This is a genomic window from Fulvivirga maritima, from assembly GCF_021389955.1.
Classification (GTDB): Bacteria; Bacteroidota; Bacteroidia; order Cytophagales; family Cyclobacteriaceae; genus Fulvivirga; species Fulvivirga maritima.
In genome coordinates, this window is sequence record NZ_CP089980.1 from 420515 (window position 1) to 535857 (window position 115343).

Genomic DNA, 115343 nt, shown 5'->3' on the forward strand with positions numbered 1-115343 from the left:
CATAGAAAAGACCTGTGGGAAGCCATAGAAGATGGGCATTTCCCTGAATGGGAATTTGGAGTGCAAGCCATAAAAGAAGGCGAAGAAGATAAACTCAGCTTCGATGTGTTGGATGCTACTAAAATATGGCCAGAAGAAGAAGTGCCTGTGCGAATGCTGGGTAAAATGGTATTAGACCGAAACCCTGATAACTTCTTTGCAGAGACAGAGCAAGCAGCTTTCCACCCCGGACATGTGGTGCCAGGTATTGACTTTACCAATGATCCTTTATTACAAGGTCGATTATTTTCTTATACGGATACTCAATTGATCAGACTAGGTGGACCTAACTTCGCTGAGATCCCGATTAACAGACCGATTAATCCTACGCATAACTACCAAAGAGATGGCTATATGCGCCAGACCATTAATAAAGGTAGAGTGAACTATGAGCCTAACTCACTGGCTGATGGAAAACCTGCTGAAGTACCTGAAGATAAAGGCGGTTATGTAAGCTATCCGGAACCTATGAGCAGCGTAAAAGTGCGAAAAAGACCAGAAAGCTTTAAAGATCATTATACTCAGGCTCGCTTGTTTGTTAACAGCATGACGCCGCCAGAGAAACAGCACATCATTGATGCATTGAGCTTTGAATTAGGTAAAGTAGAGCATAAGCATATCCATGAGAAGATGGTAGATCATTTCAACCATATAGATCATGATATGGCCGTGGCTATAGCCGATAATATTGGTGTGACACCGCCTACAACCAGTGCTGCTAATGAAGATTACACCAAAACTTCTGACGCACTAAGCATGGAAAAAGGCCAAAAAGATACCATTGAAGCCCGAAAAGTAGCCATACTAGTGGCCGACGGTTTTGACGGCGCTGCAGTAGAATCACTGACCAAATTCCTCAAAGGAGAAGGCGCTAAAGCGGAAATTATAGCCAAAAAACTAGGTATGGTAAAAGCTGCCGATGGCTCCACAATGGAGGTAGACAAAAGCTTACCTACCGTAGATGCTGTTTTATACGACTCCGTGTACTTACCAGGAGGCAGTGAAAGCGTAAACATGCTAAAAGAACAAGGTCCTATATTGTACTTTGTGAATCAGATGTTTAAGCACTGCAAAGGAATAGCCGCCACCGGTGAGGCTATTGAAATTTTAAAAGCCTCAGACATTAAAGATGTTGACTATAGCACTACAGACTTAAAAGAAGATCAAGGCATAGTAACCGCCGGCAGTGCCAGCGATGATTTCTTCAAAGCCTATAAAAATGTGATTAAAAAGAGACACTGGAGCAGAGAAGAAAAGAAAGGAATGATCCCGGCATAAGGGTTATTGCAAAGCTACCTTTACAGGTAGTCTTAAAAGTATAAAATTGAATTGGAAGCCATCGTAAGGCCTATGAGAGTAGAGTTTGCGGTGGCTTTTTTTTGTGCCTTCAATCACTTTTAACATATAAATTAAATTATTTATATTGAAACTCGATTGCGATTGCAATCTTCTAGGGCATTTGTAATGCCCTTAGCAAGCCATTTTAAATAGATTCTTTGATTTAGTAAAGAGGCATTACAAATACCTAAAAATGAGACTATTAGATATCATTATTTTACCCGGACTTATTAGCTGTCAGCAGCAAGCATATCTACTAATAAAACGTGAATAAGCACCATCTCTTACCAATCATATTTGGATCATTATTGGTTCTGATGATCCTATTTGAAAAGTTGCTTTGGCGGACTTTTTGGATAATGCAGCCTGTACCAATTCTAATTGTAGCTGTGGGCTGTTTTTTTATTTTATTAAATTCTTTGATCTACAAAAAAAGAAAAAATGCTATAATCATCTTAGCATCAGGCTTAATTGCAGTATTGATTTACCTTCCGAGAACTGAGCTACTAAAAAGTAAACCTGTTATTAAGGCATCCTTAATTGACGATTTAAGCGCTTTGAGATTGACTCTTAGAGAAAACCATTCTTTTGAACTTGTTCCTGAAACTTGGATGGGAACATTTGAAGAGTTTACAGGTAAATATCAAATAGATGGAAAAAGGATTATTTTCCTGGATCAGCCATATGACAATGATTTTATACCTGATACAGTATACATTTACAAAGAAAAAATACTTCTGAACAATAATTTAAATGAACCAGACACCTCATTCTCAAATTTTTTTGATATTCAATTAAACCTGTTGGAAAAACCGGATAACAAATAACATTATTTAAGCTCGATTTCTCGGCTCGGTCGCAATTATATTGCGATCGCAACCTTCAGGGCATTTGCAATGCCCCTATCATGCCGTTTTAAATATGTTCTTAATTGTTGTAGCGGCATTACAAATGCCAAAAAGATGAGGCCGCAATATAATTGCGGCCAAGCCTAAATTACGGCCAAGCTTAAAGCTGTAAGTAGGGATCAGTACGCTGGCTTTTCTAGACTCTTTTTACTAATTTATTTGTATGGGCAGTCGCTACAAAATTAGGGATCAGGAAGGATTGTATTTTGTCACATTTACAGTGATAGGGTGGGTTGATTTATTCATTCGGAATACTTATCGCGATTGTATTATGGAGTCTTTAGAATACTGTAGACAGTCAAAGGGCTTGAATATACATGCCTTTGTTATTATGACCAGCCACGTGCACTTAATATTAAGTTCCAGGGAAAGCCATAACTTGGTGGATACCATACGTGATTTTAAAAAATTTACCTCAAAGAGATTGATTAATCTGATAAAGTCAGAGCTTGAAAGTAGACGAGAATGGATGCTTAACAAACTTGAGTATGAAGCAAAGCGCACTGAAAGAGGACGTGATTACATACTTTGGAGAGAAGGTTATCATGCCAAGCAGATTGAAACTAATAAATTTTTGGATCAGAAATTAAATTACATACACAAAAATCCTGTCGTTGCTGGTTTCGTAAGCAGGGAAGAAGATTTTTTATACAGTAGCGCTAGAAATTATTGCGGTGAAATTGGAGTAATAGAGGTGGACTTACTTTGATAGAGCGACATTACAAATACCTAAAAGATGAGGTCGCAATTATATTGCGACCAAGCTGGGCTAACATTCCCCTTATTCTCTAATAAACGGGGCAACATGTAAAGATTTTAGTTTGTATGAGTATTTAGGTATTGTATTGCGGCCTGTAAGATTTCATCTTCTCCTTTTCTAACTCCTTCTAAAGTGGCAGGTACATAAATATCTGGTGGTATAGTAATTCCTTTGTAATCAGCGCCGTAGCGAGGCAATACCTTGATGCCTGTATAGCCAAGAGTATATTTGGATACCTTGAAAAATATAATATCTCCATTAGTTCCTGCAGAATTAGTGCCTATCACCTTACCTATATCGTAGCTTTTTATAATCTCCAAAAGACTTTCTCCATAACTAAAAGTATTATGGTTGGCAAGAAATACTTTAGGAACATTCAGGTATGGAAGTTTTGGTGTAATCTTCCATGATGTTATTGTGTCATAATCAATCCTTTTTAAATATGGAGAAGTAAATATCGGCTGCAGCCATAAACCTGATTTTACTGGATTATTGATTAGGTGGAGACTGTCAATTCATCTCTGTCTAAACTTTGGATATAAAGAAATAATGTTTAGACTAAAGAGCAATGAACAAACAAGAGAAAGAAGAATTAAAGGAAAAAGCACTTAAACAATTTTTAAAAGGAGAATCTCTATTTGGTAAGGATGGGGCTTTCAGCCCCATGTTGAAGGAGTTCTTAGAAGAAGCTCTGGAAGCAGAAATGGAGGATCACCTATCCAGTGAAGAAAAAGGACGCTCTCATGGCAATAAGCGCAATGGCAAAGGCCAGAAAACAGTTAAGAGTAGTTTAGGAGACGTTGAGATAAATACTCCTCAAGATCGTCATAGCAGCTTTGAGCCAAGAATAGTAGAGAAACGCCAGCGTATACTGGCAGACAATCTTGAGAAGCAAATAATAGCCATGTATGGGCTAGGTAATAGTTTGAGAGATATTCAAGAGCACATCAAGGAGATGTATGACACAAATATATCAACAGAGGTGTTAAGTGATATCACAGACCGAGTGATCCCTAAAGTAAAGGAGTGGCAAAATAGGCCATTAGAATCGGTCTATTGTATTGTTTGGCTAGATGCCATGCATTTCAAGGTGCGAGATGAAGGTAAGGTGAAGCATAAAGCCCTTTATAATATCTTAGGGATCAATAAGCAGGGCAACAAGGAGATATTGGGCATGTACCTATCAGAAAGCGAAGGAGCTAATTTTTGGCTTCAGATACTTACTGAGCTACAAAATAGAGGCTTGAAAGATATTTTGATAGCCTGCACTGATAACTTGAAAGGTTTTAGTGAAGCGATACACTCCATCTACCCACAAACAGATGTTCAACTTTGTGTAGTTCATCAGATTCGAAATAGCTTGAAATATGTAGCCAGTAAAGAACAGAAAGTGTTTATACAAGATCTTAAATTAGTTTATCAAGCAGACACAAAAGATCAGGCAGAGACTGCTTTATTAGAACTGGAAGAAAAATGGGGAAAGAAATATCCTGTGGTGATACGATCTTGGAATGATAACTGGGAACTACTTAGCACTTATTTCGATTACAGTAAACCCATAAGAAAGTTAATATACACTACAAATCCAGTGGAGGGCTTTCATAGACAAGTAAGAAAAGTTACCAAGAGTAAGGGAGCATTTACCAGTGATATGGCCTTGATGAAATTAGTTTACTTAGTTTGCAGACGTATTGAGAAAAAATGGACTTCACCTTTGCGGAATTGGGGTTTGACGGTGCAGCAATTAGCCATTAGATTTGAGGGAAGATTGGAACTGGAACTAAAAACCAGTCAAACCAAAAAATAAAAAATTCCCTCCCAGGGGCTAGCCCCTGGGAGGGAAGCAGACAGAGATGAGCTAACACTCCCATTAGGTGTGGTAAAATTTTGGCATCTGTCATATAAGCAGGATATTTTCTTAAGTCAAATATTATACCTTGAGATGATTCTAGCTTTTCAAGACTATGCTTGAATTCTTTCCATTTTAATTGATGTAAATCAACATAATAGTAATTACCATATTTAATAATTTTATCAGTTTTCTTCAATGGAACACTTAATGTGAGGTCCAGCTTTACTAGCTTGTGATTATTTTGAGGATCAATTATTTCCAGAATTGCCGATTCTTCAGAAGACTGTTCTTTTATATATGAAAGAAGCTTTGATGCCACTTTATCGTTTTTACTAAATTCAGTTGTTGAAGACGTTACTGATGCTAACTTACTTATCCAAGTATTTACTGGTACATGATTTATGGATGCAATTACATCTCCACGATGAATATTTTCAACAACACTGGAGTCAATGGATTTAACAATTAATTGATTTTCTATATAATCAAGTCCTACCGGTTCGATTCGTGGATTGAAAGATATACTTATGGACTTTGATGAATTTATGAAAGCATGAGAGTCATTAAGGTTGGCAATAATCTCCGAAAGAATGTTTTCTGTCGATTCTTGATGTTTACTAAGCTTATATAATGCATTATAGAGCACTTCATCCCAGTTATTCTCAATTCTTTCCTGGTAGGGATAAAAGTGAACTAAAATATTCCAGACACTGATCACTGTTGCGATATTTTGAATGTCGGAAGAAGCATTAAAGTTATTATAAGTTTTAGCTATATCTTCCTTTATTAAACTTAAATCAGATATTACATAAGAATTAAACATGCATTGAATATGTTCATTTAGTTCAATGAAAGAATAGTTCAAATCATATTCATTCTTTGTTATAAGTTTTGAGCAAATTTCACTCTTATTAGACCTGGTCATTAAGCGTGTTAATAGCGGTAGTCCTTTTCTATGGAAACCTAGTCCGTTGTGTCTCCAGAATAATACCTTAACGGAGTCAGCTTGTAATTCAGAAGATTGAGGCGGAGAATAATTATTGAAATAAATTTTTAGTGACGGAGATGTCGATTTAAAAATATTTTTAAGCGCTATAACCAGCAGAGAGTCGTTAGGTATATCCTGAACTTCTGATAATCCAGCTTCGAGAAACTTATTCCAATTCAGGTCATGAGATTGAGGAGATGGGTGAAAATACCTGATAAAGCCATATAACTTTCCAAATACGATTGAATTAGTAATTTGCCTTTGGGTAATATTTGAAAAATCGTCAGACGAAATATCCGACATAGAAAATGATTTGAAGTAAATAAAAATTAAAACAAATACTACCTTAAATTTCATGCTTTATTGTTAAAAGATTAATTATTGTATGAGCAAGTCTTATGAATGGGTTGCTAATAAATTAACTCAATTTTATTGTGCGCATAAGCAAATCCTAGTTCTAGCGATGTAGGAGTAGAGCTTTGATTACAGTCTGCCTGGAGCTTCTACTCCCCCATTAATAGTTCACATTTCACTATTGTCAAGTTTAATGATCGCCTGCCTCTTATCGAATTTTACCCTTTCATCTTGTGTTAATTTTTGATCGGCATATCCTCATGATATATACTTTAATTTATATCAATTTTATTTGGTTGATATATTGCTAATATATGTCATATTATTTTTATTGCAATAATAATCTAATTTTAGATTTGAGGATTATTATATATATTAAACTAGATTTTATCCGTTAAAATTTATTTCTTCCGTTAACATGCGGTTTTGCTTTGAGGGCATAATTATTAGATGATTATAAAACATTGTTAAAATCTTTAATTTCCACCGTTGAATGTCTAAACACGATCGCAATTCTAATACTGCTGTCAATGATATCGTGTGATAGTGATGATACAATTTCAACCACATGCGAACTAAATACCTTAATAAATTCCAATGAATATGAGAATGCACCATCGAATGATGTTACCATAAATAACTTGGAGATTTCTGGAGACTGCCTAACTATTACTTTTAGCGCAAGTGGATGTGATGGAGAATCATGGGAATACAAACTGATTGACTCTGAGACGATCGACTTTTTGGTTACAGCTGATGAACCATCGACGGGTAGACGGGCCCTAAGAACTTTAAGACTCTCATTAAAAGATGATGAGTATCGTGAGGCACTAATAACTAAGACAATAAGTTTTGATATTTCTAACCTTAAAGTTGAAGGAGAGAATTCAGTAGAATTAAATATTGCAAATGGCGTCTCCTCTGTCATGTATGAGTACTAAAACTATACAACATATAAACCACGATAATGAAAAAAATAATTGTAGTAATTTTTATCATTTTATTTCATTCAGCAAAAGCTCAAGTTGAAAATGATATTTCAATTTTTCACAGAATATTAATACTTAATTCAAAAAATGAATTAATGGTTGTTAAAATCGAGAATACTGACTTTTGGGTTACACCAGGGCTTTATCAAACCAAAGAACAGACAATTAAAAATGGATTGGACAGTCTTTCATCAACCTATGGATTTGATATAAAAGAACTTAAACTAAAAGGAACATTTATTCTAAAAAGAGAATTGAATGGAAAGCATTCGACATCATTGCGACATGTTTATACTGCAAAAATCAAAGATGGAGTAGAAAAAAGACCAAACGAAATAGAGGAAATCAAATGGTTATCTACTAATAAAGCAATCGAAAAAATTACTTTCCCTCACATCAACGAAATGATTAAGCAAATAATGGCAAAACCTGATGAAATTTGGGGAGGGACTTTGCTTCAGTTCAAAGAAGGTAATAAATGGAAAACAAAAATATTGGAAGAATTTTATACTCTTTGAATCGAAAAAAACAGGTTACACATTCCAGTACTCGATCGCAATTTTATTGCGATTACAACCTTCAGGGCATTTGTAATACTCTCCAATCGTGCACTTCAAAAAAGTATTCATAATAAATATTGAAAACCAGATTAATAATTGTGCTTTTAACCATTGCAGGCCTCTTTTCCTGTAAGCAAAAAAGTGATTCAGAAAAAAAGAAGGCTACTATACAACCAGAGCCTGTATATTCCACCAAAAACAACAACGAAAAACCGCCAATAGACTCGGTGTTAGAAAGGTTTACTTACACAGATACAACATATTCTTTTTCTCAAGAAGAAAGAATAATTATTCAGAACAGTTTACCTAAAGGAGGGATGATTGCACCTGGTGGAGCACAGTATTTTGATACTTCAGGAAAAAAATATGTCTTTGCTGTATTTTGGACACGCATAATCAATGAATCCTCAACTCCAATAGAACTTAACATTCATATTCCTGCTGATTCATTCGCCATTTTCAATCCACCAAATTCCTATTTGAAATTGTTTTTACCACCTGATAAATTAACCTATGACAAGCTATCATCCTTTAACTACGGCCTCACTAATATAAAATCATTTTTGGATATCAATTTAAATAAAGCTACCAACTTAAGAAAAACGATTGCTCCTAATAATGAGTATATTTTCTATGTGGCAACGCTCTCTTATGAGGCAACGGGAACCCCAAGAGCCGCTCTTTTTATGCAAAAGGAAGCTCTTTATTACAGAATGAGTTTATCACCAAATGGTGCTGGCACTATTCCTTTGGGGAAAATTACATTTACAAAGAAGGCTAACAGTAACGAATAAAGGCAGGAGCACTCAAGTCGCTTCTCAGGGTTAGGCAAAGTCGGCTTGGTACTATAAAACTCAATGAATCTCAGGTTGAATTTTCAAATCTTAACTTCCTCCACAACCACCACAGCCTCCACCTCCACCGCAGCCTGAACTACATGAGCTTCCGCAACCTGAGCCACAGTTAGAGCCACAAGAACTGCCTATATCAGATCCACAGCTACTTTCTTCACGGCTCCTTCCTCCGCTAAACCATGATGTGCTTCTGGGATTGAGGTAATCAGTTTGCTCAACTAACGGTACTAAAGCGCTAGAAATAACTGCTGCACCTAAAAAACAGTATTCCCATTCCGGGTCGCCCGTGTGTTGACGCAAAACTTCCTCTTTATCATACAAGCTTGGCACCTGTTTGAGCACCAGCTGCTGCATTTTATTAAACACATTAAAACAAAGTATTATAAATGCTAATAATAGTAAAACCAGAAAAAGCACAGGCTTGCCATCTCCCATACCGTTTATTAACCGCCCTATACCAAACAACATCAACATAGTGATAGCTACACAATTAATAGTGACAAGCCTGCCATAATCTTTAGACTGGTTGAAGAAATTTCTAAATTTCATCAGCACATAGGGTATGTTTACAATGGAAGGCTTGGAGTACAACAAGGTGGACAACCTGTAATAAGAGGTAGTTTCTTCGTTTTCTATAATCTGCAGTGCTGCAAATTCCTGTGCATCTACAGATTTATTACTTTTCTTTACTCTCAGCCGATCTCCATCTACCACTTCAATCACTTCTCTCCGCATCAGCTTATTGATATAGCTATCGATCACTTTTTCTAACCGCCCAGAGTTAACAAATATAAGTTCTGCTGCCGTTAAATTTCTTATAAAGGAATTAGTCTCTCCTCTTTCCAACATAGCCCTAACCCTATGCTTATTAAACATATGAAGGGTTATGATCAAGAAAACAGCCGCACCCACAAACCCCATCAGAAACAAAGGGTTATTGATACCCAAATATACTGGCCTGAGTGCTGCAGCTGTTGGTATCATCATAGCAACTATAAAAAGTACCATTATGTATAATCTGGTATTCGGTCGCATATTGGCCTCTTTTAGGCCCATTGGAGCATACATATCCGGGTATTTCCAAATTACTGCTGGTGGCTCGCCAAAGGTTTCTTTATACAGTTTAAAAGTCTGATTACGAGCTGAAACAAACTTTTCCTTCTCTTTCTTATTATGAGTAGAGGGAATATGTTTAATGTTAGTGCCAATCACTTCACAAAACTGCTCATAGGAGTCGGAAAAAATAAGATGCTGATGCCATACCACATCCACAATTTCAGAAGGAGACACCATGGTGCCGGCAGTACCGGCCAGGTACATAAACTTTTTGTATTCTAAAATGGCCTGCTGGGTGAAATTTTGCGTCCACGCATTTTCTTTAGCCAGTCGGGTAGAGAAACCATATTCACTTAAAGGTGCGTCTAAATCAAAGCTTAAAATCTTATTCCAGAGCGTTTTATCCATAGGCCAACTGCCATTTTTATCTTAATTTAATCTTAAATCTATAAAAATAAGCCTTAAAATGACAGGGAATTTTTCCTAAGCAAAACATATATCATCAGTATTAGGGCTTGAGATTCTTTACTGTAATCTCAATGCAATGGTCTCTAATGTATTTATAAAACTCCGCAAAGCCTCCTTTTGGGGTAGCAGACTCTTCCACAATCATAAAAACCTCATCGCCCGCTTCCTCTTCAGGAGCCTCCTCTACTATAATGCCTTCTATCACTTCATCTTCCGTTATCTCTACATCCAGATCTATATTAATTTCTTCTTCACTTTCCTCCTCATTGGGCACTTCAAAGATTTCTGGCTGCTTAATTTGTGATGGCGGAGGAGGTGACTACTGTGTAGATAGTATCTCCAGAAGGTCTTCAAAGTCATCTGAAACCTCCCCTAGCGCTATCATTTCACCTGTATATGCACTTGTCTTACAAGACTAAACTTATCTAGTGCTGCTTGGATGTTTGGAGTAGAGAAGATGAGCATTTCTAAATTATGATATTGATCAAGATCAGCGATAAAGCACTTTTTAACTTCCCATTTAAAGTCTAAAACGGCCTTTTGCAGAACTTGAAAATGATGTTCAAGTTCTGCCGTTGGCTCAAAATTCTTATACCTCAATACCCGCTTACCCAAAATATTTCTACCTGATTGAATCGCAAAGTTCTTATGACTAAGAGACATCATCTGAAACTTACTTCCATCACTAATAATAGGCTTAGTAAGTTTTATCCGGGCAATGATCTGATCATTTTCATAAAGCAAATAGGTATCTATCTTTCCACTTATATGTGGGCTACTTTTAAAGCTTAATGACTGACCTGATAAATTGGCCACTTCCCTAACCTGCTCGTCAATTGCTTTCCAGTTCACAGTATTTCTTTTACTTGAAATTTTAACCTGGCTACCATGGATGTGAGCTTAAACTAAGTAGTAATGTATCCGTTAAATCTGTAATATCAATTACACTCCTCTTGAGAAGCGCGAATATCACCATCAAAAGTCCAGCCTCTCTGAATTAAACCAGTCCTAGCTGCCGCCCCTGTCTCACAATATTTCAAATCAGCTACACCTAAGACGACATCATCTCGCAGGTTCGGATTTGCATACCATCCAATCAAGGTCTGGCTATAATTATCTATAGACATATTTGAACCCTCTAAAAGGAGATCGAGGTCACTTACATTTGGGAAATTCCAGTTTCCCAAATTCTGATTAAATTGAAGTGTAGAGTACAACATTCTATCCATGTAAGTAGCACTACTAACATCCCAATTCCCGATATCCTGATTAAATTTCATCGCTGAAAAAAACATTCCTTTAAAGTTCTCTACGTTTGAAACATCCCATTCTGATATATTTCCATCGAAATTAACGGCGATAGCAAACATTTGAAACATGCTTTTCACACTACTCACATCCCAATTACCGATTTCTTGATTAAAATCATTTGCACGTTCAAACATTCGAGACATATCTTCTACTCTACTTACATCCCAATCACTGATATTCTGATTAAATACTGTACAGCCTTCAAACATACTATGCATATCTGACACATTCCCCACATCCCACTTTTCAATATTGGTAACCTTCAACCTCCAGTTATTCAAGAACATTGAATTCATATTTGTTACTTTATCAAGGTTGGGAATATCCTCAGCACTAAACCCAACATCAGTACCCGCAAATGCTCCGTAAAATGACTCCCATTCATTATCACCCCATTGCAAAATTGACTCTATCCTTTCCTCTCCTACCTCATCAGTCAAATACTTTTTACCCATGAATAAAGCAGGAAATACCCCTAACACCTTTACCTCATAGTAACCCGACTCTATATAAGTATGTGTGGCATCGGAAGTAACACTTTCAGAGATACTTCCATCTCCCCAATCTACACTGTAATTATATTCATACTCTGGGTTAGTATATATCGAAATAGATCTATCATCACCAATCAGCCAACTCATTATAAAAGCTTCCTCCTCATCTAAGAGATTTACCCTAACCTTAATTGATTCTTTCACATTATCTCCAGCTACTACTTCAACTTCAAGATTTATCATATTAGACTCATCATTTTCATAATCAAAGAAATCTGGCTCTAAAACATATAGTTCGCCTGTTACCGAATTAATACCAAGAACACGCCTTGGTTCTTGACTTGTAATTCTATATTGTAATTCCGAATCGGGTTCTACTGAGGCATTGATTGAGCCTACCACTTCATTTAATTCCACATTCTCTACTACATCAATGGTGAGGTCTGAGACACTAATTACTGATGGAACATACTGTTCCGACTCCTCAGAGCACGCCATTATTAACATTATCATGAGAACACCCAAAAGCCTATTTTTCATATAATTCATCATATTTAAATCCTAATCATATTTTGAATTCTATATCACTAATCTTTGTAACCCCATATTAATAAATCACTCTTCCTAAAGTTTAAATTTTGGTTACCGACTCTCATTAATCAACTCTCACTCACCGTATGATCCGTAGTAGTGCTGGTATTTTCGGTAGCCAGTGTACTTACAAACCTCCACTCAGAGTTAGCTTCACTTGGGGTGAAAGAGGCCATTACGTATCCTCTATCTGATGCGTTTAGGTATTGTAAATCCTTAATAAGCAGCTGCAAGCTCTGTTCAAAAGGATCAATAATAGCCGGATCCGTTCCGAATATACCTTCAAAACCTGGTGAAGAAACTGAAGAGGTGGCAAACTCAGCCCCTACTTTATTACCTTGCGCATCAGTTAGGTCCAGATGCCAGGCATTATGCGTATCTCCGGCCACAGAGATTAATTTTTTTCCGGCTGCCGCAGCATATACTATCTCCCTTTCTGCCGGATAGCCATCCCAGGCATCTAAATTATAAGGCAAAACAGTCTCTACCTTGGCAATTTCTTCCGCCGTTAAAGACGGATCATTTTGCAGCATTCGTGATTTTATGGTAACCAACTGCGTAACCAATGTGTTGTAATTGGCATATAACTCTGGCGTAACTCCACTTGCCGTTATTTCGGCGGTAATAAGCAAAAGCTCCACGGGTATGTACACTTTACCCATAAGCACCTGACTGCCCAGCACTTGCCAGGTAGCTCCACTGCCAGCTAACTGACCAGTAAGCCATGAAAGCTGTTCTGCCCCTAATATAGTGCGATCGCTGTCCATCCAATCAGCTAAAAAGGCTTCACTATCTAATCCTGATAAAGTGAAATAATCTGCATAGCTGAGCTGTTTATTCCTACCTATTATTCGGGTATCCAGCATAAGGAGGTTAACAATGCCACCCATATCAAAACTGCGATAGATTTTGGCATTATCGCTCACTCTGGCAGGTAAATACTCTGCCCAGGCTTGTATAGCATTTGATTTGCGCACCTCAAAACTACCCTCATCATCCTGGTGATTCTCGGCTCCATCAGTATAGGCATCATTAGCTATCTCATGGTCATCCCACACACAAATAAAAGGTTTTAATCTATGCGCTTCCTGTAATTGAGGGTCTCTCCTATATTGCCTATATCGGGCTCTGTAATCATCTAGTTCTATAATTTCACCGGTAGGCTCATGCTCCCGACCTAACTGGGTAGTCAGTTCGCTACTTCCGTATCCTCCTGCGGGGTATTCGTAAATGTAATCGCCCAAATGCACTACCACATCAGCTTCCGATTGAGCCACTGCGCCATAAACATTAAACAAGCCGGCCTGAAAGTTAGCACAAGACATTACCGCCAGGTTAATCTGGCTAGCCTCTCCCGCAGCCGGTAGTGTTTTGGTTTCTCCTATAACTGAAGCAGTAGCTGTCATTTCATTTCTAAATCGGTAATAATAACGGGTATTAGAGCTTAAATTACTTACATCTACATAAATGGTGTTATCACTTCCGGCATCTACTTCTACCGTTTCACTGGCCACTACTATCTCAAAATCTGCATCTGTGGCTACATCAAGAATAATGGTAGGTGTGCCTGTTTCATTAGTAGCGGGTGTATAACGAGACCATAACACCACTCTATCCTGAGCAGGATCAAAGCTGGCTACTCCTTCAAAAAATCCGGGATTCCCTTCCGGAGTAAACGGTGGCGTATTATCATCATCGTCATTACAACTGCTGAGCAGTGTGGGCGCCAGGCCTACACCCGCTGCGGCCACTACTGAGTTTCTTAAAAAGCTTCTTCGGCTTAGGTTCTTAAGTATTTTTTTCTTTGTTCATGGTTGATAGCAATTAAGCTTCTAAAATACTCTGCATGCCGAATAGAAGACATTTTTACTGATAATGGATTTATTAATTTTCTTTGAAATATTTAACATTTTAATAAAACATTCCATACTAAATCCACTACTTAACGCTCAACCATTATTACAATAAACACTAAAAGTAATTACTTCCATTCTCACTGAAAACAGTGATTTTCAATAGAATAAGGCCTATAAGCACTTAGAAATACTTTTCGATTGATAATATTGTATTTCTATTAGTTTAAACTCATTCTAAAGCGATGAAACAGGACATCACCCAATCTACAGGTTATATTTTCAATCATACCATTGAAAAAAGCATTAACACCTACCTTATAGAATGGCAAGGCCTCTTTACCAAAGCCATTAATTCATCTGATAGCGAGGACTCTTCTATTTCTATACAAGCCCTGAATGAAGCAATGGAACTGCCCTGTAAGGTGCCATTTTTCAAAAGTTGGGACTGGTTGGTTTCCTGCCTGCCGGCCATGCAGATCTCTAACAACACTTTGAAGTATATCGACAAGGTGCCTTCTCATGGTATTGATGATGAGTACAATCTGTTTATGGGTCATATATATCTGTTTTATCAAATACCAAATGAAGCTTTAGGATATTATAATGCAGTTTCTAAAAACTATAACAGCCCAAGCCTTTCTTTTTACAAGGCCATGGCTCATAAGCTAGCTGAAGAATATGAAGAGGCTATTTCACATTTGACCAAATATATTAAAGAAAGGCCCACACATGCCTACGCTTACTATGAAAGAGGATTATGCAATTATGAACTAAAATACTACTCTCAGGCTGAGTATGATTTATCTACAGCCTCTATGTTTGAGCCCAATTACTTTGAATATCAGTACGGAATAGGACTCATTCTTAATATGCAAGGTGAGTATGATAAAGCCCTAAGTCACATCAATCACTCCATAAATATTGCCAATAGCGCAGAAACGCAAGTACAAAAAGGAGTGGCACTTGGTAATCTCAAAAAGTATGACCAAGCGGTAACAGCCATATCTATGGCATTACACAGTGATCCATCAGTAAAAGGAGCACATTTGGAGAGAGCCAAGCAGTTTATCTCTCTTGGATATTACGAAAAGGCGCTAGCTGATCTTGATGTAGCTATAAACCAAACCAAAAAGAGCAGGATGGATCTTGTCTATTTTCATAGAGGCAGAGCACTAGAGGCGCTGGACAGAAGTGAGTTAGGCTTAGAGGCTTATACCAAATCATTAGAATTAACCTTAAATTCTAACCTAAGGCCTACTATTTTCCAAAACAGGGGCAACTGCTGGCTGTCATTAAAAGATAATGATAAGGCTAAAGCCGATTATAACAGGTCTATTGAGCTGAACCCTGATAATGCAGATGCTTATTACAATCGGGCCCTGGCCAATACAAACCTTAACCTGATAGAAGAGGCTATTGAAGACTTCAGCACGTCATTGAACATGCTGCCAGATGACCCGTTAGCACTACGCCTACGGGCCGAATTAAAAGCTAAAACAGAGGATTTTGAAGGTGCTTATAATGATTTAGAAACGGCTCTTCTCTATGATTCTAATAGTTACCTCATTTATGAAACCCTGGGAGATGTACACGCGCTAAAAAATAACATCCCAGCAGCCATAGAGGCTTTCAACAAAGCAGTAAGCCTGAAGCCCAGAATTGCAAGAATTTATTTTAAAAGAGCACAGCAGAAAGAAAAAGCAAAAAACATTCATGGGTCAATGATGGATTTAACCCAGGCCTTGCAATTAGACAGCACCTATGAAGAAGCTAAGGAGTTAATGCGCTCGATTACCTCAAAAAACCAACAGGCCGCTTCCGTATTTACCCAAAATACAGCTGCTACTAATACCGTAGAGCCGGAGCCAGACAATGATGCCTTTTACTTTAAAAGAGCGTTAACTCACAGCAAAGCCAATAAAACGCTTGAGGCATTAGAAGATCTTAACAAAGCGATAGAGCTCTCTCCTAATAACAGTCGTTATTATACCCAGCGAGGTGTTGAGTGGATGAAACTCAAAGATTACACAAGAGGCATTCAGGACTTTAACAAAGCAAATGAATTGACTGATCGTGATGTTTTAGCCATTTATAACCGTGCTGTTTGCTATTATTACCTCGGTGAATACGAAAATAGCATAGCCGATTATACCACTATCATTGAATCACATACGCCTAATGCTCCTACTTATGCTAACAGAGGTCGGGCTTATGCTGCCATAGGAGAAAATGATAAAGCTGTAGCTGATTTTGAAAAATGTATCGGTTTCAATCCGAAATCGCCATATGGCTATCTGGAGAGAGGTAACTACTACATGAGAACCGGTCAAAATGAAGAGGCGTTGAAGGACCTCAACATGCTCATAAAGCTTCAGCCAACAAATGCCACTTTTTATAATAGCAGAGGTCAGGTTAATGACAAGCTTAATCGCACAAAAGAGGCTATCGCTGACTTTGAAAAAACCAGTAAACTTGATCCTCAAAGCACATATCCCTATATAAATATGGGTAACTTATACAGAAAACTCAACCAACCTACTGAGGCGCTGGCGGCTTATAATAAGGCCATTTCATTAAACCCTAAAGAGCCGCTTACATTCTCTAATATGGGATTGATTTATTATGATATGGCGCTTTACGATGAAGCTATGAAATGCTTTGATAAAGCTATTGCTAATGACCCTGAACATGTGAATGCCTACTATTTTAAGTCATTAGTATATATACAAAACGAAGACACCTATGATGAAGCTTTAGAAGAATTAGAACAAACACTGATTCTGGCCCCTAACCACCAGGATGCCTTAGAGCAAGTAGGTGCCATTATGCTTCATAAAGAAGAATATAAAAAATCCAAAGAAGCTTTAGATCACCTTTTAAACATCAATACACAAAGGGCTCGTGCCTATTTTTTAAGGTCTAAGGTTCACTCGGCACTTCAGCTGCAGGAAGCTTCAATAGAAGACGCTATCAAAGCTCACTCTCTTGATCCTGATAATTTTCCTTTATAAAAAAGTATGAGCGTGGCCTATACTTATTTAAACGGTAAAACATTTTTGCTATAAGATTATAATTTTGTAAGACCACATGGTCTGAATAAAGGTATAATCCAGACTACTTAGTTATTTTTTAATCAATCATACTGAGGATATGAAGCCAGGAGATCAATCGAACCTACCAGTTATTAAATCGCAGCTGCAATCCTATTATCTAAAAGAATGGCATAAGCATTTTTCTAATGCACTCCAATGTGCTGATAATAATGACAGACAGATGGTCGTGAGCCATGTAAATATTGCCATGGAGCTAGGCTGCAGTGCTTCGCTGATCAACAGCTGGCAATGCCTGCAGGCTCATTTACCACTTTCAGTTCAGCAGCTAGAAAAACTTATAGAGCTGGTTCCTTCACCCAAGTCTGACGAAGAAAGACTTTATCTGGCCCATATGCACTTGCTTTCAAATGATTATTTCAATGCACTAGTGCTCTATAAATCATCTGAATACAGCACCTCTTTATCATTTTACAAAGGGTTGGCCTATTTCAATAATGGTTATTATGATAAAGCACGGCAATGCTATAATCAATACCTCGAACATCATCCGCTACAGCCTTTTGCCTACTACGAAAGAGGACTGACTCTTCTGGAGAAAAAGCAACCAAAAGAGGCTATTGATGATTTTCAAACGGCACTAATGATCAATTCATCTCATTATGAATACCATTTTCAATATGCCAAAGCCAAAATAAATTTTGGCACCAATGACAATGCCTTAGATCACCTCACCAGAACTATTAACTTAAATCCTGAGCACTATGAGAGCTACCTTTTAAGGGGCAACCTAAGAGTGCAGACAAAGCTAAACGAACAGGCATTAGAAGATTTTACCCAGGCCATTGAGATTAACCCTGAAAGGGCTGAAGCTTATGCCAAGAGAGGCTCACTTTATAACAATGCTTATAATGATAATACTAAGGCCATTGATGATCTCCGCAAAGCTGTAGAACTAATCACCCCTAACCTGCCTGATGGCATAAAAGAAGAAATCTTCATAAGCCGGGCTAAGGTGAATCAGGACATGAAGTACCACTCTCAGGCTATTAATGATTATAGTAAAGCCCTTGAGTTTTCATCAGGCTCGCATCACCTGTATATCTCCAGAGGCAATTCATTCTTTGCCCTTCAAGAATATAAAAAGGCACTTGCTGACTATAAAAAATCAACGGAATTTTGGAAAAATAGCGCGGTTTCTCATTACAACATAGCTTTAGCCAAAGAAAACCTGGGAGACAAAAAGGGCGCTATTGAAGCTTATACGCTAAGCCTTATTGAAAGGAAAAATGACCTAAGAGCCATTACACAAAGAGCGATTCTCCGTGCTGAAACAGATGATTGGGAAAATGCAAAAAAAGACTTTGACCTGGCCATTATGATCAATCCTAAGCGAGCACAGACCTATAATGATTTAGGAAATGCACTTTCTAACAGAGACGAAAAGGAAGAAGCCATAAAAGCATACACTCACGCGATAGAGCTTGAGCCTGAAGCTTATATTTTCTTTAACCGCGGTCTGTGTAAAGAAGCTTTGAAAGATAGTGAAGGCGCCATTGCTGATGCTAACCTGGCCATACAGCATAATGATCAATATGCCGAAGCCTATAACCTGAAAGCCAACAACCTGGCCATTCAGGGCAAACATGAAATGGCCATCACAGCTTTCACTAAAGCCATAGAGCTTGAGCCTGATAATGCCATGTATTACTGCAACAGGGCACTTTCATATAGTAAAAACATAGACCAGCTAAAGGCGCTTGAAGATTACAACAAAGCCGTAGAATTAGCTCCTGCTTATAACAGAACTTATGTGAACCGAGGTAGCCTATGGGTAGATATGAAAGATTACACCAGAGCTATACAAGATTGTGATAAGGCCATACAAAAAGAACCACTCAATGATATCGCCTTGTTTAACCGAGCCATTTCTCACTTTAATCTGGGTAATTATAGCCAGGCAGCAAAAGACTACACCATGGTGATATCTCTATTACCTTTTGACTATGTAGCCTATCATAACCGCGCTCGTGCTTACGCTAAGCTAAGAGAAAGAGAAAAGGCTTTAATGGACTTTGACAAATGCCTTGAAATCAACCCTGACTATGTAGAAACATACGCTGAAAGGGCAAAATTCTTTGAACAGCTCAGGCTATATGATAAGGCTATGCAAGATTTTAATATGCTGATACAACTCAGGCCTGCCTCCTCCAAGTACTATAACTGGCGGGGCTTGCTGTTTGAACAATTAAATCAGCTAGATGAAGCCATGGAAGATTATAATATTGCAATAGAATTATCTCCTGATATAGCAGACCCATTTATAAACAAAGGCAATATTTACAGAAAAAAAGGAGACCCTATTCAAGCCTTAGACTGTTACAGCGAAGCGATTGAAATCAACCCCAAAGACCCTGTAACCTACTCTAACAAAGGCCTGATTTACTATGACATGGAAATATTTCATGAGGCTCTTGAGAATTTTGATCAGGCCATAGCTCTTAACCCTGAGCTTGCTCATGCTTACTATAGCCGTGCCTTGGTTTACAGCCAACAAAACCAGGAAGACAAGGCATTAGAAGATTTCCAACAGGCTATTGAGCTGGATGCTGGCTACATTGATGCCTATAAAGAAAAAGGCCATTTATATTTCAGGCTTTTGAAGTTTAAAGAAGCAAAGGAGGTAATAAACCAGCTCATCAAGGTGAAACCAAACTTAGCTTATGCTTACCATTTCAGGTCAAAAATCAATAATGCATTGCAGCTGGAAGATGAGGCTATAGAAGATGCTATTAAGGCCTTCTCATTAGACCCCATCAACCATCCGCTCAACTCATAAAGGGGCCAAAAGCCCCCTTAACCTCCTTATTTACAGGGAACTGCTTACCACTGAAAACCGTGATTTTCACGAATCCTTACTTATAATGAGCTTGAAAAAGCATCGAATATGATATTTTTGTCGAGCATCATTTGATGTATAAATCACAACCTGTAATCACAAAACCTAATAGTGATGAAAATCAATTACAGTGTAAAACAGATGGGTAAAAAACACCCACTCATAGGTAGAAGTACCATTGAAATAAAAGATATAAGTCAGCCTGCCCCATTAAGGGATCTCATATCAGCAATAGTAACACAACAAGTAGAGGCCTTCAACCAACGTAAAAGCGAAAACAACATTATCCCCTACCTTTTAGATCAAGATATTGATAGCCAGAAAGAGCATGGTAAAGTAGGATTTAATGACAGCTATAATAATGAGCTGGCCAATGTAGACGAAGCCATTGAAAACGCACTACTCTCTTTTGAAGACGGCATATACTGCGTCTTTATTGATGATGAGCAAGTAGAACACCTAAATGACAGGGTGAATATATCAGCGGACAGCATTCTTTATTTTATCAGATTAACTTTTTTATCAGGTAGCATTTGGTAGCCTATCCGCACTAAAATGTTATGATTATTATACTACAATAACACTATGAATACAGAAGAGTATTTAAAATCAAAAAGGATAGATAACAGACTGGTTAACCTTCATAATCAGTACTATGCTATCAACCAAAGTACTAACAAGGCCGATGAGCCTAATAAACATAAAGCCGCACTAGGGCTCATGTTCCTAAACGCCTACCCTAGCCTGAGAGAAAACAACAATAATTATAGCACTCACAGCTACTGGGAAAATGTAACGGAGGGCTCTCCCCGCATGAAAGCCTTTGCTGAATTTGGCGATATCAATAACTTCTGGAACGAGCAAAATTATCCTGTTCTGGAAGATTTATTCGGTAAGGAAATTGCCCCATTCGTTAAAAAAGCCTGGGATAGCATTCCTTCATTACCCTACCAAACAGGCTATAACCGTCGTTCCTTCAGAACATCACAAAAGCCATATTTACACTTCACCAAAAAGCTTAATTTCGTTATCTCTCTCAATGTGAGAATGGATTATGATCTTACTCTAAAAGAATATATTCTCTATTCTAACGAAATCGCAGCTTACACCTCTGAGTTTGGAATATTACTTTCATCATTAGTAGAAGAGGAGCATGCAGAACTCTATCCCTTACTACAAGACATCGTGTATAATAGGCACCCTACAGCTAAAGTAAGCAGGCCCATTATAAAAGCATTCCTGATCAGCAATAATGAAGGTGCCTGGAAAGCGATTGAAGACCTGCTGCTTTCCGCTCAAAGACAGGAAGGCCTGCGCCAAACCATATTAGAGCAGCTGGATGAAACCTCCATAGGTGCGCTGATTCATTTTATAAAGTTAACACTTAGGGAGAACCTGATACGCTTCTCTTCTGTAGTTCGAGCTATGAACACCTGGGCCGGTCTGGGCTGGGATGCTGAGAAACAAAGCACCGTAAAACGCTTTTTTGAGCTCGCACTACACTTTCTGGAACACCCGGAAGAAGTTAAAAATGCCATTAAAAGTAAAGACAATGCTGAAATATACATGGCCTTATGGGCTGCCGCAGTAAGAGACACCAATAACTGCACAGAATTACTACAAGAACTACTTCAGCAAGACAACAAAGAGAAAAACCACCTGGCTCTATATTTTATTAACGAAATAAGCCTGCCAGATACTACCTCAATTGCTGTAGATTCACTTATAGAAGATAAGCTTAAAAATGATGACTCTCAGGAGTTCTTATTCTGGCTTATTCATCTGTTAAAATACAGATCGTATTTCACAGAAAACCATATCAATGAAGAAACCCATCAGTTAATTGTTGATCACCTGACTAGTGAAGTGCCTAAAATCCCTAAAAAAGGCAAGAAGTTTACGGGTAAGGTGTTTAGCTGGTCTGTTTTTAACCTTACACAAGAGGAAGGTTATGACTTTTTAATTAACCTGCTTGATGAAAAAACACAAAAAGACCTTGATCTCTTGATTGAGCTATTCCCTAACATGGGTGTTTACCAAAGAGAAAGAGTAACAAGACTGATACTTCCTGAATTTCATACTTACGGTCAAAATAAACCCAATGAAAGCTATACGCTATCTACATTTAAAAGAAATTTCTGCCTGAGCGTACTAAAAGACCGTTCGGCCAGTATAAAAAATGTAGCTATAGAAGCACTTGGCTTTGCTGAGCTAAGTGAGGAAGAACTGGGTCAATTTGAAGACCTCCTCAAAAGTAAAAGTGCAGACGTACGCGCCAGCATTATCAGCTTTATAATGAAAAAAGATGATGCTACCGTACAGCAAAGTATCGATAGGCTTCTTACCGCCAGCAATCAGGAGCAGCGCCTTTCTGCATTAGATATGCTTAATCAATTGCATCAGAAAGAAGAGCTTAGAGACTGGACCGCCACTAAAGCAGAGGAATTTATTGCTATGAGGGAGCCTTCTCCGAAAGAACAAATCCTTCTTGAGAACCTTCGCCAAGATGAATCCATCCTCAATAAATACACTATTGAAAATGGATATGGACTCTTTGATCCTAACAACATTTCATCACCACAAAAGCCTGACGCTCCTAAAAAGGAGATAGAAGAACGTTTCTTTAATAGCAATTTCGGCCTGAGTGTTTCTGTAGATAAGCTAAAAGAAGAATTAAAGAAACTAGAAGCCATCGTAAAGGAACACCATGATTATGAATATACCGTAACCTACTGGCAGGGAGATAAAGAAAAGGTACTATTAGGCAACCATTTTGCTCCAATAGACAGGGATGATAAAAATAAAACTCCTGAAGAAAAGTATAACAACTACCCACTGCCTGAGGTATGGAAAGAGTGGATGGAAAACTCAGGGCTTACTAATTTAGATCTGTTTATAACCAGCTTATTCTATTATAAGATCAGCTATTTTGATCAAAAAGACAGTAAGTATGATGTATTTCCTAAATCAAAAGAAGTACTAGACAAACTTATTTTTGATGCCCAATTTTCCGATAGAAAAAGAGACCGTTGGAGAGATGATACCGAATTCAGGATTGTAAGAAATCTCATGAACATATATCCTTTCGAGGATAAAACATTGTATTATAAGGCTTTCTTAGAGAAGTTCATTAACGAAGTAACTAAAGAAGAGCTAGCCGAATATAGAACAATTGAAGACCGATATTACTCTAATGTAGCTACTTGGAGAGACCTCCCTACTATTGCCGGAATTTTCGAGCTCTACCGTGATCGTGCTGATAAAATGAACGATGATGAGTTTAAAGCATATTGGCAATTTGAAGATTGGAGGGTAAAAACCTTACCATCAAACTTCAGACTTCAAAATTACGAAGCTGATATAGATCAATTCGCCAGAGCTTATCAATTAGAACTTATCACTAAAGATGAACTGCTTAAGCGCATTCTTAAGCCCGCAGGCCTAAGAGAGTTAACCAATAGAAGGTTAAATTACGGCAGAAGGCAAAAAGAAAATTTACTCACCAAGTTTCCTTTCTTATCGGAAATACTTGCTCCATGCATTGATTTATTAGTAGATGTAGAATTACAAAGAGGTGATTCACCTACTTCGGTTACTGAGCTGGCCCAAAACATCGACACGTTGCAGGGTACTGACTATCTGATAAGAATCCTTCAGGCACTGGGGAAAGACAAACTTCACAGAGGGTATGCTTACTCATATGGCTCGCACCTAATGAACAAGCAGGAGGTTTTAAGTAAATATTTAAAAGGTGTTCATCCTAAACCTGAAGAAACTCAGGAAACATTTGATGCTAAAATCAAAGAAGGCAAAATCTCAGAAACACGATTAGTAGAAGCAGCCATGTATGCTCCTCAATGGCTCTCTTTTGTAATGAACTACCTGGGCTGGTCAGACATGGATAGCGCCGTATGGTGGCTACATGCCCATGCTAACCAAAGACATGACTCAGAGACTGAAACTGAAATAGCCAGATTCTCTAAGGTAGATGTAGCAGAGTTTAGCGATGGCGCAGTAGATAACGACTGGTTCTTATCTATGTACAAATCTCTAGGGCTATCTAAATGGAAAATAGTTTACAATGCCGCTAAATATATTTCTGATGGTGCCGGCCATACCAGAGCGCAGCTATATGCTGATGTAATACTTGGCAACACTAAAATCAGAGAGGTAACTAAGCGTGTTAAAGACAAGCGTAATCAGGATTACCTCAGAGTCTACGGTCTCGTTCCTCTAAGCAAGAAAAACCGAGACAGCGACTTACTAAGCAGGTATAAGTACTTGCAGCAGTTCAAAAAAGAAAGCAAGCAATTTGGCTCTCAAAGACAAGCCAGTGAAGCTCATGCTGTAAAAATAGCCATGGAAAACCTGGCCCGAACAGCTGGCTATACAGATCCTATCCGTCTTACCTGGGTAATGGAAACAGCACTGGCCAAAGAGATCATGGACTCTTCTGACACCCTTACTTTTGATAATGTAGAAATCTCTTTAGAGGTAAATGATCAGGGTAAAGCGGAGCTTAAGGTCACTAAAGATGGAAAACCTTTAAAAAATATTCCTGCTAAGCTGCGCAAAGACAAGGCCGTAACTGAACTTAAAGAGCATCAAAAAACACTTAAAGAGCAGTATAGCCGTACTTTAAAAAGTCTGGAAGCTGCCATGGTAAACCGTGATAACTTCACTGCCAAAGAAATAACAGAGCTGATCAGCCATCCGGTATTAAAACCAATGCTCGAAAAGCTGGTACTGAAAAACGGCGATACCCTGGGGCTATTACAAGAAGGCCAACTGGTAGACATTCATGGAGAAGCGCATCAGCTGGAAGGGGAATTGTTCATTGCCCACTCTTATGACCTGTATCAAGACAAAAGCTGGAGTGCATTCCAGAAATATGCCTTTGATAATAAACTGAAGCAACCTTTCAAACAAATATTCAGAGAGCTCTACTTACCTACTGAAGATGAATTGAAGGCGGTAAGCGTATCTAAAAGATATGAAGGCCATCAAGTACAGCCAAAACAAACGCTGGCCCTATTAAAATCTCGTGGCTGGACGGTGAGCTACGAGGAAGGTCTGCAGAAAGTATTCCATAAAGAAGGCTTTATAGCTAAAATTTATGCCATGGCAGACTGGTTCTCTCCTGCTGATGTAGAAAGCCCTACGCTGGAAACGGTAGAGTTCCTTAACAGAAAAACCTGGAAAAATATACCATTTGAAGAGATCAATGGCCATATTTTCAGTGAGGTAATGCGAGATCTGGATCTGGTAGTAAGTGTAGCTCACGTAGGCGATGTTGACCCTGAAGCCAGCCATTCTTCAATGGAGATGCGTGGTGTACTGGTTAAAGAAACTGCTCGTATGTTTAAGCTGGATAACGTGGAAGTGAAAGGCAATCATGTTCATATTACTGGTGAACTTGGTGAATACAACGTACACCTGGGCAGTGCCATAGTGCATAAAAAACCAGGTCGTTATATACCTATTCTGCCTGTTCACTCGCAGCATAGAGGCCGACTGTTTTTACCTTTCGTAGATGATGATCCTAAGAGTGCTGAGCTCATGTCTAAAGTACTGATGCTGGCTAAGGATAATGAAATACAAGACCCTACTATTCTCAGTAGCATAAAAGAAATTTAACCCTTTCAAGCTGTCTTAAGGCTCCAATTTTACTGCCTTAAGACAGCTTAATTCATGATTTTGCTCAGTTGCGAGCTCTTTCCTTCCTGCTGATTATTAAATTTTGATTTTGTCGGTTAGCTTTCCCCTCTTAACCAACTGACAGCATGAAAATCAAAACATCACTACTAATATTCTTTTGCCTCACCACCTTCTTCAACCTTGCTCTAGCGCAGAGTGACTTGAACAAATTGGCTTACAAGGCCTATATTACTGAAGACAAAGACCTATGGAAAGAGGTGGTAGAAAAAAGGCAAAACCTCTATAACAATGATAAGTCTGGAGAAAACCTTTATCAGCTAGCTATGGCTCAGTATGGCCTGCTTAACAATACCAGAGTAGATAAAGACGAAGATCTCTTTGATGAATATTATGATGAAATTCTTGAAAATATAGATGACCTGCTAGATCAAGAATATGAAAAAGCCAATGCTTATGCACTTAGGGCGGCGGTTTATGGATTAGAAACCTCTTACAGTGGCTGGAAAGGTATGTTTTTAGGTCCTAAAAGCAGCAGTAATTTGAGCGATGCAAAGGAAGAAGATTATTCATCACCATTTGTGTGGGCTACTTATGGCAGTGCCAAATTATTTGCTCCTTCTATGTTTGGCGGAGACAAAGAAGAAGGTATTAAATCATTTAAAAAGGCAGTTGAATTATATGAGAAAGCCCAGCTACAGCAAGACTGGCGTTACCTCTACGCCCTGGCCTGGCTAGGACAAGCCTACTACCGCACAGAGCAACCCGAGAAAGCTAAAGAAATATACAAGAAAGCATTAAAAGCGGAACCCAATTTCCAATGGGTGAAAGACGACCTTTTACCTGAAGTCAATTAGTAAAAATAGGCCATAGCCAAACTTTCATAAGGCTATGGCCTTCCTTTATCAGGTAGGCGTTTCCACTTCATCCCACGGCTGATCCATGAAATGAGTGAGCCAGTTAAGCGCATAATGTCTTTCATAAATAACACTTGGCATTATAGCTCCTCCCACTTCTCTTCCATTTATACGAGCATTTACACAAGCCCAGTGCATGCGATAAGTCATATCCAGAGCATCTAAAATTTCCGCTTTAGTTCTTAGCTGCACGCTTGCCTCAAACTCCTCTCTTGTAGGTTGAAAAATAGAGCTAACCACATCAGACACATTGCATATATTATCAGGGTATATTAAATCATCAAATTTACCGAGCGCCCAAAGCAATACATAAAGGCTTTCATACCTCCAGGTAGCATACGCTCGCTGCTCGTCAGTTAAACTTTCAGCATTATAGATAAACTGCTCCTGCTCAGTAAAAGAGTTTATATTTTTCTCGCCTACCACCCTACCCAGGTGCTCCTGCTCTACGCCTTCGCCTTTCGCCGCTATCACTAACAAGGCATAAGCACGATCCAGCACCTCTTGCAAAGTCCTCACCTCCACTGTTTCCTGAGAAGGCACACATGGTAAATGCTCGTTAACAGCTATTCCTTTTTCCTCTAAAAATTCGCCTGACTTACTTTTTCTGGCCAGCTGATCTTCAGTATAATTTTCTTTAGGCTCATCCATATAAGCGGCATTCACATTTACTTCCAGATCATCTATCTCACAGTTTCCGTTCAGGTCTATAATGAGGTTAAAATTCTTATCTAAAAAATGCTGAGTCTCACTTTTCGTAAACAGATGGTTGGGCTGAGCAAATATAAATCCATCTAAATCCTGCACTAATACCCTTATTATAGACTCAAAGGCCTCTGTAATCTCAGGCTCTGCCATTAATGACATTTCGCAGTTCATAGACATGATTTTATAGATAAACTTATTTTTCACCTCGGTATTACCAGCAGGTAACGACTGCACAAAATTTACCATGCCCGCAAGGTTTTGCGTTAGTCCACATTCTATCTCTTCCAGCTTGTAAGAGGGCGTCTTTCTTTCTCTATAATTAAGCTGAAAGCTGCTATCTTCAGATGCCTTAACAGCTACTCTTTTCTCTAAGCCATCATCATCTACCTCTAGTTTTACATCAGGCAAAATAGATTTAATTACCCCAAGTATTTTCTGAAATTCTAAATAGTGACTATATATCGTACAGTTTTCCATATCCTTACTTATTTAAGCTAAGCAATAATACATAATAGACCGTACCACAAAGAATTATCAGGGGGCTATTCTCCTTATTAACAGCAATTTCACTGGTTTCAGGGATAGTAAATAAGTGTTTCTAAAGTTTATAGGTCAGAACGTAATTCTACACGATCCATTTCTTTAATGACTGTGCTTACCGTAATTTCTGACACCTGAGAAGTAACTCCCCTCAAAGGGTTAGTAGAAAGTTGCTTCTTTTGAAAAGTATTAAGTTTACCAGCGAGTAAGCTGCCATTTGCATCATCTACTAACAGCTCTGTGTTAAAGCGCACGCTATCTCCCTGATAACGGCCAGAAAAGGCTATAGCTTGCTCATAATTCATAGAAGATAACCTGTAAACCATGGAATCACTCCTATATGGCTCTGCCCAGCTAGCATATTCCTCAAAATCGCCATGCGTATGATCTAATAATAAGCCAAAAACCGTCTGCAAATATTGCTTATTCAAATCTTTTAAAAGTTGCTCATGAGGTGAAAAAACATAGGTAGCTACTGCCGCTGATAATGGATAATCCGTCATTTGCACCTCAAAGTCTACACTATCATTAGTAACTAAAGAAAAGGTATAGCCTTTAATATTCCTGAAGTGATCAAGCACCTGATTAGATTTATTGTCTTTATTCATAGTTAATCCCACTCCAGGAAAATCACTTTCCACAATCACACTATCAATACTTGTATCAAATATATAATTGATCATAGGGGTATAAACTTCATAGATTACCTCCATAACCTGTATATCATAACCGTGAGCCTGCTTGCTCAAAGTAAAATCCATGCTAAAACTATAGCCATCTAACTGCTCCGGGAAGATCTTTTTGATTACCAACTCTTTATCTAAATGATAAGCTTTGCTTTCAAACGTATTTTCAGGAATAGAAATGAGATTTTCGTTTTCTTCTTGCGAAGAAGAGCCATTACCACAACCTGCCAACGTGATTATAGCGAACAATAAAACAACCGTTTGTCTCATTTTAAATAATGTATACATAGCTTATATAAAATAAAGAAAGCCCAAAGAAACATCATTTTCATCAAAATCACTTATTCACAGCAACTTACACTTATTGGTTAACGCAGGATTTATTACCTTATGAGGGGCAACATTGCCGGGCAAATACCTAATTTTGCACTTTAGAATAGAGTTTAGCTTATAGCATGGATAAGAATTTAACCCTTGTAGGAGAAAAGTCATTTAATATTCCCCCTGAAAAAACCATTCTTCAGGCTTCGCTGGATGAGGGCATTCCTTTCCGGTATGAATGCGGAGGAAAAGCCCGATGCTCTACCTGCCGAATATTAATAGAAGAAGGGGCGGAAAATCTGTCTGAAATGACATTAGGTGAACGCCATTTGAGGAGTCAGATTAATCTATCAGAAAATGTGCGACTGGCCTGCCAGACTTGCGTGAAGAAGGGAAAAGTGAAGGTTAAGAGAATTATGAAGGACAAGACTGATTATGAACTATATATCCGAAAATCTAACGGAGAAACCACCAGCATGGGTAAGGAGTTACAGCTATGCTTGTTTTTTCTGGATATAAGAAATTTCACTCGCTTCATGGAGCTACACCTGGCTTTTGATGCTATTCACCTGATCCGTAAACTTTTTAATTCATTTGAACGGATTATTAATGACCATCATGGCAAGATCATAGAAACAGCCGGAGATGGTTTATACGCCGCTTTTGGCTTTAAAGATCAGCCTATAGAAGCCGCCAACCATGCTGTAAAAAGCGGCTTTGAGATTATAGAAAAATTAAAAGAGCTTAATAACGAGTATTTCAAGCAACACTTCGGCGAATTTATACAAGTAGGCATTGGTATACATTATGGTAAGGTAGCTACAGGAGATATTATGCTGGAAGGCCGGCAACATAAACTAGTGATGGGCTATCCTGTAAATATTGCAGCTCGTATACAGGAGCTAACCAAAAAATATAAAAACAACTTTATTATTTCTGACAAGGTATTCATCCTACTTCAAACGCCTCCTAAATCAGAGCAGATTACAGAAATAATTAGAGGCACAGGAGAAAGGATAAATATACATGTGATTGGTGAACCGTATGAGCTCCCGCTCACGTCTTAAAAAAAGATAGCAGAGGCCATGGAAAACCTCTGCTACTTCCTATAATTACTCCATAACCAGAGTTAATTCTGCTTCTAACACAAAGTCGGTAGTAGAGGATTCGTTCTCAACCACTAACGTATATTCTCCGGCAGTTAATGAAGTATTTCCTTGAACAGACACTCGGCCATTTTCCTCATCTATAGAAAATAACGCCTCTGTATCTTCAAATGCATTGCCATCTTTTGATATACTCTTTATACTAAAAGAACCTCTATATTTTTCTGGGTAAAAGGCAGGAATCATAGTAGCATATTCATTACCCAAAGCCATAACCAGTCTGTTTTGGATAACAGTAATATCAAGATCAGGATAATAGCTACCATAGAAAAACTTAGGTTTAGGCACTAACATCACTCTAAATTGCTTTCTAGCAACCATATAGCCATCTTTGGTTAGGGTAGGAATCAAATCATAAGTCCATTCGCTTTCCTTATTTTCATCACCGGCATCTTCATCTACCACAATCTTTCCCTCTACCAGGTTAACATGACCATCAGGCCTACCATTAAAAAAGAGGTCCAACTCAGTACCTTCGCTTTCTAATCCATTATAGTCTATACTGTATTCAGCCACCGTACCATATAAAGCATAGTCATAAGGTATTTCATCTGCTGAGCTCACTTCTACTATTCCTAAATCAGCAAGATTAACCCTAAGTACAAATGAAGTTTGCACTGCTTCTAAGCCCGCTTCTGAACTGGCATTTACCGTAACATTATAAACCTCAGGCAACCTAACATCACTGTCTTCAGAGTAAACATTGTTAGGGTAAATTTCGGAAGCATCTATAAGGATAGAATTTTCAGAAGTGTTAATAGTTATAGCCTCAGCCAGCAAATTGGCCAGGGTTTCTGAGCTATTGACCTGCAAGTCATCATTACTGCTAAAATCTAAAGTTAGTGTAGTCCCTTCCCGCTCCTGATACTCAGTAGGCAAGGCCAACGTTAAGGTTTCACCATAGGTAACTACCACTGAATCTTTCAGTTCTATTGGAGGTAAATAACCATTATAAGTGACTTGGTCATCATCATTACAGCTAAAAATCGCCAAAATGGCAAGCAAGAAAAGACCATTGTATCTTTTTAACATTTTCTCTTTATTAATTTATTTGATTAAGTAAAAAGGATCGTGCACTAACCTGGCTCAAATATAGGATTTTATTTAAATGCAACTATGATGCATTTAAATAAAATCAGGAATTGCTCTATATAGATTTCTTTCCGCTATCAATTCACAAGACCAAACTGAAGTCTATGATATCTCCGCACGATATCAGAAATAATTTTATGCATTTCTATAATTTTGAAGCACTATGAAAAAATATTTTTTAATTATTACATTTTTAACACTGTTTACTAGCAGTTACGCTCAACTTAAAAAAGGATACGCCGGATTTTCTCTTGGACCAGCTCTATCAATGGGCGACTATAAATCGGATTTAAACATGAAAACTGATGTAAGTGCAAGTTTAGAATTTGGATTAAGATTTACAGAACATGTCGGAATTGCTGCCAAAGGCTATCTTATTATAGCTGAACAAAAGGAAAGTAATTATTATAGTGAAGCCGGAAGCTGGGAGTTTCAAGGACTATTGGCAGGACCACTTATCTCATTCGCATTGAATGACAACATAGAGTGGGATCTGAGACCGATGATTGGCTTTTGCACCATGGCAGATGCTGCATATTCACCCATAGAAATTGAAGACGTAGCTAGTTTGGCCCTAAATCTTGGAACTTCATTTAGATTTAACATAGGTGGCAGAGTAGCCATACCCATTAACATAGACTACTTTTCTACCGAAATAGCAGCCACTACTTTAGGCTACAACCGTTTAGAAATGAATGCCAATTATCTCAATATCACCACAGGTATTTATATTCGCTTTAAAGGCTAACAGCACTTAAATTACTTATCATATCAACCGTTCTTCATTTCAGATAATACATGATATAATCTGAAATGAAGGACTCAACTGAATTTAACTTGCATCATCCCAGGTAATGCAGAACTTTTCTTATCCATACTCACCCTTCTTCTCCACTAAACAAATCCATTAATAAATCTAATTTTTATAACTAAATTTAAACAAAATCAAAAGTCAAGATTTTGGAATCACTACAATCAAAAAAAGCCATTTAAAGCCAAATTAAAGCCTTTTACACTCAAAATTTCACCAAAAAAAACAAGAACTTAAAAATTTTATTATCCAAAAAAGTCTAATTTCTTCTTTATTAAAAGCACCTTAACATATTTATGATTAGCTTGAAGCTCAATACCATTTTTTAGAACAATGAAAAAATTTGCTTTTACCCTGGTCATAGTTGCCCTACACATCTATGTAGGTCTACCCACTTTTTATATAGGATTTCACGGAGTACCATTCCTCATATTATTAATTTTAGGATCACTATATGGCTGGCGTGTTTATTTGCGGTCTAACTCTTCTTCCTATGAAGCTTCAGAGGGCAGAAATTACCTTGCCATTACGTTTTTCACCTACCTGGCTATTTACCTCATCACAGTGGGAGCCTCCACCATGTCTCTTTTCCGCAGCGGTGATTATCAGGAACAAATTGGTGAAGTAAAAATAGCCAAAGACCTTGAAGAGCATATGGCCCCTATTTCTACCGAAGAAATTATAATAGTAGATAAATCTATTGCTTATAGACTGGGAGATAAGGTAATTGGCGCCGATCCTTCTTTAGGAAGCCAGACCGAATTAGGCGATTTTACTTTACAGAAAATTAACGATAAACTTTACTGGGTAGCGCCCTTGCTCCATTCCGGATTTTTCAAGTGGTTCAACCATAAAGAAGGCACTCCTGGCTACATTCGTGTATCAGCTACCAACGAAAGAGATGTAGAACTCATCCAGTCATATGACGGTAAGCCTATCAGGTTAAAATATCAAACGCAGGCCTTTTCATTATCTAACCTGGCCAGACATGTCTATTTTAACGGCTATATGAATAAAGGCTTAACCGATTTTAGCTTTGAAACAGATGACAAAGGCAGACCTTATTGGGTAGTAACCATTTATGATAACGAAGTAGGTTTTGCGGGGCAAGAAGCCACTGGCGTACTTACCGTAGACCCTGAAAGTGGTGAAATAACCGAATACACTATAGAAGATGCACCTAAATGGGTTGACAGAATACAACCCGATGATTTTGTAATCACCCAATTAAACAACTGGGGATAATACATTAACGGATACTGGAACTTCTCTAATAACGGCAAATTAAAAACCACTAATGGAGTAACTCTAGTCTATGGACCCGATAATGAATCTTACTGGTACACAGGTCTTACTTCAGTAGGTAAAGATGAAGGTACCGTTGGTTTTGCCTTAGTGAACACCCGAACAAAAGAAACCTTCTGGTACAAGCATATAGGTGCTACTGAAGAAGCAGCTCAGCAATCTGCCATGGGTAAAGTACAGGAAAAAGGCTACGTAGCCACCTTCCCTGTCACTTATAACATTAATGGCGTGCCTACCTATGTAATGTCTCTGAAAGACCAGGCCGGCCTAATAAAAATGATAGCCATGGTATCAGTAGAAGATTACACCATAGTAGGCGTAGGCAATACAGCTCAGGAATGCTTAAGATCATATAAGAGCATTCTAAACAGCAACTCTAATGATATAGAAGTAACTTCTCAGCAGACCCACAACACCATTAATGGGAAAGTATCTCGCTTTGCATCAGACACAAGAGATGGCAATACTTACTATTATCTGAAATTAGACAACTTCGATAAAACATTTATTGGCACTTCGCTGTCATCGACCAGCATCATCCTCACCCACGAAAGTGATAGTGTATCTGTATCCTATGACAATGCCAATACTCAACTTATAGATATTGTTAGGTTCCAAAACCTGACCTTAGGAGATAAGTAAAACAACTTAACCTTGCATTAAAACCGTCATTCTGACTCTCTCTACGAGTTTGAGTGACGGTTTTTCTGTTTCTACGGATTATTAATTTTCAATCTTGAGGTCAATTCGAATCAATCTCTTGCCTAGACAGTAGTCCCGATCGTCTACTCTTCGACGAGCTCAGAGTGACTCGGCAATAGTTTGCTCTTGCTGCACCGTTGTGAGATGAAAGCGAAATGAGAGGAAGTTCCGTTGGTGATAACTCAATTGCAGGTAAAGGTTTTAAGCAAAGCATCCATTTGAAATCACCAATCATTTAAACCCTTTTAAAACAAAACATAAGGCAATTTCAACTTCTGCATTTCACTCCTCAATTCATCATTATTACTTGCCTCTTCAATGAAGATTGTATCAGGAGCTTCCTGAGCATACCATTGTTCTTCTAACTGAAGAATAGAGTCTTCGGATGGTATCTCCATATGACTCAGTTTATAAACTTCACTGTTCGTATTGTCACTGCTTAACTTTAGCATTAACGCCAGCACGGTCACTATTAAAAGGGCTAGCAACACTACAAACGCGCCAATAAATTTATACAATCGACCTTTTTCTTCTTTTTTAGTGAGCCCAATTTGGGCATTATTTTTACGCAAAGCGGTGCCATTATACTTCATAACATGAGCATTTAGTTGATTAATATGTAAAATTGAATGTTTAGATTTTACCTATATTGGTTGGTTCCTGTCATAGTTTCTATGATTAGGGAGTGGTTTTATAGGTGATTACTCTAATTATAAGTGAAGTCTATTTTATAAGACTCCCAAATAAATAGCTACAATAAAGGTATCTCAGAAAAAGGCCCATAAACCACTGGGCCAACTTCATAATTTATGGTTGAATCTTCCTCAACGGTAAAAGACATATAATAATCGTGGGTATCATTCTTGAAAGAAATATCCCTAATAACATAACTGCCATTGACCATCAAGTTAATCGGCAAAGTATCACTCCTTTTTAGATTGTACAACCAGTAGTAGCCTGGATTTCTTTCCTTAAAAAGAACCTCATCCCTTAACTGAACGAGGACATCATCTTTATAAAAAGTTTTACCATTAACTTCATCGTAAACCACACTATCATAATCCAACTTTAATTGAATTGGTGATTTTCTCTCCTTTTCATACAGCATTAGCCCATCCCCAACACCATCGCGAAATGTTAGCCCATCATAATCAACTGCTGCTCGCGGCTTCTTACATGAGCTCAGGCTAATGATTATCATAATAACAAAGACAACCTTTTTCATAATTTATCACATTATTTGTTGAGTAAGATTTATCTCCCATACATATAAATAAACTGAAGACAAAACACACACATCTATTGGAATTGAATAGACAAAGCAATTCCACTCAATGAAGTAACCTTTCATTGCATCTATATGAGACTTATTAAAACCCCACATTTACCAAATAAACCTATTAATAAAGCAACCTGTACACTTGTTGACAGCAGCTCCAACAGTCGACTTTCCAAGGTGAGCAGTTCTGTAGGCGATAACACCTACAGAAACTACACAAAGTCCTTAAATCACTTCTTCATCAAAGCATCTCTGATGCCATCCAGACCTTTGGTCACTTCTTCAATATGACTAAGCATTTGCCCCATTTGGTTGCCCATGCCATAGCCTTTGGTACGCTGCTGCTTCATGAAGATTTCTTTTATCTCCACCCAACGCGCCTGGCTTTCGGCGGTTAGGTAGCCATTGAGCTCTTTAAACTTCAGCAAGTTGGCTTCAGCTCCGGTGGTGAGGGTCTGAGCTTCATTATTATAATGGCCATTCACCAAAGTAGTCAGCTCATCGTCATTCATTACAGAGAATACTTTCTCAGCAATTTTATTCATATCTCTGTATGACCCCTGCAGTTTAAAGGCAGGTTCTGTTCTGTACTCATCGGCCTGTCCTGCTGAGCGGATATATTCCAGGTTTACCTTCAAAATAATATCTCTCACCTTCATCAGCTTTTGGAATACACTCATATATTCTCTCACCTCCTCCTGCGAATGATTGGTTTCGAACTCAGCACCTTCCAGCGTATCCTTTTCTGCTGCGCTCACTAAGGTATACACATCATCAAGGCTTTTACCTGCCAGCTTATTCAGCACCGGATTAGAGGTAATACAGTTCTCCAGATAACTCAGCTTAAAGGCTGAATCAGAATCTCCGATGATGTCACCCAGGTTATATACATCAGCACGGTTAGAGAGCATATCAGGGATGCGGAATTTTTCACCACTTTCTGTATATGGGTTCCCAGCCATCACCACACTCACCTTTTTACCTCTGAAGTCGTAAGTTTTACTCTTACCTTTATAAACCCCTTCTATCTTACGCTGAGCATCACAAAGTGAAATAAACTTCTGTAAAAATTCAGGGTTACAATGCTGAATATCATCAAGATATATCATTACATTATCTCCCATTTCAAAGGCCAGGTTAAGCTTATTAAGCTCTTCACGAGCAGCTGCATTTGGCGCTTCAGCAGGGTCAACTGAGGTGACCTGATGTCCAATAGCCGGCCCATTGATCTTCATAAAAATCACACCCAATCTATTGGCGATATATTCCATCAAAGTGGTTTTACCATAACCCGGAGGCGAAATAAGCAAGAGCATTCCCATCAGGTCAGTACGCTTACCTTCGCCTGCCTCTCCTATTTGCTTAGCCAGGTTAGCGCCAATAAGCGGCAAGTACACCTCATTTATCAGTTTATTACGAACAAATGAAGACATTACTCTGGGCTTAAACTCACCCAATCTCAGCTCTTCTGTAAAGTCCGCTACCAATTCCTTTTTCAGCGCATTAAACTCCTTATAGGCAGGCACCGTTATATTTTCAAAGGCTTCCAACTTCAGTAAAAACTGGTTGAAATTCATGTGATATTTACCGTCTTCTACCACAGCATGACTCCCCTGCATTCCTTCTACCTCGGCCACTAAAGGAATATTAATGACTCTTGGCTGTGCTTTATCTTCCATTAAAAGCAAGGCCGTTTCTGAAATAAACTGAAGACCATCCTGATCATCATTAAACTCAGCATACGCTTGAAGCCATTTTCTGATCATCTGAAACTGATCTTGTTCCTGCTTCAGTTTTTTCACTGAGTCCTCATATCTTTTTGCTGCCTTTTTATCTTTCAAATAAGCCTGAAAGCTTTCTGCCAAAGACACAGCATCACCAGCTTTCACAAAATCATTATGATCTTTAATCTCAAAAAACAGATATTCGGCAGCCTTAGCAGCATGGCTCAAGTCAAAGACATCAGCCAGCTTACTTTCAATATCCAGCTTCACCTCTTCTATTACCTGGTAAAATTCTTCCAGGTTAGGAAACACATCAATTATTATCCCCAGCCCCTTAATTCTGGTATCTAGCAGCTGTTTATACTCTTCATTTACCGCATATTGCCAGTAAAATTGAGCCATAGCACGTGTTTCTGAGGCATACTTAAGCAATCCACCTGATTGATAGAACATAAGCAGAGACTCCAATAGACGGACAGCATCATTGTCATGCACGCCTTTCATGTACCCTTCATTATACCGCAAAGCCATAAACTGCTGCACGTAAGTCAGCAACTGCTCAGGAGTAAGCTTGTAGAGCTCTGCCAAAGTTTTATGCACCTCTTCTCCATTGGCCTTTTTTTCTCCCACTTTCAGGACTTTATAAGCCAGATACTCGGCACGGTATAGCTTTTCATTCTCTGACATCACCGCCTGATTCCAAACCGCTCTACTGGCATTAATCCTCTCGTTTTTAATTTCTTCGTACAGGCTGGTACCGGTAAGGTGGAAAAATAAGTTTTCATCTCTTGGCACCACCGTCACTTCCAGAGACTGCGTATTGACAGAGAATTTATATTTCCCGAACTTGATTATATCTTCTCCCGCTTCAAATAGCTCATTTTTATCTCTCAGCTGCCTGATAGCATCTTCCTTCAGTGCTTTGAGCTTACTTTGTACATCATCAGCCTTTACAGAGTCGCCTATTTCTTTGAGCTCAGCCACAATATTTCTGAGCTTCTCTATCATCATGTCTGATGAAAAATAGCCATTGATCTCTGCCGCGGTAGTCATACGTTCCGTTCTACTCTGAGCAGCACTTAGTATTCTGGCAGCCGATTGCTGTAATGAATTAGCGCGTTTATTTCTAGCTTCTACTAATGATACCTTTTTAGATTCAAAGGCATTATATATATCCTCCCTCTTTTCAGATATTTTCAGCACAAAATCATCAAACTCAGCAAATTTACCTTCCAGCTCCTCTAGCTGTACCATGAGCTTAGCCAGGTATTCATCACATTTTTTGGGAGTATCAGAAAGGTCAAGGTAGTTAGTTACCCCTTGCTCCAATAGCTTGATTTGAGCGTTGAATTCAGCCTTGCCTTCAATCAGCATCAGCTCCCGCCGCTTTTTCTTTAAGGCAGCTCTGTTTCTATTAAGAATAGAGAACAAGGCGGATATATTATCAATGATCTGCGTGGTTTGCGTAGCATCAGAAATCTTAAGGTTACTCACAATATCTATGAGCATTTCTAAATCATGAGCTATCTGGTCTATTTTCTTTTCGAGCTCATCGATATCTATTACTTTGTTTACCTCTTCAATTTCCAGCTCCAGACCCTTTACCTTGGTTTCATACTCATCTAAAGCATCATCTCTAAGTAAAAAACGAACGCAGCTATCAGCATATTTAAGGTTGGTTTCCTTAAGCAGCTCTTCATATTTTTCTATGCGTTGCTCATCAGCATAACGCAATGATTTTAAAGATTCCGTTTCTCCCCTGAGCTCACGCAGAGCATTCAGGTTATTAACAAATTTCTCCAAGCTGGGCTGTGTTTCACGACTAATCTTCTTAGTCATTTCATCTACCCTGTTAAGCACATCATTGACCCGATCGGCCGTATTTTTTCTTATGCTTACTACTTTTTCATATTCATCTATGGCTGATGAAGCCGTTTGACGAATAGCCTTTAATGGCTCCAATGCCTTGAAGGCTTCCTCTTTATCCAGCCAATGATAAGTATCTATTATATCAGTAGATTGCTTTTGAAGGTCAGAATAAAGATTAGTATAATTCTCTCCTTTCTCTACCAGAGTAATGAGCTCATTACACTCAGCCATGGCGCGTACTATTTCCTTATTACCAATTTTAAAAAGGTATGAATCATTATTGGCTGTAGCCTGAAAATCTGGCCCTGTAAATGGTGTTTGCCATATTTTAGTAGCGTGGTGCTTTTTTAGGCTCATCATCAGCATTAAAGAAGCACATCTCTCCATTTTCAAAAATAGAATAACCATGACAGATGATAGGATTCTCTACCTTTTGCTGAATAATATTGTATGGAAGCAATAAATAAACGCCTTGCAAGCGGTTATAAAATACATAGAGGTAATCTTCTCCATTAGGAGAGGCAATGGTCTTTTCATAAACCATATCCTTAAGGTTATTGTCAAAAACCTTATAATCACCACTTTGCAGATAATAACCATTAGAGAAAATAATCCCCTGATCATCAGGCAAAAGGATGCAGGCATCAGCAATAGCTTTGATATTTCTGGCTTCTTTTAGCTTGCTATTAAATACGATATACCGATATTCCTTTTCCTGATAAGGCTTTATTCTCAACAGGATCAGGTTGCCTAAAATAGCATACATAATTTCAGCATCGTCCAGTGTTTGATCAGGATTATCCACATCCTCCTGATACACACCTCTGCCAGAATCAGTATTATCTTCCACCTTAATAGTAAGGTCACCACCCACAGTCTCTACAAAGACTTTATCTTCAATAGAAATATGTGGATATTTTCCTTCTCTATGATAATCTCTGGTGGTTCTTTTCCACTGGAATGCATGCTGAGCAGGAAAAGAAAACTCATGCTCACTACGATTATCCAGATAAGTAAGCTTCTCCCCTTCCACCAACCATTTAAAGGCCTTGATGTCAGTAACGGATTTACCGATACGAAAAATCATGTATAAGTGCGGCCCTATAGAAGCAAACTTGACAAACTGCGTGTCTTTATAATATTTATATAGCTTTTGAAAGTCTATTATAAACTGCTCATCGGCAATCATAGACATATCTAAAGCAGGGAAAGTATGATCTTTATATTGATGAATGCTAAAAACATCAGACAGCTCAATGTGAGTCTTTAAGCCTAAATGAACATTAAAGCCAAACAAAAAGTGATTACCAATGGGCACCATATCCCAGGGAATACAATTGTGCTCCGTAGTGATTCGCTCAGTAGCTATCAGCTTAGTTTCTAATGAACCAAAAACCTGCTTTCTCGACTCATTGAGCTTTTTTAATACTTGCGACAGGTCTTTTGTGCTGGCCTCTAATCGGTTTTTTAAAACTTCATAGGTGCCGCCTTCCAGTGTCACTTGTGATGGGTTATTATTTTCTGTCTGTTCCTGAGACATAGTTAATAGATTTAAGGCGAATAATACCGGAGGTGATTGAGAACGAATAATTTAAGAAGAAGAATGTAAAGGCTGTATGTTGTACTAGTAACTACTTAATAGTTACTGGTATTTAATGACATACAGCCAACAATTCTTACGGTCTACTTAAATCAACCCCAGTGTTTTGGGAGTCTCATTATCCAACCCGGCAGATTTAGCAATACTCATCATTTGACGCAGACTGTTTTTCACACTATCGTCTTGAGTACTACCCATCATCTTGAACAGCAGCGCTGACACGGTGATGTTTTTCACATCTTCAGAAGTTAGGTTAAAGCTCTTTAATAGCTGACCAACATTTTCCTTAAAGGAGCTTCCACCATCAGTGCTTAAAAAGGCTGATTTCACATCTGTAGCCACTTCGCTACCATTGATAAAAGCATCTATTGATTTTCCTTTAGCCACAGATCCTGCAATCTGATTAAAGAACATGCTTTCACCACCTATGATGTCTATCTTAGCTGACTTCATAGCCTCTGCCAGCACAAGAGCCTGCGCTTCAGCAATATATTTGCTTACATCTATTTGAGCTAATTCTATGGCTCTATCTTTCTCAAGTCTAAGCTTAAATTCTTCATGCTCCATACCTGCACCATCCAGCGCTTTCATAGCAGCAGCTTTCTGCTTGATACCCTCAGCATCAGCTTTGAATTTCTCTGCCATTACTCTGGCTTCTGCCATACCTTTTTTCTCATCAGCTACAGCTTTCACCTCAGTCACTTCTGCATCAGCTGTTCCTTTTTCACGAGCCACTTTAGCCGCTACAAATCCTAGTTTTTCATCTGCTTCTGACTGCGCTACAGCTTTCAGTCTTATACCTTTAGCTTCAGCATCAGCTTTCATTTCTATTACAGAAGCTTCAGACTCACCTTCTTTCTCTTTGGCTTCCGCTTTGGCTGTCATCACTTGCGCTTCAGACATACCTATAGACGCTTTTTGCGCTGCTTCTGCCTCTGCGAGAGTCTTCATTGCTTCCGCTTTATGGTTAGCGGCCGCTTTCTCAGCCTCAGCATCTATTAATGATTTTTTAGCTAATGAATCAGCTGCTTGACGCGCTGCTTCTGCCGCTTTTATCTCCTGAACTAATGCTTCTTCAGCTTTTTGCTCAGCAACGGTAATGGCCACCATTTTATTTCTATCTGCCTCAGCCTGAGCACGAGTATCTTTGATTTTCTCTTCTTCTGCTACTGTAGCTTTCTCTACGGTAACACGCTCACGGATCACTTCTTGTATGTTTCTACGCTCTACTTCTAGTGATTTTTCTTTATCTATACGCGCCAGCTCTACTACTCTTTCTCTTTCAGTAGCTTCAAGCGCCCTAGCTTGCTCTACTCTTTCATTTTCAACGGCCTCTGTTTTTTCTTTGTTTTTCAGAGCTACCACTATCTGTCTCAGCTTATTCTCTTCTGCCACTCCTATCTCTTCTTCAGTAGCTATGCGAGCCTGAGCTGCTTTCATTTCATTTTCCTGACGAACCTTCTCTATCTCTGCCGATTCTCTTGATCGGATATTTTCAATCTCTCTACGCTGCTGCTCTTCTTTTTCAGTCTGCTGCTTCTCCAGCTCCAAAATGGTTTCCCTGGCTTCAACATCCTGCTTTTTAATGGTTTTTTCTTTCTCTCTTTCTATAAGGTTAGACTTGATCTTCTCAGTAGATGTGAGCTCAATAATCTTCTTAATACCTTGAGCATCTAGAATATTACTTTCATTAAGATCATGAATAGAGGTTTGTTCTACGTAATCAATAGCGCAGTCATCCAGAATATACCCATTGAGATCTGTACCTATTTCATCTAATATTCTCTCTTTAAATGCAGCTCTGGAGTTATACAGTTCTACAAATTCAAAGTGCTTACCTACCGTTTTTAAAGCTTCAGAAAATTTAGCATCAAATAGCATTTCCAGCTGATCTATGTCAGAAGCACGCTTACAACCTATGCTTTGAGCCACATGAATTACATCTTCAGTAGTTTTATTTACTCTTATGAAAAAGCTCACTTTAATATCGGCTCTCATATTATCTTTACATATAAGGCCATCTTTACCCAATCTGGATATAGTAAGACTTTTGAGAGTAATATCCATAATTTCTAACTTATGGATAACGGGTACAATGAAGATCCCAGAGAACGAAACTTTAGCTCCTCCCTGGCCGGTTTTAATAAGCGCTTCTCCTTGAACCGCCTTCTTATACATTTTGACGATGATAACAACTATCGCCAAAAGAACAAGACCTACTACCAGTAAAGCAGTATAGATTGATGATAACATATTATGTAGTTTAAATTATTAATTATAAGGTTCGATTAAGTATAAGTTGAGATCCTGATTATGCTCTAACACGAGTCCGGTATCTCCTTTTTGCATCTCTATGCCTTTAATGGTCCTCACACTTAGTATGTGAGGAGCACCATTAGTTTTCACTTGGGCTTGTCCTGTTTTACTCTCTGTGGCAGCTATAGTTATAGCGCATATTTTACCTATTATACTATCGTATTCATTCTCCTTTTCTAGCTTTTGATAAAGCTTCACAAAGGGATAAGTAAGAATTTTAGTTATAAAAAGACCAACAAATAGACTCCCAAACAATACAAATAGACCTATTAAAAATGAGGAATTACCTATGAAATAATTGATGTTTATGCACAATAACCAAGTTGGAATAATCCAAAATGAGAGAAAAATCATAAAAGGTATCTTTCCGAGGTTAAAAAATGACAATAACGAATTTAACCAGATAACAGAACTGCCTTCAACTTCCACATCGGCATCAGCATCTACGTCTACATCCATATCAAAATCAAAAACATCTATATCGAAAATTCCGATGATGACCGTGATCCAATAGATCACAATGAAAATAGACAAAGCGGTTATAATTATGTTCGCAGGGTTCACTGCTACTTCAAGTAATTCACCCATTTTAATTTTATTTATTCTTCTTTTTTAATTCCTATTTTAGCTTTTAGCTTGGCCAATTCATCACTTGCACTTGCTCCACCGGTTTCGGCCAGCTTTCTATCTATTTCTTCGTCTATGCTTTTACTCTCATTAGCTATTTCGCCGTAAGATTCTGCCAAAGCTTCCTCTTGAGCTACTTTATCTCTCATTCTCTCCAGCATAGACACTGTACTTGTTGAATCGATCTGAGCCATTTGCTTATTGATATTTTTAGTGGCAGTACTTACTTTAACCCTGGCCTTCAAAGTCTTCAATTCATTTTCCCATTTAGCAATGGTACTTCTCAATCTTTTGACATTGCTCTCCAATTTAGCAACGGAGTCATCATACTGCTGCTGCTCACCCATGGCTCTGGAAACATGTTTCAGATTCTCCTCTTTTTGCATTAAAGCCTCTGATGCCAATCTATCTGCTTCTGAAGATTCTATATCTCCTTTCTCTGCTCGTTGTAATAGCATTATAGCTTTCTGCTCATAATCCTGGGCTTTAGACTTGTAGGTCTGCACATCATTTTTAGATCTTATGGCCATTGCCTTTACCTGAGCTAAAGCATTTAAAGCCTTATCAAGATCCACTTTCATATCTCTTATCCCCTGCTCTGTAAGCTTTATAGGATCTTCCAATTTATCAATTGCTGAATGAGCCTCTGATTGCCCAATCTTAAATAGTCTTCCAAAGATATTCATCTCTTTTAATTTTTAGTGTTTTGACAATTCAATTAACTCATTTGAAAATTCGCTAAGCAATAGGCCTAATGAGTTAAAAACAGCCTCCAGCTCGTTAAAGTCAAGATTTTCGAGCTCTAAAGTATCTCGAAAAATAACCTTCTTCCCCGTGTCATCCAGCACAAAGGCACCGTGTATAATGTCTCTGTTTTTCTGCATGAGTCGGATGTAAGTACTCGCTGAGGTATCCTTTACTTCAAAAATGAATTGCTCCAATATCAAAATAGGATCCGCACAGCCCAGCACCATGTTGCTTACCCCTGACCTCTCATCACTCACCACGAAAACACATTCATCTTCGCTTTCATAAGTGATCTCATAATCAAGGTCTATTAGGTACTCTTTTACTTTTTTAAAATGTTGGGTCATGTAGAATTGCATTAATACTTCGAAAAAATCAAAAGTGGTTCAAATTATATAAAATAATCAAACTCACCATATCAATTTCTTCAAATTATTAGGGCGGTATGTCATTATCGTGTTTCATAATTCAATAATAAGAAATAAAATCTACTTTTACTAGCATTGCTCATTTTATTAGCAGCCATTTATTTACCTATACGTTAGCATTTTTAAAAAGGTTATACGATTTTTGAAAAATATTTCAGCGAAAAGGGATTATGTCATTTATAGGAAAGAATATCAAGAAGATCAGGGCTGTCAAAAAAATGAGCCAATCAGACTTTGCCCAGCTGTTTAATCTGGCTCGCCCCAGTGTAGGTGCATATGAGGAAGGAAGAACGGAACCCAAAATAGAAACCCTCATACAAATAGCCAGGCATTTTGAGCTTTCTATAGACACGCTGCTTACCAAAGAACTTACTATAAATGAGCTCTATAAATTCGATATATTTAAAAAGGAGTTTTCTAAGGAGGAAAAGGAAGCGATTACAGACAAGGACGATGTAGCTGAGCAAACACCATTCATATCTTTAGAAAAACACTTAGACTACATTGTAAGCTTCCAAAACAAGGACTTTATAAATAAACTACCTGCCATACACTTTCCCTTTACACAGCACAAGAAATCACGTGCCTTTCAGATTAATGGCAATGAGATGGTTGTAGAGAACCAAGGCATACACCATAAAGACATCTTACTCTGCCTACCCTCTGCTATTGAAGATGTAGAAAAAGGCCTTTTATATGTTATCATCACTAAGAATGACATTCTGGCAAGGCGCTTTTCAAGATACAATAGCACCTATATATTTAAAGCTGATAATCCTGCCTTTGATCCGCTGAGGGTAAAAGCCAATGAAATATTAGAAATCTGGAAGGCCGATGCCATTTTCAGCAAAAACCTGGAGTCTCCTTCAAGACTTGAAGAAAGGGTAAATACACTGGAAGCACAAATGAAGAAGCTCCTAAAAAAGGTAGAGTAACTGATTTCTACGCACAAAAAAGGCCGATTGAAATCAATCGGCCTCAGTCATTATATTTTATTAACTAAATATCTTATACGTAGTTGTTAAGCATTACAGGCATTACTAACATAAGAATGTCTTCATTATCACTCTTATCTGTAGGTATTAAAAGCCCTGCTTTATTGGGTTCAGAAAGTCTTAATTCCACTTTATCAGAATCTACATTATTCAGCATTTCGATAAGGAATTTAGCATTGAATCCGATTTCTATATCTTCTCCATCATGCTCGCAAGACAATCTTTCATTCGCTTCGTTAGCAAAATCAAGATCTTCCGCAGAGATCTGTAGCTCACTACCTGTAATTTTCAGCCTTACCTGATGGGTAGTTTTGTTAGCATAGATAGCAATCCTCTTTAAAGAGCTTAGCAACTCAGAACGATCAATAAACATAGTATTGTTATTATCAACCGGAATCACGTTTTCATAATCAGGGAAACGCTCATCTATCAGTCTACATATCATTCTGATATTATTGAACCTGAAGAAAGCATTAGACACGTTAAACTCTACTGATACGTTGGTGTTTTCTGAAGGCAATGTAGATTTTAAAAGGTTAAGCGCCTTCCTTGGTATGATGATAGCATTGCCATTATCAGAAGCCACATCCACTCTTCTATATCTTATCAGCCTATGACCATCTGTAGAAACAAAGGTAGTGTTAGTATCAGTAAGATTCATGTACACACCCGTCATGGCAGGTCTCAGCTCGTCATTACTAGTAGCAAAAATAGTATTGTTAATAGCACTGCTTAGCACCTCGGTAGACATGTCTACTGAAAAGTCATCAGAAACAGTAGGCACTTTAGGGAAATCAGTAGCATTCTCACCAGCAAGTTTGTATCGACCATTATCACTGCTAATTTCCACACTGTACGTATCTTCATCAATAGAAAAAGTTACCGGCTGTTCCGGTAGGTTTTTCAAAGTCTCAAGCAATATCTTAGCTGGCACAGCTATGTTGCCACTCTCTTTAGATTCCACTTCTATCTCAGTGATCATAGACGTCTGCAAGTCCGATGCCGTAACAGTAAGCTTACCCTCTTCAATTTCAAAAAGGAAATTCTCAAGAATAGGCACTACTGGATTAGTAGTAATTACACCATTGATACTAGCAAGCTGCTTTAAAAGTGATGATGACGAGACTATAAATTTCATTACTGATGTCGATTACGTATAGTTAAGTTTAAAACTCGGTAAAGTTAAAAATAAAATCATTCACAAGAAACGTTATGATTTTAAATCGGCTGTTTCTTTTTCTCAAAAAAACCTTTAGGACGCAAAATTCTACGCATCCTTGAAATATCAAATATAGCATAATCAGCAGAATCTTTTCTACCAATTATCTCTCGATTATTCTTCAAGGCCTGATACACTTCCAGCGTATAAATGTTATCCGCCACATCGTGCACCTTAATTATGGCTTGCGGCTCCTGATCTACTAACTCCTGATACTCTGACACTTCCTTTTGATTTAGAAAGTCATTTGCATAAAGCAATGACACATCATCCAGGAAGTCAGTAAGCCGGGATGAGTCCGTTTGAGCCAGCCCTCTCACCTCGTAAAAGCTAGAGTCAAAGCCTACGGAAAAGCCATTCTCAGGATGCTCATTATAGACCACTTCTACGCCTTCAAGATTAGCCCAGTTAAAATCAAATATTCTGGGATTTCTCCACCCATTTTGATCTAACTCATAAATACCAGCCAAATAACTTCTGTATCCTGGTATTTCCACAATATACGCCTGAGATCCAGGACTTTCAGCCATATAGGTGATTTTATTTTCATCATCACCCAAAACATAAAAATCCTTCACGCCATTAGCTTCCTCATAATAGGTAACATGAACGCCTCTCTTTTCAAAAGCCTGTTGTAATGAATCTTGCTGCTGCCTGGCGGCCATTCTTCTTACCCGCTGCTGTGTGAGCAATGCAAAAATAACACTCACCCGCTGCGGGTCAGCTTCATAATTATCATTTAGCAGCCAATGAGAGCCATTGTAAGTCAGACTGTTTTTCTCAGCTCCTAACTCAAACACCACTCTATTAATAGCTGACGGATCTTCATAAGCAAATATAGTCCTGTCTACCTCCAGCTTATCGGCGGGTCTGGTGAGAAAATAAGCCACCACTGTAGCCCCTATGAGCAACACCAGCACTACTATTAGCTTTATATTTCTTTTTCTCTGCATGAACTACTTACTTGGTAAATCCAGTATATTTTTTCTTTCTTAAATAGAACCTAATTACTCCATAAATGATAATGAGCAACACTGGCAACACCATATTAATGATCTGCCATTTGGTTTTCTCTCTGCTCACCTGCACTTTATCTAAAGGCCTTATTTTTAATTCTTTATTTCTGGCGGTAATCAGCCCTTCATCATCCAGCATATAAGCCAGTGAGTTGAGCAGAAAATCCTGATTAGCGAATTCTGTCTGCGCAAAAGGATAAAAGCCCAGCGGCTGAGGATCTCCATTGCGCTTATTAATTTCATTTTTCGCTATATCACCATCACTCACTACTAATAATTTAGCATCATCTGCTGCTGTATCTACAAAATCATCATCAGACACATTTTCAGGTTTAAACCGATTTTTGTATAACGAACTAAAATTCCCTTCTAACAAGTATGCTACTGGCAAAAAGGGTTTATTGAGCATTTCAGGAGTTAAATTCTTTCTCAGATCCTGCACAGAAACATTAACTGGCGCCGTTACTGATCGGGCATACTGGGAGCTAAATAACAAAGGAGTTTTCTTCACTCCATCCACCCGAATACTATCCATGGTAGAGGCAAATTTCAACAGCACAGCATCCATATTTCTGGTAATAGGATGATTAGCAAACTTATTAATGATAGGGAAAAAGGGCCAATTTTCTAAACTCAGCTGAGGCTGATCTCCCATATTACCCACCACTATCGGGTATTTGGCAGCCATTTGATCCTGAATAAGATCTCCATTTAAACGAACGCCATATTTAAAAAGCTGATCATCAAGGTTAAGATCATATGGAAAAGCGAAGTTCATAGGAGCAGAAGCGCTATCCATATTAGCATGCATCTTATCAAGCAACAGCATTACTTTTCCGCCCTTCATCAGGTATTGATCTAAGTAATACTTCTCTGTTTCGCTGAACTTCTTCCTGGGCTTAGCCACTATCATAGCATCATACTGACTCAAATCTCTATCCAGCCTTTCTTTACCTAAATCATACAAATTTGCCAGTGCAGCGGTATAGCTAGCCATTTCCAGCGAATCAAGTTCATCATGCCCTCTGATTACAGCCACCTTTTTTCTTGATAAGGTAGTTAGTCCTCGAATAGCTGATGCTATTTCATATTCTATCCCTTCAATAGACTGATTCAATTTTTCTTCAGCACTAGAGGCTTTATTCCCTTTCAGAAGCATTACACCGGTCTCCACACCTCCATAGGAGATCAGAGCACCCGGAAACACTAATTTTTCAACCCTGTTACCATTTTGCTCATCAATAATATTAGTAGGCTGAATACCTTTAGCCATTAAGCTTCTCATAAACTCACCACGAGCCTTTTCACTCATAGCCGCGGTAGGATCATTAAAAGTATATTGAATATTATCACCGGAATAGACTCTAAATTCTTCCAGCGTTTCTCTTATAGATCTTTGCAGGCGTTTGAAACCGGAATTAAGTTCACCATCCAGATACACCTCTAAATATACTACATCATCTAAATCTTGGAGCATTTCTTTGGTAGGCTCCTTTATGGTATACCTTCCTTCTTCAGTAAGATCAAGACGAAAAAACTGAGATGAAGCGATGATATTAATAAGCACCACGGCCACCAGCCCAATACAAAACCTTAAAAAAGACTCTAATTTTCTACTATCTAAAGCTACCATTTCCTACTACTTAAAACGAGTTTAGTGGCTAATAGGACTACTGCTATCACACTAAGAAAATATATTACATCACGGCTATCTATCAGGCCTTTGCTCAGGGCATCATAATGATATAGAATACCCAACTGCTCCAGCATACCTGAAAACTGCCCCCAATCATTTATAGAAGCGATTGATTCGAACCCTGAATACACTATAAAGCAGAAGAACACTGCTACTATAAAAGAGATGATTTGGTTAGAACTAATTACTGACGAGAAAATTCCGATGGCAGTAAAAACCGCCCCCAGTAAGACCAGGCCTACATAAGACCCCATTACCCCGGCGGTATCAATATTACCTTCAGGACTACCTAATTTATAAATAGACCAATAGTAAACCAGCGTAGGAACAATAGCAAAAACCACTAAAACCAACCCAGACAAGTACTTACCAAATATAATCTGCCAATCAGTAATTGGCTTGGTAAGCAATAATTCAATAGTACCTCCACGCTTTTCTTCAGCAAACATGCGCATGGTTATGGCCGGTATTAAAAACATAAACACATAAGGCCCTAAAACGAAAAGCGTTTCCATATCAGCATAGCCATACTCCAGCACAGAAGTATCAGGAAAGACCCACATCAAAAGGCCTATTCCCGTAAGGAACACACTAATTACAATATAGGCTATTAAAGAATTAAGAAAGCTGTTGAACTCTTTCAAAAAGATCTGAATCATTCTGTTTTGCCTCCTTTCGTTAACTCCTGGAATACATTTTCTATAGTCACTTCTTCTTGTTGTAAACCCAGCAAAGTGACATTCTCTTTAGTTGCATAATTGAAGATTTCAGGTCTCACATCCTTCTCTACGGAAGCGGTAACTTTATATTTATGCCCATCTCCTCTCTCTACCTCTAGCACCCCTTCTATAAGTTTCAGACCTTCCTCATCTATTGTCTCTGCAAACTCCACAGTAATGACTGCCACCTTTCTTTGGGTATTTTTAAGCTGGTCAATGGCATCGTTCGCCACTATTTTTCCATTATTAATTACTACTACCCTATCGCAAAGCGCCTGCACCTCCTGCATAATGTGAGTAGAAAAGATCACCGTTTTATCCTGACTAATGCTTTTGATCAGGTTACGAATTTCTACTATCTGGTTAGGATCGAGACCGGTGGTAGGCTCATCCAGAATAAGCACTTCCGGATCATGGATTAGCGCCTGCGCCAAGCCTACACGCTGCCTATACCCTTTTGATAGGGCTTCTATTTTTTTGTTTTGCTCTTTAGTGAGCCCACAGAGACTGATAATTTCATCTATCCGGCTTTTAAGAATCTTACCGGACACGCCGTAAACCTTACCTATAAACTGTAAGTACTCTCGCACATACATTTCCAGATAAAGAGGATTGTGCTCTGGCAGGTAGCCAATATGCTTTCTCACCTCTACTGATTCTTCTATAACATCCAGGCCACACACCTCCACGGTGCCTTCGGTAGGTGGTAAATAGCAGGTGGCTATTTTCATAGTGGTGGACTTGCCCGCTCCATTAGGTCCTAAAAAGCCAAGAATCTCTCCTTTTTTCACTTCAAAAGAGATGCTATCTATTGCCTTCTGTTGCCCGTATACTTTCGTGAGATTTCTGACAGATATCGACATAATACAAATGAACGACAAAAGTATTAAGTTGATGTGTTTATGCAAAAAAATATCCTTATTACTAATTGTAGTAATTTTTAACCTAAATTACCTAAAATTGTGTCATATCATTCAGAAACTTTGTTTTCTTTAATGATGTTTCATGATTTCAATGTATCCTGTAAGAATAGTTATGCAGAAATTCATCTTTACTTTTTTACTTTCAATCACATTTTTAACCAGCCAGGCACAAAATGGCTACAAGCTTGATTTTCAGATTCATGGCTTATCCGACACCACCATTTATCTGGGCAACTTCTTCGGAGAAAGCACCTACCTCACTGATACCGCTCAGGTAGATAGTCAGGGGAAATTCACTTTTGACGGCAAAAACGCATTGAGCAAAGGCATTTACTTCCTGGTATTAAACAAATCCAAATTATTTGACCTGATCATTAATGATGACCAGACATTTAAAATAGAAACGACCAGACCTGAGTTTGTAGAAACAGCTAAGGTTACCGGAGATGTTGATAATGAAGTGTTCTTCAAAAACATGCTCTACAATGAAGCTCGTAACGAAGAAGCCAAGCCGCAAGTAGAAATTTTAAAAGACAGCAGCAGCACTACTGCAGAAAAAGAAGCCGCCAGAGCTTTTCTCAATACTTTAAATAAAAAAGTAATGAAGCATCAGGATGAAGTGATAGAGAAATACCCTAACACTTTGTTTGCTAAAATATTAAAAGCTAATCAAAATATTGAAGTCCCTGAGCCTCCTAAATTAGAAAATGGTGCCATAGACTCTACTTTTAGTTACAGATACTACAGAGCGCACTATTGGGATAATTTCAATCTGGCTGATCCTGCTATGATCAGGCTAAATGAGCCTTTATATAAGAGAAAAGTTGAAGACTATTTAGATAAAATGCTGCTACAGCACCCTGACACCATTAGCAATGCTATAGATGAATTAGCCGCTATCGCCAAAAAGGATCAGGACACTTACAAATACTTTGTTTGGATAGTGACCATAAAATATCAGCAGCCCGAAATAATGGGTTTAGACGAGGTCTTTGTTCATCTCTATGATAAATATTTTGCTTCTGGCGAAATGGACTTTTGGGCGAATGACAAGTTAAAACAAAACCTTGGAGATAGAGCCAACCAACTAAGAAACAGCCTTATAGGACTAAAAGCACCTAACTTAATTATGCAAAATGAAGACTTAAAGTCTCGCGCTTTGTATGATATGAAAAATAAGTACACGGTGATTTATTTCTATGATCCTGACTGTGGCCACTGTAAAAAAGAAACGCCCAGACTTAAAGAATTTTATGATAACTCCGCTTATGACGTAGGTATTTATGCAGTATCTGCTGACACCTCTATGGTGAAGATGAAAGACTACATTAAAACCATGCATATGGAAGAGTGGACCACCGTAAATGGCCCCAGAACCTACACGGAGTCATACAGAAATCTATATGATGCTATGACTACCCCTACTATTTATGTACTGGATAGTGATAAAAAAATTATAGCTAAAAAACTTCCGGCCGAGCGATTGGAAGAATTTTTAAAAAGATATGAAGCAATAGAAAACAGGGAGCATCAATAAGCTCCCTTTTTTTATATCTCTTTTAGATCAGCCAACATAGTTGGTATCAGTTCTGACACAGTTGGGTGTATGTGCACAGCATTTTTTATCACTTCATAAGGCTGCTTAGCATACATCACATCAATAATAGAATGGATTATTTCATCGCCTCCTACCCCAAGAATTGAGGCTCCGAGAATCAAATGGGATTCAGCATCTACTATCACTTTCATAAAGCCTTCTGACTCTCCTTTTTCTTTTGCTCTGGCCACCTTGTTCATCGGCATTTCAGCTTTCAAGGCCTTGATACCCTTTTCTTTTACTTCCTTTTCGGTCATTCCTACACGAGCTAGTGGCGGATCCATATATAGCGCATAACAGGCGATTCTATCAGAGACCTTTCTGGTGCCTCCATTTAACAGGTGATCCTCCACTATTTCAAAGTCATTATAAGCAGTGTGAGTAAAAGCTCCCTTGCCGTTACAATCTCCCAAAGCCCAAACGCCACCTACAGTGGTAGCTAAACATTCATCAGTTTTTATATAACCCTGTTCATCTAACTCAATATCAGTATTCTCCAGCCCCAGATCATCAGTATTAGGAATTCTACCTATGGCGTAAAGCACATGACTTCCTGATACAGCCGGCTCACCATCAGTACAATTAATTTCCACCTCCACACCATCTTCCTCAGAGGACTTAGCATAAATACATTCCGCCTGCGTACGAACATGAATTCCTTCTTTCTCAAGAATTTGTCTCACATTTTCAGAAACATCCTGATCTTCTCTACTAAGAAGATATTCGCCTTTTTCTATAATAGTTACTTTACTACCAAACCTCCTGAACATCTGAGCAAACTCCACCCCCACATAACTACCTCCGATAATTACTAAATGCTCTGGCAGCTCAGCCAGATTCATGATGGTAGAATTAGTAAGATATTCTAGTCCTTCTTCATGATCAGCTATACGCGCTCTACCTCCTACATTTATAAAAATCTTCTCTGCGTCTATTTCCTCATCATTAATTTGAAGTGCCTTATTATTAATAAAATGAGCTTGGCCTCTAAATACAGTGATATTCTCATCTTCTTCCATCCAGGTTTCTATCCCTTCTCGGGATTGCATCACTATCTCGTCACGCCTTTTCTTTACCTGATCGAAATCTATCTTGAAATTAGAAGCACCAATTACTCCATGAGTTGAAGCATGTTTTACGGTATGAGCAACTTTAGCACTGGCTACCATAGCCTCGGTAGGAGTACAGCCTGTATTAACACAGGTACCACCAAAGAATTTTCTTTCTACAATAGCTACTTTATACCCTTCAGATGCTAACCTGGAGGCTAAAGGAGGGCCTGCCTGGCCTGCCCCAATAATTATCGCATCAAAGTGAGTCATAATATTCTATTCAAATTATAGAATACTACACCTATCACAGCAATTTTGTTTAAATACGAAAGGGATCGCGCTTATTTATTGCGCTCTATAGTAAACTGAACCAGGTTTTTTAATGATGTTTTATAAGGCGTATCAGCAAAATCATCTAGAATGGCCACTGCTTCCTCGTAGTACCTCATCATCACGGTCTGAGCATATTCTAATCCGCCTGAGGTCTTTACAAAATCAATGATCTCGTTGATCTTCTTGGTGTTATCATTATGGTTTCTTACCAGATTGAGTACACGTTTTCTTTCTAACCAAGAGGCCTTTTGCAGAGCATGAATTAATGGAAGGGTCATTTTTTTCTCTCGGATATCAATTCCAAGGGGCTTACCTACCTCATCCTCACCATAATCAAAAAGATCATCTTTAATCTGAAACGCCATACCTACTTTTTCGCCAAAAGCATGCATTTTCTCTACTACCTCAGCATTATCTTGCACTGATGCTGCCCCCACCGCACAACATGAAGCGATAAGTGAAGCGGTTTTCTGCCTGATGATCTCATAATAAACCTCCTCTGTAATATCCAGCTTGCGTGCTTTCTCCATTTGCAGAAGCTCACCCTCACTCATTAGCTTTACTGCCTGAGATACTATTTTCAATAAATGATAATCTCCATTATCAATAGAAAGCAATAACCCTCGGCTCAGTAAATAATCACCAACAAGTACGGCTATCTTATTTTTCCATAAAGCATTTACAGAGAAAAATCCACGACGGTAATTAGCATCATCTACTACATCATCATGCACAAGAGTGGCGGTGTGTAATAATTCAATTAAAGACGCTCCTCGGTAGGTGGCCTCATCAATATTTCCGCAAGTGCCTGCCGTAAGAAACACAAACATAGGCCGCATCTGCTTACCTTTGCGCTTTACGATGTAACTCATTATTTTGTCGAGCAACAACACTTTGGTCTTCATAGAGGCTCGGAATTTTTTTTCAAATTCCTCCATCTCTGAAGCTATTGGGGACTGGATATCACGTAGTTTTAAAGCCATGTGGACTAATGAGCTACAATATTAATGACACAAAACACCTAATCAAAATATAATATGACCAACTCGTTAAAATTGAAAGATAATATTCTAATACCTGGTGAACACAAAGCTGCAAAAATATTAGTTGATGTTAGATATATATCAAATAACAGCAAAAAACCTTTAATAATATTTATTCACGGCTTCAAAGGTTTTAAAGATTGGGGTTATTTCAACATTTTATCAGAAAAATTTTCTAAAAATGAATTTGTTTTCGCCAAATTCAACCTTTCACATAATGGTACTACCCCAGAAAACCCAACCGATTTCGCTGATCTGGAAGCCTTTTCTCAGAACAATTTTACGATAGAGCTAGATGACATTAAGAGTGTAATAGACTATTTCCATTCTGATGAATGTGAAGTACCTACCAGCGAAATTGATCTCAATGCCATTTATTTAATGGGTCATAGCCGTGGTGGTGGCATTTCTATATTAAAAGCTGCAGAAGATGAAAGAGTGACAGGCCTTGCTACCTGGGCTTCTATTGCAGACATAAAAATGCGCTGGCCACAGCAGGTGCTGGACCAATGGAAAAAAGACAAGGTATTCTACATTACTAACAGCCGCACCAAGCAAGAAATGCCTATGGATTACCAAATAGTAGAAGATTTTCTGGCCCATGAGGAGAGGTTCACCATTTCGAATGCTGCCAAAAAACTGAATATTCCGCAACTTATTGTACATGGCACTAATGACGAAACCGTAGAACACAGAGATGCGCTTATGCTGCATGAGTTAAACCCTAACAGTGAATTATTCCTTATTGAAGATGCTGATCATGTTTTAGGAGGCTCACATCCTTATAACGGAGATGATTTACCGGAAGATGCTCAGAAAGCCTTTTTAAGGACACTTGAATTTTTCAAAGCCATTAAAAATTCTGAACTTGAACATAACTAAGCGCTCCTGATGAAAACTAGCACCTAAACCTTTACCCCACAGTTTTCATTATTAAAGCATAAGCCTAACAAGCATGAATTTAACACGTATTTCAAAATTGTCTAAACTAATAGGCATAAGAAACTCTAAGCAAAAGGCGGGTTTACCTCCCGGCACGCTCATATACACCGGTAGTAAGCTTACCAATAAGTCAGAAATCGATCTTATTTCTTATAATGAAAAAGAAATACAAGAATTTACTGGTAAAGACATCAAAACGGTACTGCCACACACGAATGATGCCCGAGTAAATTGGCTCAACATCGATGGACTTCATAATATTGAACTGATAGAGAATATTGGAGAACATTTTGGACTACACCCTCTTTTGCTGGAAGACATTCTTAACCCAGGTCAAAGGCCTAAAACTGACGATTATGAAAACCACCTGTTTTTCACTCTAAAAACTTTGCATTCCATTCAGGAAGAAGAGAATGATGATGGCAGCGTCATTAATTATGAGCAAATCAGCTTTGTGCTAGGCAAGAATTATTTACTGTCGTTTCAAGAAAAAGAAGGCGATCTCTTTGATGGCTTACGCAGCAGGTTAAGACAAGACAATATTGCCAGTGTAACACGAGCTAGAAAAAAAGGAGCTGATTACCTTTTCTATAGACTTATAGATACCGTGGTAGACAGCTACTACATAGTGCTAGAGCAGGTAGGAGAAAAAATAGAAGAGCTGGAAGACGAAGTATATCTGGAACCTACTAATGACACACTCAAGCAAATTCAAAAGCTAAAGAAGGAACTTATATTTCTCAGGAAATCAGTTTACCCACTTAGAGAGTCTCTAAGCAAAATAATAAAAGGTGAATATGCCCTGATAAACCCAGATACCATTACCTTCTTTTCTGATGTGTATGATCATACTATACATGTAATAGAAACCATAGAAACTTACCGGGATCTTACCACCAGTTTAATGGACATGTATATGACTAGCATTAGCAATAAAATGAACGAAGTGATGAAAGTGCTTACTATCATAGCTACCATTTTCATTCCACTTACTTTTATTGCAGGCATCTACGGCATGAATTTCGAGAATATGCCGGAGCTCCACCTCAAATACGGCTATTTCTATACCTGGGGAATCATGATAGCCATTTTTATAGCTATGATTATCTATTTTAAGCGGAAAGACTGGATATGAAAAGAGCCTTTTTTGTGCTGATTTTAATAGCAACCGTTAATCAGCTCTTTGCGCTGCCAGTTGAGCCTAGCGAAGAAATAAGAAGATGGATAGAAGGTAAGTCTTTCAAAATTGACGACCAGCCTATCTTCTGCAAAAAGTCTATCCCTGATTTTTATATGGATCGGGGCTTTGAACCCGCCTGGGATAACGACGACAGCATTGCTGAACTCATAGAGCAAATTAAGCTAGTTCATGAAGACGGCCTAAATCCGGAAGACTATCACCTGAGTTATTTTCTTAAGCATGTGGAAGGCGCCAATTCCGTCACGCCACTAATAGATATAATGCTTACAGATGCCTATTTCCTACTTACCTCTCACCTGCTAATAGGCAAGGTTAACGCTACCAGTATAGACCCTGAATGGAAAAGTAGCACTAAAGAAATAGACCTAAAACAGACGCTAACCCATGCACTAGCTGAAGTTGAAGTAGCCAAAACTATCAACAATGTAAAGCCAAAATATGAAACCTACCTAAGATTAAAACAGGCCCTGGCGGAATACGAACAAATGAAAACTAAGGGCACATGGCCTCTTATCAACCCAGGAGAAACTTTAAAGCCTGGAGATAAAGATGATCGCATATTACAACTTAGAGCTCGCCTGGCATTTACCAGTTACTATGAACCACCAATAGCTCCAGATTCTACACTTAAAATTTATGATGAAGCACTGGCTGTATCCGTAAAAGAATTTCAAAAGAGGAATGGTCTGGCTACTGATGGAGCCATCGGGAAGGGTACTCTGGGAGCTTTGAATGAGACCTTAGAAAGCAAAATAAAAAAGATAACCGTTAATTTAGAGCGTTGTCGCTGGCTGCCAACTGATTTAGGCAAGGAGCACATTATTGTAAATATTGCTAATTATGAGCTTCATGCGGTAAAAGACGGAAAAACTATGCTTACTATGAATGTGGTGGTAGGCAAGCCTTACCGTAAAACACCTGTTTTTAGTGAAAAGCTCAGATACCTGGTCTTTAATCCTTATTGGACTGTGCCTCCCACTATACTTTCGCAAGACATATTACCTGCGGTAAGAAAAAACAGAAACTACCTCAATTACCTCAACATAAAAGTAGTTAGCGGAGAAACCATTATTGATCCTGCTACTATTAACTGGGCCTCCACTACAGCGTCTAATTTCCCTTATCAGCTAAGGCAAGATCCTGGGCCTAATAACGCATTAGGCATAGTGAAATTTATTTTCCCTAATCCTTACAATGTTTATATGCATGACACCAATCACAGAGAGCTTTTTGCTAATACTGATCGCGCTTTGAGCTCTGGCTGCATTCGCCTTTCAAGACCTAAAGAAATGGCTGTATATATACTAAATAACGGTAATGATGCCTGGGATGAAAACAGAGTAGACAACATCCTAAAAACCTCTAAGAACTATACTGTAATGATCAAAAGAGACATTATGATTCACCTGCTATATTGGACGGCCTTTGTTGATGATAATGGAATTGTAAACTTCAGGACAGATATTTACAACAGAGATGATGCAGTATGGAAGGCCTTAACTCAAGACCCTCCATCTTTATAATATTTTATAATAGGTAGCTTACGGAGTGAATGGCTTCGTAGGCTACTTCTTCATTTATTAAGTTAGAATTTTGAAGATATTCATTATCCGGATAATAAATAAATAGGCAGCTTTTTTCAGCTATCAAAGGAATAATCTCTTCTCTCAGCCCCATTGGGATAGAAGGACAACCAAAACTGCGACCTAATCTTCCATAATTCTTAGTGAAAGATTTATCTACATAATTAGCTCCGTGCATTACGATGGCTCTATCTCTGGCATTATTATTAAAACCAGCTTCTACACCATCTAATCTCAAAGAAAGGCCATGCTTGCCTGAATAAGTTTCACCTGTTACATAAAAACCCAAGCTACTAGTGTTAGAGTTAGGCACATTAGAAAACTTCTTGGCAAACTCATTACCACTGTTTCTACCATGGGCTACTAAAGTATGATAAAGGACCTCGTGAGTTTTAAGATCAATAATCCATAGACGCTTTTTATTAGAAGACATTCGAAAGTCAATGAGAGTAAGCAAACCACTTTCAGAAAGTTTATTTTGCTTTTTTAAATTCAGATAACCAATCAATCCTTTTTTGAAGAGTTCATACTCAGGTTTAGGGCCAGTGGTTTTAAGCAGCGCATAGTTATTCTCGATATAGCTCGCCAGAGCTTTACTTTTTTCAGATACCGGAATGTTAGCGAAAAGACTAGAATAAGGAACAAGCACAACTATTAAAAAAGAGAGGATAGTTCTTCTTATCATTAACTAATGTTTAAAAGGTTAAAACTGATACTTCTTTGATGTCCAGATGAGGAACGAACCAGCGTGCAAAATAATTTCCGACTTGTAAAAAAAATTCTCAGGTCGGGAAAAAAGTTGCACATGACGCTTCATTTACAACCGGCTATACAGCTAAAAAACTCCCTTATGGCAGTCTGGCATAACATTTACTTATATAAAATCGTAAAACTGATATATAAGTTATGTTCTATAGATACCTAAAGCTATTAATTCTCTTACTATCATCTGTGTTATTCACCCAGTGTAATAACACTATGAAAAGAACCTCACAACTTGAGTCGAAAGGTCTAATAAATCATGACCCTAACGACACCTTCAAGTATACAGTAGAACCGGCTGAAGGTAACCTGACTAAACTTCCCAATTCAGCTCTAAAATCTTACATACAACTGTTTTTAGACACTTTAACTACTGCTCACTACATACCGGATAATATCCATAGGGAAGAGGTGAAACAAGAAGTTGACAGTTTCTATCAATTGAACGATCATAAGCTGTTTTGGCTATCTTACGATGGACCATCTCCTAAAATAAAAATACTTCAGGCCGAATTACTCAATGCTTCGGCTCATGGTTTAAATTCAGAAGATTATAATATTTCTAAACTCATTAATTATGAACAACAGGTTTTCTCTAAAAAACCGGTTAATGCCTTTGAACTGATGCAACTTGATGTCCGCCTATCAATAGCTTACCTTTCATATGGCTATCATTTAAAAAATGGTAGAATTAAACCAATACAAATAGATAAATTATGGAGTTCTGAGTATGCTCCCGAACCTGTAGCTCATGAGCTTTATCAAGACGATATTCAAAAAGCCTTGAAAGAGATGGCTCCTAAAAATGAAAACTACGAATCATTACAAAAAGCCTTAGCCTTTTATAAGGCAATTCAGGTAAACGGAGAATGGAGCACATTACCGGAAAAAACGAATCTGAGACTGGGAGATAGCAGTGTTTTAATTCCTCAACTTAAGCAAAGACTAGTGTTCTCTAATGACCTGGCAGAGGAAGAATTAAAGAAAGACAGCATCTATTTCAGTGAGGCCTTAGAGTCTGCTGTAAAAAGATTTCAAAGCAGAAATGGGCTTACTACAGATGGTATAGTAGGAAAAGGAACCGTACAAGTAATGAACATTCCTCTACAATCAAGAATAGATCAGATAAAACTCAACTTAGAAAGAATGCGCTGGATGCCTAGTAACTTGGGCAATAAGTTCATTTATGTGAATATACCGGCCTATGAATTATTTGTGTTTGATGATGGTGACACGCCTGTACATATGCGTGTGATAACTGGAGAAACTGACCACGCCACACCTGTTTTAACTGACCGATTAACCCACTTAGTATTTAGCCCTACATGGACTATTCCTAAAAAGATTATACAAAATGAAATGCTTCACCGCATGAAAACGGATTCCACTTATTTAACCAGAAATGGATATGAGCTTTATGAGGGCTGGAACTCTACCGCTCCAATAGATCCAACTTCTGTTAACTGGGATGAAGTAAATGTGAGTAATCTGAGAGTAGTACAAAAACCTGGCAGATCTAATGCCCTGGGATTAGTAAAATTTCCTTTAACTAATGACAGAAGCATTTACCTTCATGACACGCCATCTGATTACCTTTTCACCCGCGATAAAAGAGCTTTCAGCCATGGATGCGTAAGGTTAGAACAACCAGATGTACTGGCAGAATATTTACTTAAAGACCAAAATTGGGATAATAAAAAAGTAAGAGAATACATGGAGAAAGGCGAGCCCGCCACCATTTCTTTAAATGAAGAAATACCAGTATTCTTAGTTTATAGAACCTGTTGGGTAGATAAAACCGGTCTAGTTAATTTCAGAAAGGATATTTATAACATTGATGATATCCAGTTAGTAAAGCTAAGAGACATGCAAAAGCAAAAGATAGTGAGTCTATTTTAAGTCATCAGGTGAAATCACCTTTTGACTTAGGAGCTCCCTCATTACTATCTCAGTCATATCACTTTTAAAGGCAAATTCATATCTAATGTCTGCCACATAGGCTTTAAGCCTCATTTTAAGATATGACCTGCGCTCTTTTACTTCATTAAAGAAAAGTACTGCCACTGGTTTATTAAGGTACACAAACTTAGAAGTCTGAGCTGCTTCCATAGCTATCTTTCTTACTTCATCAGTATTAACGGTGATAGGAAGATAAATTTCTGCTACTACCTGGCAGTTAGCCTCGCCAGTGTTAGAGTTAGATACAGACTTATTCATGAGCTCACCATTAGGTACACTCACCAAGGAATCATCAGGAGTTACTATTCTGGTAGACCGAAGACCTATTTCTAGCACTTCTCCATAATATTCACCTATTTCAATTTTATCTCCTACCTGAAAAGGCCTGTCAAATAAAATCATTACTCCTCCGAAAATATTCTTTAAAATATCCTGAGCCGCAAAACCAACCGCTATACCAATTGATGCCGTAGCCGCAATGAGGCCATCTACTGGAGGATGAAAAATACCTACAATAATAACTAATAGCACGGCTATCCATATAGATATTTTTATTACAGGAATAAGGCCTTTGATAGTAATCCTATAATTGGTACTCTTTTCGGCCATTCTCTCCAGAATAGAACCAAAAAAACGGGTAACAAAATAGCCTACAATAAGAAAAATAATAGCCCAAAACACTTTACCCACTGATACGATTTCAGTAAGTGATGGTGCATGATCTTTAAGACCGTCAATCAGATTTTCACCTTCCTTTTGAGTTAATGTATCTATTTTAGTCTCCCCCAGAGCTGAAGAATCTACCTGCACTACTACTATGGCAGTATCTTTCACAGAGTCTGTTTGTGCATAGCCAGCACTCAACACCAGCATCAAAACTAATATGCCTATAACCTTTTTCACTAATGAATAATATTTTTAGACTTTAATAAGTCCAGCGTATGCCTGTACAATAACGGATTTATAAAATACTTTTTCTCTTCTTTTATCAGCACTCCATCTTCATATAAAGGATAAAGCACTGACCTCACTTTGCTTACCGATGCATGACTGATATTACTGTATTCCTCCTCTGTAATGCCATCATGTAAAATAATATTAGCCAGAGCAAAGGTTTTATCCAAAGACAAGCCCTTCATAAAAGAAAAATCATTTTCATTTAAAGAGCCGATAAAGATAGTATTCCCTTCAATTTGCCTCGTAGAACGAAGCCAATAGACTAAAGCTAAGCTCACATTGCTCTTCGCAATATTATTTAAAGAATGAAAATACCTTTCTCTCAAAAACTGCTGCTGCTCATTTTCAGGAAGCCTTTTAAACTTTTTGTTATTGAGTTCATTACCTGAAGGTTCATATTTCAGATTATAACCACTCACGCGGTGCCTCTTATCTATTAAGCTAATGATAGAGGCATCACTCATGTCATTTAATGAAATATGATAACTAAAATGGTCAGACAGATTGATAGTTTTATCTAGATAATTCCATGAATATTTAGTGCAAGAGCATACCCAAAAAACTTTTTCGTTAGTCATGGCTATTATCTCCATAAGCTTACGCAGGGTATCAAAGCCTCTTACCTTCTTTAGATATAGCTTTTGAATATTTTCCAGCACTACAATCTTTTTCTTTGCATTTAAGAAAGTAATTAACTCCTCCTCGGTTCTAAACTCCTCTTTAAACGCCTCCGCAAAGCAACTGATCAACTCATCTAAATTATGAATTGTATCAGAAGGACTAATTCTATAAACCGTGCTGCTGGTGCCTAAATCTTTGAGATAAAAGTTGAGTAAAGTGGTGGCTCCACTCCCCTTTTCTCCTATGAGCACTGATGCTGCAAAGCGGCCCTTCATCCAATTATTATAAGCCGTATTCAAAGTCCTCATTTCCTCGGCGCGTCCCTCAAAAAAGTTGATATCAGCCAACGGCTCAAGTTTAAAAAGCCTTTGATACACAAAAGGAAGCTTCTCTATGGCACTTCTGGTTTCAGCCAGAAAATCAGCCAACTCCGCAGAAATAGAATCCTGACTGGATAAGCCATACCTTTTATAGGTTTTATTAATGAGCAAGTGAATATGCTCATACTTTAATCTCACAAAAGAAATGACGGCAGGCGCTAAATTCTTAATTCTATGAACCAGTTCCTCTTTTAGGACCTTACTCTTTTGCAGTGCCTTACCCTTGGCTATCCTAACCCGGATATCATAAATATTCTCATTATTAGTGAAACGCGTGAGGCCTTCATTAAACTTATATAACCCCTCATATAGCTGTTTATCAATCTCCTGCTCAAATGATTTTAAGCTTTCTTCTATTGATATTATTTTTTCTGCCGTTCTATCAATACCCTGAATGGCTATATTCTTAGGCTTATTTTCTTTATCATCACCACCAAATAATGATAGCGCAGACTCCAGATTAAACTCTGCAATTTGTCCCACCCCTATAATTTCATTCTGGGTTTGGCTGAGCTGCTCAGTAAGCTTCACCTTAACCGCTCTTATTACTTTTAATAGCTGAGGCCATGATTCAAAATGAATAAGTTCAAAAGGCGAGATATAGTTAATAGCAGAAGCCTTAATAGGTTGATCATAGTCAGCGCCCTTTACAATGGCTCGTTTTTCTGATACAGAAGCAATCAATCTGTCAATTCTATAATCCACACTATTTACTAAAGAAGGCAAGTCTTGTTTGAGGATCAGCTCATTGGTTTCTACCAAAGTCTTTTCAGAAAGCTCTTCTCGAAGAGCTGTTATCTCCTTACGAATTAAGGTCTTTAGTTGATTACCATCATCAGAAGCACTGGCTAGTCTTTCTTTTACCTTTTCCAGGTAGGCTGTAACCTTTTCCAATTGACCTCCAATTACTTTTTCTACCCTATGCTTAAGCTGATTAAATGCCTGATGATATTCTGTGAGGCCTGCGTACTGAATGAAGTATAATTCCAGGTCTATCTCCCAATCATCAGACAGTGCGGTAAAGGTATTGAGCCAGCCTTGCTGATCAGACTTGTACTGTTTTAGCAAACGCTCATGCAGGCTTTCAATCTTCTTATGACTGTACTGAGAGTTAGAAAGCTCCATAGTCCCTACTTTGAGGTAGGCATTTTCATAATCATTAAAAAGCTTTTCAAAGGCTTCTATGGCAAAGTCTTCTATTTCCTTTTTGAATTCCTCCAGGTTATGTATCGCCTGATCCAGAGGATGTAAAATATTCTCTTCTACTTCAAACTCATGCTCTGAGGACTGCACATACTGCTTACAGGCTTTCTCTATCTCCTCATCTATCTGCCATGCTACTCTGGTAGAATGACTTACTCTACGATCAATTTTAGCTATAACCGGAAGCAAAAGCAGAGGCAATGAACCTCCGAAATGAAAGCTTGCCAGATTCTTTAAACGAACATGATGTACCCAGGGTCTTAAAGGCTTAACAGGCTTTTTAAAAAGCTTTCTAAATACATTAAGAAATTTCTCAGGAGATTTAGACACGGCGTAGAACCGCCTTTTGAACCACTTTCTTGTTCTCAGAAAACGAGAATCACCCTGAGTTTTATAAAACCTTTCCTGCTCTTGTGGCCGGGTAATATCTTCCTCTAAATCCTCTATAAGATCATTCACCTCCTGGTTAAAAAGCAGAAAGTCAACATCAAAATTGACCACTTCGGGTTCTGAAAATCGGCTTTCAACCAGCTTTACTAAACTAGATTTATAGTCTTTGATCAGTAAGAGTGATGATTCAAAATTATCTGGCGCTATACCTCCCTCAAGGATGTCTTGCTGCAAAGCCCGCACCTGTTTCAGAAAAGTGATCTGAACATCAATATCACGATGTAAAACCTCTAGAAATTGCTTTTCAACAATTGCCTTGGCTCTATGGTATTGCTCTTGAAGCTCGGAATTCATTCACGCAATATAAAAAATTATTCATTCGCTACCTATGTGAAGCAGCGCATCGCCCATGTTCACTACCGGATAATTATTAATACCTATAACATATCCATTGATAGGCGATTTTATACTTTTCTCGAACTGGCCATAAGGATCTGTAATAAGGCCTATGATTTGATTTTTCTCTACTTTGCTACCATTACGCACGTCAGCATGATGCAGCCCCGCATGCTTAGCCCTTACCCAAGTAGAAGTTTTCAAAAACACCGATTCCTTTTCTATAGCAGGTGCTTTTTCTCTCATGCCCAGGTATTTCATTACTCTAAGCAATCCATTCACACCCATATCTATTACCTGCTTTCTGAGACGAAGTGTTTCTCCACCTTCAAAAACCAAGATAGATTTTCCCGCTTTGGCGGCTGTTTTTCTTAATGATTTATCTCTAAAAGGAGATTCTATGATAAATGGAGCTCCAAAGGCTTTGGCCAGATCCATTTCTTTAACTGTATTAAAGACTCCTCTCACTTGAGGGAAGTTATTATGACTTGCCCCTCCTGTATGAAAATCTATTCCGAAATCTACCTGAGGTAATATTTCACTGGTCATAAAATGTGCCACCCTGCTTGCCAAAGATCCATTCTTAGACCCTGGAAATGACCTGTTAAGATCTTTACCATCAGGCAAACCTCTTGACTGGTTGATAAAGCCATACACATTAAAAACCGGAATCGCTATCACACTTCCCTTTGTAGGCCTGTGATAATGATTCATGATTACCCTGCGCATAATTTCAATACCATTGGTTTCATCACCATGCACCCCTGCCATCACTAATAAAGTAGGCCCTGGCTTAGTAGACCTGCTCACAAACACAGGTATATTAATAGGCGTTCTGGTTGGCAGTCTTGCTATAAGAGCATTGATCTGCAATTCCTGCCCTGGAGCCACTTTATGACCATCGATTACTATATCATGCATTCACCTTATCCTTTTGTATCTTCCTCTTTTTTTGGCTGTTTCTTTCTAAATATTCAATGATTTTACCTGCTATATCAAGGCCGGTAGCATTTTCTATACCTTCTAGCCCTGGAGATGAGTTCACTTCTAAAATAAGTGGCCCGCGAGATGATTGTAACATATCAACACCAGCAACTCCTAAGCCCATTTTCTTAGCTGCTGTAACTGCTGCGGTCTTTTCTTTTCGAGATAATTTAATAACCTGAGAGGTACCTCCTCGGTGTAGGTTAGAACGGAATTCTCCTTCTTTAGCCTGTCTTTTCATGGCTCCTACCACCTCACCGTCTACCACAAAGGCACGAATATCTGCACCGCCAGCCTCTTTAATAAATTCTTGCACTATGACCCTGGCTTTAAGCCCATGGAATGCTTCAATTACTGAAGCTGCCGCTTTTCTATTTTCGGCCAATACTACCCCAAGACCTTGTGTTCCTTCTAGTAATTTAATAATTACAGGTGCGCCACCCACGGCGTTAAGAATATCATCGGTTTCTCTGGAGTAGTTAGTAAAAACTGTTTTAGGAAGTCCTAAACCTGCTCTGGATAAAATCTGAAGACTTCTCAGCTTATCTCGTGAGCGTATAAGAGCCTGAGATTCTACAGCGGTAAACACTTTCATCATCTCAAACTGACGCACTACCGCTGAACCATAAAAAGTAACAGAGGCCCCTATTCTGGGGATAATTGCGTCAAAATCATCTAAATTTCTTCCTTTATACATAATGGATGGCTTGTTTTGCTCCATCACTATGGTACATTTCAGATGATCTATCACTTCAGATTCATGTCCTCTATCCTTACATGCTTCTACCAAACGGTGGGTTGAATATAACTCAGAGTTTCTGGAAAGAATGCCTATTTTCATGGTTAGTCTTATTTGGCGATTTTTAAATTTTGAAGATTCAGCCTTAGCTTATTTTGTTTTTCTTTTGTTTACTTTTAAATGACAAGTTGTGATGAGCTACATCTACAACAAAGCCCTTTTTTAATAATTTACGCCCCAACAGAATAGGAAACTTCAAATTACCTCTGTTACTCAGAGAAAATTCTGTTATAAAGTCTTTACCAAACATGTGAATTACGGTGGTTATAATAAACCTCTTCTCAGAGTCTCCAAAAGAGTTTTTTATTTCTCTTTCTTCGAACTGCTCGAAGTAAAAACTTTTTCCATTGTAGTCAGGGTGTGTAGGATCCAGTAATGTGAAATGCAATACCCGGCGCCCGTCTCTTTCTACTATTTCTGCATGGTGATAATGAATAGCAGAGGTAAAGGCTCCTGTATCTATTTTAGCATCCAGATCGTACAAATCTAGCTTTGGCAAATCAATTTTATCATTTCTGCCGATTAATATTTTTTCAGCCATTGATGTACAGTAAAATTTCTTTCGAAATTTAAAAAGTTATTATAAAAAACTACTACTCACTCACCTTGAACTTCACCTTTGTATTCTCCCAACTTAGGGCGACATCAGATGGTTCTACCTCTATAGTAAAGGCTTCTACGGGAGCACTTAGGGCCTCTGGTTTTACGTTTACACGCAGTACGTCCTGAGACTCATCATAGTTATAGGCCCCCCATTGGTTGGCGTTACTATTAAATATGACTATCCATTCGTTTTCTCCCGGAATAGTAAACAGCGAGTAAGTTCCTTTATTCAAACTTTTTCCTTCTACTTTTACATCCTTATCAAAAGTGATGGTAGTAGCATTATTAGCTCCTGTTCTCCACACTTTTCCATAAGGAACCAGTTTGCCCATTACTTTTCTGCCCTTGGCTGATGGCTGGTGATATTTCACTTCTATATTTACGCCATCAATCTCTCCTTTAGCAGTAGCTGCGGGGCTCTTCATCTTCTTTTGAGCCATCAATGCAGTAGCACTGAAGAGCATCACTATAAAAACTGTAACAATTCTTTTCATATAAAATTCATTTAAAAACTAACAGAAGGATTCTAAAAATTGTTAAAATAAAAAAAGGTTGACGCCCGAAGACACCAACCTCTTTAACTTTCATTATTTCAACCTGTAAACCAATAATATAAACGGTGCATACCTTAAAAGGTTATGAAAAAATAGCATCTTTTTTACAATTTAGTAACTTAAAAAAATAACGCTATGACTACTGTAACTCCTATAAAAAACATATTAATCCCATATGATGGTTCTCCTCAGTCTAAAAACGCACTGCAATATGCTATAGTACTCACAAAGCTTGTAAGTGGTCAGCTCACCATACTGAAGAGCTATAATGTGGCTATGGAAACCACCACTGCTGACGCCACCACGGGCATATACCCTATTGCACTCACTGAGTTTAAAGAAATCACTGAAGATGAACTCAGCGAGCTAAACGCTGAGTTTAAAGAGCTAAATGATATTCCTTATAAAACCATTAGCTCACCCGGCGTGCTTATAACCGCCATTGAGCTCTACACAGAAGATAATCCTATTGATGTGATTATTATGGGAACTCATGGTGCAAGCGGTTGGGAAGAATTTCTGGGAGGATCTACCACTGCAAATATGGTGGGCAACACTGATTCTACTCCATTATGGGTAGTGCCATACGATGTAAAAAGCTATGAAACGCCCAAAAGAATAGCTATAGCAGTAGATCCTGATAATATACCTGCTGCTGAAAAGCTGACTTTTCTGGATGAAGTAAGTACGCTCTTTTCTGCTGAAGTATCAGTAGTGTATGTAGCCGATAAAAAGAAAGGTTCCATCGACTCTTTTGCTGAATCAATAGACAAAAATGCTGAAGTCTACTGGCTGCAGGGAGATATAGATGATGCCCTATTGGATTTTTCAATCAATAATGATATTGACATTTTATTTGCTGTGCACAAAGATCGTAATTTCTTTGCCTCATTATTTCATAGTAGTGTAGCTAAGAAAATAGTATCTCACACTTCTATACCTGTAGTAGTTTTATAAACTATCAGCATATAAAAGCACTTTCCAGGCTTCCAGCACCTCGCCTTTTTCGAGGTGTTGCCTGGCTTGCTGGTGCAGTTCCGTAATATTTGCTTTTAGGTTTTGCGTTTTCGCAAAGGCTTGAACTTCATCTGCCGATGGCAGTACTTCTACATTACCCAGCCTCCCCAGGTCATTGCCGGTAAGCACGTCACTATTTCTTATTGACTCAGGTATCTGATCTACTCCTACACCTAATTTACGTAGCGGCTTGGGCACTTCAAAAATAGCATCTCCCTGAGCCCTGGTATACCAGTTTGCCCCCATGCGAGCCACAGCATCCAGTTTGTAAGGATCTATTACCTGATTTTCATTTAAAACAGAATCTTTAACATGAACCAGAAGCACCTCACAAATTACCAGTATACCTGCACCACCCTGATCTCCTAACGGCTGTACTTTATTAACCTTACACTCAAAGGCCACTGGCGATTCCGCCACCCTTGGCGGCTTCACTTTTTCTGATGCCACTGGCGTAAGACCCGATTTCACAAACTCATTTACCCCTTTATCATATTCAGTGCTAGTAAGCGACATCTGTTCTACAATAGGATAATTAACCGTGCTTATAACCACTTCTGGTACTTCCAGCACATTTTCATGCGTATCTTTTGTAGTATTATCCCGGCCCCTTCTGGCAGGAGCAAATATTAATACTGGAGGATTAACACTGAAAATATTGAAATAACTAAAAGGACTTAGATTAACATTTCCTTGCTTATCTACGGTGCTGGCAAAGGCTATTGGTCTTGGCGCCACCGCTCCCACCAACGCAGAGTGTAATGTGCTTAACTCTACTTTATTCGGATCTATTATCATTCCCTATTATTATTTACCTGGTAAAATTCTATTCCTGAGCTCTCCAAACCCCAGCCTAACACCATTCTTCTTACAGCATCCCTTCATTATTACGGCATCCCCATCTTCTAAAAACTTTCTTTCTTCACCGTTTTTTAATTTAAGAGGCTTCGTTCCTTTCCAGGAAAGCTCCAGCATAGAACCATAACTGCCCGGCTCTGCACCACTAATAGTACCTGAGGCATACATATCTCCCACCTTCAAATTGCATCCATTCACCGTTTGGTGGGCCAGCTGCTGATTGGCATTCCAATACATATATTTAAAATTAGTAGAGCAAATAAGATTTTCTTCTTCGCCTTCTGGCTGAAGATAAACTTCAAGGTCTATATCATAGTTTTTATCTCCGGCATACTGTAAATAAGGAAGTACTTCAGGTATTTGTTCCGGTCCTTTGGTTCTAAAAGGCTCCAAAGCATCAGCTGTTACCACCCAGGGAGAGATGGATGACGCAAAACTTTTAGCCAGAAAGGGACCCAATGGCACATACTCCCAAAATTGAATATCTCGGGCTGACCAGTCATTAAATAATACGAAGCCAAATATATACTCATCAGCCTCCACTGTGCTTACGGGATTTCCCATCCCATTTTCTTTACAGGTAATAAACGCCATTTCCAGCTCAAAATCCAGTCTTTTAGAAGTACCGAAGAGTGGCTTATCAGCTCCCTGAGGTTTCAACTGCCCTTTTGGTCTATGTATATTAGCTCCCGATGGCACTATAGATGAAGCCCTACCATGATAGCCCACCGGCAAATGCTTCCAATTAGGCATTAGTGCATTTTCTTTATCTCTAAACATTTCCCCTACATGAGTAGCATGATGTTCATTACTATAAAAATCGGTGTAATTGGGGATGTTTACCGGCATCAACATCACCGCCTCTTTAATGGGGATCAGCGCCAACTCCCGGGCAGGCTTGTTATCTCGTAGCTCTTCATTTTCTCTATTGAGCAATTCTGAGATTCTGTTTCTCACCTTTCTGGTAATTTTCTTCCCTAAGCCTATAAAACTATTCAGATATTGCTGATTAAAAACCCCTGAGGGTAATCCCAGCCCGTCTAAAAATCCATTTTCATGAAGGTAGGTAAGATCCAATATGTATTCTCCGATAGCCACGCCTGCACCTGCGGTGAGGTAGTCAGTCTTAAAAACACCAAAGGGTAAATTTTGAATAGGAAAATCAGATTCAGCAGAAACCATTACCCAACTCTTCAATGAAGGATCATTCGCTTTTATATTCATTCCAGTAGCATTTTTCATCAGAAGCGTCCTTTATCCATTAAACAATATAGTGCTTCAAAAATGTATTTACAAAATCATAGAGTAAACCTGAGCAGCCGCTGTATGTTTAACCTTTCATTTTATGTTAAAAATTGCGAGGCATTTTCCTATTTTTGCGTTCTTAACCAAAAATCTAGAATTTAGAATGTCGCTTTCAACAAAGTATGATCCATCGGCAGTAGAAGAAAAATGGTACCAGTATTGGATGGACCATGGTTTTTTTCACTCAGAGCCCAACCCTGACAAGGAGCCTTACACCATAGTAATACCTCCTCCTAACGTCACCGGTGTATTGCACATGGGTCACATGCTAAATAATACCATTCAGGATGTTTTGATAAGAAAGGCCCGAATGGAAGGAAAAGAAGCATGCTGGGTGCCAGGAACTGACCACGCCTCCATAGCTACAGAAGCTAAAGTGGTGGCCATGTTGAAAGAAAAAGGCATAAACAAAAAAGACCTTACCCGCGAAGAGTTTCTTAAGCATGCCTGGGAATGGACTGACAAGTACGGCGGCATCATTCTGGAACAGCTTAAAAAATTAGGAGCTTCTTGTGACTGGGACAGAACGCGCTTCACTATGGAAGAGTCTCTCTCTGAGTCTGTGATAGACGTATTTATAGACCTTTATAACAAAGGCCTTATTTACAGAGGGGTGCGCATGGTAAACTGGGATCCTCAAGGAAAAACAGCGCTTTCTGATGACGAGGTAATCCATAAAGAAGTACAATCAAAACTGTACTATGTAAACTATAAAATTGAAGGCGAAGATACTTATGTAACTATCGCTACCACCAGACCTGAGACTATTTTAGGAGACTCTGCTATATGCATTAACCCTAATGATGAAAGATACGCTCATCTAAAAGGGAAAAGGGCTCTGGTTCCCTTAATAAACAGATCTATTCCGATCATTGAAGATGAATATGTATCAGTTGAGTTTGGTACAGGTTGCTTAAAAGTAACGCCTGCCCATGACATTAATGACTATGAGTTGGGTATAAAGCATAATCTGGAGTCTATCGACATTCTTAATGATGATGGTACGCTCAATGAAGCCGCTCAGATGTTTGTTGGCGAAGATCGCTTTGTGGTAAGAAAGAAAATAGCAAAAGAACTTGATGCCATTGGTCAGCTCAACAAAATAGAAGACTATACTAATAGCGTAGGTTTTTCTGAAAGAACTGATGCTGTTATTGAGCCTAAGCTTTCTACACAGTGGTTCTTAAAAATGGAAGACATCACTAAGCCGGCTTTAGAAAATGTGATGAATGATGAAATCCAGCTGATACCGCCTAAGTTCAAGAATACTTACAGGCACTGGATGGAGAACGTGCATGACTGGTGTATTTCCAGACAGCTATGGTGGGGACATCAAATTCCTGCTTTTTACCTGCCTAATGGAAGCTATGTAGTAGCCAAAACTAAAGAGGAAGCACTTGCTAAAGCACAAGAAAAAGATAGTAGCATTACCATAGACCAGCTTACGCAAGACGAAGATGTGCTAGACACCTGGTTCTCTTCATGGCTATGGCCAATGTCAGTTTTTGATGGATTAAACAATCCTGATAACGAAGATATTAACTACTACTATCCTACTAATGATCTGGTAACAGCGCCCGAGATCTTGTTCTTCTGGGTAGCCAGAATGATCATAGCAGGATATGAATATAGAGGAGAAAAACCTTTCAAAAACGTGTACCTCACTGGTATAGTAAGAGATAAGCAGAGAAGAAAAATGTCTAAATCATTAGGCAACTCTCCTGATCCTCTTGACCTGATAAAACAATATGGTGCGGACGGTGTGAGAACTGGAATGCTTTTCAGCTCACCTGCAGGAAACGACTTATTGTTTGACGAGAAACTTTGTGAGCAGGGAAGAAACTTCTCTAACAAAATATGGAATGCCTTCCGTTTAGTTCAAGGTTGGGAAGTAGATGAAAACCTGGATGGTGCTGCCAATGAAACAGCCATAAAATGGTTTAAATCCAGATTTAACCAAACGGTAACTGAGGTAGAAGATCATTTCAGCAAATTCCGTATTTCTGATGCATTAATGAGCATATACAAACTGATATGGGATGATTACTGCTCATGGTATTTAGAAATGATTAAGCCTGAGTTTGGCCAACCTATTGATGCTAAAACTTTAGAGCAAACCATTATTTTCAACGAGCAATTGATGAAAATTCTTCATCCGTTTATGCCATTCCTTTCTGAAGAATTATGGCATGAGCTAAGAGAAAGAGATGAAAAAGATTGCCTTATTGTAGCAGAATGGCCAAAAGCAGAAGCCATTGACGAGCAACTGTTAAGTGATGCGGCTTTAGCTTTTGAAGTAGTTACTAACGTTAGAAATATCAGAACTACCAAGCAGATCTCATTCAAAGAAGCTCTGGAATTAAAAGTAAAATCAGAGAAATTTGATACGCTAAAAAACTTCCAGTTCATTATTCAAAAACTGGCTAATGTTAGCAGTGTAGAACAAGTAACTGATAGCGTAGAAGGGGCTCTGACTTTTGTAGTAAAGGCCGATGAATTCTTTATACCAGTATCAGGATCTATAGATGTAGAAAAAGAGAAAGAAGAACTTCAGAAAGAGCTGGAATATACCAAAGGCTTCTTAAAATCTGTAGATAAAAAGCTGAGCAATGAAAGGTTTGTTAACAATGCCCCAGAGCAGGTAGTGGCTATGGAGCAGAAGAAAAAAGCCGATGCTGAAGCCAAGATTAAAGTTTTGGAAGAGAGCTTGGCTAATCTTGGATAAGAGTTAGTCCTAAAAAACACAAAAAAGCCTGATTCAAAATTTGAATCAGGCTTTTTTTATAGCTTAAAACCTGGCTGCCATGAGCAGCCCCAGATCTTTATGTTTCATATGAAATTTTCGAGCAATATGTTCATTGGTAAGGCTGCCTTTATACGCATAAACCCCTCTCATAAACCATTTATGAGCAAAGATCATATCTTCCATGCCGCCTTCTTCTGCTGCTCGTAAAATAGTAGGGGTAAATATATTACTCAATGCCGTAGTAGCTGTAAAAGCCACTCTGGAGGCTATGTTAGGAACACAATAGTGAATAACATCATACTTTCTAAATACAGGATTCTTCAGGCTGGTTTGCTCTGAAGTTTCAAAGCATCCACCTTGATCTATAGAAAGGTCTATAATTACTGAATCAGGCTTCATTTCTGCTACCATCTCTTCAGTAACCACATATCTGTTTCTTCCTTTTTCTGGCCTTAAGGCACCTATCACCACATCAGCCTGCTTTAAACTGCGAGCTAAAGTAGCAGAATCAATGGTAGAAGTATATAGCTGCCGGCCTAGTGCCTGCTTAATTCTTCTCAGTTTATAAATATGATTATCGAAAATCTCTACATCGGCTCCCAGGCCTATGGTGGCGCGGGCAGCATATTCGGCCACAGTACCGGCGCCAAGTATCACTACTTTTGTAGGCGGTACTCCGGTAATACCACCCATGATTACGCCTTTACCACCACTGCTACTGCTCAAATATTCTGCTGCTATAGACATCACCGTATTACCTGCTATTTCACTCATAGCTCTGATAATAGGCATGCCTCCTACTTTATCTTCTATAAATTCAAAGGCCAGCGCGGTGATCTGCTTTGCGTTTAAGGCTTTTATATATTCTGCTGACTGACTTCCCATTTGAATAGCAGAAATAAGCACCTGCCGGGGTTTCATCATCTCTATCTCTTCCAGTGTTGGGGGCTCTATTTTAAGTATCGCCTCTGCCTTATAGACCTCTTCCGCAGAATAAACTATTTTAGCTCCGGCATCGCTATAGTCCTTATCAGAAAATTTGGAACCAAGACCTGCCTTAGTTTCCACCCATACTTCATGACCATTGTTAACCAAAAGGGCTACAGAGTCAGGAGTTAAGGTTATGCGCCTTTCTTGTAGTGAAATTTCATTAGGAAGACCTAAAAAAAAGGAATGCATATTTTTCTTTACGGGCATTAATTTTTCCTCGGGAGATAAGCTAGACTCCTTTACCAGCTCAGCAAAACCCATATGTTCTTTCTTACTCATACCTGGTTACTTCAATTAACCTGCTGTTATCTTCAGTAATGCTAATATCTATTTTTAATAACTCATCAGGTAAGAGATCACTTACTTTAGAAGGCCATTCTATAAAGCAATAATCTCCAGAGTAAAAATATTCTGTGGCTCCTATTTCCATTGCCTCTTCCTGATCATCCAAACGATAAAAATCAAAATGATAAAGGGTTTCCCCTTCATCATTATTATATTCATTAACTATAGCATAAGTAGGGCTATTTACCACATCTTCAACTCCTAATTGATCACAAATAGCCTTTATTAAGGTGGTTTTCCCAGCTCCCATTTCTCCGTCAAAAATCCACACCTTATCATCTCCGGCAAAGTCAATAATCTGCTTTGCCACTACTTTTATTTCTGCCAGACTTGAGTAAGTAATACTAAGTCCTGGCGAGATTTTATGAACCATACTTCGAATTTAGTGAAATAATCGGAATAATCATTTCCTCCATCGATACTCCTCCGTGCTGAAAGGTATCCTTGTAGTAATTCACATAATAATTATAGTTATTAGGATAAGCAAAGAATTGATCTTCTGTAGCAAATACATAGGTAGAAGAGACATTAATTTTAGGTAAGTGCAAGCGTTCAGGCTTAAATGCTTCCATTATTTTATCTCCACTATCATAGCCTAAATTTTTACCTTGTTTATATCTAAGGTTAGTATTTGTATTACGATCACCCACAATTTTAAAAGGCCTTTTTACCCTGATAGTACCATGATCTGTAGTAATCATCAGCCTTCCGCCGGCTTCAGCAATATTTCTAATGGCTTCTATAAGAGGTGAATGCTCTATCCATGATTTAGTAATAGAACGATAAGCAGACTCATCAGGGGCAAGCTCCCTGATCATAGCCATATCAGTACGGGCATGAGAGAGCATGTCTACAAAATTATAAACAATCACATTGAGCTGATTATTCATCAGGTTTCTGATATTATCTACCAGCTGCTTTCCTTCACTGATCTGTTTTATTTTATGATAGCTAAACTTAATATCCAGATTGTTTCTTCTCAGCTGTCTTTCTAAAAACTGGTCTTCGTAGTTATTCTTTCCTTCTTCCACATCTTCTCCTACCCAAAGATCCTTGTGCTTCTGAGCCATTTCTGCAGGCAGCATTCCTGAGAAAATAGCATTTCTGGAATAGGCAGTCGTCGTAGGTAATATTGAGTAATATGTATCCTCTTCTTCAATAGTAAAATGCTCATGAATGGCAGGTTCTATAACCTTCCACTGATCATATCTAAGGTTATCTATCACTAAAAAGAACAAAGGCTTACCATCATCTAACTTAGGGAACACTTTCTTCTTCATTAATAAGTGCGAAAGCAAAGGTTTATCAGATTCAGGATCATTAAGCCATGACTCATACTCCTCTTTAATAAAACGGGTAAATTGGTTATTAGCTTCTTCCTTTTGAGTAAAAAGCACTTCTGCCATGCTTTTATTTTCGGTCTTATCTATCTCTAACTCCCAATAAATAAGCTTTTTATATATTTCTGCCCACTCAGCATGGTTAAGATCATCTCCAAAAGCCATACTAATATTTCTAAACTCCTGCTGGTAGGTTAGGTTAGTCTTCTCTGTTATCAGACGTTTATTATCCAGTATTCTTTTTACCGAAATAAGAATCTGACTAGGATTTAAAGGTTTAATCAGGTAATCAGCGATTTTGGCACCAATAGCTTCTTCCATGATCAATTCTTCCTCACTTTTGGTAATCATAACTACCGGCAAGTTTGGCCTCATACTTTTTATTTGAGTCAGTGTTTCCAGCCCTGTCATTCCAGGCATATTTTCATCAAGAAACACTACATCATAGTGGCTTTCCTCACATTTTTCTATAGCATCGGCTCCACTATTCACTGGTGTAACATCGTACCCTTTGTTCTCTAAAAAAAGTATGTGTGGCTTTAATAAATCGATCTCGTCATCAGCCCACAAAATATTATATCTTTGCATATATTGGTTTTTTACTCTAATTAAAAACTTCTTATACAATCGTAACGCAATAAAATCAGATTAGATTGAATAAAAAGAAAATTTTCAACGATCCTGTCTACGGATTTATTAACATAAAAAGTGAGTTGGTGTTCGATATTATAGAACACCCTGTTTTTCAGAGGTTAAGAAGAATAAAGCAATTAGGACTTACAGGCCTGGTTTATCCGGGCGCATTACATACCCGATTTCATCATGCCATAGGCGCCATGCACCTGATGACCAGAACGCTGGAGAGCCTTAAAAGCAAAGGAATAGAAATATCAGATGAAGAATATGAAGCGGCTCTTATCGCTATCTTACTTCATGACATGGGCCACGGACCGTTTTCTCACGCACTGGAGTTTAGCTTACTGCCAGGCATACAGCATGAAAGTATTTCATTTTTGTTTATGAAATATTTAAATGAGGTTTTTGATAATAAGCTATCCATGGCCATCAAAATATTTCAAAACACTTATCACAGAAAATTTCTTCATCAGTTGGTGAGCAGCCAGCTGGACATGGACAGGCTGGATTACCTAAAGAGAGATAGCTTTTTTACTGGTGTTTCTGAAGGAGCCATCGGCCTGGAGCGGATTATAAGCATGCTCACCGTGGTAGATGACCAAATAGTGGTAGAAGAAAAAGGCATCTATAGTATAGAAAACTTCCTTAATGCCAGAAGGCTCATGTACTGGCAGGTGTACCTGCATAAGGCTTCTGTTAGTGCAGAGAAAATGCTCATTAATATGATTATCAGAGCTAAAGATTTAGCCACGAGCGATCAGGAAGTATTTGCTACCCCTGCCCTCAAGCACTTTCTCATGAATGAATATACGCTGGAGGATTTTCAGAATAACGACAGCCTTTTAACCACCTTCGGGCAGCTAGATGATTATGACATTTGGGGAGCTATAAAAGTATGGCAAAACCATGATGACAAAATACTGAGCACCTTGAGTCAGTTCTTACTTGGCAGGAAGCTTTTTAAGATAAAACTTACTAATGATCCTTTAAGTAAAGAAGAGTTAAAATCTTTGAGAAATCATATAGCAGAGGAATATAATGTACTCAGAACAGACAGCAGGTACTTCTTTGCTCATGGTGAAGTAACTAATAAAGCATACATAGCCGGCGGGCAGACTATCAATATTTTAACAAAAAAAGGGAAGGTAATAGACATAGCTGAGGCAGCAGATTTACCTAATATTAAGGCTATGAGTAAAATTGTCAAAAAATACTACCTATGCTGCCCTAAAAATGTATCTTTGTAAAAAGAAATTAACCATTCTATCTCATTTAAATGAAGTTTACGGTCGATCAGATTGCGTCACTTTTAGAGGGCGAAGTGGTAGGAGATGGCAGTGTGGAAATAAGCATGCTGGCCAAAATTGAGAATGCAAAAGAAGGCGAAATATCTTTCATTTCTAATCCTAAATACGAACACTTTCTCTACTCTACAAACGCTAGTGCAGTAATCACAAAGAAAGGTTTTCAACCAAAAAAAGAAATAAAATCTACCTTAATCCTGGTAGATGATCCATACAGCTGCTTTACAGTCTTATTAGAAGAATACCATAAGTTCATCAGTTTCCAAAAAACTGGCGTAGAACAACCTTCTTTCATAGGAGAAAACAGCTCTGTAGGCGAAGATATATACCGAGGTGCGTTTTCCTACATTGGAAATAACGTGAAATTAGGTAACAATGTAAAAATCTATCCTAATGCTTACATTGGTGATAATGTGGTAATTGGAGACAATTCCATCATCAATGCAGGTGTAAAGCTATATGCTAACACTCAGGTAGGATCTAACTGCGTTATACATTCCGGTACTGTAATTGGTAGCGACGGTTTTGGCTTTGCTCCTCAGAAAGATGGCACTTATAAAACTATCCCACAGATGGGCAATGTAATTATAGGTAACAATGTAGACATTGGAGCTAACACAGTAATAGACTGTGCTACTTTCTACGGTGATGCCACCAAAATAGGTGACGGTGTAAAACTAGATAACCTCATTCAGGTAGCTCATAATGTAGAAATAGGTAACAATACCGTTATAGCAGCCCAAACAGGAGTAAGTGGCTCCACCAAGGTAGGCGAAAACTGTGTAATAGCAGGCCAGGTAGGTATAGCAGGACATATTACCTTAGCGAACAAAACCTCAATAGGTGCACAAGCAGGATTGGGTAAAACCATCAAAGAAGAAGGCGCTCAGCTTATGGGAAGCCCTGCTTTCAATTACAAAGACTATTACAAAACTTACGCTATTTTCAAAAATCTACCGGATTTAAATGTCAGATTAAAGCAACTTGAAGAAAAAGTACTAAATTTGCCGACATTTCAAGAAAAGTAATGAATATCAAGCAGCAAACAATTAAGAAATCAGTAACATTATCTGGCGTTGGCTTACATACCGGTGTACAGGCCAACATGACTTTCCTCCCCGCCAAGCCAGGTCATGGAATAAAGTTTCAAAGAGTAGACCTTGAGGGTTCTCCTATAGTAGATGCCGATGTAGATAATGTAGTAGATTTATCTCGCGGAACTACCATAGAGCAAAGTGGTGCCAGAGTAAATACTGTGGAGCACACACTAGCCGCACTTGTAGGTCTGGAAATAGATAATGTTCTCATTCAGTTAGATGGCCCTGAGCCTCCTATTATGGATGGTAGCTCTAAGCAATTTGTAGATATACTTAACGAAGCCGGAACGGAAGAGCAAAATGCTTTAAGAGATTTTTACGAAGTTCAGGACAGCCTATTCTACAGAGATGCTTCAAGAGATGTGGAAATAGCAGCATTACCGCTAGATGACTACAGAGTAACTGTAATGATCGATTACAACTCTCCTGTATTAGGTAGCCAACATGCTTCTTTAACCAACATCAACCAGTTTGAAAAGGAGATTGCTTCATGCCGAACATTCTGCTTCCTTCATGAGCTGGAAATGCTTCATAAGCATAATCTGATTAAAGGTGGAGATTTAAATAATGCCATAGTAGTAGTAGACCGAGTGGTAAAAGACGAAGAACTGGAAAGTATTGCCAGCCTATTCAACAAGCCCAAGGTAGAGGTAAAAAAAGAAGGCATTTTAAATAATGTAGAGCTTAGATACAAAAACGAACCTGCAAGACACAAGCTACTCGACATTATGGGTGACTTAGCACTAGCAGGAAGACCCATCAAGGCTCAGATACTTGCTGCCAGACCAGGACATGCCGCTAACGTAGCCTTTGCTAAAAAGCTTAAAAAAGCAATGCAAAGCTCTAGCAAAAACAATGTTCCTAAATATAATCCGAACTTACCTCCGGTATTAGATATTAATCAAATCACTAACATCTTACCTCATAGGTTCCCATTTTTATTAATCGATAAGATTATTCATTTGGATGATGAGAGTGTATCTGGAGTAAAAAATATTACCACTAACGAGAATTACTTCTTAGGTCATTTCCCGGGAAACCCTGTTATGCCTGGAGTACTTCAGGTAGAAGCTATGGCTCAGATAGGTGGTATTTTGGTACTTAACACTGTTCCTGATCCAGAAAACTACTGGACTTACTTTTTGGGAATAGAAAATTTCCGATTCAGAAAGATGGTGTTACCAGGGGATACGCTGGTAATTAAATGTGACCTGCTTGCTCCTATTAAAAGAGGAATCGCCAAAATGTCTGGAAGGGCATATGTAGGCAACACCCTTGTGTGCGAAGGAACAATGACTGCCAGTATAGTAAGAAAGGACAGTTAAGATAATACCCTCACAGGTATTACATAATTGCTTTTCATATAACTCAACAGGTTTTATAACCGTGGTTAAATGATTTTTAGTATATGAACCAACCATTATCGTATATAGATCCTCAGGCTAAAATAGCCAGGAACGTAGTGATAGAACCTTTTTCTACTATACATAAAAATGTAGTAATTGAAGAAGGTTCCTGGATAGGCCCGAACGTAACTATTTTTGAAGGAGCCAGGATAGGAAAGAACGTGAAAATATATCCCGGAGCTGTAATTTCTGCTATCCCTCAGGATCTGAAATTTGCCGGAGAAGAAACAGTAACTATTATTGGTGATAACACTACCATTAGAGAGTGTGCCACCATAAACAGAGGTACTGTAGATAAATACAAAACAGAAGTAGGTGCTAACTGCCTTATAATGGCTTATGTTCATATCGGGCATGACTGCATTATTGGTGACCAGTGTATACTTGGAAACTCTACTCAGCTTGCAGGCCATGTAATAATAGATGACTTTGTTATTTTTGGTGGATCTTGCGCAGTACAGCAGTTTACAAGAATAGGATCTCATGCTTACATAGGTGGAGGCTCTTTGGTAAGAAAAGACGTTCCTCCTTACACTAAAGCAGCACGTGAGCCTCTTACTTACTGTGGCATCAATTCTATTGGCTTAAGAAGAAGAGAATTTACTTCAGAGAAAATTAATGAGATCCAGGAGATATACAGATATGTATTCTTAAAAGGTCTTAATAACTCTAAAGCTTTAGATTTAGTAGAGCTAGAACTACCTCCATCAAAAGAGAGAGATGAAATAATCAACTTCATCAGAAACTCTGACCGTGGAGTAATGAAAGGGTATAGCTACTAATGTATGCAAATATCCGTTGAAAAGCTGGGTAAACGTTATATCAACGAATGGATATTTAAAGACTTCAACTATACTTTTGAGCAAGGAAAAGGGTATGCACTTACTGGCCATAACGGCAGCGGTAAGTCTACTCTTCTCACTATTTTAAGCGGCTACCACTTGCCATCAACAGGTAAAATCATTTACCAGGCAGGCGACAAAATTATACCTGCAGAACAAGCCTTTGCTTCCTTTACCGTAGCTACGCCTTATATGGAACTCATTGAAGGCTTTTCACTAGCTGAGCATCTTGATTTTCATTTTAAATTCAGAGATATTCAAAAAGGAATAAGTCCACAAGAAGTAATGGAAGTGGCTTTACTGGAGAAATCAGCCAATAAATATGTTCAGAATTTCTCTTCAGGCATGAAGCAAAGGCTAAAATTGGCCCTTGCGTTCTACACCAAAAGCGATTACATACTGCTAGACGAACCAACTTCAAACCTTGATGCTCAAGGTATTGCCTGGTACCAGGAAGAAATGAAGAAGGTAATCAGTACAGAGAGATCAGTGATCATTGCCAGCAACCAACCTGAGGAATATAAGTCTTACTGCCCCCAGGAAATAGCCCTGACTAATTTCAAAACGTCTTAACTTTAATACAACATTTTGACATGGAAGGGTCACTTTATTGACATTTTAATGTATTAAAGAATAATTATTACTATATTTCAACCTCGTAAAATAATAAACATCGAAGCTTAAATGAAAAAATTATCTTATTTACTATCGACAGGAGTCCTTTTTGTACTTTTAACTATAATTGGATGTGGAAGCGATGATGGAGGTCCTTCTGAAGAAGAAACTCAAACTGCTCTTTTGAATGGTACCTGGACTGCTACTAGTGTAACTACCGATGGAAGTCGCAGAACAGACTATGATGGCTTTACCATTACATTTACTGATGGTAATTATACTACAAGTGGAGGTCCTGATCTACTACCTTTTAGCAATAGTGAATCTTGGGATTTTGGTTCACCAGTAACATCTAGTATTACTCTTGGATCTCAATCTATGAACTATGCTGTAACTAATGAAGCTTTAACACTTAGCTTTGCATACACAGGAGAAGGTTTCAATAATGCCAGAACAGCAGAAGTTGAAGGTGCCTGGGTATTTACATTTGAAAGATAAGATTAGATAATTACTAACTATATATTAAGAGAGACCATTTAAGTCTCTCTTTTTTTTATTTTAAGGTCACTATACTTATTCCGGCTCCACCACGCTCTACGTGTTCATCATGAATGCTTTCAATCACGTTAGAGCCCTTCAAGTGATTCCTGATCAAATCTTTCAAGATGCCATTGCCCTTACCATGGAGAATTTTCACTTCTGAGCTATTGGCTATCATGGCATCATCTATAAACTTATCTACCATACCTAATACTTCTTCTCCCCTCTTACCTCTTACATCTAGGGTGCCGGTAAAGTCCGCTACTTTTTGATTGAGATTCATGCCTGAACCTGGCTTACCATAGCTTCTGGTAATTTCTCTGGCCTTAGCCTTAGAAATTTTCTCCAGCCGCTTCTTCTTCACTACCGTTTTCAGGTCGCCGACTTTCACTTCTACATCTTTACCTCTTACATCTATCACCTCTCCTGTCACCTGATTATCTATAAACCTTACGGTATCTCCCACGCCTATTTCGCCAGGCACTACTTCTATTTTGGGCTTAGAAACTGCTGGCTTTACATCTACCTGTTCTTTTAGGTTCGCCAGACGATTCCTCATCTTAATGGTTTCCTTCTTCTCAGCCTTATTCTCCTTAATATGACGTATGGTCTTTTCTATCTCCTTATTAGTGGTAGCAAGTAAAGAAGCAGCATCTCTTTTGGCTTTATTAATAATATCCCTCTTATTATCTTCCAGCTCTTGATACAGCTTATCATACCTTCTTTTGAGGCTTTTTACTTCTTTATCCAAATCTAAAGCCTCCTGCTCACGTCTTTGTATCTCCTGAGTCTGCTTTTCCAGTTTCAAAATCAGGTCATCTACATCTACACCTTTTCTGCCAATTACCTCGCGAGCATACTTGGTTACAGTATTAGCCAAGCCTATCTTTCTGGCTATTTCTAATGAAAACGAACTACCAGGCTTACCTATCTCCAATTGATATAGCGGCTCCAGGTTTTCCACATCATACTTCATGGCACCATTAACCACTTTCTCCTTATTTTCGGCATAGTGCTTAATGTTACTATAGTGAGTGGTAATTACACCCTTAGCTCTTTTTCCTACCAGCTGATCTAGAATCCCCTCTGCGATGGCTCCTCCATAGTGAGGATCTGTACCTGTACCAAATTCATCTATTAAACAAAGAGAGGAATCATCTGCATGTTGCAGAAAGTACTTCATATTAGAAAGGTGGGAACTATACGTACTAAGGTCATTCTCAATTGACTGCTCATCACCTATATCAATAAATATATCTTGGTAAATACCGGCTTTTGAATCCTCTCTAATGGGCACCAACAGGCCGCATTGCAACATATACTGCGTAAGAGCCACTGTTTTAAGGCACACAGATTTACCCCCGGCGTTAGGACCACTAATGACTACAAAATGTTGATCTTCACTTATTACAATACTCAAAGGCTCCACCTTTCTGCCACTAGCCTGGTAAGCCATCAGCAATATAGGGTGCCTGGCCTCCCGCCAATCAAAAAACGGCTTGTTAGTGATTTCAGGACGTACCGCCTCCATGTCATAAGCTAACTTGGCTTTTGCTCTAATAAAATCTATTAAAGACAGGTAGTGATATCCTCTTTTAATATTTTGTAGATCCACCCTCAGCCTGTCAGTCAGGCGAGTTAATACTTTTATTACTTCTCTTTTCTCAGCATTTTCTAACTCTCTGATCTCATTGTTCCCTTCCAAAACCTCAGAAGGCTCCAGGTAAACAGTTTGGCCGGTAGCGGATTCATCATGCACAAAACCCTTTATTCTACGCTTATACTCAGCGGTAATAGGAATAACCATACGGCCATCTCTTACTGTAAGCGAAGCACCTTCTGGCACGTAACCATCTTTAACGGCATTCTTATAAATGGAATCAAGGGCTCTTCTCACCTGAGCATGCTTGCCTTTCAGGCTTCTGCGCACCTCTGCCAGGCCTTCACTAGCCGAATCCTTTACAAACCCACCATCATCAATTTTCTGACTTATGGCATCTATAATGGTCTCATCAAATTTCACCAGGCCATTCATAGATGATAAATATGGGTATGACTCCTCCCTTTTTCTGAAGAATCTAATACAAGCCACGATGGTTTTAAGAGAATTATTTACTCTTAAAAATTCATCTTCGGTCAAAAATGTGCCTTCAGCTCTTATACCCTTTAATGATGACGATACATCATAAAAATAATTGGTAGGGAAAGGCTCATCAGAGGTAAGAATACTTAGAAACTCTGACGTCTGAAATAACAATTTTTCTACCTGATCTATCTCAGTAGAATACCCTATTTTATTTACTATTGAAATTCCTAAATCAGAAAGGCATCTCTCCTTTAAGAAATCTCTTATTTTATCAAATCCTATTTTCTGCTCTAATTCCTTAGGATATAGCATTTTTACTCCTTGTTTTTATCCTTTTCTTCATCCTTATCAGCTGCATCACCTTCTTTGGGCTTATCCTTGCCTTCTCCTTCCTCTTCCTTCTTCTCTTTGAGGCGTTCCTGCTTTAGGTTAAGACTATCCAACACTGATTCATACACCTTCTCCAGCTGCATAGGATGATCATAATAATATGTTAAACTTTCTCGGTATACGCTATCTGACACGTTATGTTTTTCATAAAGTGCCTTTTCATAAGCATTAAAGATGGCTAAGGAAGAATCTCTGGTTATTCGCAGATTATTCACCTTACCTTCAGCAAGATACATATCCAGCATAATTGATATCATCTCATCTTTTTCGAGAATCCCTTCAGGCACGTCATCGCTAGACGAACAACTCACCAAAAAAAGATAACATATAATAAAAATTTTCGTTCTCATGTCAATAGTTTTGATTTGCGCAGTATGCAAAAGTGATCTTAACTACGCAAAAATCCATTAATACAATATTTTTCCCTGCTAAATAATTCACGCTTTTGCAAATTGCAGATATTCGTGAAATTTGTAACAGTTTTACAGCGAAAATTAGGCCAATGAAACACCTTATAAAAAAACTACGAAAGTATGAAATACAAATCAGGAAGGCTATCAATAGCCAGATGCAAGGTGATTTTCATTCTATATTTAAAGGATCAGGGTTAGAATTTGATGATGTACGCACCTACCAGTATGGTGATGACATCCGTACTATTGACTGGAACGTAAGCGCAAAAGGGCATGGTACCTTTGTAAAAACCTTTAAAGAAGAAAAAGAACAAACTGTATTTTTTATACTCGATGTAAGTGGATCTCAGGAAATAGGCAGCCCTGGCAAACAAAAAGTGGATATCAGCAAAGAGATCTGCGGAGTACTTTCACTTGCTGCCATTAAGCAAGCCAGCCAGGTAGGACTCGTCTGTTTCTCTGACCAAAAGGAAAAATATGTAAGACCAGGGAAAGGCCCCAAGCAAGCTTATGAAGTCATTAGCAGCCTTAGCCACCTACAGCCTACTTCTTATCTTACTGATCTGAGCAAAGCCATATTATGGACGCTCAATGCTGTTAAAAAAAGAAGTGTAGTGATTTTTATTTCAGACTTTATAGATGAAGGGTATCAGCATAATCTCAAAGGCCTGGCCAAGAAGCATGATGTAGTAATGATCAGAGTTACCGACAAAAGAGAAACCAGACTGCCTAAATTGGGCATTGTACCAGTTTTTGAGAAAGAAAGCCGTAAAACTATTTGGGTAAACACCTCTTTTGGTAATTTTAGATCCAGAATAAAACAAAACTACGCTGACAACGAAGAGGAGCTATCTATTTTTGCTAAAAAGCATCAAATAAATTTCATTTCAGTAGATACTGAAGAAGATTATGTTCCTAAGCTTCTTAAATTATTTAGAGTAAGAAATAAAACCGTAAAGAGTGTTTAAAGGAATTTTAAGTCTAACATTAGTTTTATTTTTTGTAAGCCAAGCCATCAAGGCACAAGACATCAACCCTCAGGGGCAGTTTCTTGAAGATACCATTAAGATTGGATCTCCCATTGGCTTCTCCTTATCTGTGAAACACCCACGATCCATTGATGTGGTTTTTCCTGATTCATTATATGATTTCTCTCCTTATGAGATAGATCATAAGCTATATTTCCCCACAAAATCTGATAGCCTGATAAGCTATGATAGTGCTGTTTATTACCTCACTTCTTTTGAGATAGACAGTATACAAACACTCAAGCTTCCAGTATTCGCACTGCACGGAAATGATAGCACCACTATATATTCTAATACTGACTCAGTAATACTCCAACAGCTGGTAAAAGAAGTTCCGGACTCGCTGGCAGTAGAAGAATTGCCTTTGAAGGAAAATACTACTTATAAGCCTGTAGAATTTGCTTTTAACTATCCTTATCTAATAGTGGGGCTGGCAATATTCATAGTAGTAGCTATAATCTCCATTATTGTTTTTGGTGGCAAGGTGAAGAAGTTCTTTAAAATAAAGAGGCTTAAAAAGGCATATGAAAGCTTTGTACAGCAATATGATAGCGTAGTCACTGATCAGTCACTCTCTACCAGCAAGCAAGCAGAAAAAGTACTGATCATATGGAAGCGATACCTGGAACAATTAGAAAAACAGCCATATACTAAGCTTACCACAAAAGAAATTATTAAAAGATACCAGCCTAAAGGCATAGAAGACTCGCTGACACAACTAGATATGGCCATTTATAATCCTAAAGCACATGGTGAACTTATGCCTGCATATACAAGTCTGAAAAAATATTCTAATGAAAGGTACACAGCAAAAGTAGAGGAGGTAAAAAATGACTAGTAATGCGAATCTGGAAATGCCATGGTACTCATTAAAATGGTTTTCTACTACTACTTTTAACAACTTCACCTGGGAAAATCCATTGGTACTGTATGCTCTATTGGCTATTCCTATTTTCATTATACTCAGGTGGGTTATCAGGCACTACCTTAACCAAAAGCTACCGGTAGCACTTACTAAAAGTCAAATAAAATCTAACCCTACTAACTTAGTAAGGGTACTTCCTGACTTATTATTTATAGCTTTTATAGCGCTAATAATAGTAGCACTGGCCAGACCTCAAAAGACTAATGAAAAAGTAGAGCAATGGACTGAGGGTATTGATATTATGCTAGTAGTAGATATCTCTCAATCTATGCAAATAGAAGACTTTAAACCTAACCGTCTGGAAGCAGCAAAAAATGTGGCTGAAGACTTTATTGATGGCCGCTTTCAGGACAGAATAGGTATGGTAATCTTTTCGGGAGATGCCTACTCTCTCTCTCCCCTCACTACAGACTATGAACTACTAAAGTCATACATAGAGGATATTAACTTTGATATGATTGAGAACAGAGGTACCGCTATAGGTAGTGCTCTGGCAGTGGCCACTAACCGTATGCGTGAGTCTGACTCAAAATCTAAGGTGGTAATACTCTTAAGTGATGGTGATAATACTGCAGGGAATATAGATCCTCTCACTGCAGCCAAACTTGCTGCCGCTTATGATATAAAAATCTATTCTATAGCCATTGGTAAAGAAGGTAAAGTTCCTTTCGGTAAAGACTTCTTTGGTAGACCTAGAATGATAGAAAACACCATGGATGAAACCACCCTGCGTGAGATTGCCAAAATTGGCGAAGGACAGTTCTATAGAGTATCTGATAATGAAGCCCTTCAGCAGGTATTTGACCTGATTGATAAGTATGAAAAAGCCGAAATAAAAGAATCCAGATATAAGGACACCACTGATTTTTACAGGAATTACCTCATCTGGGCTATTTGTTTCTTTTTACTTTGGCTTTTATTAAAATCTACTTTTATCTCAAACGTGCTTCAAGACTAAATACTGAATATGAACATATGTATGCCGAAACCAATCATGGCCAGGCCTACTACCAAATTCAATATTTTAAATAATCTTGGCGTAAATAATCGCCTGAGTTTACCGGCTAAATAGGCTTTCATAATATCGCTTGAGAGCGCTATGATCATTATGGTAAGGAAAAAGCCTAACAGCTTATGACCGTGATACCCATACCTGACTGTAGCCAGACTCATAGCTCCTACCCAAAATAAGAGTACAAAAGGACTTATGCCATTTATTAAAAAGCCTTTGAAAATAAACCTGAAGGTACCTTTTACAGATACCGATTTGGCCGACATGTTTACTGGTCTTCGGAATTTCACCAGATAGTATATACCAAAAATGGTAAGAATCACTCCTCCTATATATCCTATCCAGGCATTATATCCTGACTTATTTACAAACTGTGATACCCCTAAATAAGCTAAGCCTATAAACATGGCATCACTAAAAAAAATACCTAAAGCTACTAAAATAGCCTTGTTAAAGCCTTTTTCTAAGCTGGTTTGTATTAGTGTAAAAAACACCGGGCCAACCAGCACCATGAGCAAAAGACCAAACAATGCTCCATTGACAATATACATTACAAATCTGCCTTAATAAATTCCTTCCAATCATCATACTGATGACTTTTAATGACACGAGGGAATTTATTTTGCCCTCCAACTTTTCCTTTTGACTCCATCCACCTATAGAAAGTACTTACCGGAAGCACATCTACAAACACATCTCGCAGAGCGGCACTTCTTTCTACTTTATAATCATCGTTTAACTCTTTCAGGTATCCATCGAGCTTATCCCTTACTTCATCGGCACTGATCTTGATAGCATCATCTGTACCTATGTACCAATGATGAGCGAACAAAGTGCCATGCGGAATACCGGATACCGTAAATTCAGGAATGGTTATGTTTAATTCATCGGCCAGCATTTCTATGGCCTTATTCATATTATCTACCGACATATGCTCACCACACAAGCTGAGGAAGTGTTTGGTACGCCCTGTTATCACAATCTCAGCTTCTTCTTTAGAAACTATCTTCACCACATCTCCTATCATATACCTCCAGGCTCCTGCACAAGATGATAGCAATAAAGCATATTCTTTGCCTTCTTCCACTTCATCTATCATTAGCGTTTGGGCAGAAGGAAGAATATCTCCATTCTCATCAAAATTTTGCTCTTCAAAAGGCACAAACTCATAAAAAGAACCATTGTTAAGCACCATTTTCATGTTGCGAGTATCTGGCTTACCCTGAAAAGCAATAAAACCTTCCGAAGCAAGGTAGGTCTCTATATAATGAATATCTCTACCCAGAAGCCTTCTAAATCCCTTTCTATAAGGATCAAAAGACACTCCTCCATGTACATATACCGTTAAGTTGGGCCATATTTCATGGATGTTATCTACTTTATTATAGTCCAGTATTTTCTCCATGAGAATCTGAATCCAGGCTGGCACTCCCACTATAATGCTAATATTCCAGTCCTTAGCCTTCTTAGCTATTTCATTTAGCTTCTCTTCCCAATCGCGAGTTTGAGCAATACGCTTACCTGGCTTATAAAAATGTTGAAACCAAAAAGGCAATTGTGCCGCCTGAATACCACTCAAATCTCCTTCAAAATAACTTCCTCTATTATTTAGGTGCGTACTGCCACCCAACATTAAAATGCCTCCCTGAAAAATTTCTGACGGCAGATCATACTTCGAAAGGGATAAAATTTGCCTTATACTGGTCTTCTGTATGGCCTTTTTCATATCTCTGGTAATAGGGATATATTTAGAAGAAGCCTCTGAAGTACCAGAACTTAAAGCAAAATATTTGACATTCCCCGGCCAGCAAACGTCTGACTTTCCATCTTGAGCCATTCGCCACCAGTCATCATACATTTTATTGTAATTATGAATAGGGATTAACTCTTTGAAAAGTTGAAAAAAGGCCTTTGGATCTAATTCCTTATATGATTCTAATATTCTATCGAAGCTATAGTATTTACCAAACTGGGTCTGACTGGCAGTTATTAATAACTTCTTGAGTTCTTGCTTTTGCAAATCGTAAGGATTCGAATATTCTTGGTCAAGACTCTCTCTGATTCGAATTCCTTTCTTTAATAAAGTACCCAAAATAGGCATAAGCTCTCAGTTAAAATTTCTTACTTTGTCCATATAATTTTTGCATCGATATTTAAAATTATATGGTGGATATCAAAAACAATATTAAAGAATTTCAAAATTATTTGTCGGACAAATCGTGCAGATTAGTTGCCGTAAGTAAAACTAAACCTATCGAACTTCTACAAGAAGCTTATAATGAAGGGGTTAGGATTTTCGGAGAAAACAAAGTTCAGGAGCTCACTGACAAATATGAAGTCCTTCCAAAGGATATAGAATGGCACATGATCGGTCATTTACAGCGCAACAAGGTGAAGTATATAGCGCCTTTTGTAAGCCTCATTCACTCAGTTGACACCTTTAAATTACTAAAGGAAATAAACAAGCAAGGAGCCAAAAATGAACGAGTGATCTCATGCCTGCTACAGATACATATAGCTAAAGAAGAAACCAAGTTCGGTCTTTCTGAAGAAGAGCTTTTAGAGATTATTAACTCCGAAGAAATAAAATCTCTGAATAACGTTAAGGTGGTAGGTTTAATGGGCATGGCTACTTTCACTGATAATGAGGATCAGGTAAGGAAAGAATTCCGATACCTTAAAAATTTGTTTGACAAAACTGCTGGCTTAGCTTTACCCGAAAATATAGAAATGCAAGAACTATCTATGGGCATGAGTGGTGACTATGAACTAGCAATAGAAGAAGGAAGTACCCTCATAAGAGTAGGTAGTGCTATTTTTGGAGCAAGAAATTATGACAAGTAAAAGCAAGAATATTCTGGTTACAGCCTGCGTACTGGGGGCTTTATCCGTAATAATTGGCGCATTTGGCTCTCACGGGCTAAAGCCTCTATTAATAGAAAATGGCCGATTAGATACTTTTGAAATAGGCGTTCGGTATCAGTTTTATCATACCTTGGCTTTATTGGCTATCGGAATTATCCATGCCCAATGGGAAGTGAAACTATTGAGCTATGCTGCCTACAGTACTTTTATAGGCACCCTTATTTTCAGCGGATCTTTATACATATTATGCATTACTAACACCCCTGTATTAGGAGCAATAACTCCCTTTGGAGGTGTACTGATGATCCTCGGCTGGATACTCTTTTTAATAGGAATTACTAAAATACAAAAGGCTGCCTCTTAAGAAGCAGCCTTTTATATTTTAATGTCTTTTCAGGAATTACTTACTTTCCTTAGGAAGGACGTTAGCAGTAATTACCAATCTATTATTTTCATTTACAGCGTTACTCACAATAGTAATTACTTTATTCTGAGCTCCCATTTTACCGGTACTGTTAAATTTAATAGTAATTTTAGATGCTTGTCCTGGTGCTATAGGGTCTCTTGGCCAATCTGAAGCAGTACATCCGCAGGTAACCTGAACATTGCTTATCACTAAAGGCTCATTACCTGTATTCTCAAAATCGAAGGTGTATTCCACCTTATCTCCTTGATGAATATCACCAAACTCATGCTTCACTTCCTCAAATGACATCACCGGGCCATTCTTGGCTTCAGTGGCTTCCTGTGCTAAGGCACTGCATATCACGAAAATACCAAAAATAAATGCTACAAAGGTCTTCATATTAAGATCGTTTTTATTGATTATACTTCAAATTTAGGAATAAAGAACAACAATCCTGCCGTAAATTATACTAACTAACAAACATTTTTTTATTAAAATTCACCAAAAAGAGCTGATCAGTAGCACGGGTTACGGCCGTATAAAGCCACCTCACATACTCTGCATCTATGCCGTCTTCTTTGAGATATCCCTGATCTACAAAAACAGCATTCCACTGCCCACCCTGAGATTTATGACAGGTAAGGGCATAGGCAAATTTCACCTGCAAGGCATTCATATAAGGGTCCTTTTTTATTGCTTCCCTTCTTTCTCTTACTGAAGCCAGATCCTGATAGTCTTCACTCACCGCCTCATACAGCTCCCTGTTTTGCTCTGAAGTCAGAGAAGGTGTTTCTGAGTGCAGCGTATCCAGGATTACTTTAGCCTCAAAAGTGGTTTCGGTGGGGTAATCTACCATGCGCAGATGGAGCGTAGCAAAACGATAGCCATACATTTCCTCAAAAGACACAATCTTCATTACCTCCACAAAGTCACCATTAGCCAGGAAGCTGCCAGGCACATCATCAGGTGTAAATAAATAGTTGTTCTTCACTATCATGAGCATTTCACCTACCTCCAGCTCTGATTCATAAAAGTGAATCCTATTTCTGATATATTGATTATAATTATTTGCCAGTTTGTTTGATCTGCAAATGATAATAGTATTCTCCATACCAAAATTATCATAAGCGTACCTAAGGCCATCTTCCATTCGCTCACCTGTCATTTTAAATATATCCTGATGGCCTTTGGTGGTAAACTGAATCTGTGGCTTTTCAGTGGAAAGCAAATTTCTTAATCCTGTAGCATTCATTAGAATACCAGAATCCCCTTCCTGCCGCATCACTTCTGTAAGCATAGCATGATGCACTGAAGCAGAATATGCTCCTTCTAGGTAATCTTTATCTAAAGCAGGACTAATCAGCTGACCTACTGGCGGAAGCTGAGCATCATCTCCTATTAAAATAAGCTTATTACTTTCTTCAGAAAACACAAAATCAAACAAATCACTCAGCAAGCCCCTACTTCCATAACTCCTATCTTCATTGATCATAGACGCCTCATCTACTATAAAGACAGTGTTTTTAGAATAGTTCTTTTGTCGCTGAAAAGAGGGGCCTTCCGTCTCATTACCCACTTGTTTGTAAATTCGTTTATGAATAGTGAAAGCTACTCTATGAGCATATTGAGACATCACCTTAGCCGCCCTACCTGTAGGCGCCATAAGTACAAACTTGGAGTTAAAAAGCGGCAATACCTGAGTAAGCGTACTTACTACAGTAGTTTTACCCGTACCAGCATACCCCTTAATTATTAATACCGATTTTTCGCGCTTCTCTTCCAAAAAACGATCTACCTGTTCAAAGAGACGGAGCTGTCCCGGAGTAGGTTCAAAAGGAAATTTATTTTTTAATATCTGAGATGGTCTTGGCATATATTCTTTTAGTTCTCCGGAAAGATGGTAATCATAGTGGCACTGGCTTTAGCTATCAGCTTGCGTTGCTCAGCATTATACGCATACACTTCCGCTTCGCAAAAGTTCACTTTTTTACCTTGTTTTAAAACCCAGCCTTTAGCCCATAGTTTGTCCCCTACTCCTGGGTTAAGATAAGACACTTTTAGTTCGCCAGTAACCACATGTTGATCATCAGCCAACAGCGTGTAAGCTGCAAACCCCATAGTGCTATCTGCCAGGGTAGCTATCACTCCGCCATGTACTACTCCTTTTTGCTGCAAGTGCATCTCCTCCAGCTCTAACCAGCCCTCAGTGCTTCCCTCTTCAATCTCTGATAAAGAAAAATGAATATGTTTCATGAAAAACTGACGTTCCAAAAACTTCTCTACGCGACTTTTGTAATTAGGATTATAGGTTTTAAGCATATTTAGTAATTTAACTATCAAATTTTAGATTTGTGAAAAGGAGATCCTTAAATCAAATTTAGGGGAGAATCCTCAACAATTAAAAATGAAAAACATCGTTGAACAATCATTTGGCAACAAAATAAGATTAAGAGTTTGTGGCCTATGCTTTAAACAGGATGGGCTCTTGCTTGTTAAACACGAAGGCGTAGGCTCAGAAGGAATTCTATGGGCGCCTCCTGGCGGTGGTGTAGAGTTTGGAGAAAGTGCAGAGGATGCATTAACGAGAGAATTTGAAGAAGAAACAGGCCTAAAAGTAGAGGTGAAAGAATTTCTGTTTGCCAATGAAGTAATTACGCCGCCACTACATGCTGTGGAGTTATTTTTTTTGGTAGAAATTAGTTCTGGCATGCTCGGCTTAGGTACTGACCCTGAGTTAAGTAAAGAAAATCAGATAATGAGAGATATTAAGTTTGTGACTTTCTCAGAATTACAGATTATGGATACAAAAACAATACATAATACACTTCATGGAGTGAGTAACAAAAAAACGCTTATAAATATGCGCGGCTATTTTAAATTTTGATCATAATTGCATAAAATAGCGGTTTAATATATTATGTATTGCAATTCAAAAGTTTTATTATTGCACCAAAAAAATCCTAGAAAATGAATGTCACCAAAATCGTTTCTTTAATATTATTCATTTGCAGCGTTAGTTTGGCTGTCTATTTAACTAGAGACATCACCACTAAAATCGAGGCAAAAGAAAGAATAGCTAGCCAAGAAGCAGCTGTTATTTATAAACTACAACTTATCAGGGAAGCTGAAACGGCATATCAGGAGGTAAACGGAAAATACACCAGTGACTGGGATAAACTAGCTGATTTTATTAAAAATGGCCAGTTCCCAATAATTGAAAGAAAAGAAGAAATTTTCACTCTAGCCTACGGTGCAGATAGCACAGTAGTAACCTATGACACCTTGGGTATGATACCTGCCAAAGAAAGAATCTTCTACGAAACTCATAACGTAACTGCAGCCAACCACGGTATTTTTGTTAAATTTGTTGCTAAGCTAGGTGATCAGGTAACAAAAAACAGCAGTGCCTACGTTTTGAAGCAAGAGGGAAAAAACTCTACTCATAAATTCAGAGACAATGGTAAGGTGGTAAAAATAGAAGATGTGAAGCCTGGACAAGAGCTTAATAAAGGAGATCTTTTAATGACTCTTGAAGAAACCAGATTTAACCCTAACACTGATCTTAGTAAACTAGCTTACGTACCTGGATACGAGGACGTAAAATTTGAAATATACGCTGCCCAATTAGATAAAAATGGAACCGCGGTAAATGTGATTGAGGTTAAAAACCCTCAACCATTCGACGAAACCAGAAAAGAAGATGCTGATAGTAAAAACAGACGTCCTCTTAGATTTGGTAGCAGAACAGATGTAACAACTTCAGGAAACTGGGAATAAAATTTTGGATACAACTACAGCCAGCTATAAGCTCATAAAGAAAATAAAAGATGAAAAGTTTGATGTAGACAAACTTCATCTTTACAATCTTATGGTTCAAATAGGAATCAGAGACTTACAGGTGGCTGTAGTAGATTCTACCAGCAACCGTACACTCTTGCTCGAAGATTATGTTCTTGCAAGTGCTAAAACTCACTCACAGTTCTTAACGATCCTACAATCTCTTTTTGAAGAACACCACCTCCTAATGGCCGGGTTCTGGAAAAACGTAAGGATAAGTCTTAAGAATAGTAAATTCTCTCTTGTTCCTTCTTCTCTCTTTGTAAAAGAGGCCGCTGTAGACTACTTAAAGTTAAACAGCAAGGTAAACACTGACATAGAAGAGGTGCTATATTACAAGCATATAAAATCAGATGCTATCTGTATTTTTGCGGTAAATAGAAACCTTCACTCTTGGATTAAAGGCTTATACCCTAACGCAGATGTAGGCTTCATCCATCAGTCAAGTGCACTGATAGAAGGAATAACCAACTTCGAACAATCTAATAAGAAAAATACTCTCTATTTATATATTGACCGTTTCAAGCTGCACATTCTCACCTTGAAAAACAATAAGCTGGAGTATTACAATCAATTTTCTATAAAGCAATTCAACGACTACATTAAGTACATTATGCTGGTAATGAAAGGATTACAGAAAAACCAGCAAAAGAGTGATGTAGTACTTTGGGGTTATATAGGAAAACAATCTCCTCATTATCAGGAATTCTATAAGTTCATTAAGAACATTTCCTTTGGAGACAGACCTTCATACCTAAACTTTGGTTACCTATTTGATGAAGTACAAGACCATCATTATTTTGATCTGTACAGTATTCATTTGTGTGACTAACCATTACTTTTCCTCATGAAAAAAACAGCTGTTTTTCCTGGCTCCTTTGATCCTTTTACGAGAGGACATGAGGACATAGTACTGCGTGGCCTAACGCTTTTTGATGAAATCATTATAGCCATAGGGCATAATAGCAAGAAAACCAATCGCTACTTTGAAATAGAGGTGATGGTAGAGCTTATAGAGCAGACTTTCAGCAATCATGATAATATAAAAGTGGTAGTTTATAACGAGCTTACCGCTGATCTGGCCAGAAAGCACAACGCGAACTACCTGCTTAGAGGCCTAAGAAATACTACTGACTTTGAATATGAAAACAGCATTGCTCAGGTAAACAAATACCTTTATGAGCATCTTGAGTCTGTATTTTTGATTACTTCTCCGGAATTAGCAGCTATAAGTAGCTCCATTATCAGGGAAGTTCACAGATATGGAGGAAATGTTGATGATTTCATCCCCTACAAACTTCCCAAATAAGATTATTCTCCAAGAATTATAGTTTGGCTTCTTCTGCCTGCTTCTCTTTCTTAAAATAGCAGTCAAATACAAAACCTATAGATTTGTAAGAATCCTGTAAGGCATGAAAAACTTCCTTTCGGGTCATCCATCTTACTTCTTCAATATCCTCTTCGGTCTGGGGCTTCATCTTAGAATCCTTAACTATATCCATAGTATACCATGAAGTTTTCTTCAGGATTCTGCGTTTCTTCATAGTGTAGGTATGCCAGGTAGTACAGATTTTATCATTTAACTCTACCTTAACATTGCACTCTTCCTGCACTTCCCTTACTGCGGCCTCACGGATACTTTCGCCCTTATCGAGCTTTCCTTTAGGCAAGTCCCATTTTTTGAGTCTATAGATCATAAGGATTTTATCCTTTTTTCTCACCAGCCCACCAGCCGCCTTTATGACTTTAAATTTCTTCTTCAGAAATTTCTTCATATCATCATAATCGTCAATAGTAAGGGTGATAGAAATAAGCCCTTGCGGCACGGTAGTATCCAATAGATCAAAAAGCTGATCCAGGTCTTCGCGCTTAGCATGCTTTATCCACACTCTATGCAATAACTTGGCCTGAGTAATAGGCTCAATTTCTGCATTAATTATATTATTGAATTCACTCTTATTTGGCCTTTCTGAGGACCGCACAAGCTGAACAGGAATGTCATTGATGAATAGGTTCATCTAAGAATAATTAGTCTGATCACAAATGAAAAAAATATTTGGCAGCGCGCCAATAGAATTTAAGTTTTTTAATCCATATTTTCGCAAGCAAAAGTTTTTATCATGTCTACAGATATCGGATATACTATTGCGGCCAAGCTTTTGGATATAGAAGCCATTAAACTCAACCTTGATGATCCTTTCACCTGGAGTTCTGGCTGGAAATCACCTATTTATTGTGATAATCGCCTTTCTTTATCATATCCAGAAACAAGAACCTTAATAAAAGAGGCCTTAGCTAACACCATAAAAGAAAATTACCCAGAGGTAGAAGCCATAGCAGGTGTAGCCACAGCAGGAATTCCTCAAGGTGCATTAGTGGCTGAGGCGCTAGGAGTACCTTTTATATACGTGAGATCTAAGCCCAAAGGTCATGGAATGGAAAACATGATAGAGGGCAAAATCACCGAAGAACAAAAGGTAGTAGTTATAGAAGACCTGGTATCTACCGGAGGCAGCTCCCTGAAAGCCGTAGAAGCCCTTAGAGAAGCTAAAATGGAAGTACTGGGCATGGCTGCCATATTTACTTATGGATTTGATGTAGCCACTGAAAACTTCAGCAATGCTGACGTGCCTTTAGTATGCTTAAGCAATTATGGATTATTAATTGAAGAAGCCTTAAAAAGAGGATATGTAAGTGATGACCAGATTGAATCTCTTAAAGAATGGAGAAGCAACCCTGGTAGCTGGAGACAGTAATCTAAAATTTCTCTTCTACCCCAAGACCAAACAGGGCAAAGTCATATTTAACAGGGTCTTCAGCATCAAACTTTTTTAGGTGAGCCGTTAGTTCTACTGCGGTTTGCCAATCAGTTTGCTTTCTGGTAATAAGGCCCAGTTTTCTGGCCACTCTATCTACATGTAAATCACAAGGACAAACCAGCTGGCTGGGCTTAATCTTTTCCCAAAAGCCAAAATCCACTCCTTTATTATCTTTTCTGACCATCCAGCGCAAAAACATATTGATGCGTTTGCAGGCAGACTTTCTTTCGGGAGTAGCTATGTGCTTTCTGGTACGCTGAGGCGCATCTTCAAGGCTGAAAAACTGATTATGAAAGTTCTTGAGCCCTGCCTCAACAGTCTCATCATCTTCACCCAAGCCAATTAAAAAGGCCTCTTCTAATGATTCATGCTTTTCATAAAAGCTTCTGAAGTATTCTATAAAATATAAAGTATCAGTAGCATTAAAAGTGCGATGTTTAAAGGCAAGAAACCTCTTCAGATCACTATCTTCATGATTCATTATAAAATCATAAGGAGCATTATCCATCAAAGCAAACAGCTCCTTGCATTTATTGATAATAGTAATGCGTTGCCCCCAAGCCAGTACAGCAGCAATAAAGCCTGAGATCTCTATATCTTGCTTATTTTTATACAGATGAGGGATAGATACCGGATCATTAATAATAAAACCCGGCTGATTATACTCCTCCACCTTAGTATCTAAAAAATGCTTTAGCTTTTCAGTATCGGCTATATTCAAAATCTACTGAGGGATGTATGAAACAGAAACACGAAATTTAGGATCTATAGCTCCCAAACGATCATACGCTGACTTAGATATTTTAATAAGGACATTTTCATTCACTCCAGTATCAGGCAGTTTACCCATCACCCTTACAAACACCTCTTGCCCGTTCATTTCATTTCTTACCTTCATTATTGTACCTATCTTGGCCGTTCTGTGTAAGGCCAGGTATTTACGGGTATTTTCAGAACCCTCTATAAGCTGAGCATTTCCTGACTCTAAAACCTCTTTTTTAAATGTGGTTTCCCCTTCTGATACTGAGGAACTGGTAGCTGTACTATCCTTTTTGCGGTTTACTGTAGGAAATTCATTGCTGCTGGTGGTGGTAGATTCATCCACCTTCAGCTGATCTGAAAGGCGTAATACAGGCCTCTGCGCTACTACTTCCTGAGTTACCGCTCTGGCAGATATTTTACCTACAATTAACTTCTGACCTACGCTAATATTATAATCAGGAAGATCATTCCATTTTGAAAGATCTTGCAGGGACACATCATATTTCTTTGACAATGAATATAACGTCTCGCCGGCTTCTACCACATGCGTATTTTCTTCCACTTCGCTTGAAGATGGCTGAGTAACTACTCTCTCTCTATCTACAGCAGGAGCAGATTGTTTAATGATTAACTCCTGACCTATATCCAATATATTGTCTTTTAAGTTATTCCAACTTTTAAGGTCATCAATACTTACATTATACTGTCGAGAAATAGAATAAACCGTTTCTTTTGGCTTTACCACGTGTATAATTTGCTCTGGCTTTTTACCTGGATCATTAGCTACTACTGCTGTCTCCTTTTCAACTTCCCTAACTGGTGCCGCAGGGGTATCCTTAGGCTTTGAAGCTACCAGTTTTGCTTTGGATTTTTCATAAGGAATCTTCACTATCTGCCCTACTTCCAAACCAAACTCTACAGGTGGGTTTTGCTTAATAATATTGTATATAGAAACATTATATCTTCTAGACAAAGAATATAAAGTTTCGCTATTCTCCACTTTATGAAGAATTAATGTTTTGCCATTCGTCTTTTCTACCCCTACAGAATCTTTAAGACTAAGAAATTCTGCATGAGCAATAGAACTAAAACCGATAAGCGCAACTATTAAAAAATATTTCATTTATATCTACTTCTTTTTAACAGATAAATAACAATCCGATGTATAAAATATTATACGTCAGCCATCAATAATTGATATACAAAAAGCTCAGAATTCTCTTTTACAAAGATAAGCTGGTCATCATAAATGAAGAAAGTATCATCTGCAATTCCCGGCAGGTCTTTACCAATAACTTCTTGCAAAAGGAGATTTCCTTGCCTGTCCATTACCACCAAATTATTCGTTAAACCCTTATTTTCAGCATAATAATAAGAAATTATTACAAAAGTTTCATTTTCAAAATAGTGAACACCTTTCTCAGACTCTATTTGCCACTTTTTTTGTATGAATTTATGTACAGTTTCAAAATGCTTTGTGTTTTGCTGATAGTAAAACGGCTGAACTATTGATTTATTTCGATGTTCATCATCAACTATTGAACCAACTTCATTACCAGAAACCAGACCAAGCGTAAGTTGTTCTTCCTTGCCCTTTATTTCGAACAAAAGTCTATCATTCACCGCTTTAAGCAGTCTTACATCTTCTTGAGTCCAAATTACTTTTTCAGCACTAATGGAATACGAAAAAAAATCCTTGTAATCAGGATTATCCTTCCCTCCGTAAGTGTAAAACAAAGCATTATCATTATGAATATGCGCTGCACTAATCCACCAGTTTTCCTCAAAACGCAGGCCTTCAAATACAAATGCCTCTTTATTTAAATCGAGCAAACTATATTCTACCACGAACTGATCCGGATGCCGCACCTCTATTAGTAATGACTGGTCTGAGGATGAAATGATATTCCAAACTTTACCTTCAAACAAATATGAAAAATTAAGATTGAGCTTTCTCACATGCTGATTTATTTGTTATTTTATGCAAAACTACGGCATTAATAAGTCTAAAAAAGTGATATTAAAAAAGATATACATTCTGGCAGCTTTCATAGCGCTAACTACTGCTCCGCTACTCTGCTCTGCCCAAGAAACTGAACCTGATAAGGTGATGGTTATGAAAATAAGAGCAGAAATAGACCCTCGTATGAATAGGTACGTGGAGCTGGCACTAGAACATGCTACCGAGATAGAAGCTGACTATGTAATTGTAGACATGGATACCTATGGAGGTGCCGTAACTGATGCTAAAGACATCGTAGAAAATATCATGAATTTTGAAAAGCCAGTCTGGGTTTTCATTAATAAAGATGCCGCTTCAGCAGGCGCGCTAATCTCCATCAGCTGTGACAGTATTTACATGGCACCCGGAGCTAATATTGGTGCTGCCACAGTAGTCACCTCTGACGGCGCAGCGGCCCCGGATAAGTACCAATCTTATATGCGGAGTACTATGCGCTCAATTGCTGAAGAGAATGGCAGAGACCCAAAAATAGCTGAGGCTATGGTAGACCAATCTTTAGAAGTAGACAGTGTTTCAAAGGCAGGACAGGTAATCACTTTTTCTACTACAGAGGCTATTAAATACGGATTCTGTGAAGGCAAGGTAAATAGCATTAGTGAAATTTTAGAAAAAAACGGTGTAACCAATTATACCATAGACGAATATGAACTGGGAGCCACAGAAAAGATCATATCTATTTTCTTAAATCCCTTTATTAGCGGAATTCTCATCCTGGTAATTATCGGCGGTATATGGTTTGAGTTACAAACTCCTGGCGTAGGCTTTCCTATAGCCGCTGCTATACTGGCTGCCATATTATATTTTGTACCCTATTACCTCAATGGCTTGGCAGCTAACTGGGAGATAATATGCTTTGTCATAGGCATAGTACTTATAGCCATGGAAGTATTCGTTATACCTGGCTTTGGCGTGGCTGGCGTGCTGGGCATTACCTTCACCTTAGGATCATTAATATTAGTAATGCTAAATAATGACATATTTAATTTTAGCTTTGTAGGAATAAATGACCTCTTGGTAGCAGTCACTGTAACCTTAGGTGCATTTCTGGGGAGCTTGATATTGCTTTTTGTAGGTGGGGTTAAACTCACGGAATCAAAAGCATTTGCAAGCATAGCGCTCACTGATACCATGGATAAAAAAGAAGGATATACGTCTAACTTCAAAACAGAATCAATGGTAGACAAAAAAGGTGAAGCGTATACCGTATTGCGCCCCAGCGGTAAAGTGATAATTGAAAATGAGATTTATGATGCCTACACACGAGGCGACTATATTTCTAAAGGAGAGAAGATAATAGTGACTAGTGATGAGGGCACTTCCTTAAAAGTGAAATTAGATCAATGAGAATACTGGGAATTATTCCTGCCAGGTACGGCTCCAGCCGCTTTCCGGCAAAGGCTTTAGCTGATATAGGTGGCAAAACTATGGTGCGTAGGGTATATGAGCAAGCTCTCAAGGCCTCTATGATCACAGATGTAGTGGTAGCTACTGACCATGATGATATTTATAATGAAATCACCAATCATGGAGGTAAAGCTGTCATGACTCGCCAAGACCATGAAAGCGGCACTGACAGATGCTTTGAAGCATTGAATAAGCAAGAGCAGCAGTATGATTATGTGATCAACATACAGGGAGATGAGCCTTTTATAGATCCTGACCAGATCAATTTGATAGCTCAAATGCTGGATGGCCAGACAGAATTAGGCACCCTGATAAAAGCAATTGATAGCAAAGAAGACTTGTTCAACCCTAATGTGGTTAAAGTTATTTTTGACAAAAACCAAAAGGCCATATATTTCAGCCGCAGCCCGCTTCCACATAACAGGCAGCATACAAGTGACCAATGGCTGGATCAGCACAGGTATTTCCGCCACATAGGCATCTATGCTTATAGAACAGATATATTAGAGAAAATCACCCAGCTTGAGGTATCCTCTCTGGAAAAGGCTGAATCCCTGGAACAACTTCGCTGGATAGAAAACGGATATAGTATAAAAGTAGCAGAAACAGAACATGACTCTATTGGCATAGACACGCCTGAGGATCTGGATAAACTACAGCCATTTTTAAAATAACAAGCTTTTTATACAGATGTCTTATCTTTCAAAGAGAAAGGTTATATGCCTTTGTTTATTGTTTTTTATACTTTTCTCCCTTTCGGGGAAGGCGCAGTTTAGGGGTAGCGGAAATAAAGTGGTTAGCGCCGAATTTCTGGGTGGATTTATATTAGAGCATAAACCACAGATTGCTCATTTAATAACCAATCATCCTGTAGGGGTAAGACTAACTTTTGATAGACAAACATTTGGAGATAAAGCCTGGGAGCAGCGTTTTAACTTTCCTGATATTGGCTTCACCATGGTTTACATAGATTATAAAAATGACATAATCGGTGAGTCCATTGCTTTTATTCCGCACTATAAGATTTTCCTTAACAAAAACAGAAAATCTAAAAATCTGGTTAGCTATAAAATAGGCCTTGGTGTGGAATACAACTCTAACAAGTACGACAAGGAGACTAATAACAAAAATAACCTATTAAGCACAGACATTAACGTAGCTGCCATTTTGGAGGCAACCTACCAGAGAGAAATCACTAAAGAGCTTTTCCTAAGAGGTTCATTATCAATTACTCACTTCTCTAATGGATCATTAAAAAAGCCTAACTCAGGTATTAATATCGTATCTGGCAATGTAGGTGTGGCTTATAACATTAACTACGAGCCCAAAGAATACATTTACGCTGAAGAAAAAGCCATAGAAAGAACCATTGGATTTACCTCCACCCTATCCGGAGGCATACATGCTTACTCTAGAATAGGAACTGGCGAGCATCCTTTTTTCACTTTTACAGGAGTAGTAGACAAAAGGCTTAACCATAAAAGCGCCATAGGAGTCGGATTTGACTGGTTTGGATCATTATCTATGAAAGAAGATATAAAGTATGACTGGCGGCTCATGGATGAGCCTGACACCCCTAGCTGGATGAGAGTGGGCGTGAATATTAGTCATGAGTTATTTGTTAGCAGACTATCAGTAATAACACAAGTAGGCTATTATGTCTTTGACGAATATGATTATTTCGGCAAGATTTACCTTCGCGTGGGCTTGAGAAGATACTTCAATAAACATCTATACACTTCTTTTTCACTTAAAACGCATGCTGCCAAGGCCGAAGCCATTGAATTTGGTATAGGATGGAGATTTAAATAAATATCATGTTTAGCAAATCACTAGTTATAACTTTTTTATCGTTCGCACTATTTATGCAATGCGATAGTGAAGATGCCCCTGATTGCTTAAAAAAGGCAGGAGAACAGACTTCTATTGAGCTAGAGGTTGATCATTTCAACACCTTATACATTAACAATGAGCTCAATGTTGTTATCACTCAAGCTCAATCACAAAGTGTAACACTTACAGTGGGCCAAAACCTCATTAATGACATAGACTACTCTGTAACCGATGAACGCTTAACTATAAGCAATGAAAGTGGCTGTAAATGGGCTCGAAGTTATGACTTCCCCACACTTCATGTCGCCACTCCCAACCTCACTTCTATCGTCAATAATGGAGCAGGAACTATAAGCAGCACAGACATACTCAATTTTGAATCAATAAGCATTTCATCTGAAAACAGAAGTGGAGATTTTGTTTTAAAATTAAACTGTGGGTACCTGGGAGTAGTTAATAATGATGTAGCCAATTATTATATTTCAGGAGAGTGTGATCAGTTTCGCATATTCTTTGCTTCAGGAGATGGCAGGTTTGAAGGCGAAGACCTTAAAATCAGAAATGCCAATGTAACCAACCGTGGAAGCAATGATATTATTGTTAATGTAACGGATACGCTTACAGGGGAAATCCTTTCGGCAGGAGACATTGTAATGAGAAATTCAAAACCCGACTACATTGACATTAACATCAACAATCTGGGACGATTAATAGATGAAACAAATTAATATGGAAAAAATAATTATCATTTGTAGCACCAACAGAGTCGATTCTATGTCATATCAAATCTCTCTATTATATCAAGAGGTTCTAAAAGATATGAATGTAGAGAGTGAGATTTTAGACCTAAAGGAGCTTCCTTCAGATTTTGCTTTTTCAGCACTATACGAAAACTCTGGCCAAAACCATGATTTCAATCCTTTCAGGGAAGTAATGCTAGAAAATAATAAGTTTGTTTTTATAGTACCGGAATACAATGGCTCTTTTCCCGGAGTTTTAAAGACCTTTATAGACGGTCTTCAGTTCCCAGACAGCTTTACTGACAAGAAATGTGCTATGGTAGGAGTATCATCAGGTATACAAGGGGGAGGAATGGCGCTTAGCCATTTAACGGACATTTTTAACTACTGCGGCATGCATGTGTTAGCCCAAAAGCCAAAACTATCACATATAGACAAGCATTTTCAAGATGGCAGCATGGTAAATGAACTATACTCCACACTGATAAAAGAGCAAGCCGAAAAGCTAATAAAGTTTTAAACAAAAAAGAGGCCGTTAATTAACGGCCTCTTTTTTGTTTATTTTCCTAGAGCTTTTTTCATGGTCTCTCCAATATCAGCAGGAGATGCTACCACGTGTAAGCCACACTCTTCCATAATTTTCATTTTGGCAGCAGCAGTATCATCAGCACCACCAATGATAGCACCAGCGTGCCCCATTCTCTTTCCTTTAGGAGCTGTTTGTCCAGCAATAAAGCCTACTACAGGCTTAGGATTGCCTTGTGACTGAATCCATCTAGCAGCCTCTGCCTCGTAATTACCACCAATTTCACCGATCATCACAATAGCGTCTGTCTCATCATCTTCCATCAGCAATTGTACTGCTTGCTTAGTACTGGTACCTATGATAGGATCACCACCAATACCGATAGCAGTAGAAACACCAAGACCTGCTTTCACTACTTGATCAGCAGCTTCATAAGTCAATGTTCCTGATTTAGATACAATGCCTATTCTTCCTTTTTTGAAAACAAACCCAGGCATGATACCTACTTTTGCTTCTTCAGGAGTAATAACGCCAGGACAGTTAGGTCCTACCAGCACTACATCTTTATTACTGATATACTCTTTTGCAGTTACCATATCCTTAGTAGGAATACCTTCTGTTACTGCAATAATCACTTTTATACCTGCATCAGCCGCTTCCATAATAGCATCCGCTGCAAATGCTGGCGGTACAAATATGATTGAAACATCGGCACCAGCCTGATCAACAGCATCCTGTACTGTGTTAAAAACCGGCTTGTCCAAATGTGTTTGGCCACCTTTGCCAGGAGTTACACCTCCTACTACATTGGTACCATACTCTATCATTTGGCCTGCATGGAATGTGCCCTCAGAGCCTGTAAAACCCTGAACTATAACTTTGGAATTTTTATTTACTAAAACACTCATGGATCACATGTTAAAATTTGCACAAAAATAGAATATTATATGGCTTTCGCAAAGTCTTAGCACAAGCATTAACCATTATAAAAAATCATTTACTTCTAATATTTTCTAGGATTTTACAAACCTTAAATATTTAATATCGTACATACTGTTAGATTCATATTTAAGGATACAAAAAGAAAAAAGTTAGTTTTTTTTATAGTTCAGGTTACAAAAATAAAAGGCTGCCAAATGGCAGCCTTTATTGATTACTTCACTTTTACATTTTACTTGTAAATAAACTTCAAGGTTTCTGCATCTTCTCCTGAAAGAACCCTTACAAGATTAATTCCTTTAGGCACATTAGAGTAGGCATGAAGATCAATGGTAACTTCTTCACTCTCTCCTATAGATTTACTAAAAGCTTCATCCATATATACCCTACCACTGATGTCCATCAACTGAACAGTAAAGTCACTCAAATCAGTTTTCACTTTTACATGCAGTATATCATTAGCAGGATTTGGATATAATGAACTCTTCTCATCAGTCTCTAATTCATCTCTCACTTCTAAAGCCATAGCATCAGATGCTCTGCGAGCCGTGTTAGAAGATGATTTTACGAATTTAACAGCATCAGCCACTACATAACCATTAGTCCCTGCATTTCTTATAGCTACTTCAGCATCACCATTAAATTCATAAGTACCTAAAGACACCCAAGCACCATCATTTATTCTCTGATTTCTATATACTGTAGTGCTGCCACCTGCATGTGTGATATCGAAGGGCACATTTGAAGCTCTATTTTCAAAGGCAAACCACCAGCCGAATACTTCGTAAGTACCAGAAAGTGATGTCTTGAACTCAGACGTAGAGTTTCCTTTACTACTATTTCCATCATGGTAATAGTTATCATCATATTTTGAATCCCCAGCAGCACTTAAAGTCCAAGATCCTGATCTGCTGAACTTACCACTCGTATTGTCAATTATTTCCTGATTAGGACTATTGTCAACTACATCACCATTAGCATCATCACCTGCTGGTACAAATTTGATAGCATCAGCTACTACATAACCATTAGTGTTAGCATTGCTTAATGTCACTGAGCTTGCTCCATTAAAACTATAAGTACCTAACAACACCCATTTAGCTCCTTCTGTACGTTGATTTTTAGTGACAGTGCTAGTACCATTAGCATGGTTGATAGTAAAAGGCGCGTTAGTAGCACGATTATCGAAATCCCACCACCAGCCATACACATCATAAGATCCAGCAGTTAAAGAAGCGCTAAAAGTAGCTGTTTTGTATCCTTTACCACTATTATCATCATGGTAGTAGTTGTTTCCATATTTTTGGTCACCACCTGAAGAACTAAGGCTCCAGTTACCAGATTTTGAAAAACCATTATCTGAGTTATCTACTACTACACCTTCACCTACTTCATTATCACCAGGATCAGCATCTCCTATTTTTCTAAACTTAACAGCATCAGCAATAACATAACCATCAGTATTAGAATTGCTCACTACCACTTGAGCAGAAGAACCGAAAGTATATGTACCTAAAAGTGTCCATCTGCTACCTGATGTTCTTTGATTTTTAATAACTGTAGAAGTACCATCAGCATGTGAAATAACAAAAGGTGTTTTAGAAGAGCGATTAGAATGCTCCCACCACCAACCGTACACTTCATAGATTCCTGGCTCTAAAGAAGTTTGGAAAGTAGCTGACTGATTACCTTTATTGGTATTATTATCATGTCTATAGGTAGTTTTGTATTTAGACTCTGAACCTGATGTGCTCTCTACCCAACCAGAAGTAAAAGAGGCCGCTTTATCATCCACTATTACTTCAGTAACATCTTCTTCCTCATCATCACCCGGATCTTCAAAGCCACCACCTGTTAAAGAGTGACTTAAGAACCATTCATATATATTAGGATCTTGATAGGTATGCCCTAAGTTATATGCTTTGTCCCAAGTGCTAGCACCATGAGTTCCTCCTTCATATATAGTAAATAGAGGATCTGTTTGAGGATCGGCTGATATTAATTGACTTACCATGTATTCAGCCGTTCTTAAAGGAATAGCATTGTCATTTGTACCATGGAAAACCCAGGTAGGTATATCTCTTTCTGCTACCTCATATACTTTATTAGGATCACCGTCTGCCGACACAGGGGCTATGGCAGCAAACATATTATTGGCATTATCATCGTTATAACCGGCTTGCCATGAGCCTTTCCCTCCCATACTTACACCAGTTACATAAACCTGATTTGCATTAATAGGGTAGTTCTCTACCGCAAATCTTGCAAAAGGCATGATGTCACGCTCATACCCCCAACTATTAGTCTGAGGACACAATACAATGAAACATTGTTCTTTTCCACCTAGATTCACACAAATGTCAGCGCCATTATTAATCAATTTTGCAATACCATTTCTCTTAATTTTGTCTAATGAAGATGGAGAACCATCTCCACGTTCACCTGAACCGTGAAGAAAAATGATAACAGGATACTGCTTAGCAGGGTCGTAATTCGGAGGTAGATACTCTAAGTACCCAGTGCCGTTATCGGCCCTCTTAGGGGTTAGCCTCTGGCCAAATGACACAGAGCAAAATGAAAATAATACACATAGCAACAAACCAACTCTAACACTTTTAAGATTTTTACAATTTTTCATTCTAAAAATTTAAACCACACAAACTTTTTTACTCTAAACTGAGTGCAATTTTAGTCAGAGGGCTGTTTTGTTGCAACCACTAAATAATTAGTCGCATTTATTAAACATAAATTGTAATATAGATCGATGAGCTGCAAGAGGTAAAAATTCAGTAGTAAAATATCCACAAATACGTGGAAAAATTACACATCAAACGTAAGATTATCAGTCATTTAAGTGTGTAATTATTTCTACACTATTAGATGATTTGAATATTAATTTCAATCGTTTCCGTTCAATGTCACCTTGCTTAAGAAATATTATTATAATACAATAATGTATCAATATTTTAACTATCAAATTATTTGATATTTAGACCAAAATACTAATCCATGATCTTATCTTTGCGCCTCGTTTTAATCTCAAAAAAATATCAATTATGAAAACATGGTTTTCCTGTAAAGTTAAGTATGGTAGAGAAACGGATGAAGGCTCATTAAAACAGGTAACAGATGCTTACCTCATGGATGCGGTGTCTTACACTGATGCAGAAACCCGTGTGCATGATGTGATTGGTCGAGAGCTACCTGGTGAATTCGCAGTGACTCAAATTAGTAAAACTAATATTGCAGAGGTTATCAATTATGAAGACTCTGAAACCTGGTATAAATGTAAGGTTGCCTATAGTGCTTTAGACGCTGACAGCGAAAAAGAGAAGAAAATAAACACTTATTTATTAGTTTCCGCTGACAACGTAAAAGAGGCCTACGAGCGTACTGAGAAGCACTTTGACAGCATGTTGGTACCTTATGAAATCCCATCAATAACACTTACTAACTTTGTGGAAGTATTCCCATACAACGGTGATGACATTCCTAGCAACTTTAAGCCAGTAAGTGAAGTGCCAAACTTCCAATATGAAGAAGAGGAAGATGAGGATCTTGAAGAAGACGGCACAGATTTAATAGACAAAAATACGGGTGAAGTTATATCATCATCTCTTGAAGCTGACAATGAGGACTTAGAAGAAGATGAAGAGGTAAGCCTGGATACACAGTCAGAAGAGGAAGAGGAAGACGAAGAAGATTTAGAAAGTGACGATCTGGAGGAAGATGAAGACGAAGATGACGAAGACACTGATTCTGAAGAAGATAATGATCAATTAGAGGAAGATGAAGAAGCCGAATCTGAAGAAGAAGACGAGGATTTAGACGAGGATGAAACAGAAGAGGATCTTGATAAAGGACAAAGTTAATTATACAATATCATCTGGTGGTGTTTTCACCATCAGATGTTTTCCTTTTAGCGTAGATAACAGTCCAAAAGAAAATGAAAAGGTACTTCTACGCCATCACTAAATCAATGCTCTTTTTACTTCTTCACTATACTTTGGTATAGCTCCAGGCTGAGAAGCGACAAAAGCCCCTAAGGCATTAGCCGTTTTAGAAGCCACCAAAATATTGCCTGTTTTAAGAAATTTGTATACAAAGCCTGCACTAAAAGCATCTCCGGCTCCCACTGTATCCGCTACTTTCACCTTATAGCCGGGAATAAATTCCAGCACCCCGTGCCGGTAAATGTAACTCCCCTTTTCTCCAGCTGTGATAAGTATTAAACCTATATCAAATTGATCCACCACTTTAGCGCAAAACTTCTTCATACTTAACGATTGTTGAAAAAGAAGGTCTGAAAGCATCATCACCTCTCCGTCATTCAACTTAAGGATAGTACACATATCCATTGAATCACTTATGATAGTACGATTATAGCCATCCTTGCGCAGGTTTACATCGTAAAAAATATGTTTAAACTGATTCTGCTCCACAAGAGTTTTTAGCGTAATTTGACTCAAATCATTTCTTTGAGCTAAAGAACCAAAATAGATAAGATCAAAGTGATATTTATAAATTTCGCTATCATATCTGATAAAATCATAAGCCACTGGTCGGTGAATTGTATATTCTGGCTGTCCATTGGTAAGCTTAACATTAACAGTACCAGTAGCATGCTGTTCATCTTGCTGCACAAATTGAGTCCCCACCCCTAAGGACTCCATTTGTTCGAGAGCCCTATTTCCTAAATCATCATCTCCGACTTTGGAATACATGTAACCTGGCAGTCCGCACTGAGCAATGTGCGCAATAAAATTCAAAGGCGCTCCTCCTAAATATTCCTTTTTCGTCTATAATGTCAAACAGTATCTCTCCAAAACTCAAAATTTTCATGATCTATTCCCTTTAGAGCATTAATTGTTACATTTAATAACGTCCGCGCATATTAACGTGCACTATTAATATATAACAAATCAGAAAAATAAATATCTATTATAGATCATTTTCTCTTGGTAGAGGCTCTTACCAAAAGTTCTGTTCTGAGCATTACCGTCTCCGATTTCACTACATCTTTATATTGATTTTGCTTTAAGACTTGCTGAGCGGCCAATTTGCCCATTTCAATAGCAGGATGGCTCACGGTAGACAGCTGCGGATCAATAATAAGAGATACCGGATCATTATTAAAACCCATCACTGCCAAATCCTGAGGAATTTCTATCCCCTGACCCTTTGCATACTGAATGATGCTCACAGCAGCTGTATCATTCACTGAAAAGATGGCATCTGGCGGGTTATCCATAGAAAGAAAATGTTCCGCTATTCTAAAACCTTCTTCAGCATTAAGTAATTCACTATGAAGAATATATTCTTCTTTAATGGGTATATTATGTTCTCTCAGCGCGGCCAGATAACCATTTTCTCTTTCTCTGTAAATATTTCTATGCTGAGAACCACAAGCCAGTGCTATTCTTTCACCGCCCTGCTCTATTAAGTGCTCTGTAGCCATAAAACCGGCAGAAAAGTTATCTATCACCACCTTATCAGAGTTAAGCTCGTCTGTAACCCTATCCACAAATACCACTGGAATATTATTTTTAATAAACTGGCTGAAATGATCGTAATTCTGTGTTTCCATAGCTAAAGAAACTACCAAACCACTAATCCGGCTATCATACAAGGCCCGAGCATTGGCCACTTCATTATCAAAACTATCATGAGATTGAGAGATAATAACATTATAGCCGGCCTTATTAGCCTCCTCTTCAATACCACTTATCAATGATGAGATAAAAGGCCTATTGATCCATGAAATGATAACTCCTATATTATTAGTACGATTGTTCCTCAAGCTGGCCGCTATACTATTAGGTCTGTAGCCTCGCTTTTGAGCAACCTTCTTAACTTCTTTGATCATTTCCTTACTTATACTGTAATGATCTTTCAAAGCCCTGGAAACGGTAGATGGAGATACTTTCAATTCATTGGCTATATCATAAATTGTAACTCCCTTTTTATTTTTCATTTCTCCATCATTTTTGTGATTGCCATCCATTGCAATGAACAAGCTTCTTAATTAAACCTCTTTCGATAGAGATTATTATTAAAATCAATATACTAAAAAATTACGCAATCGATTGTGTAATCTATCTATTCTTTTTACCTTGTAGCTATAAGTATATCCAAATCGTTTAAAAACATTGTCATAGTAAGCGTAATTGACATCTACAATCGCTCATAGACAATAGGTTAAAACCGGAATTAATATTAGTTAAATTCCGGTTTTTTGAAGTTAAACCTAACCCAATTTATTATGGGCGGTAATATCTTTTTACACAACCGGTTGCGTTTTCCTGTAAGCGCAGCCTATTTTTGAATAACCTTAAGGGTAACATAATAATCAACACACTCCATGTCAGATTTTAGTATTAAAGATAAAGTAGCAGTAATCACGGGAGGCTCCGGGGTACTGGGCAGTAATATAGCTGAAGGTTTTGCTAAAGCCGGCGCCAGGCTGGTCATTATTGGTAGAACAGAGCACAAGGTGAAAGAAGTGGTTGAAAAACTCAAAGCCTTGAACGCGGAAGCCATAGGCCTCACTTGCGATGTATTAAACAATGATGCTTTAAAAACAGCGGCAGCTGATATTTTAAGCCAATATGGAAGTATCGACATACTCATTAATGCTGCAGGGGGAAATACCAGTGGTGCAACTTTACAACCAGATCAAGAAGTATTTGATCTTAAGACTGAAAATTTAGATGAAGCCGTAAAACTTAACCTCAATGGCACCATTTATCCATCACTCATTTTTGGAGAGATAATGGCAAGAAAAGGCTCAGGGTCTATCATTAATGTATCTTCTATGGCAGCCTATTCAGCCATTACCCGAGTACCCGCGTATACCGTAGCCAAATCAGGTATCAATGGTTTCACACAATGGCTCGCTTGTGAAATGGCCAGCAAGTACGGTGACAAGATAAGAGTAAACGCCATAGCTCCGGGGTTTTTCATAGGCGAACAAAACAGAAAGCTACTTATTAAGGAAAATGGTGAACTCACTGAAAGAAGCGAAAAAATCATTAACAAAACACCAATGGGGCGATTTGGAGAAATCACAGAACTAAACGGCATTGTTCAGTTTTTATGTTCTGATGCCGCCAGCTTCATTACTGGTACCGTCATTCCGGTAGATGGTGGGTTTAGTGCTTTCAGCGGAGTGTAAGTTCACTCCGCTTTATTATTTTCTGCTATTAATTAGTATCCGAACACATCTGGAAGCCACAAGCTCAGCTGCGGAACGTAGGTAACAAGAATTAGAACCAATAACATAGCTACAAAAAGCGGCAGCAATGGTTTTATAACCTTTTGTATTGAAGTCTTGGCTACCCCTACTCCTACAAAAAGTACAGATCCTACCGGCGGTGTACATAGCCCGATACACAAATTAAGCACCATCACTATTCCAAAATGAATAGGATCCATGCCCAGATCTTTTACTACAGGTAGAAATATAGGTGTAAAAATCAGTACGGCAGGTGTCATATCCATAAACACT

100 protein-coding genes (2 of these 100 running past the window's edge) are annotated in these 115343 nt (G+C 38.3%); 47 read left to right on the forward strand and 53 right to left on the reverse strand.

What is annotated here, in order from left to right; genetic code table 11:
* The 3 genes from LVD15_RS01825 to LVD15_RS27240 all read left to right on the forward strand — a co-directional run.
* On the forward strand, positions 1–1317 hold the 3' portion of the coding sequence (locus LVD15_RS01825) for a catalase (RefSeq protein WP_233778586.1). It extends 765 nt beyond the left edge of the window; the window shows 1317 of its 2082 coding nt (coding positions 766–2082); its start codon lies off the left edge, out of view; the stop codon is at positions 1315–1317.
* Positions 1318–1643: 326 nt separating this feature from the next.
* Entirely contained in the window at positions 1644–2204 is a 561-nt protein-coding gene (locus LVD15_RS01830; protein ID WP_233778587.1) for a hypothetical protein, read from the forward strand.
* Between the two features lie 244 nt (positions 2205–2448).
* A complete protein-coding gene (locus tag LVD15_RS27240) occupies positions 2449–2994 on the forward strand; it encodes an REP-associated tyrosine transposase (RefSeq protein WP_370687393.1) in 546 nt (181 codons plus the stop codon).
* Positions 2995–3101: 107 nt separating this feature from the next.
* On the opposite strand, the gene LVD15_RS01845 is transcribed toward LVD15_RS27240, so the two are convergent.
* Positions 3102–3560, reverse strand: coding sequence for a S41 family peptidase (locus tag LVD15_RS01845; RefSeq protein ID WP_306416967.1), 459 nt, complete (start codon positions 3558–3560; stop codon positions 3102–3104).
* Between the two features lie 53 nt (positions 3561–3613).
* Here LVD15_RS01845 and LVD15_RS01850 point away from each other — a divergent pair, with 53 nt between their 5' ends.
* Positions 3614–4852, forward strand: coding sequence for an IS256 family transposase (locus LVD15_RS01850; RefSeq protein ID WP_233775818.1), 1239 nt, complete (start codon positions 3614–3616; stop codon positions 4850–4852).
* Here LVD15_RS01850 and LVD15_RS01855 read toward each other — a convergent pair.
* Entirely contained in the window at positions 4797–6242 is a 1446-nt protein-coding gene (locus LVD15_RS01855) for a S41 family peptidase (protein ID WP_233778589.1), read from the reverse strand. The genes LVD15_RS01850 and LVD15_RS01855 overlap by 56 nt on opposite strands.
* Positions 6243–6769: 527 nt before the next feature.
* On the opposite strand from LVD15_RS01855, the gene LVD15_RS01860 reads away from it, so the two are divergent.
* From LVD15_RS01860 to LVD15_RS01870, 3 genes are all read left to right on the forward strand, one after another.
* Positions 6770–7180, forward strand: coding sequence for a hypothetical protein (locus LVD15_RS01860; protein WP_233778590.1), 411 nt, complete (start codon positions 6770–6772; stop codon positions 7178–7180).
* Between the two features lie 26 nt (positions 7181–7206).
* On the forward strand, positions 7207–7746 hold the full coding sequence (locus LVD15_RS01865; protein WP_233778591.1) for an NUDIX hydrolase: 540 nt from the start codon (positions 7207–7209) through the stop codon (positions 7744–7746).
* 119 nt (positions 7747–7865) lie between these two features.
* Positions 7866–8582, forward strand: coding sequence for a hypothetical protein (locus LVD15_RS01870; RefSeq protein ID WP_233778592.1), 717 nt, complete (start codon positions 7866–7868; stop codon positions 8580–8582).
* A 90-nt stretch (positions 8583–8672) separates the two neighbouring features.
* Here the strand turns inward: LVD15_RS01870 and LVD15_RS01875 are convergent, their stop codons facing one another.
* The 5 genes from LVD15_RS01875 to LVD15_RS01895 all read right to left on the reverse strand — a co-directional run bounded on the left by LVD15_RS01875 (position 8673) and on the right by LVD15_RS01895 (position 14313).
* Positions 8673–10106 carry a glycine-rich domain-containing protein gene (locus tag LVD15_RS01875; RefSeq protein WP_233778593.1) on the reverse strand — a complete coding sequence of 478 codons (1434 nt, stop codon included), beginning with the start codon at positions 10104–10106 and terminating at the stop codon, positions 8673–8675.
* A gap of 100 nt (positions 10107–10206) precedes the next feature.
* Positions 10207–10440 (reverse strand): hypothetical protein, encoded by a 234-nt coding sequence (locus LVD15_RS01880; protein WP_233778594.1) that lies wholly within the window; start codon positions 10438–10440, stop codon positions 10207–10209.
* Between the two features lie 107 nt (positions 10441–10547).
* Positions 10548–11018: a hypothetical protein gene (locus LVD15_RS01885; protein WP_233778595.1), complete on the reverse strand. Its 471-nt coding sequence runs from the start codon at positions 11016–11018 to the stop codon at positions 10548–10550.
* An 86-nt stretch (positions 11019–11104) separates the two neighbouring features.
* Positions 11105–12511, reverse strand: a complete 1407-nt coding sequence (locus LVD15_RS01890; RefSeq protein ID WP_233778596.1) for a BspA family leucine-rich repeat surface protein — start codon at positions 12509–12511, stop codon at positions 11105–11107.
* 119 nt (positions 12512–12630) lie between these two features.
* Positions 12631–14313, reverse strand: a complete 1683-nt coding sequence (locus tag LVD15_RS01895; RefSeq protein WP_233778597.1) for an alkaline phosphatase D family protein — start codon at positions 14311–14313, stop codon at positions 12631–12633.
* Between the two features lie 347 nt (positions 14314–14660).
* Between LVD15_RS01895 and LVD15_RS01900 the strand changes: the two genes are divergently transcribed.
* From LVD15_RS01900 to LVD15_RS01920, 5 genes are all read left to right on the forward strand, one after another.
* Positions 14661–17429: a tetratricopeptide repeat protein gene (locus tag LVD15_RS01900; protein ID WP_233778598.1), complete on the forward strand. Its 2769-nt coding sequence runs from the start codon at positions 14661–14663 to the stop codon at positions 17427–17429.
* 139 nt (positions 17430–17568) lie between these two features.
* On the forward strand, positions 17569–20307 hold the full coding sequence (locus LVD15_RS01905) for a tetratricopeptide repeat protein (RefSeq protein WP_233778599.1): 2739 nt from the start codon (positions 17569–17571) through the stop codon (positions 20305–20307).
* A 174-nt stretch (positions 20308–20481) separates the two neighbouring features.
* A complete protein-coding gene (locus LVD15_RS01910) occupies positions 20482–20907 on the forward strand; it encodes a hypothetical protein (RefSeq protein ID WP_233778600.1) in 426 nt (141 codons plus the stop codon).
* Positions 20908–20952: 45 nt separating this feature from the next.
* Positions 20953–26004, forward strand: a complete 5052-nt coding sequence (locus LVD15_RS01915) for a DUF4132 domain-containing protein (RefSeq protein WP_233778601.1) — start codon at positions 20953–20955, stop codon at positions 26002–26004.
* Between the two features lie 146 nt (positions 26005–26150).
* Complete coding sequence (locus tag LVD15_RS01920) at positions 26151–26879, forward strand: tetratricopeptide repeat protein (RefSeq protein WP_233778602.1); 729 nt, start codon at positions 26151–26153, stop codon at positions 26877–26879.
* Positions 26880–26927: 48 nt separating this feature from the next.
* On the opposite strand, the gene LVD15_RS01925 is transcribed toward LVD15_RS01920, so the two are convergent.
* Both LVD15_RS01925 and LVD15_RS01930 read right to left on the reverse strand, forming a co-directional pair.
* Entirely contained in the window at positions 26928–28124 is a 1197-nt protein-coding gene (locus LVD15_RS01925; RefSeq protein WP_233778603.1) for a DUF4272 domain-containing protein, read from the reverse strand.
* Between the two features lie 128 nt (positions 28125–28252).
* Positions 28253–29143 carry a hypothetical protein gene (locus tag LVD15_RS01930; RefSeq protein WP_233778604.1) on the reverse strand — a complete coding sequence of 297 codons (891 nt, stop codon included), beginning with the start codon at positions 29141–29143 and terminating at the stop codon, positions 28253–28255.
* Between the two features lie 185 nt (positions 29144–29328).
* On the opposite strand from LVD15_RS01930, the gene LVD15_RS01935 reads away from it, so the two are divergent.
* Complete coding sequence (locus tag LVD15_RS01935; protein ID WP_233778605.1) at positions 29329–30261, forward strand: adenylate/guanylate cyclase domain-containing protein; 933 nt, start codon at positions 29329–29331, stop codon at positions 30259–30261.
* 45 nt (positions 30262–30306) lie between these two features.
* Here the strand turns inward: LVD15_RS01935 and LVD15_RS01940 are convergent, their stop codons facing one another.
* The gene (locus LVD15_RS01940; RefSeq protein WP_233778606.1) at positions 30307–31392 is read right to left on the reverse strand and encodes a hypothetical protein; all 1086 of its coding nucleotides are present in this window, start codon (positions 31390–31392) and stop codon (positions 30307–30309) included.
* 355 nt (positions 31393–31747) lie between these two features.
* Here LVD15_RS01940 and LVD15_RS01945 point away from each other — a divergent pair, with 355 nt between their 5' ends.
* The 3 genes from LVD15_RS01945 to LVD15_RS01955 all read left to right on the forward strand — a co-directional run bounded on the left by LVD15_RS01945 (position 31748) and on the right by LVD15_RS01955 (position 34210).
* Complete coding sequence (locus tag LVD15_RS01945; protein ID WP_233778607.1) at positions 31748–32200, forward strand: hypothetical protein; 453 nt, start codon at positions 31748–31750, stop codon at positions 32198–32200.
* Between the two features lie 396 nt (positions 32201–32596).
* Positions 32597–33508 (forward strand): hypothetical protein, encoded by a 912-nt coding sequence (locus LVD15_RS01950; protein ID WP_233778608.1) that lies wholly within the window; start codon positions 32597–32599, stop codon positions 33506–33508.
* Positions 33509–33658: 150 nt separating this feature from the next.
* Entirely contained in the window at positions 33659–34210 is a 552-nt protein-coding gene (locus tag LVD15_RS01955; RefSeq protein ID WP_233778609.1) for a hypothetical protein, read from the forward strand.
* Between the two features lie 305 nt (positions 34211–34515).
* Here the strand turns inward: LVD15_RS01955 and LVD15_RS01960 are convergent, their stop codons facing one another.
* From LVD15_RS01960 to LVD15_RS01995, 8 genes are all read right to left on the reverse strand, one after another.
* Positions 34516–34863 carry a hypothetical protein gene (locus tag LVD15_RS01960; RefSeq protein ID WP_233778610.1) on the reverse strand — a complete coding sequence of 116 codons (348 nt, stop codon included), beginning with the start codon at positions 34861–34863 and terminating at the stop codon, positions 34516–34518.
* A gap of 158 nt (positions 34864–35021) precedes the next feature.
* Positions 35022–35495 (reverse strand): hypothetical protein, encoded by a 474-nt coding sequence (locus LVD15_RS01965; protein ID WP_233778611.1) that lies wholly within the window; start codon positions 35493–35495, stop codon positions 35022–35024.
* A 284-nt stretch (positions 35496–35779) separates the two neighbouring features.
* A complete protein-coding gene (locus LVD15_RS01970) occupies positions 35780–39529 on the reverse strand; it encodes a DNA repair ATPase (RefSeq protein WP_233778612.1) in 3750 nt (1249 codons plus the stop codon).
* Positions 39471–40682 (reverse strand): DNA repair ATPase, encoded by a 1212-nt coding sequence (locus LVD15_RS01975; RefSeq protein ID WP_233778613.1) that lies wholly within the window; start codon positions 40680–40682, stop codon positions 39471–39473. The genes LVD15_RS01970 and LVD15_RS01975 overlap by 59 nt, the downstream gene beginning before the upstream one ends.
* A gap of 147 nt (positions 40683–40829) precedes the next feature.
* Complete coding sequence (locus LVD15_RS01980; protein WP_233778614.1) at positions 40830–42995, reverse strand: flotillin family protein; 2166 nt, start codon at positions 42993–42995, stop codon at positions 40830–40832.
* Positions 42996–43013: 18 nt separating this feature from the next.
* Positions 43014–43646, reverse strand: a complete 633-nt coding sequence (locus tag LVD15_RS01985) for an OB-fold-containig protein (RefSeq protein WP_233778615.1) — start codon at positions 43644–43646, stop codon at positions 43014–43016.
* An 11-nt stretch (positions 43647–43657) separates the two neighbouring features.
* Complete coding sequence (locus LVD15_RS01990; protein ID WP_233778616.1) at positions 43658–44371, reverse strand: PspA/IM30 family protein; 714 nt, start codon at positions 44369–44371, stop codon at positions 43658–43660.
* A 12-nt stretch (positions 44372–44383) separates the two neighbouring features.
* On the reverse strand, positions 44384–44779 hold the full coding sequence (locus LVD15_RS01995) for a YbjN domain-containing protein (RefSeq protein ID WP_233778617.1): 396 nt from the start codon (positions 44777–44779) through the stop codon (positions 44384–44386).
* Between the two features lie 251 nt (positions 44780–45030).
* On the opposite strand from LVD15_RS01995, the gene LVD15_RS02000 reads away from it, so the two are divergent.
* Complete coding sequence (locus LVD15_RS02000; protein ID WP_370687394.1) at positions 45031–45795, forward strand: XRE family transcriptional regulator; 765 nt, start codon at positions 45031–45033, stop codon at positions 45793–45795.
* 73 nt (positions 45796–45868) lie between these two features.
* Here the strand turns inward: LVD15_RS02000 and dnaN are convergent, their stop codons facing one another.
* The 5 genes from dnaN to gldA form a co-directional block, all read right to left on the reverse strand.
* Positions 45869–46993, reverse strand: a complete 1125-nt coding sequence (dnaN, locus tag LVD15_RS02005; RefSeq protein WP_233778619.1) for a DNA polymerase III subunit beta — start codon at positions 46991–46993, stop codon at positions 45869–45871.
* A gap of 80 nt (positions 46994–47073) precedes the next feature.
* Entirely contained in the window at positions 47074–48027 is a 954-nt protein-coding gene (locus tag LVD15_RS02010) for a DUF4340 domain-containing protein (protein WP_233778620.1), read from the reverse strand.
* A 7-nt stretch (positions 48028–48034) separates the two neighbouring features.
* A complete protein-coding gene (gldG, locus tag LVD15_RS02015) occupies positions 48035–49723 on the reverse strand; it encodes a gliding motility-associated ABC transporter substrate-binding protein GldG (RefSeq protein ID WP_233778621.1) in 1689 nt (562 codons plus the stop codon).
* Positions 49717–50445, reverse strand: coding sequence for a gliding motility-associated ABC transporter permease subunit GldF (gldF, locus tag LVD15_RS02020; protein WP_233778622.1), 729 nt, complete (start codon positions 50443–50445; stop codon positions 49717–49719). Before gldF ends, gldG begins: the two co-directional genes overlap by 7 nt.
* Positions 50442–51368 (reverse strand): gliding motility-associated ABC transporter ATP-binding subunit GldA, encoded by a 927-nt coding sequence (gldA, locus tag LVD15_RS02025; protein ID WP_233778623.1) that lies wholly within the window; start codon positions 51366–51368, stop codon positions 50442–50444. The genes gldF and gldA overlap by 4 nt, the downstream gene beginning before the upstream one ends.
* A 142-nt stretch (positions 51369–51510) precedes the next feature.
* Here gldA and LVD15_RS02030 point away from each other — a divergent pair, with 142 nt between their 5' ends.
* Positions 51511–52965: a redoxin domain-containing protein gene (locus LVD15_RS02030; RefSeq protein WP_233778624.1), complete on the forward strand. Its 1455-nt coding sequence runs from the start codon at positions 51511–51513 to the stop codon at positions 52963–52965.
* Between the two features lie 11 nt (positions 52966–52976).
* On the opposite strand, the gene LVD15_RS02035 is transcribed toward LVD15_RS02030, so the two are convergent.
* Both LVD15_RS02035 and LVD15_RS02040 read right to left on the reverse strand, forming a co-directional pair.
* Complete coding sequence (locus tag LVD15_RS02035) at positions 52977–54347, reverse strand: FAD-containing oxidoreductase (protein ID WP_233778625.1); 1371 nt, start codon at positions 54345–54347, stop codon at positions 52977–52979.
* Positions 54348–54418: 71 nt separating this feature from the next.
* Positions 54419–55393 carry a polyprenyl synthetase family protein gene (locus LVD15_RS02040; RefSeq protein ID WP_233778626.1) on the reverse strand — a complete coding sequence of 325 codons (975 nt, stop codon included), beginning with the start codon at positions 55391–55393 and terminating at the stop codon, positions 54419–54421.
* Positions 55394–55447: 54 nt separating this feature from the next.
* On the opposite strand from LVD15_RS02040, the gene LVD15_RS02045 reads away from it, so the two are divergent.
* From LVD15_RS02045 to LVD15_RS02055, 3 genes are all read left to right on the forward strand, one after another.
* Positions 55448–56335 (forward strand): alpha/beta hydrolase family protein, encoded by an 888-nt coding sequence (locus LVD15_RS02045; protein WP_233778627.1) that lies wholly within the window; start codon positions 55448–55450, stop codon positions 56333–56335.
* Positions 56336–56408: 73 nt separating this feature from the next.
* Entirely contained in the window at positions 56409–57530 is a 1122-nt protein-coding gene (gene corA / locus LVD15_RS02050; protein ID WP_233778628.1) for a magnesium/cobalt transporter CorA, read from the forward strand.
* Positions 57527–59119 (forward strand): L,D-transpeptidase family protein, encoded by a 1593-nt coding sequence (locus LVD15_RS02055; protein WP_233778629.1) that lies wholly within the window; start codon positions 57527–57529, stop codon positions 59117–59119. The genes corA and LVD15_RS02055 overlap by 4 nt, the downstream gene beginning before the upstream one ends.
* Before the next feature lie 4 nt (positions 59120–59123).
* Here LVD15_RS02055 and LVD15_RS02060 read toward each other — a convergent pair whose 3' ends face one another.
* The gene (locus LVD15_RS02060) at positions 59124–59864 is read right to left on the reverse strand and encodes a murein L,D-transpeptidase catalytic domain family protein (protein ID WP_233778630.1); all 741 of its coding nucleotides are present in this window, start codon (positions 59862–59864) and stop codon (positions 59124–59126) included.
* Between the two features lie 293 nt (positions 59865–60157).
* Between LVD15_RS02060 and LVD15_RS02065 the strand changes: the two genes are divergently transcribed.
* Positions 60158–61840, forward strand: a complete 1683-nt coding sequence (locus tag LVD15_RS02065) for a L,D-transpeptidase family protein (protein ID WP_233778631.1) — start codon at positions 60158–60160, stop codon at positions 61838–61840.
* On the opposite strand, the gene LVD15_RS02070 is transcribed toward LVD15_RS02065, so the two are convergent.
* The 6 genes from LVD15_RS02070 to LVD15_RS02095 are packed head-to-tail and all read right to left on the reverse strand — an operon-like array spanning position 61832 to position 68727.
* Positions 61832–62803 (reverse strand): mechanosensitive ion channel family protein, encoded by a 972-nt coding sequence (locus LVD15_RS02070; RefSeq protein WP_233778632.1) that lies wholly within the window; start codon positions 62801–62803, stop codon positions 61832–61834. The genes LVD15_RS02065 and LVD15_RS02070 overlap by 9 nt on opposite strands.
* The gene (locus LVD15_RS02075) at positions 62803–65805 is read right to left on the reverse strand and encodes a P-loop NTPase family protein (RefSeq protein WP_233778633.1); all 3003 of its coding nucleotides are present in this window, start codon (positions 65803–65805) and stop codon (positions 62803–62805) included. The genes LVD15_RS02070 and LVD15_RS02075 overlap by 1 nt, the downstream gene beginning before the upstream one ends.
* A 21-nt stretch (positions 65806–65826) precedes the next feature.
* A complete protein-coding gene (locus LVD15_RS02080; protein WP_233778634.1) occupies positions 65827–66768 on the reverse strand; it encodes a succinylglutamate desuccinylase/aspartoacylase family protein in 942 nt (313 codons plus the stop codon).
* Entirely contained in the window at positions 66761–67672 is a 912-nt protein-coding gene (gene rimK / locus LVD15_RS02085; RefSeq protein ID WP_233778635.1) for a 30S ribosomal protein S6--L-glutamate ligase, read from the reverse strand. Before rimK ends, LVD15_RS02080 begins: the two co-directional genes overlap by 8 nt.
* 43 nt (positions 67673–67715) lie before the next feature.
* Positions 67716–68171, reverse strand: a complete 456-nt coding sequence (locus LVD15_RS02090; protein WP_233778636.1) for an ATP-dependent zinc protease family protein — start codon at positions 68169–68171, stop codon at positions 67716–67718.
* A 52-nt stretch (positions 68172–68223) separates the two neighbouring features.
* Positions 68224–68727 (reverse strand): DUF2911 domain-containing protein, encoded by a 504-nt coding sequence (locus LVD15_RS02095; protein ID WP_233778637.1) that lies wholly within the window; start codon positions 68725–68727, stop codon positions 68224–68226.
* A gap of 195 nt (positions 68728–68922) precedes the next feature.
* Between LVD15_RS02095 and LVD15_RS02100 the strand changes: the two genes are divergently transcribed.
* A complete protein-coding gene (locus tag LVD15_RS02100; RefSeq protein WP_233778638.1) occupies positions 68923–69744 on the forward strand; it encodes a universal stress protein in 822 nt (273 codons plus the stop codon).
* Here LVD15_RS02100 and LVD15_RS02105 read toward each other — a convergent pair.
* Positions 69739–70602, reverse strand: coding sequence for a flavin reductase family protein (locus tag LVD15_RS02105; RefSeq protein ID WP_233778639.1), 864 nt, complete (start codon positions 70600–70602; stop codon positions 69739–69741). The two genes, LVD15_RS02100 and LVD15_RS02105, sit on opposite strands and share 6 nt — an antisense overlap.
* A gap of 9 nt (positions 70603–70611) precedes the next feature.
* Positions 70612–71886 carry a fumarylacetoacetase gene (gene fahA / locus LVD15_RS02110; protein WP_233778640.1) on the reverse strand — a complete coding sequence of 425 codons (1275 nt, stop codon included), beginning with the start codon at positions 71884–71886 and terminating at the stop codon, positions 70612–70614.
* 184 nt (positions 71887–72070) lie between these two features.
* Between fahA and LVD15_RS02115 the strand changes: the two genes are divergently transcribed.
* The gene (locus tag LVD15_RS02115) at positions 72071–74692 is read left to right on the forward strand and encodes a valine--tRNA ligase (RefSeq protein ID WP_233778641.1); all 2622 of its coding nucleotides are present in this window, start codon (positions 72071–72073) and stop codon (positions 74690–74692) included.
* Between the two features lie 63 nt (positions 74693–74755).
* Here LVD15_RS02115 and LVD15_RS02120 read toward each other — a convergent pair whose 3' ends face one another.
* The 3 genes from LVD15_RS02120 to porX are packed head-to-tail and all read right to left on the reverse strand — an operon-like array spanning position 74756 to position 77976.
* On the reverse strand, positions 74756–75982 hold the full coding sequence (locus LVD15_RS02120; RefSeq protein ID WP_233778642.1) for an alanine dehydrogenase: 1227 nt from the start codon (positions 75980–75982) through the stop codon (positions 74756–74758).
* Positions 75975–76421 (reverse strand): tRNA (adenosine(37)-N6)-threonylcarbamoyltransferase complex ATPase subunit type 1 TsaE, encoded by a 447-nt coding sequence (gene tsaE / locus LVD15_RS02125; RefSeq protein WP_233778643.1) that lies wholly within the window; start codon positions 76419–76421, stop codon positions 75975–75977. Before tsaE ends, LVD15_RS02120 begins: the two co-directional genes overlap by 8 nt.
* A complete protein-coding gene (porX, locus tag LVD15_RS02130) occupies positions 76411–77976 on the reverse strand; it encodes a T9SS response regulator signal transducer PorX (RefSeq protein WP_233778644.1) in 1566 nt (521 codons plus the stop codon). The genes tsaE and porX overlap by 11 nt, the downstream gene beginning before the upstream one ends.
* Positions 77977–78041: 65 nt before the next feature.
* Here porX and LVD15_RS02135 point away from each other — a divergent pair, with 65 nt between their 5' ends.
* The 6 genes from LVD15_RS02135 to LVD15_RS02160 all read left to right on the forward strand — a co-directional run bounded on the left by LVD15_RS02135 (position 78042) and on the right by LVD15_RS02160 (position 83786).
* Positions 78042–79271, forward strand: a complete 1230-nt coding sequence (locus tag LVD15_RS02135; protein ID WP_233778645.1) for an HD domain-containing protein — start codon at positions 78042–78044, stop codon at positions 79269–79271.
* Positions 79272–79300: 29 nt separating this feature from the next.
* Complete coding sequence (gene lpxD / locus LVD15_RS02140; RefSeq protein WP_233778646.1) at positions 79301–80356, forward strand: UDP-3-O-(3-hydroxymyristoyl)glucosamine N-acyltransferase; 1056 nt, start codon at positions 79301–79303, stop codon at positions 80354–80356.
* On the forward strand, positions 80356–81750 hold the full coding sequence (locus tag LVD15_RS02145; protein ID WP_202243982.1) for a bifunctional UDP-3-O-[3-hydroxymyristoyl] N-acetylglucosamine deacetylase/3-hydroxyacyl-ACP dehydratase: 1395 nt from the start codon (positions 80356–80358) through the stop codon (positions 81748–81750). Before lpxD ends, LVD15_RS02145 begins: the two co-directional genes overlap by 1 nt.
* Before the next feature lie 83 nt (positions 81751–81833).
* Positions 81834–82613 carry an acyl-ACP--UDP-N-acetylglucosamine O-acyltransferase gene (gene lpxA, locus LVD15_RS02150; protein ID WP_233778647.1) on the forward strand — a complete coding sequence of 260 codons (780 nt, stop codon included), beginning with the start codon at positions 81834–81836 and terminating at the stop codon, positions 82611–82613.
* Positions 82614–82616: 3 nt separating this feature from the next.
* Entirely contained in the window at positions 82617–83246 is a 630-nt protein-coding gene (locus tag LVD15_RS02155) for an ABC transporter ATP-binding protein (RefSeq protein ID WP_233778648.1), read from the forward strand.
* A gap of 111 nt (positions 83247–83357) precedes the next feature.
* Positions 83358–83786, forward strand: a complete 429-nt coding sequence (locus LVD15_RS02160) for a hypothetical protein (protein WP_233778649.1) — start codon at positions 83358–83360, stop codon at positions 83784–83786.
* A 55-nt stretch (positions 83787–83841) separates the two neighbouring features.
* Here the strand turns inward: LVD15_RS02160 and LVD15_RS02165 are convergent, their stop codons facing one another.
* Positions 83842–86226: an endonuclease MutS2 gene (locus LVD15_RS02165; protein ID WP_233778650.1), complete on the reverse strand. Its 2385-nt coding sequence runs from the start codon at positions 86224–86226 to the stop codon at positions 83842–83844.
* Positions 86227–86228: 2 nt separating this feature from the next.
* The gene (locus LVD15_RS02170; protein ID WP_233778651.1) at positions 86229–86654 is read right to left on the reverse strand and encodes a DUF4296 domain-containing protein; all 426 of its coding nucleotides are present in this window, start codon (positions 86652–86654) and stop codon (positions 86229–86231) included.
* Positions 86655–86806: 152 nt separating this feature from the next.
* Between LVD15_RS02170 and LVD15_RS02175 the strand changes: the two genes are divergently transcribed.
* Genes LVD15_RS02175 through LVD15_RS02185 form a run of 3 tightly spaced genes read left to right on the forward strand, consistent with a single transcriptional unit; the run spans position 86807 to position 89628 of the window.
* Positions 86807–87685, forward strand: a complete 879-nt coding sequence (locus LVD15_RS02175) for a DUF58 domain-containing protein (RefSeq protein ID WP_233778652.1) — start codon at positions 86807–86809, stop codon at positions 87683–87685.
* On the forward strand, positions 87678–88583 hold the full coding sequence (locus tag LVD15_RS02180) for a hypothetical protein (protein ID WP_233778653.1): 906 nt from the start codon (positions 87678–87680) through the stop codon (positions 88581–88583). Before LVD15_RS02175 ends, LVD15_RS02180 begins: the two co-directional genes overlap by 8 nt.
* Positions 88576–89628, forward strand: a complete 1053-nt coding sequence (locus LVD15_RS02185) for a vWA domain-containing protein (RefSeq protein ID WP_233778654.1) — start codon at positions 88576–88578, stop codon at positions 89626–89628. The genes LVD15_RS02180 and LVD15_RS02185 overlap by 8 nt, the downstream gene beginning before the upstream one ends.
* Here the strand turns inward: LVD15_RS02185 and LVD15_RS02190 are convergent.
* The gene (locus LVD15_RS02190; RefSeq protein ID WP_233778655.1) at positions 89625–90233 is read right to left on the reverse strand and encodes a LysE family translocator; all 609 of its coding nucleotides are present in this window, start codon (positions 90231–90233) and stop codon (positions 89625–89627) included. The two genes, LVD15_RS02185 and LVD15_RS02190, sit on opposite strands and share 4 nt — an antisense overlap.
* On the reverse strand, positions 90233–91783 hold the full coding sequence (locus LVD15_RS02195; protein ID WP_233778656.1) for a GH3 family acyl-acid amido synthetase: 1551 nt from the start codon (positions 91781–91783) through the stop codon (positions 90233–90235). The genes LVD15_RS02190 and LVD15_RS02195 overlap by 1 nt, the downstream gene beginning before the upstream one ends.
* 65 nt (positions 91784–91848) lie before the next feature.
* On the opposite strand from LVD15_RS02195, the gene LVD15_RS02200 reads away from it, so the two are divergent.
* Both LVD15_RS02200 and LVD15_RS02205 read left to right on the forward strand, forming a co-directional pair.
* Positions 91849–92526 (forward strand): YggS family pyridoxal phosphate-dependent enzyme, encoded by a 678-nt coding sequence (locus tag LVD15_RS02200; RefSeq protein ID WP_370687410.1) that lies wholly within the window; start codon positions 91849–91851, stop codon positions 92524–92526.
* A complete protein-coding gene (locus LVD15_RS02205) occupies positions 92516–92911 on the forward strand; it encodes a DUF423 domain-containing protein (protein WP_233778658.1) in 396 nt (131 codons plus the stop codon). Before LVD15_RS02200 ends, LVD15_RS02205 begins: the two co-directional genes overlap by 11 nt.
* Positions 92912–92947: 36 nt before the next feature.
* Here LVD15_RS02205 and LVD15_RS02210 read toward each other — a convergent pair whose 3' ends face one another.
* The 3 genes from LVD15_RS02210 to LVD15_RS02220 all read right to left on the reverse strand — a co-directional run bounded on the left by LVD15_RS02210 (position 92948) and on the right by LVD15_RS02220 (position 95272).
* Positions 92948–93352 (reverse strand): DUF1573 domain-containing protein, encoded by a 405-nt coding sequence (locus tag LVD15_RS02210; protein WP_233778659.1) that lies wholly within the window; start codon positions 93350–93352, stop codon positions 92948–92950.
* A gap of 70 nt (positions 93353–93422) precedes the next feature.
* On the reverse strand, positions 93423–94826 hold the full coding sequence (locus LVD15_RS02215) for an ATP-dependent DNA helicase (RefSeq protein ID WP_233778660.1): 1404 nt from the start codon (positions 94824–94826) through the stop codon (positions 93423–93425).
* 8 nt (positions 94827–94834) lie between these two features.
* Positions 94835–95272 carry a PaaI family thioesterase gene (locus LVD15_RS02220; RefSeq protein ID WP_233778661.1) on the reverse strand — a complete coding sequence of 146 codons (438 nt, stop codon included), beginning with the start codon at positions 95270–95272 and terminating at the stop codon, positions 94835–94837.
* 85 nt (positions 95273–95357) lie between these two features.
* On the opposite strand from LVD15_RS02220, the gene LVD15_RS02225 reads away from it, so the two are divergent.
* The 4 genes from LVD15_RS02225 (at position 95358) to coaD (ending at position 98099) form a co-directional block, all read left to right on the forward strand.
* Complete coding sequence (locus tag LVD15_RS02225) at positions 95358–95837, forward strand: NUDIX domain-containing protein (RefSeq protein ID WP_233778662.1); 480 nt, start codon at positions 95358–95360, stop codon at positions 95835–95837.
* A gap of 83 nt (positions 95838–95920) precedes the next feature.
* Positions 95921–96730: a biotin/lipoyl attachment domain-containing protein gene (locus LVD15_RS02230; RefSeq protein ID WP_233778663.1), complete on the forward strand. Its 810-nt coding sequence runs from the start codon at positions 95921–95923 to the stop codon at positions 96728–96730.
* Positions 96731–96734: 4 nt separating this feature from the next.
* The gene (locus tag LVD15_RS02235) at positions 96735–97622 is read left to right on the forward strand and encodes a DUF3822 family protein (RefSeq protein ID WP_233778664.1); all 888 of its coding nucleotides are present in this window, start codon (positions 96735–96737) and stop codon (positions 97620–97622) included.
* 15 nt (positions 97623–97637) lie between these two features.
* Entirely contained in the window at positions 97638–98099 is a 462-nt protein-coding gene (gene coaD / locus LVD15_RS02240) for a pantetheine-phosphate adenylyltransferase (protein WP_233778665.1), read from the forward strand.
* Between the two features lie 16 nt (positions 98100–98115).
* Here coaD and LVD15_RS02245 read toward each other — a convergent pair whose 3' ends face one another.
* Positions 98116–98808, reverse strand: coding sequence for an NUDIX hydrolase (locus LVD15_RS02245; protein ID WP_233778666.1), 693 nt, complete (start codon positions 98806–98808; stop codon positions 98116–98118).
* Between the two features lie 102 nt (positions 98809–98910).
* Here LVD15_RS02245 and pyrE point away from each other — a divergent pair, with 102 nt between their 5' ends.
* Positions 98911–99546 (forward strand): orotate phosphoribosyltransferase, encoded by a 636-nt coding sequence (gene pyrE, locus LVD15_RS02250; protein ID WP_305038978.1) that lies wholly within the window; start codon positions 98911–98913, stop codon positions 99544–99546.
* A gap of 1 nt (position 99547) precedes the next feature.
* Here pyrE and LVD15_RS02255 read toward each other — a convergent pair whose 3' ends face one another.
* Genes LVD15_RS02255 through LVD15_RS02265 form a run of 3 tightly spaced genes read right to left on the reverse strand, consistent with a single transcriptional unit; the run spans position 99548 to position 102330 of the window.
* Positions 99548–100330: a TIGR02757 family protein gene (locus LVD15_RS02255; protein WP_233778667.1), complete on the reverse strand. Its 783-nt coding sequence runs from the start codon at positions 100328–100330 to the stop codon at positions 99548–99550.
* 3 nt (positions 100331–100333) lie between these two features.
* The gene (locus LVD15_RS02260; RefSeq protein WP_233778668.1) at positions 100334–101494 is read right to left on the reverse strand and encodes a LysM peptidoglycan-binding domain-containing protein; all 1161 of its coding nucleotides are present in this window, start codon (positions 101492–101494) and stop codon (positions 100334–100336) included.
* A gap of 50 nt (positions 101495–101544) precedes the next feature.
* Positions 101545–102330 (reverse strand): DUF4905 domain-containing protein, encoded by a 786-nt coding sequence (locus LVD15_RS02265; protein ID WP_233778669.1) that lies wholly within the window; start codon positions 102328–102330, stop codon positions 101545–101547.
* A 22-nt stretch (positions 102331–102352) separates the two neighbouring features.
* Between LVD15_RS02265 and LVD15_RS02270 the strand changes: the two genes are divergently transcribed.
* Genes LVD15_RS02270 through LVD15_RS02290 form a run of 5 tightly spaced genes read left to right on the forward strand, consistent with a single transcriptional unit; the run spans position 102353 to position 106891 of the window.
* Complete coding sequence (locus LVD15_RS02270; protein WP_233778670.1) at positions 102353–103738, forward strand: NfeD family protein; 1386 nt, start codon at positions 102353–102355, stop codon at positions 103736–103738.
* Positions 103735–104472 carry a 3-deoxy-manno-octulosonate cytidylyltransferase gene (kdsB, locus tag LVD15_RS02275; RefSeq protein ID WP_233778671.1) on the forward strand — a complete coding sequence of 246 codons (738 nt, stop codon included), beginning with the start codon at positions 103735–103737 and terminating at the stop codon, positions 104470–104472. The genes LVD15_RS02270 and kdsB overlap by 4 nt, the downstream gene beginning before the upstream one ends.
* Before the next feature lie 58 nt (positions 104473–104530).
* The gene (locus tag LVD15_RS02280; RefSeq protein WP_233778672.1) at positions 104531–105610 is read left to right on the forward strand and encodes an acyloxyacyl hydrolase; all 1080 of its coding nucleotides are present in this window, start codon (positions 104531–104533) and stop codon (positions 105608–105610) included.
* Positions 105611–105663: 53 nt separating this feature from the next.
* A complete protein-coding gene (locus LVD15_RS02285) occupies positions 105664–106359 on the forward strand; it encodes a head GIN domain-containing protein (protein ID WP_233778673.1) in 696 nt (231 codons plus the stop codon).
* Position 106360: 1 nt separating this feature from the next.
* Positions 106361–106891: an NADPH-dependent FMN reductase gene (locus LVD15_RS02290; RefSeq protein ID WP_233778674.1), complete on the forward strand. Its 531-nt coding sequence runs from the start codon at positions 106361–106363 to the stop codon at positions 106889–106891.
* Between the two features lie 38 nt (positions 106892–106929).
* On the opposite strand, the gene sucD is transcribed toward LVD15_RS02290, so the two are convergent.
* Together sucD and LVD15_RS02300 are read right to left on the reverse strand one after the other, a co-directional pair.
* The gene (sucD, locus tag LVD15_RS02295) at positions 106930–107805 is read right to left on the reverse strand and encodes a succinate--CoA ligase subunit alpha (protein ID WP_233778675.1); all 876 of its coding nucleotides are present in this window, start codon (positions 107803–107805) and stop codon (positions 106930–106932) included.
* Positions 107806–108068: 263 nt separating this feature from the next.
* The gene (locus LVD15_RS02300; RefSeq protein ID WP_233778676.1) at positions 108069–110474 is read right to left on the reverse strand and encodes a golvesin C-terminal-like domain-containing protein; all 2406 of its coding nucleotides are present in this window, start codon (positions 110472–110474) and stop codon (positions 108069–108071) included.
* A gap of 418 nt (positions 110475–110892) precedes the next feature.
* Here LVD15_RS02300 and LVD15_RS02305 point away from each other — a divergent pair, with 418 nt between their 5' ends.
* On the forward strand, positions 110893–111708 hold the full coding sequence (locus tag LVD15_RS02305; RefSeq protein WP_233778677.1) for a DUF4494 domain-containing protein: 816 nt from the start codon (positions 110893–110895) through the stop codon (positions 111706–111708).
* A gap of 99 nt (positions 111709–111807) precedes the next feature.
* On the opposite strand, the gene LVD15_RS02310 is transcribed toward LVD15_RS02305, so the two are convergent.
* Together LVD15_RS02310 and LVD15_RS02315 are read right to left on the reverse strand one after the other, a co-directional pair.
* Positions 111808–112605, reverse strand: a complete 798-nt coding sequence (locus LVD15_RS02310) for a PfkB family carbohydrate kinase (RefSeq protein ID WP_233778678.1) — start codon at positions 112603–112605, stop codon at positions 111808–111810.
* Between the two features lie 179 nt (positions 112606–112784).
* The gene (locus LVD15_RS02315; protein WP_233778679.1) at positions 112785–113810 is read right to left on the reverse strand and encodes a LacI family DNA-binding transcriptional regulator; all 1026 of its coding nucleotides are present in this window, start codon (positions 113808–113810) and stop codon (positions 112785–112787) included.
* A gap of 387 nt (positions 113811–114197) precedes the next feature.
* Here LVD15_RS02315 and LVD15_RS02320 point away from each other — a divergent pair, with 387 nt between their 5' ends.
* Entirely contained in the window at positions 114198–115010 is an 813-nt protein-coding gene (locus LVD15_RS02320; RefSeq protein ID WP_233778680.1) for an SDR family oxidoreductase, read from the forward strand.
* A 32-nt stretch (positions 115011–115042) separates the two neighbouring features.
* On the opposite strand, the gene LVD15_RS02325 is transcribed toward LVD15_RS02320, so the two are convergent.
* Positions 115043–115343 carry the end of a TRAP transporter large permease gene (locus LVD15_RS02325; RefSeq protein ID WP_233778681.1) on the reverse strand. It continues 992 nt past the right edge of the window, so the window shows 301 of its 1293 coding nt (coding positions 993–1293); the start codon falls outside the window, past its right edge; it ends in the stop codon at positions 115043–115045.

Excerpts from the sequence above, each read along its gene's own strand:
- LVD15_RS27240 (WP_370687393.1), top strand. The coding sequence starts at position 2,449 with ATGGGCAGTCGCTACAAAATTAGGGATCAGGAAGGATTGTATTTTGTC.
- LVD15_RS01850 (WP_233775818.1), top strand. The coding sequence starts at position 3,614 with ATGAACAAACAAGAGAAAGAAGAATTAAAGGAAAAAGCACTTAAACAA.
- LVD15_RS01855 (WP_233778589.1), bottom strand. The coding sequence starts at position 6,242 with ATGAAATTTAAGGTAGTATTTGTTTTAATTTTTATTTACTTCAAATCA.
- LVD15_RS01860 (WP_233778590.1), top strand. The coding sequence starts at position 6,770 with ATGATATCGTGTGATAGTGATGATACAATTTCAACCACATGCGAACTA.
- LVD15_RS01865 (WP_233778591.1), top strand. The coding sequence starts at position 7,207 with ATGAAAAAAATAATTGTAGTAATTTTTATCATTTTATTTCATTCAGCA.
- LVD15_RS01875 (WP_233778593.1), bottom strand. The coding sequence starts at position 10,106 with ATGGATAAAACGCTCTGGAATAAGATTTTAAGCTTTGATTTAGACGCA.
- LVD15_RS01890 (WP_233778596.1), bottom strand. The coding sequence starts at position 12,511 with ATGAAAAATAGGCTTTTGGGTGTTCTCATGATAATGTTAATAATGGCG.
- LVD15_RS01900 (WP_233778598.1), top strand. The coding sequence starts at position 14,661 with ATGAAACAGGACATCACCCAATCTACAGGTTATATTTTCAATCATACC.
- LVD15_RS01905 (WP_233778599.1), top strand. The coding sequence starts at position 17,569 with ATGAAGCCAGGAGATCAATCGAACCTACCAGTTATTAAATCGCAGCTG.
- LVD15_RS01910 (WP_233778600.1), top strand. The coding sequence starts at position 20,482 with ATGAAAATCAATTACAGTGTAAAACAGATGGGTAAAAAACACCCACTC.
- LVD15_RS01915 (WP_233778601.1), top strand. The coding sequence starts at position 20,953 with ATGAATACAGAAGAGTATTTAAAATCAAAAAGGATAGATAACAGACTG.
- LVD15_RS01920 (WP_233778602.1), top strand. The coding sequence starts at position 26,151 with ATGAAAATCAAAACATCACTACTAATATTCTTTTGCCTCACCACCTTC.
- LVD15_RS01925 (WP_233778603.1), bottom strand. The coding sequence starts at position 28,124 with ATGGAAAACTGTACGATATATAGTCACTATTTAGAATTTCAGAAAATA.
- LVD15_RS01930 (WP_233778604.1), bottom strand. The coding sequence starts at position 29,143 with ATGAGACAAACGGTTGTTTTATTGTTCGCTATAATCACGTTGGCAGGT.
- LVD15_RS01935 (WP_233778605.1), top strand. The coding sequence starts at position 29,329 with ATGGATAAGAATTTAACCCTTGTAGGAGAAAAGTCATTTAATATTCCC.
- LVD15_RS01940 (WP_233778606.1), bottom strand. The coding sequence starts at position 31,392 with ATGTTAAAAAGATACAATGGTCTTTTCTTGCTTGCCATTTTGGCGATT.
- LVD15_RS01945 (WP_233778607.1), top strand. The coding sequence starts at position 31,748 with ATGAAAACTGATGTAAGTGCAAGTTTAGAATTTGGATTAAGATTTACA.
- LVD15_RS01950 (WP_233778608.1), top strand. The coding sequence starts at position 32,597 with ATGAAAAAATTTGCTTTTACCCTGGTCATAGTTGCCCTACACATCTAT.
- LVD15_RS01960 (WP_233778610.1), bottom strand. The coding sequence starts at position 34,863 with ATGAAGTATAATGGCACCGCTTTGCGTAAAAATAATGCCCAAATTGGG.
- LVD15_RS01965 (WP_233778611.1), bottom strand. The coding sequence starts at position 35,495 with ATGAAAAAGGTTGTCTTTGTTATTATGATAATCATTAGCCTGAGCTCA.
- LVD15_RS01970 (WP_233778612.1), bottom strand. The coding sequence starts at position 39,529 with ATGGAGAGATGTGCTTCTTTAATGCTGATGATGAGCCTAAAAAAGCAC.
- LVD15_RS01975 (WP_233778613.1), bottom strand. The coding sequence starts at position 40,682 with ATGTCTCAGGAACAGACAGAAAATAATAACCCATCACAAGTGACACTG.
- LVD15_RS01980 (WP_233778614.1), bottom strand. The coding sequence starts at position 42,995 with ATGTTATCATCAATCTATACTGCTTTACTGGTAGTAGGTCTTGTTCTT.
- LVD15_RS01985 (WP_233778615.1), bottom strand. The coding sequence starts at position 43,646 with ATGGGTGAATTACTTGAAGTAGCAGTGAACCCTGCGAACATAATTATA.
- LVD15_RS01990 (WP_233778616.1), bottom strand. The coding sequence starts at position 44,371 with ATGAATATCTTTGGAAGACTATTTAAGATTGGGCAATCAGAGGCTCAT.
- LVD15_RS01995 (WP_233778617.1), bottom strand. The coding sequence starts at position 44,779 with ATGACCCAACATTTTAAAAAAGTAAAAGAGTACCTAATAGACCTTGAT.
- LVD15_RS02000 (WP_370687394.1), top strand. The coding sequence starts at position 45,031 with ATGTCATTTATAGGAAAGAATATCAAGAAGATCAGGGCTGTCAAAAAA.
- dnaN (WP_233778619.1), bottom strand. The coding sequence starts at position 46,993 with ATGAAATTTATAGTCTCGTCATCATCACTTTTAAAGCAGCTTGCTAGT.
- LVD15_RS02010 (WP_233778620.1), bottom strand. The coding sequence starts at position 48,027 with ATGCAGAGAAAAAGAAATATAAAGCTAATAGTAGTGCTGGTGTTGCTC.
- gldG (WP_233778621.1), bottom strand. The coding sequence starts at position 49,723 with ATGGTAGCTTTAGATAGTAGAAAATTAGAGTCTTTTTTAAGGTTTTGT.
- gldF (WP_233778622.1), bottom strand. The coding sequence starts at position 50,445 with ATGATTCAGATCTTTTTGAAAGAGTTCAACAGCTTTCTTAATTCTTTA.
- gldA (WP_233778623.1), bottom strand. The coding sequence starts at position 51,368 with ATGTCGATATCTGTCAGAAATCTCACGAAAGTATACGGGCAACAGAAG.
- LVD15_RS02030 (WP_233778624.1), top strand. The coding sequence starts at position 51,511 with ATGATTTCAATGTATCCTGTAAGAATAGTTATGCAGAAATTCATCTTT.
- LVD15_RS02035 (WP_233778625.1), bottom strand. The coding sequence starts at position 54,347 with ATGACTCACTTTGATGCGATAATTATTGGGGCAGGCCAGGCAGGCCCT.
- LVD15_RS02040 (WP_233778626.1), bottom strand. The coding sequence starts at position 55,393 with ATGGCTTTAAAACTACGTGATATCCAGTCCCCAATAGCTTCAGAGATG.
- LVD15_RS02045 (WP_233778627.1), top strand. The coding sequence starts at position 55,448 with ATGACCAACTCGTTAAAATTGAAAGATAATATTCTAATACCTGGTGAA.
- corA (WP_233778628.1), top strand. The coding sequence starts at position 56,409 with ATGAATTTAACACGTATTTCAAAATTGTCTAAACTAATAGGCATAAGA.
- LVD15_RS02055 (WP_233778629.1), top strand. The coding sequence starts at position 57,527 with ATGAAAAGAGCCTTTTTTGTGCTGATTTTAATAGCAACCGTTAATCAG.
- LVD15_RS02060 (WP_233778630.1), bottom strand. The coding sequence starts at position 59,864 with ATGATAAGAAGAACTATCCTCTCTTTTTTAATAGTTGTGCTTGTTCCT.
- LVD15_RS02065 (WP_233778631.1), top strand. The coding sequence starts at position 60,158 with ATGAAAAGAACCTCACAACTTGAGTCGAAAGGTCTAATAAATCATGAC.
- LVD15_RS02075 (WP_233778633.1), bottom strand. The coding sequence starts at position 65,805 with ATGAATTCCGAGCTTCAAGAGCAATACCATAGAGCCAAGGCAATTGTT.
- LVD15_RS02080 (WP_233778634.1), bottom strand. The coding sequence starts at position 66,768 with ATGCATGATATAGTAATCGATGGTCATAAAGTGGCTCCAGGGCAGGAA.
- rimK (WP_233778635.1), bottom strand. The coding sequence starts at position 67,672 with ATGAAAATAGGCATTCTTTCCAGAAACTCTGAGTTATATTCAACCCAC.
- LVD15_RS02090 (WP_233778636.1), bottom strand. The coding sequence starts at position 68,171 with ATGGCTGAAAAAATATTAATCGGCAGAAATGATAAAATTGATTTGCCA.
- LVD15_RS02095 (WP_233778637.1), bottom strand. The coding sequence starts at position 68,727 with ATGAAAAGAATTGTTACAGTTTTTATAGTGATGCTCTTCAGTGCTACT.
- LVD15_RS02100 (WP_233778638.1), top strand. The coding sequence starts at position 68,923 with ATGACTACTGTAACTCCTATAAAAAACATATTAATCCCATATGATGGT.
- LVD15_RS02105 (WP_233778639.1), bottom strand. The coding sequence starts at position 70,602 with ATGATAATAGATCCGAATAAAGTAGAGTTAAGCACATTACACTCTGCG.
- fahA (WP_233778640.1), bottom strand. The coding sequence starts at position 71,886 with ATGAATATAAAAGCGAATGATCCTTCATTGAAGAGTTGGGTAATGGTT.
- LVD15_RS02115 (WP_233778641.1), top strand. The coding sequence starts at position 72,071 with ATGTCGCTTTCAACAAAGTATGATCCATCGGCAGTAGAAGAAAAATGG.
- LVD15_RS02120 (WP_233778642.1), bottom strand. The coding sequence starts at position 75,982 with ATGAGTAAGAAAGAACATATGGGTTTTGCTGAGCTGGTAAAGGAGTCT.
- tsaE (WP_233778643.1), bottom strand. The coding sequence starts at position 76,421 with ATGGTTCATAAAATCTCGCCAGGACTTAGTATTACTTACTCAAGTCTG.
- porX (WP_233778644.1), bottom strand. The coding sequence starts at position 77,976 with ATGCAAAGATATAATATTTTGTGGGCTGATGACGAGATCGATTTATTA.
- lpxD (WP_233778646.1), top strand. The coding sequence starts at position 79,301 with ATGAAGTTTACGGTCGATCAGATTGCGTCACTTTTAGAGGGCGAAGTG.
- LVD15_RS02145 (WP_202243982.1), top strand. The coding sequence starts at position 80,356 with ATGAATATCAAGCAGCAAACAATTAAGAAATCAGTAACATTATCTGGC.
- lpxA (WP_233778647.1), top strand. The coding sequence starts at position 81,834 with ATGAACCAACCATTATCGTATATAGATCCTCAGGCTAAAATAGCCAGG.
- LVD15_RS02155 (WP_233778648.1), top strand. The coding sequence starts at position 82,617 with ATGCAAATATCCGTTGAAAAGCTGGGTAAACGTTATATCAACGAATGG.
- LVD15_RS02160 (WP_233778649.1), top strand. The coding sequence starts at position 83,358 with ATGAAAAAATTATCTTATTTACTATCGACAGGAGTCCTTTTTGTACTT.
- LVD15_RS02165 (WP_233778650.1), bottom strand. The coding sequence starts at position 86,226 with ATGCTATATCCTAAGGAATTAGAGCAGAAAATAGGATTTGATAAAATA.
- LVD15_RS02170 (WP_233778651.1), bottom strand. The coding sequence starts at position 86,654 with ATGAGAACGAAAATTTTTATTATATGTTATCTTTTTTTGGTGAGTTGT.
- LVD15_RS02175 (WP_233778652.1), top strand. The coding sequence starts at position 86,807 with ATGAAACACCTTATAAAAAAACTACGAAAGTATGAAATACAAATCAGG.
- LVD15_RS02185 (WP_233778654.1), top strand. The coding sequence starts at position 88,576 with ATGACTAGTAATGCGAATCTGGAAATGCCATGGTACTCATTAAAATGG.
- LVD15_RS02190 (WP_233778655.1), bottom strand. The coding sequence starts at position 90,233 with ATGTATATTGTCAATGGAGCATTGTTTGGTCTTTTGCTCATGGTGCTG.
- LVD15_RS02195 (WP_233778656.1), bottom strand. The coding sequence starts at position 91,783 with ATGCCTATTTTGGGTACTTTATTAAAGAAAGGAATTCGAATCAGAGAG.
- LVD15_RS02205 (WP_233778658.1), top strand. The coding sequence starts at position 92,516 with ATGACAAGTAAAAGCAAGAATATTCTGGTTACAGCCTGCGTACTGGGG.
- LVD15_RS02210 (WP_233778659.1), bottom strand. The coding sequence starts at position 93,352 with ATGAAGACCTTTGTAGCATTTATTTTTGGTATTTTCGTGATATGCAGT.
- LVD15_RS02215 (WP_233778660.1), bottom strand. The coding sequence starts at position 94,826 with ATGCCAAGACCATCTCAGATATTAAAAAATAAATTTCCTTTTGAACCT.
- LVD15_RS02220 (WP_233778661.1), bottom strand. The coding sequence starts at position 95,272 with ATGCTTAAAACCTATAATCCTAATTACAAAAGTCGCGTAGAGAAGTTT.
- LVD15_RS02225 (WP_233778662.1), top strand. The coding sequence starts at position 95,358 with ATGAAAAACATCGTTGAACAATCATTTGGCAACAAAATAAGATTAAGA.
- LVD15_RS02230 (WP_233778663.1), top strand. The coding sequence starts at position 95,921 with ATGAATGTCACCAAAATCGTTTCTTTAATATTATTCATTTGCAGCGTT.
- coaD (WP_233778665.1), top strand. The coding sequence starts at position 97,638 with ATGAAAAAAACAGCTGTTTTTCCTGGCTCCTTTGATCCTTTTACGAGA.
- LVD15_RS02245 (WP_233778666.1), bottom strand. The coding sequence starts at position 98,808 with ATGAACCTATTCATCAATGACATTCCTGTTCAGCTTGTGCGGTCCTCA.
- pyrE (WP_305038978.1), top strand. The coding sequence starts at position 98,911 with ATGTCTACAGATATCGGATATACTATTGCGGCCAAGCTTTTGGATATA.
- LVD15_RS02260 (WP_233778668.1), bottom strand. The coding sequence starts at position 101,494 with ATGAAATATTTTTTAATAGTTGCGCTTATCGGTTTTAGTTCTATTGCT.
- LVD15_RS02270 (WP_233778670.1), top strand. The coding sequence starts at position 102,353 with ATGCAAAACTACGGCATTAATAAGTCTAAAAAAGTGATATTAAAAAAG.
- kdsB (WP_233778671.1), top strand. The coding sequence starts at position 103,735 with ATGAGAATACTGGGAATTATTCCTGCCAGGTACGGCTCCAGCCGCTTT.
- LVD15_RS02285 (WP_233778673.1), top strand. The coding sequence starts at position 105,664 with ATGCAATGCGATAGTGAAGATGCCCCTGATTGCTTAAAAAAGGCAGGA.
- LVD15_RS02290 (WP_233778674.1), top strand. The coding sequence starts at position 106,361 with ATGGAAAAAATAATTATCATTTGTAGCACCAACAGAGTCGATTCTATG.
- sucD (WP_233778675.1), bottom strand. The coding sequence starts at position 107,805 with ATGAGTGTTTTAGTAAATAAAAATTCCAAAGTTATAGTTCAGGGTTTT.
- LVD15_RS02300 (WP_233778676.1), bottom strand. The coding sequence starts at position 110,474 with ATGAAAAATTGTAAAAATCTTAAAAGTGTTAGAGTTGGTTTGTTGCTA.
- LVD15_RS02305 (WP_233778677.1), top strand. The coding sequence starts at position 110,893 with ATGAAAACATGGTTTTCCTGTAAAGTTAAGTATGGTAGAGAAACGGAT.
- LVD15_RS02315 (WP_233778679.1), bottom strand. The coding sequence starts at position 113,810 with ATGAAAAATAAAAAGGGAGTTACAATTTATGATATAGCCAATGAATTG.
- LVD15_RS02320 (WP_233778680.1), top strand. The coding sequence starts at position 114,198 with ATGTCAGATTTTAGTATTAAAGATAAAGTAGCAGTAATCACGGGAGGC.